The following is a 91079-nucleotide window of genomic DNA, read 5'->3' on the forward strand; positions in this document are numbered from 1 at the left end:
CAACAATCGACCCATGAAGTTACATAACTACCAGACGCCACTAGAAGTTTTTCGGGGTTGTTCGAATTAAACTTGTAATCTGTCTTTAATAAAAACCTCATAATCCTCCTCTTATTTGCTATACTATGCCTAACTAGAATGAAAATAAGGAGATTTTTATGGATGGAGTATCAATAACTGATTTATATCGCATTAAGGGCCTAAGTCAACCATGGGCCACTGACCTTTTTTGTTGAAAATGGTTTAAGCCAAGAAAACAACGATTATACTGCCAATATCTACAGTGTTGATCAACACCACCACGTCAAGCAGTACACAAATGAAGGACTAAATCTACAGCCGTTGGTTGTCGATGACTACCTTTATTTTCGTAAGCAGGACGAAAATCAGCATTTCCAACTGATGAAAATGTCCATCAATGGTGGTGTTGCAGAGCAACTAACCACTGGCGATAGCATCGCTCAGATTAAATTAGCCCCGAACAAGCAAGCCTTATTCTTTAAGACTGTTCAGACCCCAGTTAAAAATGATGATGAGCTAACAACACGGCACGTTGATAAAGTCCAAAATCGTGCAGATGGCATTGGTTGGATTCCGACTGATAATCACTATGACCTTATTCGCTTTGATCTTAAATCGCAAACAACGACAACTATCTGTACTGGCACGGAAGACTTTAGCTTGGAAGATATTAGTCCCGACCAAAATCAAGTTTTGTTTTTAACAGCCGAACACCCCGACTGGACTAGTAAATTTGATGAATCATTAGCCGTTTATCTCTATGACATTGAAAAACAGGAAAAAATTTGGCTCACGAAATCGTTTTCTGATGGCGTCTTTTCAGACGCTCATTTTTCACCCAATGGTCAGCAAGTAACAGTTATTGGTAGCGATTATAGCCACTATTCTGCAACCGTTAACCAACTTTACCTTTATGACTTAAACGATATGCATGTCCAGAATATTACAGGCAATGATGACCTTGATGTAGGTTATGAACACAGTATTGGCAGCGATATGATTCAAAACCGTAACGGTATTAGCGGCGCCTGGTTAACTAATAGTCAATATTTGTTCCAAGCCTATGATCATGGTCATAGCCAATTACACATTTGGGATGGTGAAAAACCAACCTTGCTAACAGATGATCGGCGTGACATCATTGATTTCACTGTCAATGATAACCAAGAAGTTGTGATGGTCACCTCCTCTACCGAACGACCTGCTGAACTGAAGACATTGAACTTGCTAACTGGTCAGGAGACAAGCCTCTACAATCCTAACCAAGAATATGAGCAAAGCCATACCTATGCCCAGGTTAGTTCCTTCTACTACCCCTCTACTGATCAAAATGTTCAGCTACAGGGATGGTTCACGAAAGCACAAGGAACAAATGATCAGGCACCACTAATTTTGTACATTCATGGTGGTCCACACGCAGCTTATGGTGATACCTTCTTTCATGAATTTCAGGCGCTAGCGGCTAAAGGTTTTCACGTTGTTTACTTCAACCCCCGTGGTTCCACGAGTTATGGTGAAGCATTTGCTACAGATGTAATGGGCCATTATGGTGAAAATGATTATGATGATGTGATGGCTGGGCTCGACTATACCCTTAATCATTTTGATGGCATCAACAAAGACAACATTTTTATTGCTGGTGGTTCATACGGTGGTTTTCTATCAGCTTGGACGATTAGCCATACTAACCGTTTTCAGGCAGCCATTGTGCAACGACCTGCTATCGACTGGATTGGCCTTTATACCAATAGCGATATTGGCGTTCCCTTTGTTGAACAAGAAATGGGTATGGACCTTTATCGCGATGAAGGCGCTGCCCAGTACTATTGGGAAAAATCACCGTTATCACACGCTAACAAAGTCAAAACACCTGTAAGAATCCAGCACGGCGAACTGGACCGCCGTTGCCCTGTGAGTCAAAGTGAAGCGCTGTTTTTAGCCATTAAAAGTACTGGAACCGATAGTGATTATATTCGCTATCCAAAGTCTTATCATGGCCTTTCCAGAAATGGTCTTCCATCACTGCGAGTCCAAAGAATCGAAGACATTGTTGAGTGGTTCAACCGTTACGCTTAGTCTTTAGGATTCTAATTTATGCATTTATGTATAAGAAAAAGACATTCATCTTCTGAATGTCTTTTTTATTTGAAAGTGAATTACTTAACTGTGGGTGCACCCTTCCAAACAGCAACCTCACCAGTACCACTCTTGTAATCGATGAAATCAGCAACGTTCTTTGACTGGTAAGCCTTTACTAGCTTCTTAATTGCTGAACTATTCTTCTTGCTCTTCGTCGTGGCAATAATATTCACAGCACCATGTTGGCTCTTATCAAGCGGACGCACATAAATGGCCGAATTGATTGAACGGCCAGCACCAACAATAAAGCTTGGATCAACAGAAGCCAAATCAACTTCAGGCAATACACGGACTAGCTGGTCAGTACCAACTTCCTTAAATTGCAAGTTCTTCTTGTTTTCTGTAATATCCTTCAAAGTTGGATCAGAAACCTTGTCAGACACCTTAATCAAGCCAGCTGCTTGTAGTAACAGCAATGTTCGACCTTGTGTAATCTTCGCATTTGAAATGGCAACCGTTCCATTTTGTGGAATGTCTTTAATGCTCTTGTGCTTATCAGAATACAAACGACCGGCAACCATGATGGTTTCACCAACAGGAACAATATTTGTCTTATGTGCCTTGTTCCAATCGTTCAAAAAGATATAGTGCTGGAAGGCGTTGGCGTCAATATCTCCCGAAGACAGCGCCGCGTTTGGCTGGTTATAGTCGGTAAAGGTCTTAATTTTAAGGTCCAGACCTTCCTTTTTGGCATTTGCCTTAATCAGCTTCCATTGCTCATCCGTTTTTTTGTCACCAGCCATAATACCGACAGTCAACGTTTCCGTTTTGCTCTGAGCGCTATGCTGAAAAAAGCTAAAATAACCAACGACAATCAAAGCAATCGCTGCAATAATACCTGTTACTATTTTGTTGTTCATTCTTCTCTTCCCTTTTCCCCTATTTGTTGCAATTAAAATCGAACAATTTTTTAATAAACTCTTTTGGCAATGCAATTCCCCGCTACCTAATCAACTCCTTTTCAAATAAAAAAGTCCCGTAGTCAAAAGACTACGGGACGAATTAAAGTCGTGTTACCACCCTGATTTTAACTAGCATCACTACTAGTTACTCGACAGGTACGTCAAAAAGAGATACCCTAACGCAATAACGGGCGCACCCGGTTCCGGCTAACCAATAGCTCACCGTCACTTAAACTCAAGGACCATTTTCAAGGGTTTTAATTCATCAACTCCCACCACCGTTGATTCGCTGTGCAATCTCGACCCTTTACTTTTCCTGTCGATGTTCATTAATTGCAGTTTAGCAATCAAATTAGTATTTGTCAACAAAATATGAAAAAATAGTTAAATTTAAATGAATAAGCATTTCTCCCAGTTACAATTTTAATTGATGTAGTACCTGCTGAAGGACTCTAACTACAATTTGTGTTTTTTATTTTAATTTAAAGCTGAACAGTTATATATTAAAGAATAAGAAGTTACGATAAGGTGGTTTATGAATTATGAAAAAAATTATTGGAGTTGCCGTGGCAATCGCCGTAGCGATTGCCAGCGTGATCGACGGTTACATTGTCTTCTTCAAGGGCCATCAACGGCATTCTCAGACTAGTTCAAATAGCAATCAGTCTAGTACAAGCACCAAATCGTCCAGCAGCACTAGCAGCAATCAAACGACGAATGGACAATACAAAGACGGAACGTTTACTAGTAAAACGGTTACTACCCCTCATGGTACCATGCAGGTTAGTGTCGTGATTTCAAACGGTAAAATCACGAATATCAAAATTTTGAAGTATCCTGACAAAGAATCCAAATCAGAAAGCATTAACAGTCAATCATTGCCTACTTACCAATCGGAGGCCATTAAGGCCCAAAGTGCTAATATACAACAAGTATCTGGTGCTACCGAAACTTACACAGGATTCACGAATTCACTTCAAGATGCTTTAAACAAAGCGGTTTAACATTATCCAGGAGGACTGGTATTGACTAAAAAGACTAATGCACAATTCCATTTTTTAACAAACGTTATTGGGAAAATGAACATTCCATTTACAATTAGCGCAGCTGTGTTCGAAGAACGGCCTGCCCTTCAAGAGCGTTTTCAACAACAATGTCAAAAGATTGCTGCTGATTTAGACCAGGTTAACGCTGTTTTTTCACCATTCAAACCGGATTCGTTAGTATCCAGATATGCAGATGGCGAGCGAGAAGTGATGTTAGATTCAACTGATTTTTAAGAGGTCTTCTTAATGGCTGACCAAGCTAATCAGGTAACCGAAGGATTTTTTGATCCATTCTTCAAAGGCCAATATGACCCAACCGGCATCGTCAAGGGCTGGGCAATCGAAAAAATATTTAATCAACGGTTACGGCCCTTACTGACAGATTCCTTGGTTGCAGGAGTCGCTTTAAATGGTGGCGGCGACATTCAAGCAGCTGTTGCAAATGACAGTGAACTAACCTGGATGACGGGCATTGAAGACCCACGTCAACCAGGTTACTTGATTGGCAAGTACCCGTTAACCAATGCTGCACTTGCTACCTCCGGGGTTAATAAACGTGGCGAACACATTAAACGGGTTGCCAGTCCATTGTTGCAGGTCACAATTGTTGATTACTCATTAACGATTGCCGATACCTGGGCAACCGCAGGAATGGCTGCCGGAACCAAACGATTTTTAGAACTAATTAAGAAACATCAATTGACGGGCGTGCTCATTGATGCCAAAATTGGTGAAATTAGTTTTGAGAAAGGTCAGGTTCATCATGCTCAAACGATATAACTTTAGTCTAGGGCTGACTTGGTTGGTAATCTTCTTTGTCATTCCATTACCACTACTCCAGACACTATCAGCTGGATTGCCAGCAATTTATTCCAGCCAATCCCAAGCAATTTATTTAGGTGCCATTGCCTATGCTTGGATGCTCACGTCAATTTATTTAGCCACGAAACCCCATTGGTTGGATCGACTGATTGGCTTGCCTGATATGTATATGATTCATGGCATCATCAGTATTCTTGCTATCGGTTTGGCCTATTTGCATAAATTTGGTAACCCTTCTGATGGCTGGATAAGAACTACCGGCGATTGGGCCATTTATCTATTTACTGGCATCATGGTCTATTCGATGATCTTTATGGCTGGCTGGTTCACTAGCCGGATTCCCTTTCTAGCTAAGTTAAAAAGAATGCTAGAGACCGTTTTCAAACATGAATTATCTGTCTGGTTGCATCGTCTAAACCTGATTGCTACCCTCTTAGTATTTATCCACGTCCAATTAATTAGCTATGTGACCGCTATTCATCCTTTCATGTTCGTCTTTTATGCCTACAGTAGCATTGTCTTTATCAGCTACGTGATGAGTAAAGTTCGGAGTCAATTAGGTGATACCAGAGGAACCGTGATGACTAACGAGGTACTAGCGCCAAATATTCAGGAGTTAACGATTACGCCTCAAAAACATTATCAATTAAATTTGCGAATGGGCGATTTCGCCTTTATCTCCTTTCCTGATTTAAAAGGCCTGAAAGAATACCATCCGTTTTCAATCGTCAATCCACCTAGTGACGACAGCCAGCACATTAAATTGGCCATCCGCGGCGATGGTGACTTCACGAAACTCCTTTCTCAAATTAAACCAGGCGTCGCAGTTAAATTAAGTGGTGGTTACGGCCGTTATCATTCTTTCCTGGAAGATAATGACCAAGACCATCACATTGTCATGATTGCTGGTGGTATTGGTGTAACACCATTGCTTTCAATCGTGGAAGGTTCTCCAGAACGTCACATTTCATTGTTTTATTCCGCCCATTATGACCATGATTTAATCTATTTAAATCAGCTAAAGGATTGGCACCAACGTGACAACTTTAATTTACATTATCAGGTTGGTCGCTATTCCGAAGCCGATGTTTTGAACCATCAATTGCATGACTTACCAAATAACACCATCTTTCTCATTTCTGGACCGGCTCCAATGATTCGCTATTGGAAACGGACCTTGAAGAAAAATGGTATTCGAAATGGGCAAATGTACGCCGAAGAATTTACCTGGTAATAAAGAAAAGCCCGGTCAATATGACCGAGCTTTTTTATGTTGATATTGATATTAATGGATATAAATCGTTATGACTGTGAACAAGCCAAACAAAATCCCTGGGACGTTCGAAATAATAATTGGCCAATCTTTATACGTTTTAGTCCAGCCATAGCCAGCCCAGAACGATGCGTTAATCATCGCTACGAGTGGCTGTAAAACACCGACTGGATGCCCTGAAAAATTGCTAATAATTTGCGGGATATAAGAAACATACATCGCAATACAGGTGAACGTAGCAGCCTTGCTGAGTAACTTCAGCCGTTTAACTCGTTTTTCGGGTATAGCATTCTCACCTGTTGGATATTCTGAAGTATCAATTCTCATAAAAATTTCCTTTCTCCGTTGTTCATACCTAAAATTATAGCTGTTTTTATTTCATATAGCGAGTAAAAACGAAACATCTGCACTTTTTATGCAATATTGCTAGCTACTATTCAAATAATTGCTATGATTAAGTAATTCCAGCTAATGATATAATGTGACTTATATTAATAGCCGAGGTAAAAACATGAATAAAAATGAAGTCTTTCAGTATTTAAAGCAAAAAAACATTTGGCACGAAATTACAGAGCACCAGGCCTTATTTAGTATGGATAGCATTGTGGATGTTGATTTACCATACCCAGATGCCGATGCAAAAAATCTTTTTGTCCGTGATGATAAGAAACGAAATTATTATCTGATTACCGTTAAAGGCGATAAAAGAGTTGATTTGAAGGCCTTCCGCAAGGATAACCAGACTCGCCCACTATCGTTTGCTTCAGAAGAAGACTTGCTAAGATTAATGGACTTAATTCCTGGCTCAGTTTCCCCCTTTGGTCTATTAAACGATGAAGACCGCCAGGTCAATTTTTTCCTTGATGAAGAATTTTTAAAAGAACCCGGACTAATCGGGATTCACCCAAATGAAAACACGGCAACGGTCTGGTTAAAAACTCCTGATCTGCTCGAAATGATTCAAGAACATGGGAATGAATTTACGACTGTCCCTATTCCCGAACGAGAATAATATCATCATAATCCACTTAAAAAGCCGCAACACTGTTTCTGTAAGTAAATATGAACCCCGAAATTTGTTGGTCCAAATCTCAAAGTTCATATCAGTGCTACAGCTTTTTAGTATCTCATTCTCTTTTTAAGAAACAATTTGATGGTATTGCTCCTGGGCAATTTGTACAATTGGTACTTGCTGTGAACTGCACGTGCCTAATTTTTGACCAATATGTTGGACAAGCCAAGCAGTTAAATAAGGTCTGGAAAGAAGAGCTAGGTAAGCGTCGAAACTGAGAAACGTTTCGATATCCTCAAAATAGCTAAACAATTCTTCATCCGCACGCACCGGTTGAACAAGTCGCAGCATAATAATCGTTTCCAAAACTTGCTCATGACAGAGTAGATGTTCTTTTTGTGCTAAACGAACCATGATTCGTTTCAAAACCCGTTGAGTATCAACAAACCGGTACGCTTTTTCAGCCCAATCAATAATGGCAAAACCATCAAAAACGTTGGCTTTCTGCCAATGTTAAGCCCATATAACGCAATAATTGATAGCGGTACTCAAATGGATATCTGTTTGGCCACGTTCAAAATTTAAAATCACACTCGTCGATAAACCCGTTGCTTCGGCTAAGTCATTGGCAGACATGCCACGAATTTCACGTCATTCGCGAATCATGGCGCCTAAATGTTGAACCTCTGCAAAGACATCTTTCGACATGGTCCTCGACCCCTTTTTACGTTCTTAATTTCACTTTTTATTCAGCAATCACTTTTAATTCAGCTCGCTCTAGTAAGTACACTTGCAAATCAGCAATTGAAATCATTGGTAATTGCCATTTTTGGCTAACTGAACTAAATCAGCCTGACGAGCCCATATGACCATCTAGTAAAAGAATCTCGATGATTGTCGCTACCGGTGCTGTTCCAGCTAATTTGGCCAAATCAACACCCGCTTCGGTATTGACCATTACGCTCCAAGACACCTCCAGACTTGGCCACAAATGCGAATGTGTAACCTGATTCGCGAAAGTGCTAAACAACTAATGCGCTTAGTCAAAGAAAACGTGAAGCCAAAAAATTTGATTACCAAAGAAGCGCTTGATATGGCCATGGGTGGTTCAACAATACCGTGCTTCATGTTTTAGCAATTGCTCATGAAGCAGGAATTGACTATAACCAAGAAAATATCAATAAAATTGCTAAAAAAGTCCCTTATCTAGCCAAAATTGCGCCATCATCCAACTGGTCGATGGAAGATGTTCATCAAGCAAGTGGTATCCCAGCAATCATGAACGAACTTGTCCGCATGGGAATATCTTACATCCTGATCGCATGACCCTCACTAGGAAAACTATTCGAGAAAACGTGACTGGCCACGAAATTTTAAATGATGAAATTATCAGGCGCTTTGATATAAATCCTTATTCTAAAGAAGGTGGTATCTCCATTCTTTCTACGGGAACCTTGCACCAGATGGCGCGGCCATCAAAGCTGGTAGAGTCGATGCCAGTGTCAAACAGTTTACGGGAGAAGCCATTGTGTTCGACTCGGAAAGGACGCTGTCAAGGCCATTGATGCCGGTCAGATTCCTGCCGGTCGCGTAGTCGTTACCCGTTATGAAGGACCTAAGAAAGGACCCGGCATGCCCGAAATGCTTGGACCAACATCTGCTCTAACTAGGATGGGACTAGGAAAAGAAGTTGCCCTGATTATTGATGGCCGTTTTTCCGGAGCAACCCGTGGTATCTCAGTTGGACATGTCAGTCCAGAGGCAGCAGATCAAGGACCAATCGCTTTAATTCATGATGGCGATCAAATTACAATTGATTTAGTTGACCGATCAATCCACTTACATGTTAGCGACGCGGAATTAGCAGAGCGAAAAACGCAATTAAAGCCTTTTAAGCTAAAAATCAAGCATGGTTGGATTGCTCGCTACCAAAGTCTCGTGACTTCAGCAAATACCGGTGCTGTTCTTAAAGGGAGCTGATGAACTTTTCGGTTAAAGAAATGAGGTACCTTTCATGAGAACTGCAACAGAAAACCTTAAAAACAGAATGGTCCAGGTCCAGGCTCTTTCAGAAGTAATTGATCCTGAATTGAAATGTGATATCATCAATCTTGCCTTAGTTTACGGATTATCGATGGATGATCATCATTGCGTAACTGTTCGATTAACATTAACTACAATGGGCTGTCCCTTAACAGAGGTTTTAGAAACCATGATTGAACGTGCCTTAATGATTCTCGTTGAGGTCGAAAAAGAAGTCGTCGTCGAACTCGTCTGGAGTCCCGCCTGGAATTAAAACATGATGAGCGACTATTCCAAACTTGTTTTAGGAGTCTATTAACAAAAAAGATTAGTTTCGCAAGCGATGACTGTTTTGATTATTCTGGCCGTATTGTCTACTAATTCAAAAACAATTCTTGCCGTTAGTGCACTTGCTTTAATTCCAATTATCATGTTGTATAATTTATTAGGCTATCTATTTGTTTTTTTGTTTGCCAGACTATTACAAATTGACAGTGCCCAACAGAAGGCAATTACGTTTGAAATTGGTATGCAAGATTCGGCCCTTGCGTCTACATTAGCAATTTCATTTTTCGAACCTGCTTCCGCCATTTCAGCTGTCATTTTCTCTGTTTGGCACAATATCTCTTGATCAGTTTTAGCCTCCATTTGGAAGCACTATTAAGAGCTCTTCCGTTCATGGCAATACAAAAAGTCGGCATTTTAGCCGACTTTTTATGATTAAAAATCAAACTCATTGGATAGAAAAAGGCCCGTTGCTTAAGCAACGGGCCTTTTTTACTATTAATATTTTATTTTAGTAAGTGCTGCTTTGCTTTACGAAATATCCATACGACCAGACTTAGTCCTGAATAAATCGAAACGAAGATGATAAAGTTCAAGAAGAGATTATCCTGAATAGCGGGATAAATCTTTTCAACTTGGTCAATACCAATAAAACTACCTAAAATAATGAAAATACTGCTAATGGAGAAGCCTCTTTTTCGGCGTTCGGGTCTCGACTTCGCTTGCATACTCATTTACCTCTCAAGTAAGTTATTAGTCATTAAACCTGAAAGAGCTTCGGACTGATTTTCTTCAAGATTTCTAAGATAATTGTCGGCACAACAGTTAAGAGAACAATCATCAACCAATGGCTAGCTGATAAGCTAACCAAGCCGAAGAGTCCTTGAACACCCGGAATTACCGAAACGGCAATGGTAATCAATGTTGCTAAGATGGCCATGTTCACCAACGATGGGTTGGCACCGTAGCGAATTGAAAAGAGCGACTTTTCAGAACGGATATTGAAAACGTGAATAATCGACGTTAATGACAAGACCACGAAGGCCATTGTCTGACCAACTTCTTCTGAAGTAGCGATACCACCCATGGCCACATTTTGACCAAACCAAATGGCACCTAAGGTCACCAGGGCAAAGAGCGATGCGTTTAAGGCAATCTGTCGGCCAAGTCCCTGGCTAAACAATGATGCATTTTTAGGCATCGGCGCCTTATCCATCACATTTGTTAACATCGGTTCACGACTCAAAGCGAATCCTGGCAAACCATCGGCTACAAGGTTAATAAAAAGTAGATGGATTGGGAGTAACGGTGAACCCCAGCCTAAAATCATGGCAATCATGATAGCAATTAATTCCGAGATGTTAGCGGACAAAAGGAAATTAATGGTCTTACGAACCTTAACATAAACGCCTCGTCCTTCTTCGATAGCACTAATAATCGTCGCAAAGTTATCATCTGTCAAAACGATATCGGAAGCACCACGAGCAACGTCAGTTCCGGTTTGGCCCATAGAAATACCAACATTGGCTGCCTTCAAAGCCGGTGCATCATTGACACCATCACCCGTCATGGCAATCGTAGCATCTTGTCGCTGCCATGACTTGATAATTCTGATTTTGTCCGTTGGTGTTACACGAGCATAAACACTATAATCTTTAACATTCTTATCCAATTCAGCATCGGATAATTGGGCCAATTCGGCACCGGTTAATGTTTTGTCGCCTGGTTGTAAAATGCCGATTTCACGGGCGATTGCACTCGCCGTTTCAACGTGGTCACCGGTAATCATCACCGTCTTAACCCCGGCTTGTCTTGCCTGAGCAACGGCCGCTGCTGATTCCGGACGTGGTGGATCAATAATACCAACCAAACCGACCAGTTCTAAATTGCTTTCATAAAATTTCTGAGTTGGTTCTTCCGGCATTTGATCAAAGACGTGCTTTGTAATAGTCAAAACACGCAGTGCCTGACGACCGAACTTTTGGTTAATCTTTTCGGCTTCAGCAACACCACCGTTTGCCAGCATTGGGGCCAACACATCAAAGGCTCCCTTAGTGATGGCAATGTAACCACCATCTGGTCGTTGATGAACGGTTGTCATCCGCTTTTTTGTTGAATTAAATGGTACCTGATCAACTACAGGATATTCAGCCAATAATTCTTCTCGACTCTTAATAGGATCAATGGCCCGTACCAAAGCAACTTCCGTTGGCAAACCATCAAAACGTGTTTCACCATCTTCATCTTCCGATACTGCAACGTTCGTTGACATTGCTGCCAATGACAAAACTTCCTCGGCTTCAGCTGTGATACCATCCGCTGTGGCTGATAACTGATTTTGACTCGCTTGCCAGACTTGACGAACTGTCATCTTATTTTGCGTCAAAGTTCCAGTCTTATCCGAAGCGATGACATTCGTTGTTCCCAGCGTTTCAACCGCTGGTAATCGACGAATAATAGCGTGCTTCTTGGCGATTCGCTGAACGCCAAGAGCTAGAGTCATGGTCACGATCACTGGCAGCGTTTCTGGCACAATGGCAACGGCTAAGGAGATGGCTGTTAAGAAGATGTGCTTCAGATCCATTCCTTGGGCAATTCCTAACGTCAAAACGACAATAGCAGAGATAATGGCCAAATAAGAAATATTACGACCTAATTGAGCTAAACGACGTTGTAATGGTGTCAAAGGCGTGCTATTTTCATTGTTCAACAGGCTGGCAATCTTACCCATTTCGGTTGCCATTCCCACAGCCGTGACGATGGCAAGGCCATGACCATTAACAACAGTCGTACCACGATAAACCATCGTTACTCGTTCACCGAGGTCGACGTCCTTGTCTCCCTCAAAAGTAGCCTCCGCATCTTTTTCAACGGGTAAACTTTCGCCAGTTAATGCAGACTCTTCTGTCTGCAATTCAACAGCTTCAATTAAACGCGCATCAGCGGCGATGGATCGTCCGTTTTCTAAGAGCAAAATATCACCGACGACAACGTCATCCGAATCAATTAATTCCGGCTGACCGTCACGCAGAACCTTAACCTGGCTCTTATTCAAATCCTTCAAGGCGGCTAAAGAGTTCTCCGCCTTTCCTTCTTGGAAAATGGACAATGCTGAGTTGATGACCACAATCCCGATCACCAACAGACTTTCGAAGTAATTATTACTTCCTTCCAAATAAGTGGCGACAAAGGAAATCCCGGCAGCAATCAGCAAAATGATAGTTGCCACATCCTTTAAACTAAGCAAAATTTTCTTAGCTAAAGACGTCTTTTTTTCAGCAACGAAAACGTTTTTTCCGTGTTCTTGTCGGCTTTTCTCGACCTGATTTTCCGAAAGCCCTTGGTTCGGTTTTGTCCCAAGAGTCTGGAGTGTTGCTTGAACTCCTTTTTGGAATGCTTGCATGAGTATTCCTTTCAATGGTTCATGAGAAGGTATCACACCAGAGATGGTCTCCTGGCCACGGCACGTCTTCTCTTGCGTGACCGTGTTGGCAGTTGCATACTACTCAAAGTTCGGCGCCGACAATAAAGTGGTGTAAGTCCCCGAATTTTGAAATCGTGTCTCTTCATAGATAAAAAGCGAACATTTTCGGCTAATCATTTGCGATTAACATGTAGGTTTTTAGCTAATTGGAATACTGGCACAATTAACTGTCAAAATTAATATTCAGATATGTATGAAAGTACGACGCCATTAGAGTGAATAAAAGTATTCTTAAACTAATAAGTATGACTAATTTTATTTTAGCATACTTATAACGATTTTTGTAAGTTTTAAAGAATAAAATAATTTTTTCTAATAAAAAAACACTATTAAATCAGCGATTATATACTTTAAATTAGAATAATATTTATTAAAAAACGCCTATACCAATTTTGGAAGGTGTTTATCTGTCAAGTATTCCGTCTCCCTTTAAAAGATAGACCATCAATCATTCACGAAGACAAATTTCTTTTGCGTTTTCACTTCTTCAAAGCCAAGATAACGATAAAAAGCATGGGCATCTTGACGATTTGCACCAGAATTAAGCCTGATGATTCGAATTTTTCGGCTTTTGCCCGCCGCCTCTAACCACTCAATTAAAGCCGTGCCAATTCCCTGCCCCTGCGCTGACTGGTTGACCGCCAATGCCAAAATATTCAACGCAGGATCAGCATAAATTTCCTGGTAAACTTCGGCATGAAGATAGCCTAAAACCTTGTGCTGTGGGTTTTCGGCAACGGCCAGCAGATGGTGGCGTTGATCTTCCAGCAATTGCAATAACTGATTTTTCGCCTTCTCAATTGGATAATCGTACCCCAACTCATTTGTATTGAGCATGTGAAGGGCAGCCAAGTCAAGCAGCGTAGCCTCACGAATAAAAAATTTTTCAGACATTTTTCACCGACGTCCTTCCTGAAGGTACTTAGCTTCGACAATTGTGTGCGCTTTTTGCCACCAATTCTGGTGATTTTGGTACCAGGCAATGGTTTCTTCTAAACCAGCATCAAAATCACTAAAGGCCGGGTGCCAGTCAAGGGCTGCCATCGTGCTACTAGCATCCAAGGCATAACGCTGATCATGGCCGGGACGATCAGCAACATGCGAAATATTCGACGAATTCTGACCCAACTGGTGCAAGATTTTTTGCACAACTGTTAAATTACTCAACTGACAGTTAGCCGAAAACAGATATGTTTGGCCACTTTGTCCCCTTTCCAAAATAGCTAACAGACCTCGAACGTGATCCGTCACGTGCAACCAATCACGCACCTGCTTCCCAGAACCAAATATTTTGGGTTTTTCACCACTCATGACAGTAGCAATTGTCCGTGGAATTAGCTTTTCAACATATTGATAAGGGCCATAATTATTCGACGAGTTTGAAATTGTGGCTTGAATACCAAAAGACCGGACCCACGCCCGAACCAAGTGGTCAGAGCTTGCCTTTGTTGCCGAATATGGTGACGAAGGTTGATAACGAGACTCTTCTTGAAAAGTCGCCGTTGAATCAATCGGTAAATCACCAAAAACTTCATCAGTGGAAACGTGGTGGTAAAAGACACGGTATTTACGAACTGCTTCCAGCAACGTATAGGTACCGATAATATTTGTATCCAAAAATGGCCTTGGATTGGCTAATGAATTGTCATTATGGCTTTCCGCCGCAAAGTTCATCACGACATCGACAGTCTGAACCAGCTGATCAACCAGTGGCGCGTCACAAATATCGCCAACTACTACATGCAGTCGTTTAGTTGATAAATCAGTTATATTGTCTAAGTTTCCGGAGTAAGTTAACTTATCTAAAACTGTGATTTCGACTTTTTGATCGTGCTCCAGCAGATAACGAACGAAGTTAGCGCCAATGAAGCCAGCACCTCCCGTTACGAGTATTTTTTGATAGCGCATGGCCTTCTCTCCTTTGCTGATTTTAAAAAATATTATAACAAAAGGTCCTCCTCAGCAAGCACTGAATTGGCCCCTTCTCAATATTCTTACATTTTCAATAGAAGCGATGCCCGAATCTTTTTCGATTCGGCTTGTGCCGTTCGAACATAGATGGTATCTCCCGGTCGCAAAATCAAATCTCCAGCTGGCAGTAAGCTTTGGTTTCCCCGCTTCACCATCGTAATTAAGCTTTGACTGAGCCAGTCAATATTGCGAATTTCACGGTCATCTAAGACTGTGCCGGCCAAAACTGGCACTTCCAAAGTGATCAGCTGTTGGCCACCATCTTCTTCCTGATTTTGCAAAAGACGGTTCAGCAAGGACTCATAGATTGGTGCACCGTTGCACAAGTCGACCACTAGGTAAGCAACTAAGCTGACAACGGCCAACGGCAAAACATGGGTTACGGAACCGACCATCTCAATAATCAGGATGATGGCAGTAAAAGGCGCTTTCCCGATAGCCGCAAAATAAGCAGCCATGCCAATAACCACGAAATCAATGAGATAAGACGCAGACAGCCAACCCAAAATGACAAAAACCTGACCAATGATAGCACCATTTAAGGCACCAAGCGTCAAAATTGGTAAAAAGATGCCCCCAGGAAGACCCGATCCGTAACTAATCATCGAGAAGATAAAGCGAACTAGCACCATGGCCAATAAAATTTTGATACCTGGAACATGGTGACCAAGTGCCAGGACCAAATTATTGCCCCCACCAAGGCCATTTGACCAAACAAGCCCTAAAGGAATAACCAGCATCAGTGGCATCAGGCCGTTCAGATATTTTGGTAGGTGTGTCCATTGATAAATCTTCTGGCTGGCCAAGAGCGTTTTTTGGTATAGAAAGCCCAGCAAACCAAGAATGAGCCCCAAAATCAAGAGCAGGCCGTAAAGGTGGACTGGAATGAGTGGTAATTGTCCAACCGCCAAAACCGGCGTCTGGCCGAAAACAATTGTGGAAATCGCATCGGCAATCACAGAACCGGCCAATGCCCCCAGCCAGATAACCGGCGAAAAACTATGGTAGATTTCTTCCAAGACGAACATCACACCAGCTAACGGTGCATTAAAGGCGGCAGCCAAACCCGAAGCCGCTCCTGCCGCAATCAGTGACTTTTTTTGACTATGATCAACCTTGATGGTTTCAGCAACTCCTTGCCCGACGGCAGCACCAAGTTGAATCGAGGGTCCTTCTCGTCCCAACATCAAGCCGGAACCAATAGCTAAGATACCGGCAACAAATTTCCGCCACAAAATCGAAAAATAATTTAAATGCAGTTGATCCATCAACTGCCCTTCAACCTGTGGAATCCCAGAACCCGCGATATTGGGTTCCTTTTTCACTAACATCGCGACAATCAGGCCGATTACTAAATTAATAAGAACAACGAGGACAAGCATTAACCAGTGGCCGCTTTTAATGTACGTATACATATCACGCCACCACGAAAGCGAGTGTTCAATGCTCATTCGAAAAACGGACACCACAATCCCGGTCAAAACACCAACCAGAGCCCCATTGATAATCACCATTAATCGATTTGTATTGAAATGAAAGGTATTTTTTTGCATATTTTTAGTTTACACCTTTTTATTCTAAAATCGTAACGAAAAACAAAAATAGTTCAAAAAGATTGATAACTTTTTGAACTATTTAACAAGAAATTAGATTGTTCGCCGATTTTAATGGCGCGTTTGACCATCGCCAAAAACTTCATACTTAATGGTCGTCAACGCTGGCAAGCCCATTGGCCCACGAGCGTGCAACTTTTGCGTGGAGATCCCAATTTCGGCACCAAAGCCAAATTCAAAGCCGTCCGTAAAGCGGCTCGAAACATTTTGGTACACCACCGCTGCATCCACTCGGTTCATAAAATCAGCGACATGCTGTGGATTTTTTCCAAGCATAGTCTCGGAATGGTGAGTCGTATGCGCATTAATCCAATCAATGGCAGCATCGCTATCGGTCACCACCTTAATCGCCATGATTAAGTCATTGTATTCCGTATCCCAATCAATTGGTGTTGCTAATGAGAGACGGCCATCAATAGCCACAGCCTGGTCGTCGCCGCGTAGTTCAACCCCGGCTTCAATTAAGGCCGAAGCCACCTTCGGCAAGAATTCAGCAGCAATTTTTTCATGAATCAGTAGCTTTTCGGCGGCGTTGCAGACAGCGGGCTTTTGCGTTTTTGTATTGACAATCACTTCGATTGCCTGATCCTGGTCGGCATCTTCATCCACAAAGATGTGCGTGTTGCCTGCCCCAGTTTCAATCACTGGTACGGTAGCATTCGTCACCACAAAGTCAATAAAGCTACCAGAACCACGAGGAATTAAGACGTCCACGTATTGACGCAGATGAAGCAATTCGTTAACGGAATCATGTGTGGTATCGGTGATCAATTGAATAATATTGGGATTCAATTGGTGATCTGTCAGTACGGAACGGAGCACCTGCGCCAAGGCAATATTGGAATGGATTGCTTCTTTACCACCACGTAAAATCACGGCGTTACCTGATTTGAACGTCAAGGCAGCGGCGTCCACTGTCACATTTGGCCGGGCCTCATAGACCATCGCTACCACTCCAAGTGGAACAGTTTTCTTGATAATTTTGAATCCAGATGGGTGTTCCCAGTTTTCATATGGGCCAGCCAATGAATCGTCAAGATCCGCCACGGCAGCCAAGGAAGTAGCGATGCCCTCAATCGTCCCATCATCAAGCGTTAGGCGATTGCGCATTGGGCCAGAAAGCGCTGTTGCACTGGCTAAATCCGTTTGGTTTGCGGCCATAATAGCTGGCTTTTGTTCCCGCAAGGCTTCAGCCATCGACAATAAAATTTGGTTGCGGTCTTGTATTGATAATTGCGCAACAACTTGTGCTGCTTCTTTAGCCTGTTGGCCAATTTTTTCAACTGTTGTCATCGTCTATTCCTCAAAAAGTGTCCCAATTTCTTCTCCCGCAATCACTGCAAGGATATTGGCCGGGTCATTTCCATTCACCAAGGACATTTTTTGACCATATTTCATCGTTAAATCAGCGGCCGCTAACTTAGTGCTCATGCCGCCAGTGCCCAAACCGGACGTTGAACCCGTTGCACTAAGCCAAATTGTTTCCGTAATCTCTTCCACTCGGTGAATCGGCTGGGCATTTTGATCAATATTTGGGTTAGACGTATAAAGTGCATCAACATCACTCAAAATAATTAAGCCATCGGCTTGAATTTGCTTCGCAACTAATGCGGCTAAGCGGTCGTTATCACCAAACGAGTGTTGGTGATCCAACTCGTCAACGGCAATCACATCGTTTTCGTTAATAATCGGAATCACACCCTGGTCAAAAAGTGTCTCAATAGCATTTGTAGTATTTTCTAGCATGACTGGGTTATTAAAGACATCATAAGTCAAAAGAACCTGCCCAACCTGCTGCTGATAGAAGGCAAAGCTTTGGTGGTACAAAGACATTAAATACCCTTGCCCAATGGCAGCGAGCGCCTGTTGCTTTGGAATTTCCTTTGGCCGCTGGTGCAAATTCATCTGGTTCAAAGCGACTCCCATGGCACCTGAAGTCACCAATAGCACCTGGTGACCTTCCTTTTGCAAGGTCGATAGTGTTTGAGCTAAACGGTTCACAACCGGGTATTTGATTTGCCCATCCAGGTCCACAATGGTACTTGTTCCAACTTTTACAACAATTTTCTGCCAGTCTGCCATGCACTTTTTTCTTCATTGAGTTTATTCTATTATAGCAAGAAAACAGGATAGTAGCGCGATAAAAAGAAGCTACGATTGTTTTTAAATGAATAACGAGGAACACTGCTTGCTTCGACAGGAATTATTTTTTTAGTAATCAATATAAACTAAATCAAATTCTAAGCAAGTAATTTGAAAGCAACAAAAAAGCAAAGTTAACTTTGCTTTTTTTCTACGCATAATTTAGTTTCAATCAATTCAAAAACAGCATCCTCAACACAGCTAAATTCGCCAAAAATGCTCAAGCCCTTATGAAAGCCTATTTTCTGTTCTAGGTGGCTAGTCGGTTTTCAAAAAGTGAACCCAGCTGATTTTCATTAATTGACCACACGGGCAGGAATACCCACAACCGTCTGACCAGCAAGAATGTCTTGCAAAACAACGGCATTAGCACCGACTTTGCTATCCTGACCAATATGGATGTTCCCAATTACCTTGGCACCAGCACCGATTAAGACTCGATCGCCAATGGTTGGATGACGCCGCACGCCATCCTTCACAGCGCAACGAGCGCCTAATGTGACACCCTGATAAATCGTCACGTCGTCACCAATCACGGTTTCTTCACCAATCACAACGTTGACACCGTGGTCTATCACCAAGTTTTTACCAATTGTTGCGCCGGGATGAATATCAATCCCGGTCTTTCTCTTACTATGGGTCGCAAGCAGCTGAGCCAAAAATGGGTGGCCATGCGTCCAGAGGTAATGGCTTTTGCGATAAGCCCTGACCGCCTTATAACCAGTATGGAAAAACAAAACTTGGTAGCGGTGCTGTAAAGCAGGATCACGTCGAATAAAATCATCAGCAGTGTCAAACATGAGTTCTCCTTATTGATAAAAACCCTGGCGTATTCGGTCACCAGGTCAGCAATTCATCGCGCTTCCCGAATATTTACTGACGAATATACCCCCCTTTGCCTAACAAGGCATACAATCTTTGTCAGGAAAACTGCCAAATTTAAATTGGTACAGTTATAACAAGCGGTATGATAAGACCTGTAATAAATAGCAGGGAAACAGTACTTGGAGGAATTCGAATGGATAGTGGAAGTATTGCTTGGGTCCTGACATCAGCCGTTTTGGTTTGGATCATGACCCCAGGATTGGGATTGTTTTACGCAGGATTAGGCGACAAGAAAAACTTGTTGCATACAGTTGGTATATCAGTATTGCTGATTGGTCTAGCCACAGTCATCTGGGCACTGTTAGGTTATAGCTTATCCTTTGGTGGATCTGGTTCCTTTATTGGAAACCTACATTACTTGGGACTCAACCACGTCTCCCTTTCAGGGTCTACACGTGGCTTAAACATTCCAGATGGCGCCTTTGCCATCTTCCAAGGAATGTTCCCAATTATCACCATTACCATCATCACTGGTTCAGTGGTTGGTCGGATGCGTTTGAAATCAATGTTAACTTTCCTAACATTATGGTTGATTTTCATTTACGCTCCCCTTGCCCACATGATTTGGGATAACGGCTTCTTAGCTAAGTTAGGTGCCATCGATTTCGCTGGTGGTACTGTTGTTCACATTTCATCTGGTGTCACAGGTTTGGTATTGGCTTTGATTCTGGGTCCACGCAACGATCAAAAGCCACACCAAACAAATCCAATTTATGTCTTGGTTGGTGGTTTCTTACTCTGGGTTGGTTGGTTCGGCTTCAACTCTGGTTCAGCTTTAGCTGCTAACAACCAAGCCATCGTGGCTTTGATTAACTCATGGGTTGCCTCATCAGCAGCTGTTCTTTCATGGGGAGTAATTGCTTACCAGATTCAAAAAAAGGTCACACTCGATGGACTGGTAACGGGTGCCTTAGCTGGTTTGGTCGCAATCACGCCTGCAGCTGGTTACGTTCAACCATGGGCAGCCATTGTGATGGGCTTGATTGCCGGGGTCCTTGGTTTTGTTAGCATCACAACAATTAAGAACTTCTTCGGTTACGATGATACCCTGGATGCCTTTGGTATTCACGGAATTGGTGGTACCGTTGGTGCTCTTCTGACCGGTGTCTTCGCTGATAAAAACTTACCTGGTAGTGCCGCTGGTTTAATTTCAGGCCACTGGGACTTGCTAGGTCATCAAGCAATCGCCATTTTGGTGACGCTTGCTTTGGTCATTATTGGGACACTGGTTTTGGCAGGCGTTACTCGAGTCATTGCTGGTCCATTACGCGTAAGCGATGCTGATGAAAGCGCTGGTTACGATAAATTGATTCACCTACTCGTTATCAAAGACTAAATCAATTAAATCAATGCACAATAAAAGGGCTGTCATCAATGACAGCCCTTTTATTTTTGCCTAAAGTTAATTTGTTTGGTCAAGCAGATAGCCCAACAACAAGAACATTATTTCCTGATTTTTGCTTGGAACACCGTGAGCTAAAATATCAGCACCCGTTTGGTGCAAAGTATTTTTAGGATCATTGGCGTACTCGCAATCATTAGCAACCATTTCACGGACATTGTCCGCCTCCGGTTCAAAATGAAACTGCAAGCCTAAGACGTTTTCGAACACAAAGCCCTGATTTTTGACTAAATCAGTACTGAATAACATCTCCGCCTGCTCAGGTACAGTAAACATCTGTTCATGCCAATGCAGTGCTTCTACTTTTTCTGGTAAGCCAGGAATACGGTTACTAAGTCGTTTAACCGGTGCCCAACCAACTTCCTTATAGGGAAGCATCGAGAACTTCGCCCCCAAGCACCTTGGCAATTTGCTGAGCGCCAAAGCATGCCCCAAAAATCGGTTTATGCTGAACCATTAATTGTGCAATTAGCGACCGCTCTTCAGCAATCCAAGGCAAGTCATCATTAGGACTCATTGGTCCACCCAAAATAACTAAGAAATCAACATCCTCCGCCTTTGGCAAGACATCTTGAAAATGAGCTGGGTGGTGAACGGTCATCTCATGACTGTTTTTTTGCGACCAACGAGCAATGCTCCCTGGCCCTTCGTTTGGTGTATGTTGCAAAACATGAATGCGCATCAAAAAAGCCTCCTTTTTTCGACGGCAATTTGATACGGGTTTCGCCTGCATATGCCCTTAATACGATTATTCTAACACAAAAAAAATCCTGACGGTTTAAGTCAGGACTAATTTTTCAACGAATATTTAGAAGAACAAGTGAATCAAAACAACAGCGAGCAAAACTTGAACAGCGCCGACCAAGAAACCAAAAATGAGGAACTTGACGCCACTCTTTTTAATAACTGACCACTTCAAGTTCAAGCCAATGGCCGCCAAGTTGACCACGCCAAAGAAAGTTGACACCGTGTGACTAAACTGGTGAATTGGAGCTGGCAAAGCCATGATTGAGTTCACTATCAGTAAGATGGCAAAGACGATGATGTACCAAGGTAGAATCGTAATTTTAGCATTTTCGTCCTCTTCGACCGCCTCTTTTGCATTTTGCCGCTTAGCGATATAAGCAAACAAAACAACTACAAAGACCAACATAATGACCCTCAACAGCTTAAACAGCGTTGCAAAGGTCACAACGTTTGAGTTAATCAAGGAAGCTGTTCCAACAACCTGACCAACGGACTGAACAGTGCCACCAACTAGGGCCCCGCGCAATAAATCGTTATTGCCAAATAAGAAGTGTGACAAACTTGGCAATGTCAGCAAAAGCAGCATACCCGTCAAGGAAACGGTTGCGACCGCCGTTCGGCGATCATCATCCTTGGCCTTAATAACTGGTGCCACGGCCGCAATAGCACTTGAACCACAGACGGCATTTCCAGCGCCCATCAACATCGTACTGTTGTCGTCAACCTTAAACAGGTACTTCCCCAGCAAGAAGACAATCCCAATCACCAAGACCATATTAATAATGATAAAGAAAATACCATTCAATCCTAATTTGGAAAGCGTTTTAAAGGTCAAAGTCGACCCCAGCAGAGCAATCCCAATCTCAATTGGATATTTTTCTGACCACTTAACCCCAGCACCATACTGGTCACCAGCAAAAATAGTATTTCCCAACAAAATCCCAATAATCATGGCCAAACTTTCGGCTCCCAATTGCGGTAAATATTTACTCAAAAATTGGGCGAAAAGCGAAACCACAACTGCTAGGACAATCCCAACAACATGCTTCTTCTCGATTCTCATCAGACAACCATTCCTTCTTTCGTTAGCGTTTTAACAAAAAATATTACTTCCCCATTAAACACCTAACCAGGGGGGCTTGGTCAAGCTTATCAAGATTAAAATTTGATAACAAATGTCGATTTTTAATCATTTTTAAAATTGATACAACACACCACGCCCTCGTTTAAAATAAAACAAAAATTAAGGGGTTGTCTTTTAACCACCGTGTTATCATAATTAAAGTTAATTATAGTATAGAAAGTTGGATTGTAGCATGACCGATGAATATTTGATTTTTGACCTTGATGACACCCTTTTGGATTTTACCGGAGGCGAAGTCGCCGCCATTCGTCAGCTTTTTTCAAATGAATTAGGCTTAACAGGCACTGATTTAGACCATGCACTAAAAACTTATCAAGAGATTAACCACCATCTCTGGCAACAATACGAATTCAAAGAAATTGCTCGCCAACAAATTTTTGAAGAGCGTTTCAAAAAGACCCTCGGAGCTCTTGGAATCGACTATGATGCCGACCGACTTGAGCAAGAATACGCTACATTGCGTGACCATAATTATCGGATGGTGCCCTATGCCACTGAAATTTTGCAGCACCTACAAAATCAATATACGATTATTGCCGGTACGAATGGCCAAGACGCTACTCAACGCCTTCGCCTCAGGGAAACTGGCTTAGACCAGTACTTTGACCAAATTTTCACTTCTGAAATGATTGGTGCTTCTAAACCCGACGCCGCCTTCTTCGACCGCATTTTCCAAGATAACCCGCAAATGACCAAGGAAAATACAGTAATGATTGGGGATGGCTTAACTTCTGATATCCTGGGTGGCCAAAACTATCAACTCGACACGATTTGGATTAATCCCAATCACAAAGAAAGCCCGTCAGAAATCAAACCAACTCAAGTAGTTGAAGATTTGCCAACTTTGGAAGCACTCTTGCAATAATGAAAGCTGCGCTTCTATCATCATCAGCTCAAAAAAGTCAGACCTTTGCGGGTCTGACTTTTTTATTTTTGGTACTTACCGATTTTTTGATCAATCGTTAAAATTTCACCATCGGGCTGATAGGCAACCTTGATATAGGCTGAAACCTTCTTGGCACCCGCCCGAACAGCCACACGCTGACACTCTTTCACGATGTCCATCAACTGGTTGTAATCATCGCCTTCAATCGTTGTTTCAAAGGGACCAACTTCATAACGTAAACCAGTACTTTGAATATACGCAATTACCTCATCGACCATCCGGCACAACTCATGGTCATTTTCGGCTGCTGGTAAGACCTGAATCGCTACACTTGCACTCATTTATTTTCTCCTTTTACTACAGTCGCAAAATCAATCGTTTCATCTGCTAAATTTTGTAAATCAGTCCACTCTTCCTTTGACTGATGGTCATAGACACCAATCACAAGAAAACCCGATCTCTTTGCAGTTGAAGCCGCATACAGTGCGTCCTCGTAGACTGCAATCTTGTTCGGTTGCTGGCCAAAATATTGTGCAGCAGCCTGGTAAATTGTGGGTTGCGTTTTATCCTGCCCAACATCTTCACAGGAAAAAACAAAGTCAAAAAACGGCAGTAATTTCAGACGGCGAAGACAGTCTTTGGCTAACGCCGAGCTACTAGCGGTTGCCAGAACAATTTTGCGACCATTTTTGTGCATGCCTTGTAAGTACGCATATACCCCCACCTTAAGCGGAACATCATTTCGATAGTGTTGGTCCATCAAAACTCGCATTTCCTGCGCCAAACTTTCAGCAGTAACGGGTAAGACAAATAGTTCTTGTATAAAGACGGCCGAATTCGTCAAAGTCATGGTTTGAATCCGGTCATGCAAGTCTGCTGGTAGCTGATCAATGCCATGTCGGTGAAGCAATTCAGTTGCTAAATCCTCCCAAAAAGGCATGGAATCAACTAATGTGCCATCGAGGTCAAAATCAAATATTCCTTACCGCTCATCGCTCACTCTCCCCTTACCAGACTTGTTCTAAATGCCGTTGTTATTTAGTCCAAGCTCGCGTGCATTCGTTTGAGCAGCCCCGTCTTCTGAAAAATTAAGGTCACTGCCAAGCCCATCCCAGCACCCACAATGGCAGCTGGTGTGTAATATGGCACAAAGTAATACCACTTGTGGACGTCCAAGCCATAGAAAATTTTCATCAATGGATAAGAAGTTAACGCCCCTAAAATACCTGTTCCAATCACTTCACCAAGGAAAACCAGGTAAAGGTTGTGGGTTTTACGATAAATCAAGCCACCAAGAATGGGGCCAAAAATAGCGCCCGTCACGGCTTGAATCGTCCGACCTGACATCATTCGCAAAATACCACAAATTAAGGCACTAGCCAAGCCATACCATGGCCCTACCAAAACAGCGGCTAAGACATCAACGAAGTGTTGGAAGGGTGCCATTGCCGGGAAATAGACAAAGCTATTTAAAACATAGGCCAAAGCAGCCAACAAGGCCGTTACTAGCATCTTCTTCGTTGATAATTTTTTCTGTGTCTTCATTTGAAAACGCTCCTTTTAAAATCAGTGGGGTAGCAAAAAAACAGCGCTCCTTTCCCACTTTTGCGGTTAAACCAGTCAGGCAGACCCTGTCTAGTAGAAAGTTCGGTCGAGACTAATTGGTCTCCTCTCACGCCGGAACACGGCTTCCCATCGCTGTTTTTTCAGAATCAAGGCGCTCCCCTTCATCCTGTCACGGTAAAATCACCGTGAATTATTCACTACCACTCCTTTCTCATTTAAAAGAAAAAATCGAGCACCCCAAAACGGAGCCCTCGATTACAAAAGTGATACGATTTCCTCCGCCGGCATTATCCGGTTCAGGTGTTCGGGTCAATGGTTTACCATCCTCTCAGTCTGTTACACAAACTCCCCGATCGATTTTATTCAAAATAAGGGCCGCCCAATTTATTGGTGCGGCCAATTGTTGTTTACTGAAACAAACAATTTGGAACCACTAAAAAGGGTGACTGAACAATGAAGGTTATCAACATAATGGTAACCCTCATTACCCAACGAGAACGATTATACTCATTTTAGCGGAAAAAGACAACTATTCTGTCTGATATTTCAAAATTGTTTGCTTATTTACTAACTGCCACCACAACGTCTGCAAAATCATGGTTAAAGCTAGCTGTCCAGGTTCCTTCCGTTAGGTGTGGGGGCAATAGGAAGGTTCCTGAGGAAACTCGTTCCCCCACATGCAAGGTCTTTCCTTGCGCTGCCAATTTTTTAACTAGCCATTGCAACGATTTAAGTGGATTACCCAAAACTTCGGCTGAACTTCCCTCAGCCACCACTTCGCCATTATGGGCCAAATAGGCCTTCACATCCTCAAATTCAGCAACGGTCAAAGATGTACTTTCTCGTTCTGGTCCATAAACCACAAAACCGCCAACCGCTGCATCTGCCATGACTAAGTACTTGCTCAAAGATGGAAACCAGTCCGTAAACCGGGCATCAGGTACTTCCACACCAGCTGCTACAGTCGTTTTACGACGCAAATCTTCCAAAGAATCGGTAACTTGCAAGTCTTCCTTGGCCTTGAAGACCAATTCCACTTCTGCCAATGGGTCCAATAAATCGCTCTTCAACGAAAGATTGGCTGGTGACTGCACAAAATGGTTCTGCACCTGAGCCCCGTACAGTGGTTCGTTTGAATCGAACATATCTTGAGTTTCTTGGCTAGTCAAACTGACCTTGTAACCCCCAAGTGGCTGATTTTTCAATTCCATCAATTGGTCTTGCACTGCATAGGCAGTTTGATCATTGCTGACAACCTTCTCCCATTCAGTCATCTCAAGCGGTTGACGTTCTTGATAAGCATGATAGAGGGCCTGCGCCAATTTGTCCTCTTGCTTTGCTGGTACTACCTTCACCTTGGTCTTCAATTCAGTCATTGTCATATTTCATGCTCCTTTCAGTATACAAACAGCTCACGACGGTACGAAACTTCACGGTGCCCTCCTTTTCTAAAAAAATCAGCAGATAAAAAAGCGCCCTCAACCACGAAAAAATCGTTGTTAAGGGCGCTTACGCACGGTATCACCTTAATTTGTTGAACGGCAAAGTCCAACCTCAAACGTACGACCCGAAAAAGGCGATACGCCGGTTTGATAACGGTACCAACCGAGCGAGGCTTACTTCATTCAGCCCACTAGCTAAAGAATGATCGTCTTTAAGTTTGAAAACGACGCCCTTTCACCAAACAGGCGTTCTCTAATCATTTTCTCACTCAGACATTTCTTATTATCGCTTATTTTTTCTATCTGTTGATTCGTAGTCTACAACTTTATGATTGAATGTCAACCCTTTTATCATTTATTTTTAATTTAAATAAAAAAAACAAGGGTCTCCCCTCGGCTTCATTTGAAATCAAAAAATATTTTGAATGTTTTGATGACCAGCTGTTAAATCATAGATTTGATTAGCTGATTGTTCAGGATGAGCTAATACCGCTGTGACAAAAGCAGCAACATCTGCTCGCGGAATTTGCAAATCTTCCTTTGGACCAGAAAAGTCGACATTCAATGAAACCTTTCCAGTACCAGCAGTGTCCAAAAGCAGCGCTGGGCGAACAATCGTATAATCCAAACCGGAATTTTGCAAATACAAATCAGCATAGTGCTTCATCATAAAGTAATGATAAATACCGGATGCAGACCACCGACTGCGGTCATCTGCTCCAGCAGCTGAAACCATCACATAGTGGGCAACACTAGCTTTTTTGGCTGCAATCATCGTTTTAATGGCGCCGTCCAAATCAACTTCTACCGTTCGTTCGATGCCACCCTTGCCTCCGGCACCTGCCGTGAAAACAATTTGACCAACTTGGTGGTCGATGAAAAATTGGGTCATCGCTTGTTCGTCGCTATCGAGGTCAAAATAAACTCCCTCAACACCGGCTAAATCAGCCACTGTTTGCAATTGGTCTTTATTCCGAAAGGCCGCTAAAACCTCCCGCTGATTTTTAGCTAAATCTTGAACCAAAATTTGACCAACTTTACCGTGTGCACCAATCACAAGTGTCTTTGTCATCAAAATCTCCCTTCACTTAATCCAAAATTGTCAAAATACTTTTCGTGTCCATGCGACCAGAACGAATTTGATTTAACAAACTATCTTCATCACGATAACCGAGCCCAACGCCCATTACAACCTGTTGGTCATCTGTTAACTTGAGCGGTGCCATTAAATCATTAGCAAATTTAACGAATTCATAGTCTGGCAAAGAATCAACACCTGCATCTTGGACCGACAGCACCAATGCTTCTGAAAAGGCACCCCAATCAACCAATGACCAATCAGGATAATCTTTAGGCAAAGTTAAGTAAACGATTGCCTGAGCATTATAGAGGTTGGCACCTGCCTTCCCCATCATTGTACCTCAATCATCACCAATTTGTTCCTTGGTACCAGCAAACCAACCCACGATATTGGCCTTGGCGCAATCGTCCCACTCTGGAATTGGCTGATATGGCAAGACTAATTGACTCGGTGCTTGGTTCAAAACGGATTGTAAGTGTTGTGCTCGAATAGCTGCCAAGGTATTGCCAGTGGCAATCACCACTCGGACTGGTTGCGAGTTCACAAAAGACGGTACTTTCTGTACCGTTTCAACAATCTCCTGTAGCGCTTTCGTGGAAACTTCTCAATCTTGAAACCACCGAATGGAACTCCGACCATTCACAACAGTTTGAAAATTCATTTGGTAGGGACTCCAATTTCTTTAAATATTTGTTAGGAACATTATCTCTATTTGTTGATAATAATTCAACTTTCTCTTTGATTGGTATAGTTAATAATCATATGTGCTATTTTTAAAAATACAACAAATGGCATAAAGAAATCAGAACTGATTTTTAAAATTATTTGAAAGAAGAGCGCACAATTTCCTTTTTATAAGCAGATAAACTTTTATCAAATTCATAAATAATTGGTTCGCCGTTTGGAATTTCGACCTTAGTTACCTGTTCCGGTGTCAAACCCTCAATGAGCTTGGTCAAAGCTCTGACGGACGTTCCATGAGCAACAATCAAAACATCTTCTCCCGCACGCAACCGTGGCACAATCTCATCTTCAAAAAGTGGTCGAACTCGGACTTCAGTACTTTGAATATTCTCACTGAGTGGCAAAAGGCCATAAGGCACCCGTGCATAACGGCGATCAAAAGCTGGATAAGTTCGGCCATCAATGGTAACTGTTGGATCATATGCCGGCTGTTTTGGTGGCAAGACAGAATAAGACCGTCGCCAGATTTGGACCTGCTCTTTACCATACTTGGCACGCATAGCATCCTTATCCTCACCCTGCAATATGCCATAATGGCGTTCATTTAACCGCCAAGACTTCGTTAGCGGAATATATGATTGACCTAATTCATCTAAGATGCGATTAATGGTCATGATCGTCCGACTAAGAACTGAGCTATAGGCCCGGGAAAAATGAATCTCCTGTTTTAAAAGCGCCTGCCCGGCATCCTGTGCTTGTTTTTTGCCAGTTGCAGACAAATAAGTATCGATCCAACCATTAAAGCGGTTAGACTGGTTCCATTCACTTTGACCGTGACGTAGTAAAACAAGTTTTGGCATAATCAAGCTCCTTTGCGCTCTATTTTACACCGATTCTCTTTAAGCAGGCAATGCCTTCTATAAACAAAATAAAAAGCCTTCAAAAGAAGACTTTTATAATAAGTCAGCTTATACGTTTACCATTCAACACCGTATTCTTCAAAGAATTCTGGAAGTGTTTTCAAGTTTTGACCATCGTATGAATCTAAAAATTCACGAACCGAACTTGGTCGTTGCAAATCAAGGTTACTGTTATAAGTTGGGTTGAGCGTTTCTTCCATGCCTTGGTCTGTTTGCTTTAATTGTAATTCTTCGACAGGCAGCGAACGGGCATCTGAAATTTTAGCTTCAATCAAGAATGGTCGACCAGCCTTCGTGACCTCAATCGCTTGATCAAAGGCTGCTGGTAATTCACTGGCCTTGGTAACCGTCACTGATTCAACACCCATTCCCTGGGCAATCATGGCAAAGTTTTGATCAGCAAGATCAATTCCTGAATGATGCATGGCCACATCATCTTGTTCACTCTTAATAAAGTTCAACGTCTTGTTGGCCGTAATAACATTAATAATTGGCAAATCATACTTCTTCTCGGTCAGCAAATCTTGCATAATCATTGAGAAGGCACCATCACCAGCGATATTCCAAACTTGGCGACCAGGGTATGACAATTGGCCAGCCAAAGCAGCTGGTAGTCCAGAACCCATAGAAGCAAAGATGGCAGAAATCACGAACTTATTCTTTGGCGTCACATGCAAATGACGGAAGGAGTTAATGATATTATCACCAATATCAATGGCAAAAATGGCATCCGGGTCAGCAACACGGTTAATTTCTTTGTAAATTGGTTCGGCTCGAAGCGGCTCACGAATATCATCTTGCAATTGCTTTTGGTAAGTAAACCAATTTTCCTTATCGGCACAAGCGGCCTTGAAAAATGCGGATTCTGGTGCTTGTTCACTACGGTCTAAGGCAGCCTGTACAAAAGCAGTTGCATCCGACCAGATACCCAAATCGAGGTTATGATGGCGGCCAAGCTCTGTTCGGTCGTTATCGACTTGAACGAACTTAAACGGATGAGTCGTGTACACTAATTTGGCAAATGGGAAATCAGCCCCAATGGCAATCAACAAATCAGCGCTCGCCATGATTTCATCGGCAGCCTTTGAGGCAGCACGGTTGGCCATGCCCAAGTTTCCTGCATAGCTTTCATCAACATAGCCTTTTGCCAAACCGGTCATAACCAAAGGAATTTGCAATTTCTTTGATAATTCAATCAGGGCGTCACCACCTTCTTGAATTCCACGACCAACGTGAATAACTGGTCGCTTGGCTTCCTTAACCAATGCTAAGAATTGATCAACTTCGGCAGCGGTTGGTTCTGGCTGTGGCGTCTTTTTATCATCTGTGGATCCATGGGAACCATAAGCGATATCTGGAATTTGTTCGTAGCCCAAGTCGTTTGGAATAATCACCGTTGCGACACCCTGATGCTTGTAGGCTTCACGAATGGCCTGATCGACCACGTGTGGCAAACTTTCAGCCGTCATGACAGTTCGGCAATAAACGGATACATCTTCAAAGATTGGATCTTCGTTGAATTCTTGGAAAAAGTGTGAGTTCATAACCGCGCGTGGCGTTTGACCAACAAGAGCCAAAACAGGTGCATGGTCCTCCTTGGCATCATAAAGACCCGTTAACAAGTTTGTGGCTCCAGGTCCAGCCGATCCGAAGGCAACGCCGATTTTACCTGTGAGTTTAGCATCCGCTGCGGCTGCCAAAGCACCAACTTGTTCATGGCGAACTTGAATATAGTGAATTTGTTCTTTTCGCTCTGCGAGGGCTGCCATGGTGGAGTTAAACGAACCCCCAGGATAGCCAAAGAGGTGATCAACACCCCAATCTTCAAGCACCTTTAACATTGCGATGCTTGCTGGAACTGTGTTTCCTGTTACTGACATAAGACATCTCCTGTTCTACTTTGCTATAGCCATATTATAACCTTGTTTTACAAAGATGTAAAAGATTTTGCGCAGTTGTAACATTCAACAGACAATTATTAATAAAAAGATGCCTAATGCTGATTTGCCAGCGATTATACCAACGTCACCTTCACCATAGTTTTGGACTTCAAAGCCGTAATCAGTCCTTCCAAATCTTTCACCCGCCGTCTGGGAACGGTTAAGATTTGACGAGAAATGGTTGAGCGACCAACTTGATTCCACTCAAAGAAAAAATTAACTTGTCCGGCATACCGCTGGTCCACCACTCGCAATTCGTAAACAGTATTTTTAGCCCGTTTAAATAATGGTGTCATTTCCTTTAAAATTTCAGTTATCAATTCATTTTCGACCATGATTAACCTCCACAAACTGCAAGTCTTCCCAATTTTTTGGTTCTCTGTCTAAGTAAAAACCATCCGCAAAAAAGCCTGTTACCCGGCCAACTTCTACAGGACTGGCCCGGCCTTCGATATCGAAACTGTTCGCTTGGACAACCAATCGTTGTGAATTCCGATAAGCCAAAGCAACCACCTGCTGCATTTGCTCATACGACATGGCCTCATGCAACTTCGTCTGATCTGCCTGGTCTTGATCCGTTTTCTGATTTTTCAATCCCGCAGTATGATCCGAAAGAAAAAAGCCATTCCACTTGACCTTCCCTCGCTCGCGATAATCATGGTCAAAGTAGCCAGTGACGGTCGCTAACCAGTCTGGATTAGCAGAAAAATTCTTACTCATAAGCATTCCCCCCATTATGGCCCCCAACCAAATTAGCCCGGCTAATCGCCGTAGCCCCTTTTTCTAGCGAAATTGAACGGACCAGGCTCGCCGCCCCAAAGCGACGACGAATTTGGTCAACAACCGTATCAACCGGATCTTCCTCCTGGTCAGTTGGACTAGGAGCCTTGTCAAAGAGTGAAATTTCTTGCACGCTTTCACTCGATAAGCCGGAAAAAGAAATCCCAATATAGCGAACTGGGTCACCCGACCAATTTTCCTGAAAAATGCGCTTCAAAACGGCCATCAAGGTTTGACTACGATTTGTTGGCTCGATGCGAATGGTCTGGTGCAGGCCCGTTTTAGGATTGTGGCGGGTGTTAAAAGCGATTCCTTGGTCAGCATAACCCAAGTAAAGTGATGCCAGGGTTGCTTGTTGTTGGTGCGCCCGGAGGCGACTTGCTACTTGATCTGCCATTTCTTGCACCACCACTTGGATGGCCGCTGCATCATGGTAATTTTCTGGTAAAACTTGTGAGTTCCCATAGGACTTATCTTTTGGCGTAATCTTTTCTGTCAAATCAGACCGGTCAATGCCCCAGGCCAAGGCATAAAGTTGCTCACCCATTAGTCCCAGCCGTTCTTTGAGAACATATGGGTTTTGTTTGGCTAAATCGCCAATGCTTGCAATGCCCCACCGCTGCAATTTTTGTGCCGTTTGTGACCCAATACTCCAAACATGACCAAAGTTTGTCACGGGCCACAACTTTTTCGATACGTCCTCATAGTGCCACTCAGCCAGCAGGTGTGGCGCCTTTTTCGCTTCTAAATCCAAGGCTAATTTGGCTAAAACCGGACTATCCCCGATGCCAACTGAAAGGTAAATCCCCATTTCGGCCAGGACTTGCCGTTGAATTTTTTGCGCAACTTCTCTTGGGCTCTTGCCAAAGAGGTGCCAAAAATCAGTGATATCTAAAATTGATTCATCAATGGAATATGGTAACAAGTGGTCATCGTCAACGTATTGTTGGTAGATGGCATTAATCACTAAGTTTTTTTTGATATAAAGGTTCATCCGCGGCTCCGCCTTGATTAGGCCAGGAACATCTGGAACATCCTTTTGTCTGGTAACGTTGGAAATCCCCAGTCGCTTCTTAGCCATTGGCGATGAGGCCAGCACTAACCCCCCGGTATCATTTTCCTGGTGTGACATCACTACCAGCATGGCCTTCAGCGGATTTAACCCTCGTTCAACCGCTTCGCAACTGGCATAAAAGCTTTTTGAATCGATTAGAAAGACAACCCGCCGCTCTTCACTTTGATAAATTTTTGAAAAATCATTAGTCGTCATCCGACGGATTCCTCCTGTTAAGTCTGTTTTTATTATACGAACAGATGTTCGCTTTAGCAAGAAAAAAATCAGTAAAAATTTGCTAAGAAAAAGACCTAACATTAACGTTAAGTCTCTCATCAAAATTTTATGTCACAATCACTCATTTGCCAGGGCCCAAAACCTGGCCGACCACTTCATCAAAGTTGTCAGGTACCCAATCAACCCGCCTTTGTTCTGCTAGAGCGAGACTGATACTTTCCCCCTCGTAATCGGCAAGAAAACGGTCATAATAACCGCCACCAAAACCGACTCGGAGGCCGGCATCGCTAAAGGCGAGCCCTGGTACTAAGACCAAATCAATCGCTGATTTCTTCAGTTCCTGACCATTTTCGGGCTCCAAAATACCAAAACTTTCACCAGCTGTCAGGGCACTGTCGGCACTGATTTTAACAAAGGTTAATTCTCGATCAACCACCTTCGCCAAGCCAACCGTTTTACCAGCCTGCCAGGCGGCCTCCATAATCGGTGTTGTCTCCACTTCAAAAGGAAGCGATGCCGTCACCGCGACAGTTTGTGCCTGAAGCCAGGCTGGTTGTTGAAACAGTTTTTGATATAACTGTTCTTCTTGTTCAGCCTTTGCTAGCGGGCTCAAGGCCTTCAACTTGGCTTTTTGTTCCTGGCGAATCGTCTTTTTGTCAGGCATTTGTTCACCTCCAGCGGATTCAAAGAAAAAAAGCTGCATTAACAGCTTTTCATCATTCTATACCATTATTGGTCATTACGGCAACTTGTGTGCCATTGCCAAGCGTTCTGCTTGCTTCTTAATGTCCTTTAATGCCTTTTCATCGTCATGGTTGTGAATTGCTTCCACAATCAAACGGGCAACTTCAGCACTATCGTTTTCATCGAAACCACGAGTCGTGATGGCTGGTGTTCCAATACGAATTCCAGAAGTAATAAATGGACTGCGCTGTTCATTTGGCAAGGCTTCCTTGTTCGTCGTGATTGAGACACGATCCAACAATTCTTGTGTTTCCTTACCAGTCAAATCAGTCTTCGTCAAATCCAAGTTAAAGAGATGGTTATCAGTACCACCAGCAACAACACGGATGTCGTCAGTCTTTTCAAAGACTGCAACCATTGCCTGTGAGTTCTTGATGATTTGCTTTGCATAGTCCTTAAATTCTGGACGCAATGCTTCACCAAAGGCAACAGCCTTGGCAGCAATCACGTGTTCCAAAGGTCCACCCTGTGAACCAGGGAAGATAGCTGAATTAATTTGCTTTGCGTATTTTTCTTGTGACAAGATTACCCCACCACGTGGGCCACGCAAAGTCTTGTGGGTTGTTGATGTCACGACATCAGCAATGCCAACTGGATTTTGGTGCAAACCAGCTGCAACCAAACCAGCAATGTGAGCCATATCAACCATCAAGTAGGCCCCAACTTCATCGGCGATTTCACGGAACTTCTTAAAGTCGATTGTTCGTGAATAAGCAGATGCACCAGCCACAATCATCTGTGGCTTGACTTCCTTGGCTTGTGCCATGATGGCATCATAGTCCAAAGTTTCAGTTTCTGAATCCAAACCGTAAGTTTCTGAATGGTAAACCTTACCAGAAAAACTTACCTTGGCTCCGTGAGTCAAGTGACCACCAGCATCCAAATCCATACCCAAAATTGTATCACCTGGCTTCAAAAAGGCCATGTAGGCTGCTGCGTTTGCCTGTGAACCAGAATGTGGTTGCACATTGGCATATTCTGCACCAAACAATTCCTTCAAACGATCAATCGCAGCTTGTTCAACGATATCAACGTATTCCGTTCCACCATAGTAACGCTTGTAGGGATATCCTTCTGCGTACTTGTTCGTCAATACCGAACCTTGAGCGGCACGAACGGCTTTTGAAGCAAAGTTTTCAGAAGCAATCAATTCGATTGTCCGGTTTTGCCGGGCACCTTCTTGTTGAATGGCTGAAAAAATCAATGGGTCTTGGTCAGTAAAATTCATGATTTAAGCTCTCCTGGGCATCTTCTTTCACTAAATCAAACAACATCAGCTAGCCAGTCAGCTGATTGACTAGTGTAAAGTTATTATAGCAAATATTTATTGCGATAGTCTAGCATAAGTACGACTTTTATTAAAATTCGTGCAAGTAATTATTTAAATCGTTCGTGTTTAGCTGATTTTCCAGACCAATCAAGAGTTTTAGTCGGGCCTTTTGCCCATTAACGGCCGATGCGAAGATAGCCCCGGCCTTTTCGAGCTGCACGCCACCACCAAGGTAATCATAAACCGGCTCCGCAATGCCCTTAAAGGACCGCGAAACAATCACAACAGGAATGCCAGCATCCAAGAGTTTCAAAACCCCAAGGGCAGCATCCTCGCCCAAGTTTCCTGCTCCAAGTGCTTCAATCACGATGCCATCAATGCCTGAGTCAGCTAAAAGACTCAGAATATGGCCATCCATCCCGGCATAGGCTTTCATAACCGGAATTCTTTTATCAACGGCTTTAATTGGATAAGTTTGCTTATATGGCAGGTCGTAAAAGAAGAGAATTTTACGTTTATTAACCATACCCATCGCCCCAGAAATCGGTGAGGCAAAGGTGGCAACGTTCGTTGCATGTGTTTTCGTCACAAACCGGGCAGCATGAATTTCATCATTTAAAACAACCATGACACCCCGATTTTTTGACTGCTCATCGATGGCCACGCGCAAGGCCGATTGGAAATTATATAAACCATCGGAGCCCAATTCGTTGGAGGACCGCATAGCACCGGTCATGACAATTGGAATTTCAAAGGAAAGTGTTCCATCCAAGAAGAATGAGGTCTCTTCCAACGTATCCGTCCCGTGCGTGATGACTACCCCGTCAAAATCTTGTTCCGCATCCTTGAGACGGTTATAGAGGGCCAACATATGAGTTGGGGTAATATGTTCGGACGGCAAATTAAAAATGTTTTCAGTCGTCAATTCCACTTCGGGTAAATCGAGGTGGGCATCATTTAATGGGTTTTGTGCACCCTGTTCAACATCACCATCAACATCCTCGTGCATGGCAATCGTCCCACCAGTATGTAAAACTAAAATTCTTTTCATGGCTTTCCCTTTCGCGCCTTAATGGTCAGCTGCCCTTCAAAAGCAGCCATTTTTTGAATGAAGACCTTTTCCTTTGGCTTCAACCCGACTTCTCGGTCATAAAGATAATCAATCACCCGTTGAATGCCGCGCTTGGTCATCAAAGATAAGGTTACCTTAGCAATCTTATTCATGTCAATTGCTGAAAATTGCCGTAAATAATAGACGACTTTCTGGTCCAAGTTTAACCGTTGATCATCAAGGTCAAAATGTGACCGTTCAATGATACCGTTATATTTTTCAGAATAGTCAAAGACTCCCATCACAGCACCGGAAATCGGATCAGCCTGCCAGTTTGGTGCCACACCAAAAGCGGGCAACAGCTGTAATTCAAAAATATTGGTAATAACTTGAGGGTCCACCTGTTCATTGAGTTTTTCAAACCCCACCAACGTTTTCTCATACCATTCCGGTTCTGATTTTCCCTCTTCCAAGGCTAAATCCAAGAGCTTTACAATTAGCGCTGCATAGGCACTCACATTGATGTCCCCAACCACATTTTTATAAGGATGACTGTCTTGCACATCATTAATAAAGCCCAAACCGGTATTATTTTTTGGATAAGCGCCATCGAAAATCGTCCAGGAATAGGCCTGACAGGCAAAACCAACTTTTGACTTTGCCTTCTTGGCCCCACGAGCCATCAAAGTCATTATTCCCTGTTCCTTCGTAAAAACTCGAACCAGCAGATCATTATCTCGGTAAGGCCGTGTATACAAGACGAGACCTTCAATCAATGCCATCACGGCCCTCCTTTCCATAAAAAAACAACCATCAAGCTGATGGTTGTCTGCTCAGCTATTGTGCTGGTAAAACGGTTTAAAAATCATCCTTACGGTAGCCAAAGCTTTGCAAAGCCTGTGGTCGATCACGCCAACGTTCCTCAACCTTAACCCAGGTTTCCAAAAAGACCTTAGAACCAAGCAGGCGCTCAATATCTTTCCGTGCTCGTGTACCAATTTCTTTAACCATTCGGCCTTGCTTACCAATCACGATGTTCTTTTGACTGGCACGCTCGACGATAATTGAAGCCTGGATGCTAACCAAACCATCATCATCAGAGGAAATTTTATCAATCACAACCGCCACGGAATGTGGGACTTCTTGTTTAGTTAATTGCAAAACTTTTTCACGAATTAATTCGGAGATAACGAAGCGTTCCGGGTGATCCGTCAACTGATCTGAATCGAAGTATTGTGGTCCTTCATTCAAATCACCGATGACCGTTTCCAACAGCTCGGGAACATTATCCCCTTCTGTTGCCGAAATCGGGAAAATTTCCTTCCAGGCCGGTGCATCCTCTTGATACGACTGGATGACCTCGAACAGTTCTTCCTTAGGCAACAAATCGACCTTGTTGACCAGCAAATAAATCGGTGTCTTCGTTACTTCCTTCAAACGGTCGATGATATAGTTATCACCCCCGCCCCGCTTTTGGCTTGCATCAACAACAAACCAAATAGCATCTGCCTCGTGCAAGGCTGAGAAAGCTGATTTAACCATATAGTCACCCAAAGAATTTTGGGGCTTATGAACACCCGGTGTATCGATAAAAACCACCTGGGCCTCATTGGTTGTATAAATACCTTGAATCTTATTTCGGGTAGTCTGCGCCTTATTCGACATGATGGCAATTTTTTCACCAACAATGCGATTCAATAAAGTCGACTTTCCAACGTTTGGCCGACCAATAATGGCAACGAAACCTGATTTAAATCCTGGATTTGTCATAAAATAAGTTATCCTTTCAAACGGTGGACGAAACGAGAGAAGTTCGTTTCAATCCCAAAGTAATGCCAGATGTGTGGCTGGAAAATCAGAGCTAAGATAATCAACTCAGCACCAACAGCGACTAAAACCATTCCGGCCGAAACATCCTTCACCAAACCGGCTAATGGATGGTACTTGCGTTCAACCACAAGGTCTACGACGGCTTCCACCACCGTATTTAAGAACTCACCATAAACAGCCAAAAAGACCGCAATCACAACCCACAGCCATTCAGATCGGTTAAGACCTAAGTAAAGGCCAAGCACCAAAATAAAGAATGCAAAGCTTAAATGGAAACGCATATTCCGCTCGCGAATCACCACCAAGAAAATCCCTTTCAATGCATGGTACATTGAAATCAAAAAATTTTTGTTCCGCCTTGATGGCGCCTTGGGATTGGTTTGTTCAGCCAACTCTTCCACAGCAGACTTAGGGTGAAAATCAGTCTCTTCAATCTGATCGTGGTTGTTATCGCGTAAGTCCGTAGTCATCTAAAATCTTCCTCTGCAAGTCAAACATCTCTTTTTCTTCGGCATCACCAAGCATGTGATCATAACCGTTTAAGTGCAAGAAACCATGAACAACTAGAAAGCCAAGCTCACGTTCAAAGGAGTGACCAAGGTATTCCGCCTGGCTCTCGATAATATCAACGGAGACCAAAATATCCCCAATATTTTTAGCAATATCTTCGGCCATTTCTTCATCAAGAAGAACAGGGCTATCATCGCCATCCTCTTCAATGGCAAAAGAAATGACATCCGTTGGCTTGTCTTTACCGCGATAATCGCGATTATAAGCCTGAATGGCATCATTATTCATAAAGGTCACTGACATCTCAGTGTTGTCTGGTAATTCTAGATAGGCACCAGCATAATTTAAAACAGATTGGACGAGGTCTTGGTGAAACTGTGTCACACCGTCTTTCGTCTGATCAATTAATGCTAAATCCATTAGTTATTGGCTTCTTTCTGTGCGTTTTTTAATTCAGCTAGTCGAGCATCCGCATCTTCATAGGCGGAAACAATCAGACCAACGACTGGGTGGCGAACGACATCACCACTCTCAAAGTTAATAAAGGCAATACGGTTGACATCGCGGAGAATCCGGCGAGCAGCCACCAGCCCAGACCGAACACCATGTGGTAAGTCAATCTGGGATGGGTCCCCGTTGACGACCATCTTAGAGCCAAAGCCCAAACGCGTCAAAATCATCTTCATTTGAGCGTTTGTCGTATTCTGAGCCTCATCGACAATGATAAAGGCATCATCAAGGGTTCGACCACGCATATAGGCGAGTGGTGCAATTTCTAGGACACCCCGTTCAATAAGACGAGCAACATGGTCTGCTCCGACTAAAGAATTCATGGCATCGTAAATGGGCCGCATATAGGGGTCAACCTTTTCCTTTAAATCACCCGGTAAGAACCCAAGTGATTCACCAGCCTCGACTGCAGGGCGAGTAATCACAATCCGCTCGACGTCACCCTTCTTTAAGGCTGAGATGGCCATGGCGACGGCTAAGAAAGTTTTTCCAGTTCCAGCGGGGCCGATTCCAAAGGTTAGATCATTCTTACGAATCGCCTGGACATATTGACGCTGACCATAATTTTTAACACGGACTGCCCGGCCCTTATTATCGCGGATAATACTTTCACTATACAAATCTGAAAAGTAATCCAATGTTCCGCGCTTCGCCATTGTCATCGCAGAGATAACGTCAGCAGGACCGACGGAAATTTGTTTCTTAATCAATTGTGTCAGTGCTTCCAAAACGGCGAGCGCCAAAGAAGCTTGGTTCGAATCGCCTTGGACAGCTACCTGATTGCCACGAACGAGCATTTTAACGGCCAAACCCTCTTCCATTAAAACCAGAAGCTGATCCTTTGGACCCGTTAATTTGGTCTGCTGTTCAATGTTCTCAAAAGTGAATAGTTTCTCTGTTTGCGTTGTCAAAAATCCCGCACCTCATTTAGTTGAACTTACCTTATTTTAACACAACTTAGAACAAAAAAAGCCCGACAAAATCGGACTTTTCAAGTAAATCATTAGATTGTTTCAACAGAAACGTTGTTATCTGACTTGGCCATGTCGATTGGGGCAACAGTCACAACAACAATCTTGTCACCAGCAGCTGCCAAACCTTGAGCTTGAGCAACTTCCTTGGCCTTGGCAACCAAGTCATCAACAGACTTTGGTGTGTCAGCCAAGATAGGCAAGATTCCGTTGTTCAAAGTCAATCCGCGTTGTACGCGTTCTGACTTTGTCAAAGCGATTGTCATTGCAGTAGGACGATGCTTTGAAACCATACGTGCGGCGTAACCAGTTTCAGTCAAGACAACAACGGCCTTAGCTTCAACTGAGTCTGACAAGCGAGCAGCTGCTGAAGCAACTGATTCAACATCATCATCACCGTAGAAAGTGTCAGCATGACGGCTGTACAATGACAAAGCTGATTCAGCCTTTTCATCAAGAGCGGCCATCACAGCAACAGCTTCAACTGGGTAGTCACCGTTAGCTGATTCACCAGAAAGCATTGTTGCATCAGTACCATCAAAGACAGCGTTGGCAACATCAGAAGCTTCGGCACGTGTAGGACGTGGGTTTTCTTCCATTGAGTCAAGCATTTGAGTAGCAGTGATAACTGGCAATCCCAAAACGTTCATCTTGTCGATCATTTCCTTTTGGATCAAAGGCACGTTTTCGGCAGGAATTTCAACACCCATGTCGCCACGTGGAACCATCAAACCATCAGAAACTTCCAAGATAGCATCCAAGTTGTCGATACCTTCTTGTGATTCAATCTTAGGGATGATTTGAACGTGTTCCATGTTCTTTTCCTTCAACAAGGCACGGATATCCAAAACATCTTCAGGCTTACGAACGAATGAAGCAGCGATATAGTTGATTTCGTGGTCCAAACCGAAACGAATGTCATCAGCATCCTTTTCAGTGATACCAGGCAAGTTGATTGAAACACCAGGGGCGTTAACACCCTTACGTGATCCCAACAAACCGTTGTTTTCAGCCTTAACAACCAATTCCTTGTTTGCTTCGTCCTTTTCAGTGACAGTAGTAGCTAACAAACCATCATCAAAGAGCACTTGTCCGCCAACCTTAACGTCGTCAAACAATCCAGGATAAGTAACCGCAATCTTTTCCTTTGTTCCTTCGATGCTGTCGTCCATTGAGATACGGAATACATCGCCAGTTGAGAATTGAATCTTACCGTCAGCTTGCTTAGTAGTACGGATTTCCGCACCCTTTGTATCAAGCAAACGACCAACAGTCTTACCAGTAATCTTTTCGGCTTCTGCAACTGCTTGCATACGGCCCAAATGTTCTTCGTGATCACCGTGTGAGAAGTTGAAACGGAATACGTTAGCACCTGCTTCAATTAACTTCACAATTGTGTCTACATCAGTTGATGATGGACCAAGTGTTGAGACGATCTTCGTCTTTTTCATGGGTAAATAGCTCCTTTGATATCTTGGTGAGTTGCCTACAAACAACTTCCTTTTCATATTGTAATACACTCTATAACCAATTCACAAGACACAATTTAGTCTTTTTGTCGGAAAACGACATTTTTACTAGATAAAACCTGTTCTAATGCCCGTTTTAACTGGTCTGGCCCGGCTAAATTGTAAGATTGTGGTAACATTCGCCTGATTTTTGTCTTCGGCCAATACAAAATCACCTGGTATTCACCTGGATTTTGCTGCATCACTCGCCAAAGCTGATTTTTAATCGGCTCCTGATCATGGTCTTCATCTAAACGTAAAAACCAAGTGCCTGGCTGAGCAGCCTTTAGCGTTGGTGCCACCTCTTGATGAACCGGATGCTTTTTATCCAAATCAGCTTGGAAGCTTTGGCTTTGACTCGCATCCACAGCGCCAACAAAGTTTCCAATAACAGACAGCCCCTGACGAACTTCCGTTTTGCCACCTACCCGCACTAAGCGTCCAACCTTTAAGGTCGATTTTACTTTGTCATAGACTTTAGGAAAGACAGTGACATCAACGCTGCCCGTCATATCCGTTAAATTGACAAAAGCCATGTCGTCACCCCGCTTCGTCTGGATGACTTTGACACTTTTAACGAGGCCCAAAACTTTGACGTTCTGTCCAGCAACTAAATTGACCATAGTCGTCACGACCCCTCGATCGTACTCGGCCTGAAAAGCCTCGGTTGGATGACCCGATAAGTTAAAGCCAAGGGCCTCTTTCTCCGTTTGCAATCGCTCTACTAACGGTAAATCAGCTAATTTCTTGATTTTCGTCTCGGACAAGACCAAGTCACCGAAGCTAGCCGCATTAATCAAATCCGGCAAATTCGCTAAAAGTTCTGCTCGATTGTAGCCAAAATGATCAAGCGCTCCGGCATAAGTGAGCTGATTGAAAAACTTTTCATCTTGGAATTTTTCAGGTAAAGCCTTGACGAGGTCTTGCAGACTGGCAAAACGCCCAATCTGGTTGCGACTGTCCAGCAAAGCCGTCACAAAGGCCGTCTGTAAGCCATTAATATTGCCCAAGCCCATGACCAAGGCACCATCTTGAATAGACCAATCTCTAGTAGAGATATTGACATCTGGCGGTAAGACCTTCAAGCCACGTTTCTTGACCTCGGCCAAATAGGCTTGCGCCTTTTCAACACCGCCTTGGTGAGCGTTCAAAATGGCTGTATAAAAGGCCAAGGGATAATGGGCCTTCATGTAAGCTAACTGGAATGATAACTGGCTATAGGCAACCGCATGCGATTTATTAAAACCGTAATTGGCAAACTGATCGATATAGGCAAACAGTCTTTCCGCTTCGTCAAGCCGGTGGCCCTTTTTTTGCGCTCCCGTTATAAAAGCAGACTTGGCAGAAGCCATCTCATCAAGCTTTTTCTTAGACATCGCCGACCGAAGAAAATCAGCCTGCGCCAATGAAAAGCCGGCATAAGCCGCCGCCACCTGCATCACTTGCTCCTGGTAAACCAGGATGCCATAGGTTGGTGCCAGGATTTGGTCAACGACAGGGTCAATAGTTGGCACAGGTTCTTGCTTCAACCGCCGCTTAATAAAGGGGTCGATGTGTTGACTAGGCCCTGGTCGATAAAGGGCTGTGGCCGCCACGATCAGATGAAAGTCATCAACCTTAAGTCTCTTTAAAACATTTTTCATGCCGGCTGATTCAAACTGGAAAATGCCCGTCGTGTTCCCGTCGGCAAACAGTTGCAACGTTTCTTTGTCTTGAAAATCAATTTTTTTAATATCAAAATCAGCTGGCAACTCGTCTTCGGCCAAGGCGATTGTTTGCGCCAAGATTTTCAAGTTTGTCAGACCCAAAATATCAATCTTTAATAGGCCAAGTTCTTCAACCGGCCCCTTTTCAACCTGAGTCAACAAATAGCCATCATTACCAACTTGAACTGGCAACGTATTCACTAACGGTTGGTCTGAAAGAACCACGCCGGCAGCATGGGTTGAATAATTGCGGGGCAGGTTTTCAATGGCCAAAGCCGTTTTCATCAACAGTTGGCCAAAGTCTAAATCATAAATTGCTTGCTTAAGCTTTTGGTCAGGCGTCTCCCAGGCTTCTTTCAGCGGTACCTTACGGCCGTTCTTACCGGCTGGCACCCCTTCTGAAAGTCGTTTTTGCGCCTTGGCATCGAGGCCGAAGACACGGGCGGTATCACGCAAGGCCTGTTTAGCAGCCAGAGTACCAAAGGTAATAATCTGTGCAAAGGATTCCTGACCGTACTTACCATGGAGGTAGGCCAAAATTTCATCACGACGGTCATCCGGCCAATCGATATCAATATCGGGCATCGATGCTCGATCAGGATTTAAGAACCGCTCGAATAGCAAACCTTCGGCTAGAGGGTCAACGTTTGTAATTCCTAATGTATAGGCCACCAACGAACCCGCAGCCGAACCACGGCCGGACCCCGTTTGGACATGATGGTCTCTGGCGTACTTAACAATGTCCCAAACAATCAAGAAATAATCAGCAAAGCCAAGCCGCGCGATAACATCCAACTCATGGTTCAGCCGGTCCTGATAATTTTGAAAGTGGTCATCATGACCCGTTAACCGCCGCTTCAAGCCTGCATTGGCCAACTGGGTCAGGTAAGTTTTGGAATTCAAACCAGAATCTTGCTGAAAAACAGGCAAGGCCGGTGACTTAAACGCCAAATCAACGCTAGCCTCTTCAATCAGGACCTCGTTATTCTGGTAAGCGCCACGCAAAGAAGCGTTTTTTTGATACGATTCAGTAATTTCCGCCTGTGACCGTAGGTAGTAAGCCCCTTTCTCGCGCGCTAAAAGCTCTAAGTCTTCTAGTTGGGTCCCCTGATCGATTGCCCGCAAAACCTGGGCAAAGAAAGCATCATCCTCGTTTAAGTAGTCCACCTGGTCCCAAGCCATTAAACGGATTTGATGGGCTGTGGCATAGGTAACTAAGAGGTCTTGGTGGCGACTTGACATTAAGGGATTAATGCCCAAGTAAAAATCAGCACCATCAACCCTTTCAGCTAATTGGTCCAGATAATTTTTAGCCCCTGAATCTTCGGCGACAATCAACTGCCCCAATTCTGATTTTGGTGACAAAGTCAAAGAAAGCCCATCAAGGTGACCAGCCAAGTCAGCAAATTGAAGGGCCTGGTCTGGGTCTGCCATCTTTTTGGAAGACAAATAAACCAAGTTTTGATAGCCAACCTGATTTTTAGCGGTCAATAAAACCGGAAAAGCCGTCGCCACGTTCACCAGGCCATTCACCTGCAAAACAAGCGAAAAAACCGGTTTGATGCCAGCCTTTTTCGCTGCCTTGTAAAAGGCAACCACGCTGTAAAGCACGTTTTCTTCCGCCAAAGAGACCGCTTGATACCCCCGCTCCTTGGCGACTTGAATGATTTCTTCTACTGAGTTAGGACTTTGCAAAAGCGAATAAGCGCTTTTTTGTTGTAATGGTGCGTACATAAAGTCCTCCTCAACGGTGTCAATAGTCTAAAAACATTATACCGAAAATTTGTTTGCCTAGCTGAAAAATTCCAAGGATAGCCTCCTTCCCCTTTTGACTGTTTTGCTTTTTTAACCAACACTTATCCGAAATTGTCGCCCTTAAATTAGACAAATTCTCTTGCGAATTTATAAGAGGGGCGTATCATAGTGGGTAAATAATAAAGGAAGTGGAAACATGCGCTATATTACTGCCGCCTTCTGGTGTGCACTGTTTGGTGAAGTTCTTGGTTACTTGGTCGGACAAATGACCGGCGTAACTTTCAACCCAGGTGTGACAGCTCTCGTAACGATTATCGTTGGTGAAGCTGCCCTCATCTTGGTCCCTGCCTTGTCAGATTCTGCAGAAGCAGAAAAGGCAGACAACCAAGCCTAAAACACCAACAGCTTGCTTTAAAAAAGACTAGGAAAATTCCTAGTCTTTTTTGTTGCCATTAATTTTGATGATTAGCGGGCTAAATTATGTGTCTTACTTTGACTCGGCTGCCTTTGTCAAGATACCCAACAAAACATCTGTTGCCTGTTCCATCACCTGCTTGGACACGAATTCGTAACGACCGTGCATGTTTTCACCACCGGCAAAAAGATTTGGCGTTGGCAAACCTAAGAAGGTAATCTTTGAGCCATCCGTTCCGCCTCGAGCCGGTTGTGTATCCGGCTCGATACCCAAATCCGTCATAGCATCATTGGCATATTGGACAACTTCTTGGTGATCCTTCAAAAGATCACCCATGTTGTAATATTGGTCTTTCAGGGTCAAGGCCACGCGGTCTTTGTGCAAATCCTGATTAAGCTGGTCAGCGATTTGTACCATCGTTTTCTTACGATTTTCAAACTTTTCCCGATCGTGATCACGGATAATGTAAGTTAACGTAGCTTCTTCTGGTGTTCCTGCCATATCAATCAAATGATAGAAACCTTCACGTCCCTCTGTCTTTTCAGGCCGGTCATGCTCAGGCAATGCGTTATGAAAATCAATCCCAACTTGGATGGCGTTGACCATTGCACCCTTGGCGGTACCAGGATGAACGTTTTGACCGGTAATCACAATCTCAGCCTGGGCAGCATTGAAGGTTTCCCACTCCAATTCGCCTAATGGGCCACCATCAACCGTGTAGGCAAAATCAGCATCAAAGGCAGCGACATCAAAATGATTAGCGCCAATACCGATTTCCTCATCCGGACCAAAGGCAAAGCGAACGGGACCGTGTTTTACTTCTGGGTGGGCCAACAAATATTCGGCCAATGCGATGATTTCAGCCACACCTGATTTGTCATCAGAACCAAGCAAGGTGGTCCCATCCGTTGTAATCAAATCATGGCCTTGATAGTTCCTAAGATGTGGGAAGACTTCTGGATCCAACTTATAGCCAGACGTTCCCAATTCCAAAACAGAGTGGCCGTCGTAGTTATCAACCTCTTGTGGGTTCACATGCTCACTTTCAAAATCAGCCGTGTCCACGTGGGAAATAAAGCCAATCTTCGTTCCCTGACCAGCTGGCAAATTTGAAGGCAATTCAGCAAAGAGATAACCATCCTTCATCGTACGGACGTTTTCCAAGCCGATTTCCTTTAACTCAACGGCCAAATCCTTTAAAAACTGAACTTCTTTTGCTGATGATGGAATCGTCTGACTCTCTTCATCAGACCGAGTATCAACTTTGACATAACGTAAGAAACGAGACACTAACTGTGGGTACTTCTCAGACATGCAAAACCTCCTGCTTGCAAACAGACCTAAAAATAGGTGTAGGGATCAGTATTCTTCTGGCTAGCCGTCACCGGCAGTTGCCAAGCAAACCATTCTTGAACTTTTTTGGCCATTGGTTCTTTGGCCAAGGCTTCCATATGGTGGTCCGGGTCTAACACGGCAAAATCAGCAGCCAGTATATCATGACCAACATGGTAGTACAAATCAGCGGTCAAGTAAAGGTCAGCGCCAGCTTCTTGCGCCTTTTTCCAAAACTTACCACCATCGCCACCTAGAACTGCCACCCGTTTGACGACTTTATTCGCATCATTGGCAATCAAACGCACAGCATCAACCTGGCAAACAGCCTTGACCTGTTTAGCAAAATCAGCCATGGTCATGGCGACCTTTAACTCACCAATCCGTCCCATCCCAGGTTGATCACCTTCACCTGGTAACAGCGGTATCTGATTTTCAATACCAAATGCCTGGCACAACCAATCATTCAGACCACCAGTAGCGGCATCCAAATTGGTATGAGAGGCATAAATCACAATATTATTTTTAATCGCAAGTGCATACATCGCATTTTGAGGGTTTGATAAATCAAGGTTCTTTGCAGGCCGAAACATGGCTTCGTGATGAGCCCAGATAAAATCAGCCCCTAAATCGATGGCCTCCTGGACAACTTCTGGTCGCACATCCAACGTGGTCAGAACGCGATGGATTTTTTGTTCCGGTTGGCCAATTTGTAACCCGGTTGGGTCGCCCGGCTCGGCTAGCGACTTTGGGGCAAAGCCCTCAATTTGTTCAATCAATTCACTTGCTTTGACCATCAAAAACCTCCTGGTTAATAAAGTTCAGCTTTTCTTGTAAGTTCACGTACTTTTTGCTACCCTTTTGTTGGGCACTTTCCAATCGTGACAAGACTCCAGCTGCTCGATTGCGTTCCTGTTCCCACTTGGCCAAGAAAACTGGATCTTTTGCCTGAAGGAGCTTGGGACCAAATGTCCACTCAGCCTGGGTCAGCTCCTGTTGACCAGGAACAGCCACAATGATTTCATAGCGGTGGTGCCCTTCTTGCACAATCTTTTCTTGATCAATTCGGTACCCATTTTTACTTAACCAAAGCCGAACCGCCGCTTGATCGGTGTTTGGTTGCAAAATCAACTGGTTAAACGGCCCCTGATTTTGACCAGCGGTTAAAATTTTTTCAATCAACAAACCACCCATTCCGGCAATGACAACCGTTTCGATTTGGTCATCCGGTTCAATCGAAGCTAAACCGTCCGCTAACCGGCAAGTCACCCGGTCAGACAAACCATAAGTCGCCACCGTATGGATGGCGTTCTCGAGTGGCCCCTGCGCAACCTCGCCCACCAAGGCAAACTCACTCTTTTTTTCCAATAGCAGAGCCGCTGCTAAATAAGCATGGTCTGACCCAATATCAGCCACGCGCGCCTGGTCATTCACCAAATCTTTTACTGCGGCTAACCGCGGGCTCAATTTAATTGCTGTCATAAGCAATTCCTTTCTCAATTAAACAATTATTTCTTGTGTCAGCACAAGCTAACTAGCAAAAAGGAGCCACAAATTTTTTGCGCTCCATAAAAAATCATGATAAAAGCTTTTTCACCGGCTCAAAAGTCCGCCGGTGGATCGGCGTTGGACCTAATTCCGCTAGACCCGAAAGGTGCTTAGCCGTCCCATAACCAGCATTATGAGCAAAGTCATAACCCGGATATTCTCGACCATAGTCAGCCATCATTTGGTCACGGGTAACCTTAGCCAAAATACTGGCAGCGCCAATCGAGTTTGAACGAGCATCCCCCTTAATCAGCGATTGCTGTGGTAAATCCGTGTCAATCGTCATGGCATCCACCAGTAAATAGTCGGCCTTTGGCTGCAGCTGCTCCACTGCTTCCTTCATCGCTAACCGACTGGCCTGATAGATATTGACCTCGTCAATCACTTGCGCATTAACCACGCCAATGCCGTAAGCAACGGCCTCGTCCTTAATCGCCTGAACATATTCTAGGCGGTGTTTTTCGCTCACCTGCTTTGAATCAATCACACCATACTGATCAAAGTCCTTCGGTAAGATCACTGCCGCAGCCACAACCGGGCCCGCTAATGGTCCCCGGCCGACCTCATCAACACCGGCAATATTTTGGTAACCAGCTGCCCACAGTGGCTCTTCTAAGGCAAAGCGCGACAAAAAAGCCACCTTTTGCTCGGCTAATTTTTTCTGCCGTCGATCAAAAGCCAAAATGGCTGCCTGAACACCTTTTCGGTCATCCAACCGCCAAGTTGCCAAGCGTGAATCATCTGATGCAGCTTCTTTTAAAGCCGCTTTAATGCTCGCAATCGTTTCACTCATGAATTAAATCTAGGGTATACGTACCCAACTTTCCTTGACGTAGATCATTTAAAACACGGACCGCCGCCTTATCGTAATCGTCCTTGAAGCCCAACTTGGCCGTAATGGCTAAGAGGATATCAACATCAGACATTGTTGTAAAGGCATCGTCAGCCAAGTGATAGCGGTCAATGATGGCCTGTGGCCGGTAGTCCCGGAAGAAGGCAATCAAAGACAGCACCGCGTCATCCTTGGCGAAAAGCGTATCCTTCACCGCTCCACTCAAGGCCAAGCGGAGACCGATTTGTTGGTCTTCAAACTTAGGCCACAAGACCCCTGGGGAATCCAAAATTTCCAGCCCCGCTGGTGTCTTGAGCCAAGCAATCTTCTTCGTGACGCCCGGCTTATTAGCCGTTGGTGCCACATTCTTTTGAACCAGGTGGTTCAGCAAGGTTGACTTACCAACGTTTGGGATCCCTGCGAGCATTGCTCGAATAGGACGGTTCTCAATCCCACGCTTCTCCTGAGCCTTAATTTTGTCGGCCAAAACAGCCTTAGCAGCTTTCGTCATGGTCTGAGGTGTCTTTGGACTCCGTGTATCTAAGACGACCACACTCAGGGCTTCTTTTTCAAAGTGTTCCTTCCAAGCCTTGGTCTGTTTTGGATCGGCTAAATCAGCCTTGGTTAAAACTAACAGTCTTGGCTTATCACCAATCAATTTATCCACTTCTGGATTACGTGATGACGCCGGTAAGCGGGCATCGACCAGTTCAAAAACGATGTCTACCAAGTTTAAGTTTTCGCGCATCAAGCGAAAGGCCTTGGCCATGTGGCCAGGGTACCATTGTATTAATTGTCCCATGGACTTTCCTTCCTATCTTTCTCCTAGCGCGAAGCCTGGTACTCGGACCAAGCCTCATCAAAAATCGTCATCGACATTAAATAGCTCGCTGAACCTTCCAAGTAATTTGAAAGCTCGTCAAAGTCCGTCGACTGTTTTGGAAAACTTTGGTCTAAAAAGGCGTTGTTAGCAAATTGTTGAATCTCGGTTGCTGCAACCGGATTGCGGTTGGTCATTAACCAACCATAAAAAGTTCGTGACTTACTGGACACTAGTATCTACCTCTGCAAATTTAAAAATTCCATTCTGGACATCAATCTGCTTAGCTTGATAAGCTGTTTGACCGTCCTGAGTTAATTGTGACAAATCCAAAGTAATTTGACCCTGACTCGGTTGAATGGCCACACCAGCTGGTGCCACATTTTGCTTCAGTAGGTAACCAAGAGCTGCCTTCGCTGGGACATCCAGTGAATTAACCTTGGCCTTCTTAACGGTCAAAACCACGTTCCCATCACTTGTAACCTTCGGTGTCATCGTCAGTTGTCCCTTTAAACTCGAACTCGTGCTGGTTGCAACAATATTCTGACCATCAAGGTTCACCTGATAATGACTATTTTGCAGTTCGGACTGAATCATATCGTTGACTTCGTCTTTTGTAAACGACATAGTTGCTAATACTTTCTTTGAACCAGTCAACTGGTCACTGCCTGACTTTTTTGTGCTAACCATTGGCCCTGTTTGGTTGGCCAGGTTGCTGTAAGCAACGCCTGCCCCTGCTCCCAAAACAACCACAATCCCGGCAATTGTTAAAATAACTATCTTACCTTTTTTCACTTAGTATCAACTCTTTCTTTATTCTGCTTCATAGAGAATGGCCAAAGCGCCCATCCCCGTGTGAGTCGAGATAATTGGTGTTGCCACTGACAAAAGAATGTCAATGTCTGGCCAAATGGCATTTAAGCGTTGGACCATTTCTTCGGCCTCATCCTTGATGCCGGTATAAGTTACCCCAATCGCCTTCATCTGCTTATAGCCCTTCATTTGCTCGATTACGCTCTCGTTGAAGGCCTTAATGGTCTTTAATCCGCGACCCTTAACCACGACATCCACTTTACCTTCCTCATCAACCTTAGCACCGACCTTAATATTCAAGAGATTACCAATCAAGCCCTGTGTCTTGGATAAGCGACCACCAGCAACCATATTGTCAAGTGAGCGGAATGACAAGAAAATGTATGTTTGGTCTCGCGCAGTTTCCGCCACCTTCAAAACCTCTTCCAGGCTCTGACCAGCTTGTGCTGCTTTGGCTGCTGCCAAGACAACAAACGCTTCAGAGCGGTCAGCACTCAACGTATCAAAAGCATGGACATCAGCTTTTGTTAAGGCGTTTGCCTGAGCGGCGGCATTTACCGTCCCGGATAAGCCAGATGACAGGTGCAAAGATAAGACGGCTGCATCGGGATCTTCTTGATAGCATTGATCGTAAACTTCTTTAAAGGCCCCAATTGAAGGCTGTGAAGTCTGTGGCAATTGGTCGCTTTCTTGCATCTTTTCCAAGAATTCTTCAGCTGAAATGGTCACCCCATCTTGATAAATTGTGCCATCAATCTGCACGGTCAATGGGACAACTTTAATTTGGTACTGGTCAATTTCTGCTTGAGTTAACTTAGCGGCTGAATCCGTTACAATCTGTACTTTAGCCATGGAATCGTCTCCTACTTACTTCCGTTTATATGTTAAAAAGGTTAATTGATAGTCGTCATCAACAGCCTCTTGTTGCGCTGTTAACGTGAACTGGTCCAAATCAATTGGACTGACAAAAGTGTCCCCATCAAAGTCCCCTCTGACCTTTGTGACAATTAAGTCCGTCGCCATTGGCATTAATGCTGTAAAGACTTGAGCCCCACCGGCAACCGTCACGACGTGTCCCTGGCTGATTTCATCATCAATCAAGGCTTGTAAATCTGCTAGAGAATGAACCACGGCAACCTCTTCAAAGCCGGGATCAAAATCAACTTGTCGAGTTAAAACAACCGTTTTCCGTTTTGGTAATGGACGACCAATGGCTGCCCATGTCGCACGGCCCATTACCATGGTAGAACCGACTGTTTCTTTTTTAAAGTGTTTTAAGTCCGATGGAATCGACCATGGTAAATCGCCATCTTTACCAATTGCATGGCGGTCATCTTCCGCCCAAACCATTTTAACTGTTGCCATATGTCTGCTCCTCTACAAGGGTGGTCAAGGCCTCTTTGGTATTGTCCACCTGGCCTAAGACGACTGCCTGTTCCATCTTCTTTAATACCACACCTAAATCAGGACCCGGCTGCGCCAAGCCGGCCGCAATCAAGTCCCCACCACTTAAAGCAAGGTCCTTCATTGAATAAATTGGCAGGCTATCATATGTCTTTTGAATGCGCTCCGTCACACTTTGGTCAACCCCCATGATTGTCAGCGTTTCAAGTAACGTCCTCACATAAGCATTGTGCTCATAAATGGCCCACCGGTCAATTTGATTGACATTGGCTAATAGCGGTCCAACAGCCAGCACGGTCTGCATCACCTCTTTCGACAATTTCCACTGCCGTAGCTGCGATTGCAAGGTCGGTCCATCAAAACCCTGTTGCCCTAAATACAAAGCCCAGACATCTTGTTCACTTTGCGGTTGTTTTCTTTCCAGCTGATTCGCAACCCTTAAAACATCGGCTTCCGTCATCAAGCCGGTTTCCCCTGGTAAATAAGGTAAGAGTCCAGCTTCAACTAAGATTTTCAAAGCTGACCCAGCGGCCAACCCTTGCAACATTTTCTCAAATTCAACTCGAATGCGCTCAACGGCGATTTTAGCTAAATTCGGTCCTAATTCCACCAAGGCAGCTAAAGTTTGATCTTCAATTTGAAAATCCAATTGCGCAGCAAAACGCAGGGCACGCATCATTCGCAAAGCGTCCTCTGTAAAACGTTCTTTTGCTAAACCGACCGCCCTGATTTGTCGGTTGGCCAAATCAGTCAGGCCGTCAAAATAATCAATCACTTGACCGTCTTCATCAAGGGCAAAGGCATTAATGGTAAAGTCTCGACGCTTCAAGTCCTCACTCAATGACCGCACAAACGCAACCTGATCAGGTCGACGAAAATCTGTATAAGTGGATTCCGTCCGGAAGGTCGTAATTTCATAACCTTCACCGTGATCTAAGACCATAACGGTACCGTGTTGGATACCGGTATCGACCGTCTTTTTAAAAATCTTTTTAATTTCTTCTGGGTAGGCAGAAGAAGCAATATCCACGTCGTGAATTGGCTTTCCTAAAATAATGTCGCGAACACAACCGCCAACAAAATAAGCTTGAAAGCCGGCCCGGTTGATCTGCTTTAGAATCGGCTTGGCAGCCGTCAATTCACTTGGTAACAGTTCAAGCTTCATCGCCACCTCCTTCTAATCATTTACTATTCATCTAATCTTAGCAAGATTTTACCCTGAATGCACGAAACAAAGGGATTTCCATTCATTTTTTTAATCAAGCGACAGGTCAGCCAAACGGTCGGCTAATTCAAAGTTGTCTGGATCGAGATCAACAGCCTTTTCTAAGGCAGTCAGTTCCTCTTTTCGTCGACCAACTTCGTGATACCAATCAGCGAGGTCGTGCCAAAAATCAGGATCCGCCGGGTAATCAACCTGCGCGGCCTGCCATTGTTCCGCTGCCTTGTCTTCTTCTTCCTTGGCATGGTAAGCCCGCGCCAAGTCCCAGCTAAAGCGTGGGTCAACTAAGTCTAATTCTTGGGCTGCACCAATGGTTTCAATGACGGCATCGTAGTCGTGCCGAGCCAAATAGAGGTCAGCTAAAGCACTATAAGTTGCTAAGTCCTGGTCATCTAGGGCAAGCGCCTGATTGAAATCTTCTTTCGCCTGGTCGTACTGACCCAATTTAAAGGCTAAGAGCCCGGCTTGGCGATACAAAACCGGGTTAGTTTGATCATACGACAGCCCCAAACGATAAGTCTTTTCCGCTTGGTCAAGGTCATTAATCCGTTCATAGAGTTGTCCAAGAAGTGGGTAAACAGAAGTGTACTGTGGGTCTGCCGCCAAAATATCTTCAAAGAGTGGTAAGGCATCCTCGTCAGCCTTCTTCTCGACATACAAGAAAGACAGTTGGAACTTGGTGTCAATCGTCAAGTCAATCGGCTTAATCTGTTCAAGGTAGGCAATGGCGTTATCCACGTTTCCAATTGCTGCATAGGCCGTTCCAATTCGAGCAGCCATATCAACCTTAGCAATCCGTCTTTGACCGGCTAACAAGAGTTGGCGATAACCGCGAATAGCCTGGTGGTACTGACCGGTCGTAAAGTAAAATTCAGCCAAGGCAAAGGTTACCACCGGCTCATCGGGTGCCAGCTGTGATGCCTTTTCCAGGGCATATTCTGCCGACTCACTTAAACCTTCTGATTGATACAAGTCCGCTTTAACCAGCAAGGCTTGCAAATAGGCCGGCGAATTCTCTGAAATTTGGGCTAAGTAGTCCTGCGCCAAATCCAAGTCGTTTTCTTCAATCGCTAATTCCGCCAAAGCCGTCTTCAAGTCACCCTCATCAGGATATTTGGCCAGCAGGTGTAAGTAAGCTTTCTTGGACTCTTCGACAAAACCAATGGCATAGAGATCTTCAGCCAGTGAATAAACCAAATCATCTTCATCTTCGGCTAGTGATTTTTGAAAGGCTTTCTGTGCTTGGTCCATTTGTCCCAAGCGAATAGCAGCCATCATTTCTTCTGCATAATTAGTCAATTTTTTAATCGCCTTTCCAAACGCTTTTTGCGTAAATGTTCTCTTCTATTTTACTAAATCAGCCTTTGAAACACAAAAAGCCTTCTTTGTAAAATAATAGTAATACTCAAATAGACCAATTTGTGTTATTATTGTCTGGAGTTTTTTCATAAGCAATTTCTGGGAATTAGATAAATTCTAAAAGGAGGTCTTCAGGATGTACTCATTAACAAAAAAGCGTTGGCAAGCAATTCACAATCGAGATGCAGACTATAACGGTAGCTTTATCTACGGTGTCACAACCGATAAGCGGGTTTGTTGTCCCTCATGCGTCCATGGTAGTGAAACCCACCCTGAAGATATTCAAATTTTCAAAACAAATGACGAGGCATTATTTGAGGGCTTCCGCCCCTGCTCTGATTGTCAACCATTTGGCGAACTATCCGATAAGGCTGATTTAGTCTTCCGGGTGAAAGAATACCTGTCAGCCAATTATAAGAATCGAATTACACTCGAGTCCTTGAGCGAAGACTTTTCTGTCTCATCCGGTATCCTACACCGAGCCTTTATGACCGTAGCCGAAGAGAGCCCACAAAGCTATCTTCTACGAGTGCGGATGTTCCATGCCAAGAAGCTACTTAAAGATGGCAAAGACTCTGTTGCCCTCGTTGGCCTCAAGGTTGGCATCCCCAACCTCTCATACTTCAACACCGTCTTCAAGCAAGAAGCCGGTGTGACGGCCGTTCAATACCGCAAGCAAAGCAAATAAACTTGCCAATCCAAGTTCATTAAGATACAGTAGACAGCGAAACCAACTTTCGCTGTTTTTTTTGTACAAGGAGGAACTAGATGTTTAACGATTTGAACAAAAAGGTTGCCGTGATTACCGGCGGCTCAAAGGGTATTGGTAACGCGATCGCGTTGCGCTTTGCTCAAGAAAAGATGAACGTTGTCATTAACTACCATTCTGACGAAGCCGGGGCACAAGCGGCAGTCGACGAGATTCGAGAAAATGGTGGCGATGCTGTTGCCGTCAAGGCTGACGTTTCAACTGAAACCGGCGTCAAGGCCCTTTTACAGGCTGCGATTGATAACTTTGGCGGTTTGGATGTTTGGGTCAACAATGCCGGAATGGAAATTCAAACACCAACCCACAAAATCACACTTGAGGAATGGAATAAAGTCATTGGCATTAACATGACCGGTGTGTTCCTTGGGGCAAAGGAAGCCCTCAACTACTGGTTGGACAATGACCGGACTGGTAACATCATCAATATGTCTTCCGTCCACCAACAAATTCCTTGGCCAACCTTTGCTTCCTATGCAACTGCTAAGGGTGGCGTCAAGCTCTTTACCGAAACGATAGCCATGGAATATGCGCCAAAGGGTATTCGCGTCAACAATATCGCTCCCGGTGCCATTAACACACCGATTAATGCGGAAAAATTTGCCGACAAGGCCCAATACGAGCAAACGCAATCAATGATTCCAATGTTAAAGATTGGCGATCCCGAAGATGTGGCCGATGCCGCCGTTTGGCTAGCATCCGATCAAGCCAAGTACGTGACTGGTACGACCCTCTTTGTTGATGGGGGGATGACCCTTTATGCTGCCTTCCAAGATGGTAAGGGATAATTTTTAAAAAGCATACTAAAAGGAGTTCTTCTACTTAGGAGAACTCCTTTTTTCTATCAAAAAAATCAGTAAAGGGTTAACTAACCCGCTTTATTTCGACCACTTGGCACCAATCTGAAAGACGTTGCCATCCGTTCGACTGTCATTCAGACGATATCCCTGCTGAATGCTTTGATGAACAAAAAACTGACTTTGCTCAACTGCTTGTTGCAAGTTCTCACCCAAGGCTAATTTGGCCGTAATTGCTGCCGCTAAGGTACAACCGGCGCCATTAACAAAGGCATCCTCGCCTAAGGCTGGTTGTGTGAAATAACTAATTTGGCCTGACACTGCCAGCAAATCCAGGGCTTTTTCATCCACAAATCCCTGGCCGCCCTTTAAAAATACGGCAGTGTGAGCTCGTTCACTGATTTTTTGTGCTAATTCTGCCAAATCACTCGACGTTTTCGCCAAGGCGTTAGCTCGCTCTGCCAACGCTAATCCCTCATTTAAATTCGGTGTCGTGACCGTTGCCAGTGGCAATAGGCGGTCCAAGTATTCTTGGACCAGCGCTTTGTTTTCGGCCAAGTGGCCTTCCTTCAAGGCCAATACAGGGTCAACCACGATTGGACCAGCATAATCTTGTAAGAAGGACACCACCCGCTCCAATTGCTTGACCGACGTTAACATCCCCACCTTAATGGCGGCAAAGTCTTCGACCTGGGATAAAGACTTTAATTGCTGGTCAAAAACCTCGTCAGGCACGGGAAAGACCGCCACATTACTGGGCTGAATACTGACAATACTCGTAATCACCGAAAATCCAGCCAAGCCAGCCTCGGCAAAGGTGGCCAAATCAGCCTGCAGGCCTCCACCGGCTAGCGAGTCAGATCCCGCAATGGTTAAAACTTTCTTACTTGTAGCCATACAGCCACCTTTCTTACTCATTTCTCAAAAAAAGCCGTCCTTAGTGATATGAACCCCAAAATCAGGACATATCATTAGCGGCGGCTTTTCAAAAATTCTTTTACTTCGCTTCACTCGTTTTTTTCTTCGCGGGTACTTTTTTCTTAGTCTTAGTGGCGACCGAACCGCTGGCCTCCTGGTCTTCACCAGTTGCGCTAACAACCTTGTCGTCTACTTGATTTGGATCCTTTGGCTTATCCCATGAGACAAAGTCACAGTCAGGATAGCGAGAGCAACCATAAAACTTTCGGCCACGCTTGGTTTTGCGTTCCACAACTTGTCCCTTACCACACTTTGGACAAGTGATACCGATTTCTTGCACAATCGCCTTTGTATTCCGACAGTCTGGGAAGCGAGAGCAAGCATAGAACTTACCATAGCGACCCATCTTAATCACCATTGGTGCGCCACAGACTTCACAGTCCATGCCTGCCAATTCATCGTGCATCGTAATTTTTTCCAAGGTCTCCTCAGCGGACTGAACTTCCTTAGAAAATGGCTTGTAAAATTCATCGACGACCGGGACCCACTTCTTATCACCGACTTCAATTTCATCCAGTGAATGCTCAACCTGGGCCGTAAACTTGGTATCGGTAATATCTGGGAACTTATCCTCAACAATTGTTTGGACAATTTCACCTAATTCAGTGGGCACAAATTTCCGTGCATCCACCCGAACATAGTTCCGTCGCTGAATGGTATCCAACGTTGGCGCATAAGTCGAAGGACGACCAACACCGTTTTCTTCCAGAGCCTTAATCAAAGCCGCTTCAGTATAGCGGGCTGGCGGCATCGTGAAGTGCTGTTCGGGGTTTGTCTTCGCCAAGTCGACTTCATCCCCCTCTGCCAAATCAGGTAAAAGGTTATCTTTTTCTTTAGCAGCCGGATAAGCCTTGGTAAATCCAGCAAACTTGGTCTTTGATCCATTGGCATGGAATAAGACACCATTTTGCTCAACCGTCACTGCTAAGGTATCCAAAATTTCTGGCGTCATCAAAGATGCAACAAAGCGCGACCAAATCAGGGAATACAGCTTGAATTGGTCAGGAGTTAGCTTATCCTTAATCGACGCTGGTGTCTTCGTGACATCCGTTGGACGGATTGCTTCGTGGGCATCTTGGGCCCCTTCTTGCGGCGTCCCGGCAATGGGCTTATGGCTTGAATATTCCTCGCCCCACTCGTCATGAATATACTGGGCAGCGGCATTCTTCGCCACGGCTGAAAGTCGGGTCGAATCCGTACGCATATAGGTAATTAACCCAACTTGACCGAGGCCACGCCCTAAGTTAATTCCTTCGTAAAGCTGCTGAGCCGTCATCATCGTCTTCCGTGTTCGGAACTTCAACTGGGTGTTGGCCGCTTGTTGCATGGTTGACGTTGTAAATGGTGGCTGTGGTTGCCGCTTTCTTTCCTTGGCCTTGACTTCTGATACCTGGAAGGGCTTTTTCAAGTCCAAATCAGCCATGACCGCTTGGACGGCAGCGTTATCAGGTAACGGTTGTTTCTTACCAGCAAAGCCATAGAAGCTCGCCTTAAACTTCGACTTGCCCTTCTTGAATTCGGAATCCAGTGTCCAGTATTCCTCTGGTTGGAAAGCCTGAATTTGGCGTTCTCTGGCAATAATCAAACCGAGGGCAACTGATTGTACTCGGCCGGCTGACAAGCCACGCTTAACCGTCTTCCACAACACTGGTGAAATTGAGTAACCCACTAACCGGTCGATAATCCGCCGAGCCTGCTGAGCATCAACTAAGTCTTGGTTAATGGTCCGTGGTTCCTTGAAGGCATTTTTAATCGTATCCTTCGTGATTTCGTTAAAGACCACTCGGTTCTTTTGTTCTGGATCAAGGCCCAAAATATGCTGTAAATGCCAGGCAATCGCCTCTCCTTCGCGATCCGGATCGGATGCGAGATAGACTTGCTTGGCAGCCTTAGCAGCTTTTTTCAGGTCCTTAATCACCGGACCCTTACCGCGAATATTAATGTACTTTGGTTCGTAATCCTGGTCAACATCAACACCCAATGTTGACTTAGGGAGGTCGCGGACATGGCCAATCGAGGCAACAACTTGATAAGTCGAGCCAAGATATTTTTCAATTGTCTTGGCCTTTGACGGACTCTCGACAATCACTAATTTTTTACTTGTTTTCTTCTTACTCTTTTTCTTTGGAGCAGTTGTTTTCTTGGTCTTTGCTTCTACCAACGTGTGATTCCCCATTTTTCTAAAGCTACTTGATTGGCGACAAAGGTGATTATTTTGAATCAATAATCACGTTTATCACCCAAAAGCAAGCTTTCCTTTTGGTTTAACTCTCCCATCATACCAGTCAAAGCTACGCTTTGGCAAGACGGGTGGAATCATTTTCCTACTATATAATGCAAATTTTTAAGTCAAACATGAAACCGCTTTAATGATATCACTGCTCGTTAAGACTGGCAACGCACCGGCCTGAATTAATTCATTTGGCCCGACCGACAGGGGCGCATTAATCGGACCAGGAACCGATAAAACCTGTCGATTTTCTTGTAACGCTAAATTAGCAGTAATCAGCGACCCGGAATGGTGCTTGACCTCAATCACTAACGTGGCACTCGAAAGGCCCGCAATAATTCGATTGCGGTCTGGAAAGTGGCTTCTCAATGGCAAGGACCCTACTGGGTATTCCGACAACAATAACCCCTGCTGACCAACCTGTTCTTGCAGTAAACGGTGATTTGCTGGATATGCCCGGTCCAACCCTGTGCCAATGACCGCCACCGGAACACCCCCATAATGAAAAGTCATCTGATGGGCCATCACATCAATCCCCTTCGCCAACCCCGAGACAACGCTAATTCCTGCCTTGACCACATCCGGCAACAATTGCCGTAGGGACGCTAGCCCATAAGAACTGGCATCCCTCGCCCCAACTACTGCCAGTGATGGCAAAGCCAACGCCCTTAAGTCGCCCTGGTAAAAGAGAACTAATGGTGGCTGATAAATCTCACTGAGCCGTTTTGGATAATATTTGTCAAAATAGGTTAACCAGTCCCCCTGGTATGCCAAGGCCTTATTCAATGACCACTCATAACTCGCCTGAATCTGCCGATGTGGTTGTGACCCAGGCTCCAAACCAAGAACAAGGGCTAACGTTAAAAAGGGCCAGGGATAGGGTCCCTGCTCTGGATTGCCTTGTTGATTTAAGGCGGCAATCACTTTAGCCTCCTTGGCCTTACCCACTCCAGGCGTTAGGTGCAGTGCTAACAAAAATTGCTTTAAATTCATCAAATTCCTCCTTCCTTTTAGCATCATTAGACGGAAACAAGGAGGACCAATGATTATTCCAAACCAAAAAATAGTCTTAGCAACCCCAATAAAAAAACAGGGCCTTAGCCCTGTCCTTCAACAATTTCACTTAATTCAGCCCAGCGTTCCATTTTCGCATCAAGGGCATCAGAGACCTCTTGCAATTGACTTTGAATTTCAGCAACCTTTTGGTAATCGGCACCATTAGCAGCCATTTGATCATTAAAATCCTCTACTTGTGCCTCCAAATCAGCAATCTCATCCTCAATCGTTTCCCATTCGCGCTTTTCCATATAGGTTAACTTACGCTTTTTAGGCTTTTGTGCAGGTGCTACTGACTTTTCAGTTGCTGATTTTTCTTTTTTATCCAGACGACCTGTCCCAGCACTCTTTTTACCTGGTAAGACAACCTCATCCAAGTAAATTGAAAACTCGCCATTATATCGGTCAACTTGACCATTACCAGACAAGTAGTAACCATAGTCGGCCACCTTGTCCAAAAAATAACGATCGTGGGAAACCGTCACGACAGTTCCTGCAAAGCGGGCCAGGAAATTTTCCAAAACAGTTAAGGTGCCGATATCCAAATCGTTAGTTGGCTCATCCAGCAACAAAACGTTTGGTTCCTGCAAAAGAATCTTTAGTAGGTACAACCGGCGCTTTTCACCACCAGATAACTTACGCACCAAAGTTCCATGCATAAAGCTTGGGAAGAGAAACTGCTCTAGCAGGTCCTTGGCGGAAATAACGTTTCCATCGCGGTCCTTCACACTCGAAGCAACATCCGTTAGGTATTCAATCATCCGCTTATCGGCCGGGATTTCCTCCGTCACCTGCGTGTAATAACCGATTCGCACCGTTTCCCCGATTTCTAATACCCCATCAGTCAATGGCAACCGACCGGCCAAAACATTCAAAAGAGAAGATTTTCCAACCCCATTCGGTCCGGTAATACCAATTCGGTCGCGCTGACCAAAACGCAATGACAGGTCCTTAAAAATCACCTGATTGCCAAAAGCCAAAGAGGCATGATCTAAGGCAATTACTTTCTTACCTAAGCGCTGCTGGCCCAAGGACACCTCGACGTCTTGGTCCGTACGCACATTCCCTAGCGAGTCCTCTAACTCCGCGAAGGCCTTTTCTCGGCCCTTTTGCTTCGTTGTCCGGGCTCGGGCTGATTTTTTCATCCAAACCAGTTCTTTTTCATAAAGCTTCTCGCGCTTATGTTCAGCAGCCGCCTCGTTTTCATGGCGAATAGCCTTGCCCTCGACGTAATCTTGGTAGTTTCCTTGGTATTCATAGAGTTTCCCAAAGGAAAGCTCAAAAATTCGATTCGTTACTCGATCCAAGAAATAGCGGTCGTGCGTAACCGTCAATAAGGCACCCTTATACTTGGCCAAATACTGCTCTAACCAGGCAATGGAATCAAAATCCAAGTGGTTGGTCGGCTCATCTAAAATCAGGAGATCCGGCTCTTGAATCAAAACCTGCGCTAAGCCAACACGTTTTTTTTGACCACCCGACAGGCTAACCACTTCTTGATTTAAATTCGTTAAATGTAACTGCGTTAAAATAGTCTTAATCTGGGCCTCGATGGTCCAGGCATCATCACGATCCATAGCGGCCTGGGCCTTTTCAAAGCGGCTGGCTGCTTTTGGATTTTCGGGATCTTGTGCCAAAAAGTCTAAGGATTCCTGGTAAGCTCGAATTGTATGGAAAACTGGTTGGTCCCCAGCATAAATCGCATCTAGGACCTGCATGTGTCCAGCCAAATCAGGATCTTGTTCCAAGTATCCAACGCGATAATCATTTTGGGTCGAAATTGTCCCATGATCAGCCGGTTGTTTACCGGAAAGGGCATTTAAAAGGGTCGTTTTCCCAGACCCATTAACCCCAACCAGGCCAACACGGTCACCCTGGGTAATCAAAAAGGAAAGGTCGTCAAAGAGGACCTTTTCACCGTATACAGACGTTAAATTTTCTACTCTAAATTGTTTCATGTCTTCTATTATACTCGAATCAAGGACCCTTTTTCTGGAATATTCGTGATAAAATAAACAGAAGTATATGAAGAATAGGCCGGATTGATGTTTCATTTAATAAATTGGATTAAACAAAATAAAATCGGAGCCATCATCGTTGGCGTCTTCACCTTTGCGACCATGATTCTCATCATCTCGCTGGCGCAACAAAACCAACTGACGACTCGTCCAGACCAAGTTCCCTTACGAACGGGTCCGGGACTGAACTACAAACAAATCACCAAGTTGAAGGCCGGCACCAAACTGACTGTCGTTGCTAAAAACAATGGTTGGTGGCAGGTTAAGCGCGATAATAACCAAAAAGTGGGTTGGGTTGCTTCTTGGGTTGCTAATAACACTAAATTGAAGACTGCTACCCAGTTGTCTGAAGCAACCATCGTCTTAGACCCCGGTCACGGTGGTTCCGATACCGGTGCGATTTCAACGGATGGCAAGCATTATGAAAAAACCTACACCCTGAAAACAGCGTTGGCGACTGAAAAAGTTTTGACGAATGCCGGTGCGCGGGTCATCATGGTCCGCACCAAGGATGTCGTCGTTCCCCTACTTTACATCCCCCTCAAGGCCGAAAAGGATAACGCCGATGCCCAGATTTCCTTCCACTTCGACTCCTCAGAGTCTAATAACAGCGCTTCTGGCGTTTCCCAGTATTATTATAATGATAATTCACAATCACTCGCCCAAGCTTTAAATGGCTCACTGAATAACCTACCACTTGAAAATCGCGGTTACGAAACGATGCCTTACCTCGTGATTAAAGACGTCACCAGACCCGCCGTCTTACTCGAGAATGGTTTCATTAATTCAGACCATGACTTCTCTTACATTCGTCAAAGTTCCTACCAGCAAAAGATTGCTCACGATGTCAAATCAGGTTTGGTTGCCTATCTAAGCAACCTATACCCAAACAATAATGGACAATAAAGCAAAGACTCCGCTCTCCCTATCAACCGATAAGGCAAACGGAGTCTTTTTCTACCGGTAATACTGTCGAACGACTAGCCAGTAAAACTAGGTTTTGAGCATAAAAAAACAGCACTCCGAAGAGTGCTGGGTAGGTAGATAGATAAACTACCTCAGTTGGTTAACGATAGTATAACATCACAAGCTTTGTTAGGCAAGCTTTTATCTCTTAAACGAGTTCTTCTAATCCATGCAGATTTATTTTATATCATAGGCAATCGAGCACTACTGCATTCAACTTTTACAGTTCAATGCATTCTGATTCCCGAAATTATAGACAAGTAGCATCGCACAAATTGTTGAAAAAAATCTAGCCAAACATCAACTCATAGATACAGTAACAATTACGCCCAACCTAATTCACTAATCGTACTTTTAATCAACGGTGTCTGCCAATTTTCCCCTAAGGCTAGGGTGACGAGGGCAGATTGAAAAACAAGCCAAGATTCAATTTGATCCTTCGAAAGGATACCGGTAACCGTTAACACAAGAGCAGTTTCGCCGGCTCGATCAGCCAAACCGGCTAAAATTAATTCAAAATCAGCTAAGTCAATTTCAGCTAGCCGATCAGCTGCAACCTGCAAATTCACCACATCCGGATTCTTGGTCAACAAAGCAGAGAATGCCGCTCGAATTGTTTCTGGCGTCAAATCGTCAATTATGCCCGTTCGAATAACCGGAACAGCCACTTTCTTGGCGACGGTTATGACCTTTTCCTGCAAATTTTCATCCAGTTCCTCTGGCAAGTAGACTCCGGCAAAACGGTCCGCTCCGACTTGCAATGCCGTGGCTAAGAAATAAGCCTGGTCAGCTGGCGCTAGTTCTCCCTGACCACCGGCCTCTTTCGTCGTATAAGCCAGCAAAACCAAGTGATCTCCTACTGTTTGAAGAGCGTTGTCCACTAATTCATTTACAATTTGCTGGTGCATAGCCGGCCAATTGGATAGAAATTCTTGGTGCGCCTGGTCCAATTCCGCCTTCATTGCGGCTTTTTTCATCGCGGAAGCGTCTCTTTCTTCAACCGCCTGCGCACCACCGGCCTTAACCTGGTCCCAAATGACCTCTTTGGAAAACTCATCCACAATGGCATCAGCTTGCCAGATAACAGCATCTGGATTCTTCTGGTCTAACGCCTGCTTAAAGGGCGTAAATTTATCGGCCGGCCCTAATGCCATCGGAACGGCTAAGGCTGACTGGGCAATTGGCTTTTTCTGTTCAAATAATTCTGTAATTTTCATAGTCTAATAATCCGAAAGCCAGCTGGATGAGCAGCTGGCTTTTTTCTTTCATTGATTGATTTAAAATATTTTGCTTAAAAGAAATTCATCGAGTAGGAACCGTTAAAGGTATCACCCGCTGCAAGGACGTTCACACCAAACTTTTCCTTAAAGTTACCGGTGGCATCAACCGTATCGGCAATCCCCCACCAAGGTTCAACGGCAATAAACGGCGCATCCTTCCCGGCTGGTGTCCAAACACCAACAAACTGGGCATTATCAATCGTCATTTCCATGCCATGCTGGTTCGCTAACCGAGCCAACAAGAAGGTTGTCTTCTGGCGATCGAGCTTCAAAATAATGGCATCATCATGATAGTCTTCTTGACGCAGACGCAACGGAATATTGGAAGAGAATGGCGTTGGCACATTTGGATTCGAATAAGGTCCAACCAAACGAATTCGATCGTAAACCTTTTCGGGGGTCACAGACAAATAGTAATCCGAGAATTTACCACCATCAAGTGGGAGGTTAAAGGCTGGATGCCCTCCAACGGAGAAGAACAGTGAATCGTGACTCGCTGGATTCTTAACTTCGTACTCAACTTTCAATGATGAACCATTCAGGGTAAAGATAACATCAAAAATAAAGGCGAACGGATAAATTCGCCGTGTCGATTCGGAATCCTCCAACCGCAAACGAACAGCGTCATCCTGCTCACTGACAATCAAAAAATCCATATTTCGAGCAAAACCGTGCTGGTTCATATAATAAGTTTGACCAGCCAGTTCATACTGATCACCTTGAAGGCGACCAACAATAGGGAAAAGATTAGGCGCATGCCGACCCCAATACATGGGATCCCCATACCAGATATACTCTAGTTCCGCTTCCTTATTCCACGCTGAAATCAGCTCCGCACCATGCTCGCTGATTTGTACCTTTAATTTGTCATTCTCCAGAATTATCATAACTTTATTTTACTATCTATTCTTAAGAATGACAATTTAATTGGCCCGCACTTTAAAAAAACTGTTGGATAAAGATCATTACCCTCTTTTTGTGTGTCCTTCACCCGCTTTTTTGGCCCGTGGAAAGAAATTTTGATACGAATCCTGGAGCATAGCTTTCGAAACATGAGTATAGATTTGAGTCGTTGAAAGATTGGCGTGGCCCAGTAATTCCTGAACAGTTCGCATATCTGCTCCTCGGTTTAACAAAGCAGTCGCAAAGCTATGCCGTAGCATGTGCGGATGAATCTTACCTGTTAGGGTCGTTTTTTGCATCAACTGGTTGAGAATATAGGTCACACCGGCAGTAGTGATTGGGCCACCATTGGCATTTAAGAAGACGACATCTTTTTGGTTTAAGCGGTGACTTTTAGCCATTAACATCGGCCGGCAATTGTCTAAATAATCTTCCAAGGCTTTCTTAGCATATGAACCAAAGGGCACAAATCGGTCCTTATTCCCTTTTCCGTGAATCAGCACCAGACGCTGATTTAAATCAATTTGGTCCAATGTCAGTCCCGCAAATTCAGAAACTCGGGTTCCTGTGGCGAATAAGAATTCCAACAAAGCGGCATCTCGACGCCAGAGGGGATGGTCATTTTGGTCATAAGCAACCTGAAAGAGTTCCAACATCTCATTATCATAAAAAAATTCCGGTAAATGTGCCTGGTGCTTCCGCAGTGCTACCCCATCAAAGGGATTATCAACAGCTAAATTCTCACTCACCAAATAAGCATAGAAATTTTTCAGACTCGAAACCTTACGAGCAATCGTCGTTCGCGCGAGCATTTGATCATAAAGGCTGGCTAAATAAACTCGAACATCTAAGCTTTTAATGCTGGTAAAGCCAGTAAAGCCCCCATTATCGGTCAAATAGTTCACAAATTCGTCAATATCAGTTCGATACGCTTTCACAGTTTGAAGCGAATAACCACGTTCTGCCTGCAAGTATTGTTGGTATTGTTGTACAGCATTGATTTCCATATTTCCATTATACAAAGACAAATATTAAGAAGAACTTAAGATAGTTAGGATTCCACTAACCTTAACCTATGTGACAGTAATTAGACGAATGGCATTGTATAGTAATACTAATTACAGAAACGATACGGAGGATTTCGTCATGAATCTACCAGTTAATTCGACCAGAAGTTATTTACGCCACATTTTTGGGTTGAAGCGGGTCAAGGTCGATGCCTTCTTCTTGAGCATCCGTGATAACATTTTAAATCACCGTGACCAACGAGAAGCATGGAAAAACGGGACGACCTTTACACCAACCCACCATGAGGCCAAAGATTTACTCAATAAGCGGGTTGTTGCTGAAAACGACCGCTACTCTTATGGTCGACTCGCTCACCATCAACACAATGATTTTAACTAATACGCATGAAAGGCCCACTGCAAAAGTGGGCCTTTTTTCTTATCATCATTTACCATGCCAAATATCAGCACCAGCACAAAAATGAGCCCAAACCAAACCTGGTCGAGGACTCATTTTTTCTTTTTTAATTCTTAAAGGAATGAATTGGTGCAGGCACGTGCCCACCACGATTAATAAAATCAGTAGAAGACTTATCAACCACTGGCATCACTGGGGCAGTTCCCAACAAACCACCATAGTCGACCATGTCACCAACCTTCGTGCTATTCGTTGGCAAGATTCGCACAGCCGTCGTCTTGTTGTTTTGCACCCCAATCGCTACTTCATCAGCAATCATTGCTGAAATGGTTGTCGCTGGTGTATCACCTGGGATGGCAATCATATCCAACCCAACCGAACAAACAGACGTCATCGCTTCTAACTTGGCCAATGACAATGTTCCAGCCTGGACGGCATCAATCATCCCGGCATCTTCTGAAACGGGGATAAAGGCACCAGACAAACCACCAACACCTTGTGCGGCCATCACGCCACCCTTTTTAACGGCATCGTTCAAGAGCATCAAAGCAGCAGTCGTTCCATGCGTCCCAACTTGTTCCAAACCGATTTCTTCCAAGACTTCGGCTACAGAATCACCACGAGCTGGTGTTGGTGCTAAGGACAAATCAACAATTCCAAACGGTACGCCAAGGCGTTCCGCTGCAATCGTTCCAACTAACTGACCAACACGGGTAATCTTAAAGGCCGTCTTCTTGATAGTTTCGGCAACCACTGTAATGGACTCACCCTTGACCTGTTCCAAGGCACGCTTAACAACACCAGGGCCTGAAACGCCGACGTTAATCACAACGTCTGGTTCTGAAACACCGTGGAAGGCGCCAGCCATAAAGGGATTATCTTCAACGGCATTGGCAAAGACCACCATCTTTGAATTTGCTGTATCAGACTTGTCCGTAATGGCCTTAATCATTTCACCCATCAACTTGACGGCATCAAGGTTGATCCCAGCTTTTGATGAACCAACGTTAATGGATGACATCACAACATCCGTTTCCGTCAAAGCCTTTGGCAATGACTTAATCAACGCTAAATCACCATGTGAAAAGCCTTTTTGGACCAAAGCGGAATAGCCACCAATAAAATCAACGCCAACCTCTTTAGCGGCATCATCTAAGGCATGCGCCAAAACAAGGATTTCCTTTTCATCGGCATGACCAGCAATCAAAGAAACCGGCGTGACCGAAATCCGCTTATTCGTAATGGGTACACCATATTCACGTTCAATTTGTTGACCAACTACCACCAAGTTCTTGGCATAAGTGGTTACCTTTTGATAAACGTTCTTCGCTGTTTCTTCAACTGAACCACCAACAGTGTCCAGCAAAGAAATGCCCATCGTAATCGTCCGGATGTCAAAGTTATCTTCTTTGACCATCTGAATTGTTTCTCGAATTTGTGTTGTATCCATTATTTGCTTCTTTTCTTCGTCTTTGTTCGCACTAATTTTTTTAAAATTAGATGTGGGACATCGTATCAAAAATTTCTTCTCGTTGGACGTGCACAGTCACGCCTAAGCGAGCGCCTTCCTCTTTAACAGAGGCATAGACTTCATCAAAATCAGCAGCAGCATCGATTGCTACTAACATTGACATGGTAAACGTCTTCGACATAATGGTCTGAGACATGTCCAAAATGTTGACCCCATGTTCTGACAAAGTGGTGGCAATTCCTGCAACGATTCCTGTTTGGTCTTGGCCAACAACGGTTACAACTGCTTTAATCATGATTTTCTCCTCTAATTAATGGTTCAAAGCCTGCAATTTTTGTCAGACCCGACTTGACTGATTTTTAGATGACTTCGCCATCATATGGCTTTGCTGGCAAAGCTTCCAAATCATACGATGCGACATCTTCAATCTTGTCGAAGTATGCCGTTAATGACATAGCAATCATCAAGTTCAACGTAATATCCGCTTCCTCTTTGATGACGACAACGGGAATTCCCTTGGCCTTCGCATAACCGATTTCCCAAGCAGTACCTGAATCGGTATCGGCCCGGTCAAAATCAGCCAACGCTACCATCACATCACAATTGTCGATGGCTTCAACGTCAGACCCGTAGGCGGCGTGACGCCATGGCTCTGAAAAAAGCTCATATTCAGCATGCTGATGCTTTCGAGGTGAAAAAACGTGACCAACTTGGTCGTGTTCTTCTAAGACCTTTTCGAGGCGCTCAGCCTTCTTAATCTGTGTTTCTGAAAAAAATGGTCCAGCCAAATAAATCCGCTTTGCCATGGGTAATTCTCCTTTACTTACCTGTTTACCTATTCTCTTAGTTTACCAAAAGCAAGTTGCAACGGGATAACATTCTAAATGAAAAATAGGACAAAAATAGAACGTTTAGCACGCTTTGCCTCAAATGTTTGTCTTTAGCTCATCTTGTATTGACGGTGGCCATTTTGCCAGCCAACAAATTGGCACAAGCCCGCGTTCTCAAAACCCGCCGTCGTCACATCAACCTGATAGTCAAACAACTGCGAATTGAAGACGTCCTCGTACTCACTGACTGAAAGCTGACGACGGTCGGCCAACATGCCATCAACATTCTGGCTAGCAATAGCAGACTGGAAGTTTTCTTGGACCTTTAATGAAAAGAGCTCGGCCTCCGCACCTGAACCATATGAAAAGACAGCCAACCGTTGACCGGCAGCGATTTGCCCATTCTGCAATAGGGAAAGTAGTGCGAGATAGACTGACCCCGTATAGAGGTTTCCAACCTGACGGTTATAAATCTGTGAAGCTGCCAATTGTTCCTGGAGGAATTGTTGCTGCTCAGGTGTCGCTTGGTCCAAAACTTGGTCCAATGCCTTCTTGCCCATCTTCGTGTATGGCAGATGGAAGGCAAAACCGGCAAAGTCGGCCAACGATAACTTTGTCTGTTCTGTATATCGTGACCACAGCGTCAAGAACATTTCCTTGTAAATATCCGTTGACAGATGGCCATCAACCAAGGCCGTCGTTGCGGCCACTGGCCGCCAAAAATCAGGAACGTCCTGGCTCATATAAACAGAGTCATCTTCGATTTCAGCAATGGCCGGATTAGCGCTCACCACCATGGCAATCGCACCAGCCCCCTGCGTGACCTCTCCAGCTGTCTTCAGCCCATAGCGAGCGATATCAGCCGCAATCACCAAAACTTTCTTGTCGGGGTGCAAGTTCACGTAATCCTTGGCTTGCATCAAACCAAAGGTCCCAGCATAGCAGGCCTGCTTCATTTCAATCGTGCGAATGTATGGCGATAGGCCCAACAACTTCTGCGCAAAAACGGCCGCTGATTTGGAATTATCAACCCCGGACTCAGTAGCAAAAATCAGCATATCAATGTCCACGATATCGTCAGCGGTCAAGATTTTCTTGGCGGCATTGACCCCCATCGTCACCACGTCTTCATAGTTCGGCACGACAGATTGAACCGACTGACCAATGCCAATCGTATACTTGTCAGGTTCATCGCCTCTGGCTTTTGCCAATTCGACCATATCAAGTGCTAGTCCTGGCGTGTAGAAAGCTAATTTATCAATACCTGCAGCCATTAAAAATCTCCTTTTTACTTAAGCAAAAAAGCGCTCGAAAGCGCTCCTTGATAGTTCTCACCATCAGCTCATGAATTAATCGTACAAAGCCTTCACCTTGGCTTGAATACTGTCCGTGTTAATAAAGTCATCATAAGTTGTATCCAAACGGTCAACCACACCTTTGGCAGAAACTTCGACAATATGGTTGGCCGTTGTTTCCAAGAACTCGTGGTCATGAGAAGTCATAATAACAGAACCCTTAAAGTCTGCAACCGCATCGTTCAATGACTGAATTGATTCCAAATCCAAGTGATTTGTTGGATCGTCAAGCAACAAAACGTTGGCCTTCAACAGCATCAACTTAGCCAAAACGATTCGAACCTTTTCACCACCGGACAAAACTTTAATCTGCTTCAAGGCATCATCACCCTTAAAGAGCATTTGGCCAAGCATACCACGCAATGACGTGTTATCCTTTTGCTCTTCTTCGGCAAAATCGCGCAACCAATCCAAGATGACCTTTTCCTGGTCGTCGAAGTTATCGTTCAAATCCTTAGCCAAGTATGACTGGGTAGTCGTAACGCCCCAAGTAACAGATCCTGTATCGGGTTCCATCGTGCCCGCCAAAATTTGCATCAACGTGGTCGTTGCTAAATCAGACCGGGACAAGATGGCAATCTTATCGCCAGGACGGCCAGTAAAGGTAATGTTATCCAAAACCTTTTCGCCATCAATCGTCTTAGAGACCCCTTCAACGCGAACTAAATCATTCCCCAATTCACGGTTCAATGGGAAGGAAATGTAAGGGTACTTACGTGATGAAGGCTTGATATCATCCAAAGTAATCTTATCCAACTGCTTCTTACGAGCCGTTGCCTGCTTTGACTTTGAGGCGTTGGCAGAGAATCGTGCCACGAATTCTTGCAGCTGCTTGATTTGCTCTTCCTTCTTAGCGTTTTGCTGTGAGGCCAGGCGTTGGGCCAATTCAGCTGATTCACGCCAGAAATCGTAGTTTCCAACGAACGGCGTAATCTTACCGTAGTCTACGTCCAAGATATTCGTTGACACGACGTTCAAGAAGTGACGATCGTGCGAAACAACAATCACGAGGTTTTCAAAGTCAGCCAAGAAGTCTTCCAACCAGGCAATCGTCTGAACATCCAACCCGTTGGTCGGCTCATCCAAAACCAAGATATCTGGATTACCAAACAAAGCCTGAGCCAACAAAACCTTAACCTTATCGTTTTCAGTCAAGTCGCCCATCATGCTCTGTTGCATTGATTCGTCGATGCCCAACTTAGTCAGCAGTTGTGCTGCTTCAGTTTCAGCGTTCCAGCCGTCTAACTCTTCGAATTCGGCAGACAAGTCACCTACACGCACCCCGTCTTCATCTGAAAAATCAGGCTTCGCATAGATGGCGTCCATTTCGGTCTTAACCTGGTAGAGACGTTCATGCCCCTGGATAACCGTATCCATCACTGTAAAGTCGTCAAAGGCGAAGTGATCCTGCTGTAGAGATGACATCCGGTCGTTATCGCTAATGCTGATGACACCCTCAGTCGGTTCCAATTCCCCCTGAAGCAATTTCAAAAAGGTTGATTTACCGGCACCATTGGCTCCGATAATGCCGTATGTATGGCCGGGGACCAACTTTAAGTTAACGTCCTGGTAAAGTTTCTTACCAGAAAATGAAAATGACATGTCTGCAACAGTAATCACGAATGCTTCCTCCAAGGGGGTAAAAAGTAAAAAAATTATTCTCTTAGTATTTTAACAGAAAAACGCCCCCTTTTGGGGGGCGCTTTCTTCGATTATTTAAAGATCTTCATAACCGCCATCGATTGGCAATAAGTCTTCATCAGGGTCAGACCGCGTATCAGACCAAAAAGTAAAAATCGTCAAAACCAGGTACAAACCGGCCAAATAATAACCATATTCAGTATCAACCCAGTCAAAGGACCAGGTAGTCACCACGCCAAAAAGCAGTGGCTGCACAAAAATCCAGTAAAAACGCAGACCGTGCTTGCGAATTTGAGCGCCAAAGTACAAAGCAAAGCCCCCATTTAAGACAAAGCAGAGCCAAAAGACCAGATTAATATCGGACCAGTCAAATTTGTCGGCCACAAATGGCAACAAGACTGCCACGAAAATCATGACCAATAAGTTATAAAACCAAGTTGAGTGGTGTAATTTATTTAAAAAATTACGCATGTAAAAACCTCATTCACAGTGAAATTATTATAACAAATTATAGGCTGTTTAGCCGATGAGGGCAAGGTTTTTGACAACCCCGACTCATTTTTCTGTTATTTTTCTAATTCTAATAATGTTGATAAAGCGGCTAATGTATATAGCGGCGCCGTTTCCGCCCGCAAGATTCGTGGGCCCAAGCCGCCTGGACGATAGCCGGCTTCTTGCAAGGTATTAATCTCTTCTTCGGTCAAACCACCCTCTGGGCCAAAGACAGCCACAAAGCGTTGGCCGGGCTGGCTGGCTTGCGCCAAGTCAACCAAAGCCGCCTTTTCGCCCTGCTTGGCAGATTCTTCCCAAGCGACCAATCCCTGATCCTTTTCCAGTGTCAAAACCTCAGCAAAATCAGCAAAGTAGATTTCCGGCACTTTCAGTCGGTGTGATTGTTCGGCAGCACCAACCGCTTTGGCTCGCAGTCGTTCTAATTGCTTTGCTTCCTGTTTTTCATTCCAGGAAACGACCGACCGTTCCATCGGCACGAAAAGTAAACGACTCGCCCCCAATTCGGTTGCCTTCTCAGCCAGCCATTCGTTGCGATCTTTTTTAATCGGTGAAACAACCAGCGTGACCTCAACAGGTAATTCCACCTGCTGGTCAATGTCGGCCAGTACCGTAATAGTGGCCTGGTCTTGGCTGATGTCTTCGACTTGGCCAAGCACCAAACGCGATTGGCCATCAAAAAATTCTGCTTTCGTCCCAACCTTGGCGCGTAAAACCTTCACCAAGTGCTTAAAAGCTGGCATATCAGCCGTCAGGATGATGTTATTTTGAATGGGTTCTTCTAAAAAGTAACGTTGCATCGATTTCTCTTCCTAAAAAATCAGTCGTTGATTAAGTCATCTGCCTTTTTGGTAATAAAGGCATGCCAGGTTCCTTGGTTTAAGTGCTGAACGATGGTTAGTCCGTGGCTTTCCAAGGCCTGTTTAATCGCGGGTTCCACATCATCATAAATTCCTGAAACCAAGAAGTAACCGCCAGCCGTCAGCATCGGCATCACTTGAGGAATCAGCGGCGCAATCACATCGGCCAAGATGTTCGCCATAATTAACTCAGACTTGCTCCACTCTTGTGGCACATCCTGCATCAAATCCGACGCAATCACGGTGACATCACTAGCAACAGGGTTCAATGCCAAATTAGCTTGGGCCGTTGCCACTGCCTCTTCGTCAATATCAGTCGCCAATACCGAACCAACACCCAGGTGCTTGGCAGCCACTGCTAAAACACCCGATCCGGTCCCAACGTCAATCGTTTTTTCACCGCCACGAACAACGGCTTCCAATGCTTGAATCATCAACGAAGTAGTTGGATGAGTACCGGTACCAAAAGCTTGGTCTGGATCCATCACGATTAATTTTTCCTGGTCTTGCGCCTTTTGGTAGTCTTCCCAAGCAGGCACCACCGTAAACTTATTGGTCACGCGACTGGCATGGTAATAATTCTTCCATTCGTTTTCAAAGGTTGATGAATCCAATCGTTCCTGTGAAATTGGCTGGCTATTAATGGCCAGTCCCCGCTCAGCCAGGGCCGTTAAACCAGCAATGTAGGTCGCAATCTGATTTTCAAAACCTTCTTGATTAACATCCTGGTAAATAGTGACCGTGTCTGTCCTCTGCTCGGCACCTTCTGCCCCGAGCGCTACCAAGGTTGCAATCACTACATCCTGATTTTCAGCCGGTACCTGCCAGACAACCTTTTGATACGTAATCATCTTTTTCCTCGTTTATTATTCCTGCAACAACTCAAATAAAAACGAGGACCGCTTGGTCCCCGCCCCAAATCGTGTTAATTATTAGCATCTGCCATTGTGACTTCAACTGGCGCTACATTATTAGCAACCGTCTGTTCAACCTTATTATTGGCCTCTTCTTCGGCCATATAATCAATAACAACTTTCCCCATCGTATGGTGACTAGTGACATCTTGATTAGCATGACGCACGTTTTCAACTGATAATCCCTGGTAGACCTTGGTAACGGTTGGGCGAATGACCCCTTGGTCCAAAAGGTTGGCGACATCACGCAAAATTTGGCCTTGCTCAGCAAGATTAAAGTTTTCATTGCCGCGGGCCAACATAAAGGTCCAAGAAAACGAAGCAGCTTTACTCTTTAAATCACCTAGGTCAACTGGTAAGGTCGTTTCAACAATCGCTGCAATTTCCCCATAAGGCTTGATGACTGCTGCCATCAAATCCCAATAAGCCGTTGTATCCTGCAAATTCGCAATGTAGTCAACCTGGGGGAAATGAATCGCTGCCAACTGTTTTTGCAAGTCGTCATGATAATCAAGGACAAAATCAGCCCCCAACTCTCTAACCCAATTTTTGGATTCAGTTGTTCCCGCCGTAGCAAGCACAGTCATTCCAAGGTACTTGGCCATCTGAACCAAAACCGAACCAACACCACCAGCACCATTGATAATGAGTACTGATTTTCCCTGGGCACTATTCTGCGCCACCGGTAAATGAAAACCGTGGTGCAAAACATCGTGAGCCGTGATGGAAGTTAAGGGCATGGCTGCCGCATCGACATTATCCAAATTCTTTGGTGCCAACGCAATCATGTCGGCCTCAATCACTTGAAACTCGGTATCGGCACCAAAGGCGTGTTGCTTACCAGCATAAAAAACGCGGTCGCCAACAGAAAAGTCAGTCACGTCCTTACCGACCTCTTCAATCACACCAACAACATCAAGACCAAAAACGCGAAAAACACCGTCCTGGCGATAACCAGCCCGCATCTTCGTGTCGACAGGGTTAACCGCCGTTGCCAAAATCCGAACCAAAACCTCACGGTCGTCCGGCGTTGGTTTGCGCACTTGCCGTTCAACAAAAGCATCTGCTGCTTCTAAAGACCCATTATGAGTAATACCAATTGCAATCATTTTAGGTTGAAAGTAGTTGGTTACTTTTTGAAATACAGTTTTTAAAGACATTCAGCTACGCTCTCCTTCAAATCGCTTGTACCGCCATTTTAAACTGGATTCCTGATTTTTTCAAACAAGACCACTCAGAAGGTACCAAAAATTAATTACCACGGGCATACTTTTCATCATCGTCCGTCTGCAAAACAGCCATGAATGCCTCTTGCGGAACAGTAACCGTCCCCACAGCCTTCATCCTTGCCTTACCACGCTTTTGCTTATCCAAAAGCTTGGCTCGACGATCAGGATCACCCGTATGAATCTTGGAGGTCACATCCTTGCGGTAAGCCTTGATGTTTGTTCGGGCCAAAATCTTGTTTCCAATTGCGGCTTGGACTGGAATTTCAAAGTTTTGTCGTGGAATGATTTCCTTCAATTTCGAAGTAATCACACGACCGCGTTCTGCCGCAAAATCGCGGTGAACAATAAAGGACAAGGCATCGACCTTTTCAGAATTCAAGAGAATATCAATCTTGACCAAATCAGCTGGGCGATAGCCATCGATTTCATAATCCAAGGAAGCATAGCCGCGCGTTGACGATTTCAACTTGTCAAAGAAATTAAAGATGATTTCAGACAGTGGCAGGTAATACTTAACGTTAACCCGGTTTTCATCCAGGTATTCCATTGTATCGAATTCGCCACGCTTGCGTTGGGCTAATTCCATCACCGCCCCAACGTATTCGTTTGGAACCATGATATTGCCATGAATAAATGGTTCTTCAATCATTTTGATTTGTTGACTCTCCGGCAGTTCAGATGGATTTTCAATCATCAAGACTTCACCGTCAACCGTCGTGACCCGGTAAGTAACAGATGGTGCCGTTGTTACCAAGTCCAAATCGAACTCACGTTCCAACCGCTCTTGAATAACATCCATGTGCAAGAGGCCCAGGAACCCAACTCGGTAACCAAATCCCAAGGCTTGCGACGTTTCGGGCTCAAAAGTCAGCGCAGCATCATTTAACTGCAACTTTTCCAACGCTTCTCGTAAGTCACCGTACTTGGCATTATCCGAAGGATATAATCCCGAATAAACCATAGGTGTCATTGGCTGATAACCAGGGAGTGGTTCATCAGCCGGATTGTCGACCAGCGTCACCGTATCTCCTGAATGCGTAGTCTGAATGTCCTTAATGGATGCCGTCAAATAGCCAACATCACCAGCCATCAAGTAATCACGCTTTTGCGCATTCGGTGACATGACACCGACTTCCGTCACTTCGTATTCCGCCCCAGTGTTCATCATTTTCACTCGATCACCAGGTTTGACAATCCCTTCACGAACTCGCAAATTGACCACAACGCCACGATAAGCATCGTACTGTGAGTCAAAAATCAAAGCCCGTAATGGCGCCTCAAGGTCACCATCCGGCGCTGGAAAATCAGAAACAATCCGTTCCAAGAGTTCAGGAATACCGATTCCCTGCTTAGCCGACACTAAAACGGCATCAGAGGCATCAAGACCAATCACGTCCTCAATTTCGCCCTTGACCTTTTCTGGATCAGCAGCAGGCAAATCGATTTTATTAATAACCGGTAAGATTTCAAGATCGTTATCAATCGCCAAATAAACGTTGGCTAAAGTTTGAGCTTCCACTCCCTGGGCAGCATCAACCACTAAGATGGCCCCTTCCGCCGCCGCCAAAGACCGTGAAACTTCATAAGAGAAGTCCACGTGCCCCGGTGTATCAATCAAATGAAAGATATAGGTTTCGCCATCATTAGCCTTGTAATGAACCTCGACCGCATTTAACTTAATGGTAATCCCGCGCTCCCGTTCCAAATCCATGGTATCCAGCAGCTGGTTTTGCATATCACGTTCGGCCACCGTTTGGGTCTGTTCCAAAATCCGGTCGGCAATTGTCGACTTTCCGTGATCAATATGGGCCACAATGGAAAAGTTTCGAATACGCTTTTGCCGTTTTTTTAATTCTTCTAAAGTAAAATCTGCCATGAATATCCTGCTTTTTTAGAGTCTGTACTTACTATCCATTTTACAGGAAAACCCTGATGAAACAAAGAGGTATTCTGGTTTTGCCTTGAAGCATACACAGTCAAAAAATATCCACCAGATTCACCCAACCACCAAGCAACAACAATCCGACTAATTTTTGCGGTATTCCTAACCTTTTTATCCACATAAAAAACAGGGAGAAGCTATTCTCACCTGTTTTCTCTTATTAAGTTAACTTATAAGTCTACTTATTTAATCACAATTTGTTCAATATCCCCCAGACCAGTAATTAACTGGTCCAATGCATTCAACTGCGCATAACGATTATTCTTAACTGCCGTCTTCTTGTCGTTAACTAATGTATTCTCAAAATAAGCAGCAATCGGTTCCTGCAAAGCAGCCAGTGCTTGGTACAGTGCTTCCGCCCCTTGATTTTCCAAGTCAACCAGGTTCAAATCCTTACTTGCTTCGTACAAAGCCTTTTCTTGGTCGTTCTCAAGCAAGTCAGGCTTAACGGCAGCCTCAATTCGTTCCTTACTTGCCAAGCGACTTACCCGAGACAAAGCTTCCATCACATCGCGGAAGTTAGCATCCTTTGAGTGTTTGGCCAAAACCTCTGTTCGATCAGCCACGTAAACCAAATCACCAGTGACCACGTTGGCCGTTCCAGCCGAAACAATGTCCGAACGAACACCGGCATCTGCGGCCTGCTTCTTGACACGGTCCGTCAAGAATGTAATTACCTGTGCCAAATCAGTATCGGCTACGTCCTTGTTCTGGTCCTTAAAATTCGCTAAGACGGACAACAAATCTAAGTGCCAGTCGTGTGCTTCCAGTGTTCGCACTACCCCAGTTGCTGCTCGACGCAAGCCATAAGGGTCGTTGGCACCTGATGGAATCAAATCAGCCGCAAAAAAAGTCACAATAGAATCGAGCTTATCGGCAACCGCCAGCACCGCCCCAATTTTTGAATCAGCGACTTCGCCAGTGGCTGAAGTTGGCAAATAGTGCTCCAAAATCGCGTGAGCAACGACGTCATTTTCACCAAAGAGCTTGGCGTAATGCTCACCCATCACACCCTGTAATTCGTCAAATTCACCGACCATACCGGTCATCAAATCGAACTTATAAATTTCAGTAGCCCGGTTCAAATCAGACAACTCTTCATATGACAGACCCAGTGCCTGACCTAATTGGCCAGCCAAAGCCCGTACACGAACCATGTGTTCGTAGACAGTACCAATCTTCTCATGGAAGACCAGCTTCTTCACGCGGTCCATGTAGTCGTCAATCGACTTTTGTTGGTCTTCCTGGTAGAAGAAGACCGCATCTTCCAACCGAGCAACCAAAACCTTTTCGTTTCCAGCCACAACATTGGCCAAGTTCTCTTCATTTCCATTGCGAACAGAAAGGAAGTGTGGCAACAATTCACCCTGATCATCGGTTACAAAGAAGAAGCGCTGGTGGTCACGCATCGAGGTTACCAAGACTTCCTTTGGCAAATCCAAGTACTTTTGGTCAAAGTTACCGGCAAAGGCGGTTGGCCACTCAACGATGTTGTTAACTTCTTCCAAAAGGTCTTGTGCCTGATCAGTCGTCAAATCCAAGTCCCAGTTTTGGTCCTGGGCAATCTTTTCCAACTGTGCTTGAATGGTGGACTTACGCTTGGCTGCATCAGCCATAACAAAGGCGTCTTGCAACGTCTGCTCGTAATCAGTGGCACTCGGAATCGTCACGTTTTCCGTTGATAGGAAGCGGTGACCACGGGTTGTTTGACCTGTTTGAACGTCCAAAACAGAAAAATCAACCACATCCTGGTCCAAAAGTGCTACTAACCAGCGGATTGGACGGATGTAAGAGAAGCTATGATTGCCCCACTTCATGTAAGTTGAGAAGGTCATTTTTTCAACAACTTCAGTGCCCAACTTTGCCAAAATTTCAGCAGCTGGCACACCAGCAATTTCAGTTTTGGCCCACAAGTAGCCATCTTTTTCAATCAAGGCTTCCGGTGTGGTCTTCTTTCCACGGGCAAATCCCTGAGCAGCCTTTGACCAGTCACCATTTTCGTCCTTGGCACGATCAACGGCTGGGCCACGCTTCTCTTCTTCAACAGCCTTTGAACCGGCTGCCAAGCCAGTCAACTCAACAGCCAAACGTCGTGGCGTTGAGAATGGCTTCATTGCTTCATAATCGAGTCGGTGTTCGTCTAAGAAATCAGAAACTCGGTCGACCAGCTGCTTTTCAGAACTCGTTACCAAGTGGGCTGGCATCTCTTCCAAACCAATTTCTAAAATAAAATCTGCCATTAGTCCTGATCCTCCTTCTTGGCGTACTTTCCCTTAGCACCCAAGTACTTTTCACGTAATGCTTCATCCTTCAACAATGGGAAGCCAAGCTTAGCTCGTTCTTCAATAAAGACCTTTGAAACCTTCCGAGCCATTGTCCGAATTCGGTGCAAATAACCAGCTCGTTCCGTAACGGAGACCGTTCCCCGGGCATCCAACAGGTTAAAGGTATGAGAAGACTTCAAAATATAGTCATAGGCTGGATGAACCAAGCCTAATTCCAAATTATGCTGTGCTTCCTTTTCATAATCATCAAAATGTTGGAGCAACATTCCCTGATTTGACTCTTCAAAGGCATACTTTGAGTGTTCGTATTCTGGTTCTTTGAAAATATCACCATACAAAACGCCATGGCCCCATTCCAAATCGTAAACCGTTGGTACGTCTTGGATGTAAGAAGCTAACCGTTCCAAACCATAGGTAATTTCAGCCGTAACGGAATCAACTTCGATTCCACCAACCTGTTGGAAATAAGTGAACTGGGTCACTTCCATCCCGTCTAGCCAAACTTCCCAACCGATTCCGGCCGCACCCATTGAAGGGTTTTCCCAGTTATCTTCAACGAAACGAATGTCGTGTTCCAATGGCTTGATGCCCAGGGCTTCCAAAGAAGCAAGGTACAATTCCTGAATATTGTCAGGTGACGGCTTCATTACCACCTGGAATTGGTGGTGTTGGAACAAGCGGTTGGGGTTGTCACCATAACGGCCATCAGCTGGTCGCCGAGATGGCTGAACATAGGCTGCTCGCCAAGGTTCTGGACCATTAGCACGTAAGAAGGTATAAGGGCTTTGAGTTCCCGCTCCGACTTCGTTATCGTAAGCCTGCATCAAGTTAGCACCCTTTTCGGCCCAAAACTCTTGCAGTGTCAAAATAATGTCTTGTACTGATAATTTTTCACTGGACATAAGTCTTTCCTTTATTCTTTCATCATTAAAATTTTAAAACGCTGTGACGAATTTACGGCTTTCCTTCACCGCCTTGGTCCGCTTTTAAATCAGCAAACTTCGTCATCATGGTTGGATTATTCTTGGTCAATTTTTTGACGGTCAAATCCTCTAATTTATTGTTAGCAAGACGAATCTGATTTTCAGAAGTCGTCAGGCTCTTTTTCACATTTTCCATCTGGCTAATCGCCCGGTCAATCTGTTCGATTGCCTTTTGGAAGTTGCTCGAGTAGGAATTATAGTTTTTAGCAAAGCGGTCCTTGAAGGCCGTGATATTGTCTTCAAAGTTCGTAATATCAATGTTTTGATTGCGTTCTTCAATCAGCGCCCGCCGATATTGGAGGGAATCCAAGGCCGCATTGCGCAAAAGGCCGATAAAATGGACAAAGAATTGTGGACGGATGACGTACATTTTCTCGTAGTCCGGCACCTGAACAATTCCGGTGTTATAGTACTCGTTATCGGCTTCCAGCATCGAAACCAAAACGGCATATTCCGTTTTCTTTTCCCTGCGATCCTTATCCAGTTCCTTAAAAAAATCTGCGTTCTTATGCTTCTGCTCGGTCGCATCCGCCTCATTTTTCATATCAAACATGATGGAAATAAATTCAACATCATCTTGATAATCACGAAAAATAAAATCACCCTTTGATCCGGATTGTTTTGAAACCTCGTTGTCCTTCTCAAAGTAAGCATTGGGAAAAGCGTAAGGGCGAATTTTATTAAATTCCTGATGAGCGTAAACTTCCAAACTTTCGCCAATTTCCTTGGTTGACTGCCGGGCCTTAAAGTCTTTATAGAATTCGACTTGCTCTTGAGCTGCCTGCAATTGCGCATCGTAGTCTGACTTCACTTTTGCCAAGGCTAGCTCTTGGTCGCGACCCTGATTTTCAACCTGATTTTTCAAATCGGCCAGTTGCTTTTCTAGTTCCTGTCGATGCTGACCGGCCTGGTCCTTTTCAGCTTGGTAGGTGCTCTGCAGGTTTTCCTTTTGTTCAGCCAGCGCCAGCGCCTTGTTAGCAGCTTCCTGGTCCTTAAACGCGTCTAGCTGTGAACGTAACTGCGTCAGTTGGTCTTGCAGCTCCGTCTTTTCTTTTTGGGCCGCGTCCTTCTCAGCTTGCTTAGCCTTCTCCAGCGCTAAATCAGATTTTTGCTTTTCCTGGTCCAACTGTGCTTGGAGTTGCAGCAATTGGTCATGCAGTTGGTTTTGTTCTTTCTGGGCCGCATCCCTTTCAGCCTGCTTGGCCTTCTCCAGTGCTAAATCAGCCTTCTGCTTTTCCTGGTCAATTTGTGCCTTGACCAAGTCTTGCTGGCTCTTTTCCCAATCGACCTTTTCCTGAGCTAATTTTTCATCAATGGCCGTTTGCACAGCCACCCCCAGTTGACTCGTATCAACTTGGAGCTCGTCTTTCAAATCAAGGGTATCACCGGCATGGCCATCCTCGTTTAAAACCAAAACCGTGTCCGACTCCAAATGATACTTCAGCTTTGCCATAAAGTCCTCCTTATCTGACAAAAAACCGCGGTTAACAGTCCCAATGTCAAAATTTGACATCAGGACGCTAACGCGCGGTTCCACCTGATTTCCAACGGCTAATTGCTCAGTCGTTGACACTTTCACGGTTCTCAGCTCACCGGGTGCCAAACCGGGTCAAAGCCTTAAACTAATCTATCCATATTATGCCGATTTTTCTGAAAAAGGTCAAGAAAAAACTCGTTAAAAACAGAAAAAGCCCACGAGCCAAATGACTTGGGAGCCTTTGTAGCAATCACCATCGATCCAAAGTCCTTAGATCTTCAACAATTCTTTTTCTTTTTCCGCCGCAATTTCATCAATTGCCTTGGTGTTTTCGTCGGTCAACTTTTGAGCTTGGTCTTCGGCATCGTGAACTTGATCTTCGGTCATGTCCTTGTCCTTCTTGATGGCATCCATGGCATCGCGACGAACGTTACGAACGGCAACCTTCGCCTTTTCTGCTTCGGCCTTGACGTCCTTAGCCAATTCCTTACGACGTTCTTCCGTCATTTGTGGAATGGCCAAACGGACAATATTACCGTCAGAAGCTGGGTTCAAGCCCAAATCAGAAATGTTAATCGCTGTCACGATTGCTTCCAAGGCGTTCTTGTCAAATGGTGTGATCAAAAGTAAGCGTGCTTCTGGCACTGAAATTGAAGCCACTTGGTTCAATGGTACCATCGCACCATAATATTCTACTTTTACTCGGTCCAAAATACGGGGATTTGCCCGGCCCGTCCGAATTTCTGCTAATTCACGACGCAAAGCTTCTTGAGCGCCCTGCATCCGTTCTTTTGTACTTGTAAAATCAAAAGCCATTATTTTTCTCCAGTCACTGTGGTTCCAATTGCCTCACCCTTGATAACCCGTTCGATGTTACCAGGTTGGTTCAAGTTAAAGACAACAAGTGGCATGTTGTTTTCCATTGAGAGGGATGAAGCGGTTGAATCCATAACCTTCAAGCCCTTTTGAATGATATCCAAGTGCGTCAAAGTTGTAAACTTCTGGGCATCTGGATTTGTATTTGGATCTGAATCATAGACACCATCAACACCGTTCTTTGCCATCAAAATTGCATCGGCATTAATTTCGTTTGCCCGTAAAGCAGCCGTTGTGTCCGTTGAGAAGTATGGTGAACCAGTTCCTGCAGCAAAGATTACAATCCGACCCTTTTCAAGGTGACGAATGGCGCGGCCACGGATGTAAGGTTCTGCAATCTGTTGCATCGTAATCGCCGTTTGAACGCGAGTATCAACACCGGCACGTTCCAAGGCATCTTGGAGGACCAAAGCGTTCATAGTCGTTCCAAGCATTCCGGTATAATCGGCGCGTGACCGCTCCATCCCAACACGGGCAGCGGGTTCACCACGCCATAGGTTACCGCCACCAACAACGATGGCAATTTGAGTGCCCATATCATGGACTGCCTTGATTTCTTTGGCAATTTGGGCGACTGTCTCCAGGTCAATCCCCTGACCCTTAGCACCAGCCAAGGCTTCGCCTGACAGCTTCATTAAAACTCTTTTATACTTTGTATCCGTCATGGTTTTCCTCTTTCTTATCGCTATCTATTATAGCAAAAATGTAGTCATCAATTCCAAAAAAAAAGCACCCAAATCTTGGGATACTTTTTGGAAGAACTTAGTTGTTGATTTGCTTAGCAACTTCTTCAGCCAAGTTTGTTGTTTGCTTTTCGATACCTTCACCAACTTGGTAGCGAACGAATGACTTAACCGTCATGTCATTTTGCTTAACGAAATCAGCAACCTTTTGGTCACCATTCTTAACAAAGTCTTGGTCCAACAAAGTGATGTCAGCCAAGAACTTCTTAATCCGTCCTTCAACCATCTTTTCCTTAATGTTGTCAGGCTTGCCATTCAAGTCTTCAGAAGCCAATTGAACTTCCTTTTCCTTAGCAACAACATCTGCAGGAACTTGGTCATCAGAAACGTACTGTGGAGCAATAGCGGCGATGTGCATGGCCACGTCACGGGCTGCTTCTTCGTTTGAACCAGTCAAAACGGTCAAAGCAGAGATTGAACCACCCATGTGTGAGTAAGCACCGAAGACTTCACCGTCAGTCTTTTCAGCAGTAGCAAAACGACGCAAAGTAATCTTTTCACCAGTAATCTGAGAAACGTTGATGATCTTGTCGTTAACAGTTCGGTCTTCTTCACCAGCAACTGGCAAAGCCAAAGCAGCTTCAACGTCTGCAGGTTGCTTTTCCAAGATTGTCTTAGTAACAGCAACTAACAAGTCATTAAATTCCTTGTTACCAGCAACGAAATCAGTTTCTGAGTTCAATTCGATGATGGCAGCCTTGTTGCCTTCAGTCATCACGTAAGTCATACCTTCAGCAGCAACACGGTCACCCTTCTTAGCGGCCTTTGCCATTCCCTTTTCACGCAACAAGTCGATTGCCTTTTCGATGTCGCCTTCAGCTTCAACCAAAGCCTTCTTGGCATCCATCATTCCAACAGATGTCTTATCACGTAATTCCTTCACTAACTTTGCAGTAACAGCCATGCAAATGCTCCTTTAGCTTCTTTATTATCTTTTAACAGTCTCTAGTATAGCATAGAAAAAGCCGTTCAGCGTCCCAAGCAGGTCCACCGGAACGGCAAATCAATAAACTAATTTCAACTTAGTTGTCTTTTTCAACGATTGTTGTGATTTCTTCGATTGATTCCGTGTTTTCGTCACCTTCGATGAAAGCATCTTCAGCAGCGTTGTCTTGACCTTGGCGGCCTTCGATAACGGCATCAGCCATCTTAGCAGTGATCAAACGGATGGCACGGATAGCATCATCGTTTGCAGGAATCTTAACATCAACATCGTCAGGATCGGCGTTTGTGTCAATCATAGCAACAACAGGAATGTTGAGCATGTTGGCTTCCTTAACGGCGATTTCTTCCTTCTTAGGATCAACAACAAACAAAACATCTGGCAAGTCTTGCATGTCTTCGATTCCACCCAAGAACTTTTCCAACTTTTCACGTTGCTTGTTCAACAAGACAACTTCCTTCTTAGGAAGTTGTTCGAAAGTACCATCTTCGGCCATTGCCTTCAAGTCTTTCAAACGTTGAACACGTGTCTTGATTGTGTTCCAGTTAGTCAAAGTTCCACCCAACCAACGGTGGTTGATGTAGAATTGACCAGCACGTGTTGCTTCTTCAGCGATTGCATCAGATGCTTGCTTCTTAGTACCAACAAACAAGATGTTAGCGCCATCAGCTGAAGCGTTACGAATAAAGTTGTAAGCTTCGTCAATCAACTTAACAGTCTTTTGCAAGTCGATGATATGAATGCCGTTACGTTCCGTAAAGATGTATGGTGCCATCTTTGGGTTCCAACGACGAGTTTGGTGTCCAAAGTGAACCCCTGCTTCGAGGAGTTCCTTCATTGTAATAACTGCCATAGTGGCCTCCTAGGTTTAACCTCCGGTAAATTCTTGGTTCGTGCTGACAAATGATCAATCACTTGCACCTGCACGTTCTCGTTTACCGTGTGTATTTTTGTTGTATTCATAACAGATACTAGTTTACTAAGGTTTTGACCGAAAAGCAAGGATTTTTCTGATTTTTAACTAGTGAAAATCAGTCCAAAGAAAAAGCCAACCACAACCGGCTGGCAAATATTCTTAATCTTGTTCTTTAGCTAATTCTTGACCCAAAGTTTTGGCCAAAACAGCACTTTGCCCAGTTTGGTCCAAATCAGCACCATTCGTGACAATCAAGTTCGCATCTGACTTAGCCAAAGCCTCGAAAGCATTAATGGACTGGTTATTGAAATAGTTTTGGTCCGCGTTCTTCAAAGCGGCCTGAACTTTATCAATTCGGTAACTTTCGGCATCCGCCTTTGTTCGCGTCGCCTCGGCGTTGGCCTTAGCAGTGGCAATCAAAGCCTCGTTATTAGCCTTTGCGCGCAATTCGATGGACTTGGCCTCACCTTCCGCTTGCGAAATAGCTGCCACTCGTTCTCGATCTGCCTTCAGCTGCGTATCCATTGAAGACTGGATAGCTGCACTGGGCTTCAATTCATCAATATTAATCCGATCAACGTTAATACCATAGGTATTCGTTAAATCACCGATTGCCTCGGCCAAATCCTTATTGATTTGACTTGTTGACCCCAGGGCCTCGTTCAATTCCATCCGACCAATGATGTCGCGCAAGTGGCCTCGAACCAATTGTTGCATCGATTCAATCGAATTCGTGTTTTCATATGAATATTTCACAGGGTCTGTGATATGGAAGTTTAACGTCACCGTTGCCCCAATATCAGCGTTATCCTTGGTAATAACTGAATAACCAGCCAACTTCAATGGCTGCAAGGCCAAGGAAACCGTCCTGATTTTTTGAACCAAAGGCAAACGGAAATTCAAACCTGTCTGCCTTGTCGAAGAATACTTACCCAATGTTTCCAAAAGGCCAACACTATTTTGCGGCACAATCTTAAAGGAAACCAGGGCCAAAACGATTACAACAATGATGACGATCACCAAAATCGACATAAATACCGTCCTTACTTTTTCTGGAGGATTAAGACGTTCCCCTCGGCACGCTTAATCACATAGGTTTCTTCAGGGACCACATTAGTCCCTGAAGCTAAATCATAGTGATAAAAATTGCCAATAACCTTCACTAACTTCTCTCTTGGGTCGCAGTCTTTAAAAGACACCTGGCGCCCAATAATATTGTTTAATTCAAAAGTAGTAATCATTATTTGCCACCTTCAATTCAAATGATTTATCCCATTCTATCATGGATTAAGGGTCTCATAAAGTTCCTCTACCTATTTTTGCCAAATTGTAGAATCCACTTTTCGTTCCATTAAAAAAGCCTCTTTTTGCGGCCGGCTCAGGCGCTTAAACTTAGCCTCAGCCGAAAGGGCAGCGTGCTTATTATCAAACGTTTCTTGGTAAATCAGCTGTAATGGATGTCTGGACTTCACCCGAGTAAACTTGGCCCCCTTCCCCGCTTGATGGACTAAAAAACGACGGTGGGCATCATCGGAAAAACCACCATAAAAATAACCGTCGGCCGTATAGAGCACATAAAAATCATAAGTTTTGTCATGAGCATCCGTCATGATTCCCATCTCCCTCCTCGCGCAACCACCTGTAATTGACTTACGGCTGCCAAGGTTGCCCATACAAAATTTCTTGTACCTGGGGCGTATACTGGTCATCAGCTGTATAGGCAATAATTGGTGGCAAAATCCGAACGCCACCCGGCTTACCCGCCTTAATCGCTTCTACCAAGACCATGTTGGCCTCACGGTCGGCCTTGCCGTACACAAACTGAATCCGTTTGACCGCTAATTTCCGGGCAGAAAGGGCAGACATAATATCCTCCAACCGGTCTGGTCGATGAACCAAATAAAATTTACCGTTATTCTTTAACAGCTTATTGGCAACTTGCGCTAAACGGGGCAAATCGATGGCAATTTCATGCCGGGCCAATTGATAATGTTCATCAAGGTTTTGCTTGGTCTTTTCATTCACGGAAAAATAAGGTGGGTTCGACAAAACCGTATCCACCGATCCAGGCTTAATATCGTCATAAATTTCTTGCATATCGGACTGAATCACACTCACGCGGTCTTCCAAATGATTTAAAACAACCGAACGCTGTACCATCTCTGCTAAATCTTGCTGCAGCTCGACTAACTTTACTTGCCCTGTGACTTTGGCGGCATAAAAAAGACCAATTGCTCCAGTACCGGCACCTAAGTCGACCGATAGTCCTCGCCCCTTTTGCTTGGGCTTAGCAAAGTATGCCAAGAGCACGGCGTCTAACGAGTAAGAAAACATATCTGGATTTTGGATAATTTGAATCTGTTGTGATGGCAAGCCGTCAAGGCGCTCACCTGCTCGTAATTCTTCTGCTTCCATGGTTTGTTGCAATATCTCCATAAACTAAGTAAAATTATTCTGTTAAGTCAATTAGAAAGGGACAAGCAGATGTTATTCTATCGCTTTATCCGGGTCTTTACAGTGACCTTTGTGGCCATTATTAATGGTCGCGTTACCTATCTCCACAAAGAGCGCCTGCCAAAAAATGAAAACTACGTTTTAGTTGGGCCACACCGTTCTTGGTGGGATCCCGTTTGGTATGCTATGGCGGCCTATCCAAAGCGCTTCATCTTTATGGCTAAGAAGGAGCTTTTCAAAAATCCTGCTTTGCGCGCCTTGATTACCACTTTGGGGGCCTTTCCAGTTGATCGGCGCAATGTCGGTACCGATACCATCAAATATCCCGTTAACGAGTTAAAGAATGGCGATCGATCACTCATCATGTTTCCAACTGGATCCCGGCATTCTCAAAAGTTAAAATCAGGATCAATCCTGATTGCCAAACTTTCAAAGAAACCGATTGTTCCAGCAGTTTATCAAGGTCCCGTGAAGTTTTCACACCTATTTAAACGCAATAATACCACAATTAATTTTGGTGAACCAATTGTGATTGACCCTAAAGCCCGCTTGACGGACGAAAAAATTGCCGAATACAATCAGAAGATTCAAGAATCTTTTGATGCCTTGGACAAAGAAATCAATCCCAACTGGGTATACATTGATCCAAAAGCACAAAAAAAATAAGCCGTTTGGCTTATTTTTTTTGTGCTTTGGCATTTTGTGCCTTCATTTGAGCCATCATCTGATTCAACTTCTTTTGTGATGGCTTCTGGCCCATTGACATCATCATGGACTTCATCATTTCTTCTGAAATGGGTGGGTTCTTTGCCAAGTATGACTTCATCGTAAAGCGGGCCAAGAAGAATCCCCCAACCAAACCAACGACCAAAGCCAAAATTCCAACTAATACAACCATTATTGGTCTCCTTTAACTACGAAAATCTATAAGGTATTATAGCATAAAGGCAAGCAAGACAGTATCTTTTTGCAAAAACAGTGGAAAACAGGTCGATAACTCGAATAAAAAGTTTCTTTATCCACTATTTTAAATTTAATCCCCATTTTGTAATAAAATTTAATATTTCTTAAGGTTTTCTCGCGAACATTTGTTTGCTTTTCAGGTTAAAATTCGCTAAGATAAACGTAGCAAATACAGGTAGGAAAGTACATATGGCAAGTTCTGATTCAAAACAAATTCAAGTCTTGAGATTTATTCACGACTATCAAAGTAAAAATGGTTTCCCACCCACCATTCGTGAAATTGGTGAAGCAGTCGGCCTATCTTCCTCTTCAACCATCCACGGTCACATTGCCCGTTTGATTAAAAACGGCTACCTCGAGAAGAAGGGAGAAGGAACTAAGGCACGCGCTATTGAAGTGACACCAGCCGGTTTTGAAATCCTTGGGATTTCGGCCACTTCCGGTAAGATTCCAGTCCTAGGATTGGTCACAGCTGGTCAACCAATTCTGGCCGTCGAACAAGAAGCAACCGAGTTCTTCCCCATTCCAGAAAATTTGATTCCCTATGATGGTGACCTCTTTATGCTGAATGTTCGTGGTGAATCCATGATTAACATCGGTATTTTGGATGGCGACAAAGTAATTGTCCGTCGTCAACAAAATGCCGACAATGGCGATATCGTCGTTGCCATGAATGAGGACAACGAAGCCACGGTTAAGCGCTTCTTCCAAGAAGGTGGTCACTACCGCCTTCAGCCAGAAAACGATACAATGGCTCCCATTATCTTGGAATCTGTTTTTATTTTGGGAAAAGTTGTTTCCCTTTACCGCGACGCAATTTATTAAAAACAAACTTGCCTAAGGGCCCTACTTGACCTGTACCCTGAAAGTTGTATAACTTTCAGGGTTTTTCTTATGACTAAATTTTCTAAAGAATATAAATTACAAGCTGTTAAAAAGACCATCAAATATGGCTTATCAGCTAACCAGGTTGCGCATGAATATGGTTTACAAACTTATGAACTATTAATGCTCATCGCTGCTTACGAGGTTCACGGATCAAAGATCATTTACGAGCCGCCACAAGTAACACCCGAATTTCGGTTACGATTGACACTTTGGGCCATCAAGCAGGATGCGTCTTATGTTCAGGTGGCTCGTAAATTTGGTTATACCAATATTTCTTCCA

At 44.3% G+C, this 91079-nt stretch carries 92 protein-coding genes, 3 pseudogenes, 1 riboswitch and 1 other annotated feature; of the genes and pseudogenes, 20 read left to right on the forward strand and 75 right to left on the reverse strand.

The window, feature by feature from the left end; translation table 11 throughout:
• The first annotated feature begins 402 nt into the window (after window positions 1-402).
• On the forward strand, window positions 403-2097 hold the full coding sequence (locus FEFB_RS01025; RefSeq protein ID WP_152666207.1) for a S9 family peptidase: 1695 nt from the start codon (window positions 403-405) through the stop codon (window positions 2095-2097).
• Window positions 2098-2177: 80 nt separating this feature from the next.
• Here the strand turns inward: FEFB_RS01025 and FEFB_RS01030 are convergent, their stop codons facing one another.
• Window positions 2178-3020 (reverse strand): MetQ/NlpA family ABC transporter substrate-binding protein, encoded by an 843-nt coding sequence (locus tag FEFB_RS01030; protein ID WP_047974403.1) that lies wholly within the window; start codon window positions 3018-3020, stop codon window positions 2178-2180.
• Window positions 3021-3150: 130 nt separating this feature from the next.
• Window positions 3151-3394 (reverse strand) — a binding site (T-box leader).
• A 210-nt stretch (window positions 3395-3604) separates the two neighbouring features.
• On the opposite strand from FEFB_RS01030, the gene FEFB_RS01035 reads away from it, so the two are divergent.
• The 4 genes from FEFB_RS01035 to FEFB_RS01045 are packed head-to-tail and all read left to right on the forward strand — an operon-like array spanning window position 3605 to window position 6164.
• A complete protein-coding gene (locus tag FEFB_RS01035) occupies window positions 3605-4066 on the forward strand; it encodes an FMN-binding protein (protein WP_200898273.1) in 462 nt (153 codons plus the stop codon).
• Window positions 4067-4087: 21 nt separating this feature from the next.
• Window positions 4088-4342, forward strand: coding sequence for a hypothetical protein (locus FEFB_RS08180; protein ID WP_053068903.1), 255 nt, complete (start codon window positions 4088-4090; stop codon window positions 4340-4342).
• 12 nt (window positions 4343-4354) lie between these two features.
• Window positions 4355-4888: an FAD:protein FMN transferase gene (locus tag FEFB_RS01040; RefSeq protein ID WP_053068904.1), complete on the forward strand. Its 534-nt coding sequence runs from the start codon at window positions 4355-4357 to the stop codon at window positions 4886-4888.
• Window positions 4872-6164: an FAD-binding oxidoreductase gene (locus tag FEFB_RS01045; RefSeq protein ID WP_047974405.1), complete on the forward strand. Its 1293-nt coding sequence runs from the start codon at window positions 4872-4874 to the stop codon at window positions 6162-6164. The genes FEFB_RS01040 and FEFB_RS01045 overlap by 17 nt, the downstream gene beginning before the upstream one ends.
• Window positions 6165-6215: 51 nt before the next feature.
• Here the strand turns inward: FEFB_RS01045 and FEFB_RS01050 are convergent, their stop codons facing one another.
• Entirely contained in the window at window positions 6216-6530 is a 315-nt protein-coding gene (locus tag FEFB_RS01050; protein WP_047974406.1) for a SemiSWEET family transporter, read from the reverse strand.
• Window positions 6531-6714: 184 nt separating this feature from the next.
• Here FEFB_RS01050 and FEFB_RS01055 point away from each other — a divergent pair, with 184 nt between their 5' ends.
• Window positions 6715-7215, forward strand: coding sequence for a prolyl-tRNA synthetase associated domain-containing protein (locus FEFB_RS01055; protein WP_047974407.1), 501 nt, complete (start codon window positions 6715-6717; stop codon window positions 7213-7215).
• Between the two features lie 126 nt (window positions 7216-7341).
• Here FEFB_RS01055 and FEFB_RS01060 read toward each other — a convergent pair whose 3' ends face one another.
• From FEFB_RS01060 to FEFB_RS08560, 3 genes are all read right to left on the reverse strand, one after another.
• Window positions 7342-7629, reverse strand: a complete 288-nt coding sequence (locus FEFB_RS01060) for a hypothetical protein (RefSeq protein ID WP_152666208.1) — start codon at window positions 7627-7629, stop codon at window positions 7342-7344.
• Window positions 7630-7728: 99 nt separating this feature from the next.
• Entirely contained in the window at window positions 7729-7860 is a 132-nt protein-coding gene (locus tag FEFB_RS09075; RefSeq protein WP_288846484.1) for a helix-turn-helix transcriptional regulator, read from the reverse strand.
• A 202-nt stretch (window positions 7861-8062) separates the two neighbouring features.
• A complete protein-coding gene (locus FEFB_RS08560) occupies window positions 8063-8173 on the reverse strand; it encodes a 3,4-dihydroxy-2-butanone-4-phosphate synthase (RefSeq protein WP_152666209.1) in 111 nt (36 codons plus the stop codon).
• 161 nt (window positions 8174-8334) lie between these two features.
• Here FEFB_RS08560 and FEFB_RS09080 point away from each other — a divergent pair, with 161 nt between their 5' ends.
• The 4 genes and pseudogenes from FEFB_RS09080 (at window position 8335) to FEFB_RS01075 (ending at window position 9868) form a co-directional block, all read left to right on the forward strand.
• Complete coding sequence (locus FEFB_RS09080) at window positions 8335-8541, forward strand: dihydroxy-acid dehydratase (protein ID WP_255360181.1); 207 nt, start codon at window positions 8335-8337, stop codon at window positions 8539-8541.
• A 148-nt stretch (window positions 8542-8689) separates the two neighbouring features.
• Window positions 8690-9195, forward strand: a pseudogene (locus FEFB_RS01065) (dihydroxy-acid dehydratase).
• Between the two features lie 34 nt (window positions 9196-9229).
• Entirely contained in the window at window positions 9230-9511 is a 282-nt protein-coding gene (locus FEFB_RS01070; RefSeq protein ID WP_047974409.1) for a metal-sulfur cluster assembly factor, read from the forward strand.
• Window positions 9512-9580: 69 nt separating this feature from the next.
• Window positions 9581-9868 carry a hypothetical protein gene (locus FEFB_RS01075; protein WP_053068905.1) on the forward strand — a complete coding sequence of 96 codons (288 nt, stop codon included), beginning with the start codon at window positions 9581-9583 and terminating at the stop codon, window positions 9866-9868.
• Window positions 9869-10282: 414 nt separating this feature from the next.
• Here the strand turns inward: FEFB_RS01075 and FEFB_RS01085 are convergent, their stop codons facing one another.
• The 7 genes from FEFB_RS01085 to epsC all read right to left on the reverse strand — a co-directional run bounded on the left by FEFB_RS01085 (window position 10283) and on the right by epsC (window position 19532).
• A complete protein-coding gene (locus tag FEFB_RS01085; RefSeq protein WP_047974411.1) occupies window positions 10283-12925 on the reverse strand; it encodes a cation-translocating P-type ATPase in 2643 nt (880 codons plus the stop codon).
• A 525-nt stretch (window positions 12926-13450) separates the two neighbouring features.
• The gene (locus FEFB_RS01090; protein ID WP_047974412.1) at window positions 13451-13900 is read right to left on the reverse strand and encodes a GNAT family N-acetyltransferase; all 450 of its coding nucleotides are present in this window, start codon (window positions 13898-13900) and stop codon (window positions 13451-13453) included.
• A 3-nt stretch (window positions 13901-13903) separates the two neighbouring features.
• On the reverse strand, window positions 13904-14914 hold the full coding sequence (rfbB, locus tag FEFB_RS01095; protein WP_047974413.1) for a dTDP-glucose 4,6-dehydratase: 1011 nt from the start codon (window positions 14912-14914) through the stop codon (window positions 13904-13906).
• 86 nt (window positions 14915-15000) lie between these two features.
• Window positions 15001-16530, reverse strand: a complete 1530-nt coding sequence (locus FEFB_RS01100; RefSeq protein ID WP_047974414.1) for a ClC family H(+)/Cl(-) exchange transporter — start codon at window positions 16528-16530, stop codon at window positions 15001-15003.
• A 111-nt stretch (window positions 16531-16641) separates the two neighbouring features.
• Complete coding sequence (locus tag FEFB_RS01105; protein ID WP_047974415.1) at window positions 16642-17883, reverse strand: glutamate-5-semialdehyde dehydrogenase; 1242 nt, start codon at window positions 17881-17883, stop codon at window positions 16642-16644.
• Window positions 17884-17886: 3 nt separating this feature from the next.
• Window positions 17887-18672 (reverse strand): glutamate 5-kinase, encoded by a 786-nt coding sequence (gene proB / locus FEFB_RS01110; RefSeq protein ID WP_047974416.1) that lies wholly within the window; start codon window positions 18670-18672, stop codon window positions 17887-17889.
• 356 nt (window positions 18673-19028) lie between these two features.
• Window positions 19029-19532: a serine O-acetyltransferase EpsC gene (epsC, locus tag FEFB_RS01115; protein ID WP_047974417.1), complete on the reverse strand. Its 504-nt coding sequence runs from the start codon at window positions 19530-19532 to the stop codon at window positions 19029-19031.
• 218 nt (window positions 19533-19750) lie between these two features.
• On the opposite strand from epsC, the gene FEFB_RS01120 reads away from it, so the two are divergent.
• On the forward strand, window positions 19751-20953 hold the full coding sequence (locus FEFB_RS01120; protein WP_047974418.1) for an ammonium transporter: 1203 nt from the start codon (window positions 19751-19753) through the stop codon (window positions 20951-20953).
• A 66-nt stretch (window positions 20954-21019) separates the two neighbouring features.
• Here FEFB_RS01120 and FEFB_RS01125 read toward each other — a convergent pair.
• A pseudogene (locus FEFB_RS01125) lies at window positions 21020-21701 on the reverse strand (type 1 glutamine amidotransferase).
• Window positions 21702-21827: 126 nt separating this feature from the next.
• Window positions 21828-22829 carry a YeiH family protein gene (locus tag FEFB_RS01130; protein ID WP_047974419.1) on the reverse strand — a complete coding sequence of 334 codons (1002 nt, stop codon included), beginning with the start codon at window positions 22827-22829 and terminating at the stop codon, window positions 21828-21830.
• A 253-nt stretch (window positions 22830-23082) separates the two neighbouring features.
• On the opposite strand from FEFB_RS01130, the gene FEFB_RS01135 reads away from it, so the two are divergent.
• Window positions 23083-23775, forward strand: a complete 693-nt coding sequence (locus tag FEFB_RS01135) for a YjjG family noncanonical pyrimidine nucleotidase (RefSeq protein WP_047974420.1) — start codon at window positions 23083-23085, stop codon at window positions 23773-23775.
• A gap of 62 nt (window positions 23776-23837) precedes the next feature.
• On the opposite strand, the gene FEFB_RS01140 is transcribed toward FEFB_RS01135, so the two are convergent.
• The 21 genes and pseudogenes from FEFB_RS01140 to FEFB_RS01245 all read right to left on the reverse strand — a co-directional run bounded on the left by FEFB_RS01140 (window position 23838) and on the right by FEFB_RS01245 (window position 45334).
• Window positions 23838-24137: a thiamine-binding protein gene (locus tag FEFB_RS01140; protein WP_047974421.1), complete on the reverse strand. Its 300-nt coding sequence runs from the start codon at window positions 24135-24137 to the stop codon at window positions 23838-23840.
• Window positions 24134-24775 carry an HAD family phosphatase gene (locus FEFB_RS01145; RefSeq protein ID WP_255360183.1) on the reverse strand — a complete coding sequence of 214 codons (642 nt, stop codon included), beginning with the start codon at window positions 24773-24775 and terminating at the stop codon, window positions 24134-24136. Before FEFB_RS01145 ends, FEFB_RS01140 begins: the two co-directional genes overlap by 4 nt.
• A 59-nt stretch (window positions 24776-24834) precedes the next feature.
• Window positions 24835-25341, reverse strand: a complete 507-nt coding sequence (gene thiW / locus FEFB_RS01150) for an energy coupling factor transporter S component ThiW (RefSeq protein ID WP_047974423.1) — start codon at window positions 25339-25341, stop codon at window positions 24835-24837.
• A 277-nt stretch (window positions 25342-25618) separates the two neighbouring features.
• Window positions 25619-25724, reverse strand: a riboswitch (TPP riboswitch).
• A gap of 198 nt (window positions 25725-25922) precedes the next feature.
• Window positions 25923-26744 carry a 2-keto-4-pentenoate hydratase gene (locus FEFB_RS01155; RefSeq protein ID WP_047974424.1) on the reverse strand — a complete coding sequence of 274 codons (822 nt, stop codon included), beginning with the start codon at window positions 26742-26744 and terminating at the stop codon, window positions 25923-25925.
• A 469-nt stretch (window positions 26745-27213) separates the two neighbouring features.
• Window positions 27214-27876 (reverse strand): SDR family oxidoreductase, encoded by a 663-nt coding sequence (locus FEFB_RS01160; RefSeq protein WP_047974425.1) that lies wholly within the window; start codon window positions 27874-27876, stop codon window positions 27214-27216.
• A gap of 16 nt (window positions 27877-27892) precedes the next feature.
• Window positions 27893-28474: pseudogene (locus tag FEFB_RS08940) on the reverse strand (nitroreductase family protein); the annotation flags it as partial.
• A 232-nt stretch (window positions 28475-28706) separates the two neighbouring features.
• On the reverse strand, window positions 28707-29429 hold the full coding sequence (locus FEFB_RS01175; RefSeq protein WP_047974428.1) for a 2,3-diphosphoglycerate-dependent phosphoglycerate mutase: 723 nt from the start codon (window positions 29427-29429) through the stop codon (window positions 28707-28709).
• A 116-nt stretch (window positions 29430-29545) separates the two neighbouring features.
• On the reverse strand, window positions 29546-31369 hold the full coding sequence (gene spxB, locus FEFB_RS01180; protein WP_047974429.1) for a pyruvate oxidase: 1824 nt from the start codon (window positions 31367-31369) through the stop codon (window positions 29546-29548).
• A gap of 134 nt (window positions 31370-31503) precedes the next feature.
• Complete coding sequence (locus FEFB_RS01185; RefSeq protein ID WP_047974430.1) at window positions 31504-31764, reverse strand: hypothetical protein; 261 nt, start codon at window positions 31762-31764, stop codon at window positions 31504-31506.
• The gene (locus tag FEFB_RS08870; protein ID WP_047974431.1) at window positions 31751-32149 is read right to left on the reverse strand and encodes a hypothetical protein; all 399 of its coding nucleotides are present in this window, start codon (window positions 32147-32149) and stop codon (window positions 31751-31753) included. Before FEFB_RS08870 ends, FEFB_RS01185 begins: the two co-directional genes overlap by 14 nt.
• Window positions 32142-33479, reverse strand: a complete 1338-nt coding sequence (locus FEFB_RS01195; protein WP_047974432.1) for a Y-family DNA polymerase — start codon at window positions 33477-33479, stop codon at window positions 32142-32144. Before FEFB_RS01195 ends, FEFB_RS08870 begins: the two co-directional genes overlap by 8 nt.
• 142 nt (window positions 33480-33621) lie before the next feature.
• Complete coding sequence (locus tag FEFB_RS01200) at window positions 33622-34164, reverse strand: 5-formyltetrahydrofolate cyclo-ligase (protein ID WP_047974483.1); 543 nt, start codon at window positions 34162-34164, stop codon at window positions 33622-33624.
• A gap of 75 nt (window positions 34165-34239) precedes the next feature.
• On the reverse strand, window positions 34240-35472 hold the full coding sequence (gene glyA / locus FEFB_RS01205; RefSeq protein ID WP_047974433.1) for a serine hydroxymethyltransferase: 1233 nt from the start codon (window positions 35470-35472) through the stop codon (window positions 34240-34242).
• Window positions 35473-35602: 130 nt separating this feature from the next.
• Window positions 35603-36565, reverse strand: a complete 963-nt coding sequence (locus FEFB_RS01210; RefSeq protein ID WP_047974434.1) for an asparaginase — start codon at window positions 36563-36565, stop codon at window positions 35603-35605.
• The gene (gene recO, locus FEFB_RS01215; RefSeq protein ID WP_047974435.1) at window positions 36562-37347 is read right to left on the reverse strand and encodes a DNA repair protein RecO; all 786 of its coding nucleotides are present in this window, start codon (window positions 37345-37347) and stop codon (window positions 36562-36564) included. The genes FEFB_RS01210 and recO overlap by 4 nt, the downstream gene beginning before the upstream one ends.
• Before the next feature lie 76 nt (window positions 37348-37423).
• Entirely contained in the window at window positions 37424-38335 is a 912-nt protein-coding gene (gene era / locus FEFB_RS01220; RefSeq protein ID WP_047974436.1) for a GTPase Era, read from the reverse strand.
• An 8-nt stretch (window positions 38336-38343) separates the two neighbouring features.
• Window positions 38344-38865, reverse strand: coding sequence for a diacylglycerol kinase family protein (locus tag FEFB_RS01225; protein WP_047974437.1), 522 nt, complete (start codon window positions 38863-38865; stop codon window positions 38344-38346).
• Complete coding sequence (gene ybeY, locus FEFB_RS01230) at window positions 38843-39325, reverse strand: rRNA maturation RNase YbeY (protein ID WP_047974438.1); 483 nt, start codon at window positions 39323-39325, stop codon at window positions 38843-38845. Before ybeY ends, FEFB_RS01225 begins: the two co-directional genes overlap by 23 nt.
• Entirely contained in the window at window positions 39325-40326 is a 1002-nt protein-coding gene (locus tag FEFB_RS01235) for a PhoH family protein (protein ID WP_047974439.1), read from the reverse strand. The genes ybeY and FEFB_RS01235 overlap by 1 nt, the downstream gene beginning before the upstream one ends.
• Window positions 40327-40418: 92 nt before the next feature.
• A complete protein-coding gene (pyk, locus tag FEFB_RS01240; protein WP_047974440.1) occupies window positions 40419-41837 on the reverse strand; it encodes a pyruvate kinase in 1419 nt (472 codons plus the stop codon).
• A gap of 95 nt (window positions 41838-41932) precedes the next feature.
• Entirely contained in the window at window positions 41933-45334 is a 3402-nt protein-coding gene (locus FEFB_RS01245; RefSeq protein WP_047974441.1) for a DNA polymerase III subunit alpha, read from the reverse strand.
• Between the two features lie 217 nt (window positions 45335-45551).
• Here FEFB_RS01245 and FEFB_RS01250 point away from each other — a divergent pair, with 217 nt between their 5' ends.
• Complete coding sequence (locus FEFB_RS01250) at window positions 45552-45749, forward strand: YjzD family protein (RefSeq protein WP_047974442.1); 198 nt, start codon at window positions 45552-45554, stop codon at window positions 45747-45749.
• Window positions 45750-45842: 93 nt separating this feature from the next.
• On the opposite strand, the gene pepT is transcribed toward FEFB_RS01250, so the two are convergent.
• The 11 genes from pepT to FEFB_RS01305 form a co-directional block, all read right to left on the reverse strand.
• Window positions 45843-47084, reverse strand: coding sequence for a peptidase T (gene pepT / locus FEFB_RS01255; RefSeq protein ID WP_047974443.1), 1242 nt, complete (start codon window positions 47082-47084; stop codon window positions 45843-45845).
• A gap of 26 nt (window positions 47085-47110) precedes the next feature.
• Complete coding sequence (locus FEFB_RS01260; RefSeq protein WP_047974444.1) at window positions 47111-47899, reverse strand: Nif3-like dinuclear metal center hexameric protein; 789 nt, start codon at window positions 47897-47899, stop codon at window positions 47111-47113.
• The gene (locus FEFB_RS01265; protein ID WP_047974445.1) at window positions 47883-48584 is read right to left on the reverse strand and encodes a class I SAM-dependent methyltransferase; all 702 of its coding nucleotides are present in this window, start codon (window positions 48582-48584) and stop codon (window positions 47883-47885) included. The genes FEFB_RS01260 and FEFB_RS01265 overlap by 17 nt, the downstream gene beginning before the upstream one ends.
• A gap of 94 nt (window positions 48585-48678) precedes the next feature.
• On the reverse strand, window positions 48679-49443 hold the full coding sequence (locus FEFB_RS01270) for a ribonuclease HII (RefSeq protein WP_047974446.1): 765 nt from the start codon (window positions 49441-49443) through the stop codon (window positions 48679-48681).
• The gene (ylqF, locus tag FEFB_RS01275; protein WP_047974447.1) at window positions 49436-50284 is read right to left on the reverse strand and encodes a ribosome biogenesis GTPase YlqF; all 849 of its coding nucleotides are present in this window, start codon (window positions 50282-50284) and stop codon (window positions 49436-49438) included. The genes FEFB_RS01270 and ylqF overlap by 8 nt, the downstream gene beginning before the upstream one ends.
• Before the next feature lie 23 nt (window positions 50285-50307).
• Window positions 50308-50535: a YozE family protein gene (locus FEFB_RS01280; protein ID WP_082131872.1), complete on the reverse strand. Its 228-nt coding sequence runs from the start codon at window positions 50533-50535 to the stop codon at window positions 50308-50310.
• Complete coding sequence (locus FEFB_RS01285) at window positions 50525-51097, reverse strand: DUF2140 family protein (protein WP_047974448.1); 573 nt, start codon at window positions 51095-51097, stop codon at window positions 50525-50527. The genes FEFB_RS01280 and FEFB_RS01285 overlap by 11 nt, the downstream gene beginning before the upstream one ends.
• An 18-nt stretch (window positions 51098-51115) precedes the next feature.
• Window positions 51116-51967, reverse strand: coding sequence for a DegV family protein (locus tag FEFB_RS01290; protein ID WP_047974449.1), 852 nt, complete (start codon window positions 51965-51967; stop codon window positions 51116-51118).
• Window positions 51968-51982: 15 nt separating this feature from the next.
• Complete coding sequence (locus FEFB_RS01295; protein ID WP_047974450.1) at window positions 51983-52480, reverse strand: dihydrofolate reductase; 498 nt, start codon at window positions 52478-52480, stop codon at window positions 51983-51985.
• A complete protein-coding gene (locus FEFB_RS01300; protein WP_047974451.1) occupies window positions 52467-53684 on the reverse strand; it encodes a CCA tRNA nucleotidyltransferase in 1218 nt (405 codons plus the stop codon). Before FEFB_RS01300 ends, FEFB_RS01295 begins: the two co-directional genes overlap by 14 nt.
• A gap of 90 nt (window positions 53685-53774) precedes the next feature.
• A complete protein-coding gene (locus tag FEFB_RS01305) occupies window positions 53775-55040 on the reverse strand; it encodes a lipopolysaccharide assembly protein LapB (protein ID WP_235271944.1) in 1266 nt (421 codons plus the stop codon).
• A gap of 196 nt (window positions 55041-55236) precedes the next feature.
• Between FEFB_RS01305 and FEFB_RS01310 the strand changes: the two genes are divergently transcribed.
• Window positions 55237-55788 carry an Ada metal-binding domain-containing protein gene (locus tag FEFB_RS01310; RefSeq protein WP_047974452.1) on the forward strand — a complete coding sequence of 184 codons (552 nt, stop codon included), beginning with the start codon at window positions 55237-55239 and terminating at the stop codon, window positions 55786-55788.
• An 80-nt stretch (window positions 55789-55868) separates the two neighbouring features.
• Window positions 55869-56654 (forward strand): glucose-1-dehydrogenase, encoded by a 786-nt coding sequence (locus FEFB_RS01315; RefSeq protein WP_047974453.1) that lies wholly within the window; start codon window positions 55869-55871, stop codon window positions 56652-56654.
• A gap of 90 nt (window positions 56655-56744) precedes the next feature.
• Here the strand turns inward: FEFB_RS01315 and FEFB_RS01320 are convergent, their stop codons facing one another.
• The 4 genes from FEFB_RS01320 to FEFB_RS01335 all read right to left on the reverse strand — a co-directional run bounded on the left by FEFB_RS01320 (window position 56745) and on the right by FEFB_RS01335 (window position 62885).
• Window positions 56745-57560, reverse strand: coding sequence for a hydroxymethylpyrimidine/phosphomethylpyrimidine kinase (locus tag FEFB_RS01320; protein ID WP_047974454.1), 816 nt, complete (start codon window positions 57558-57560; stop codon window positions 56745-56747).
• A gap of 100 nt (window positions 57561-57660) precedes the next feature.
• Window positions 57661-59817: a type I DNA topoisomerase gene (gene topA / locus FEFB_RS01325; RefSeq protein ID WP_082131874.1), complete on the reverse strand. Its 2157-nt coding sequence runs from the start codon at window positions 59815-59817 to the stop codon at window positions 57661-57663.
• A 168-nt stretch (window positions 59818-59985) separates the two neighbouring features.
• Entirely contained in the window at window positions 59986-60864 is an 879-nt protein-coding gene (gene dprA, locus FEFB_RS01330) for a DNA-processing protein DprA (RefSeq protein WP_047974455.1), read from the reverse strand.
• A gap of 104 nt (window positions 60865-60968) precedes the next feature.
• The gene (locus FEFB_RS01335; RefSeq protein ID WP_047974456.1) at window positions 60969-62885 is read right to left on the reverse strand and encodes an ABC-F family ATP-binding cassette domain-containing protein; all 1917 of its coding nucleotides are present in this window, start codon (window positions 62883-62885) and stop codon (window positions 60969-60971) included.
• Window positions 62886-62972: 87 nt separating this feature from the next.
• On the opposite strand from FEFB_RS01335, the gene FEFB_RS01340 reads away from it, so the two are divergent.
• Window positions 62973-63851, forward strand: coding sequence for an N-acetylmuramoyl-L-alanine amidase (locus FEFB_RS01340; protein ID WP_047974457.1), 879 nt, complete (start codon window positions 62973-62975; stop codon window positions 63849-63851).
• Between the two features lie 383 nt (window positions 63852-64234).
• On the opposite strand, the gene FEFB_RS01345 is transcribed toward FEFB_RS01340, so the two are convergent.
• The 3 genes from FEFB_RS01345 to xerC all read right to left on the reverse strand — a co-directional run bounded on the left by FEFB_RS01345 (window position 64235) and on the right by xerC (window position 67101).
• Window positions 64235-65128 carry a hypothetical protein gene (locus tag FEFB_RS01345; RefSeq protein ID WP_053068907.1) on the reverse strand — a complete coding sequence of 298 codons (894 nt, stop codon included), beginning with the start codon at window positions 65126-65128 and terminating at the stop codon, window positions 64235-64237.
• Window positions 65129-65202: 74 nt separating this feature from the next.
• Window positions 65203-66078: an aldose 1-epimerase family protein gene (locus tag FEFB_RS01350; RefSeq protein ID WP_047974458.1), complete on the reverse strand. Its 876-nt coding sequence runs from the start codon at window positions 66076-66078 to the stop codon at window positions 65203-65205.
• A gap of 78 nt (window positions 66079-66156) precedes the next feature.
• Window positions 66157-67101 (reverse strand): tyrosine recombinase XerC, encoded by a 945-nt coding sequence (xerC, locus tag FEFB_RS01355; RefSeq protein WP_047974459.1) that lies wholly within the window; start codon window positions 67099-67101, stop codon window positions 66157-66159.
• Between the two features lie 139 nt (window positions 67102-67240).
• Between xerC and FEFB_RS01360 the strand changes: the two genes are divergently transcribed.
• On the forward strand, window positions 67241-67501 hold the full coding sequence (locus tag FEFB_RS01360) for a hypothetical protein (RefSeq protein WP_047974460.1): 261 nt from the start codon (window positions 67241-67243) through the stop codon (window positions 67499-67501).
• Between the two features lie 124 nt (window positions 67502-67625).
• Here the strand turns inward: FEFB_RS01360 and FEFB_RS01365 are convergent, their stop codons facing one another.
• The 21 genes from FEFB_RS01365 to FEFB_RS01465 all read right to left on the reverse strand — a co-directional run bounded on the left by FEFB_RS01365 (window position 67626) and on the right by FEFB_RS01465 (window position 88909).
• Window positions 67626-68969: a PFL family protein gene (locus FEFB_RS01365; protein ID WP_047974461.1), complete on the reverse strand. Its 1344-nt coding sequence runs from the start codon at window positions 68967-68969 to the stop codon at window positions 67626-67628.
• Window positions 68970-69015: 46 nt separating this feature from the next.
• Window positions 69016-69285 carry an ACT domain-containing protein gene (locus FEFB_RS01370; RefSeq protein ID WP_047974462.1) on the reverse strand — a complete coding sequence of 90 codons (270 nt, stop codon included), beginning with the start codon at window positions 69283-69285 and terminating at the stop codon, window positions 69016-69018.
• 64 nt (window positions 69286-69349) lie between these two features.
• Window positions 69350-69796 (reverse strand): nucleoside 2-deoxyribosyltransferase, encoded by a 447-nt coding sequence (locus FEFB_RS01375; protein WP_047974463.1) that lies wholly within the window; start codon window positions 69794-69796, stop codon window positions 69350-69352.
• Window positions 69797-69930: 134 nt separating this feature from the next.
• Entirely contained in the window at window positions 69931-71094 is a 1164-nt protein-coding gene (locus FEFB_RS01380; protein ID WP_047974464.1) for a hydroxymethylglutaryl-CoA synthase, read from the reverse strand.
• A gap of 75 nt (window positions 71095-71169) precedes the next feature.
• Window positions 71170-72795, reverse strand: a complete 1626-nt coding sequence (locus tag FEFB_RS01385; protein WP_047974465.1) for an ABC-F family ATP-binding cassette domain-containing protein — start codon at window positions 72793-72795, stop codon at window positions 71170-71172.
• A gap of 96 nt (window positions 72796-72891) precedes the next feature.
• Window positions 72892-73287, reverse strand: coding sequence for a hypothetical protein (locus FEFB_RS01390; RefSeq protein WP_047974466.1), 396 nt, complete (start codon window positions 73285-73287; stop codon window positions 72892-72894).
• Window positions 73288-73382: 95 nt separating this feature from the next.
• The gene (locus FEFB_RS01395) at window positions 73383-74126 is read right to left on the reverse strand and encodes a 16S rRNA (uracil(1498)-N(3))-methyltransferase (RefSeq protein WP_047974467.1); all 744 of its coding nucleotides are present in this window, start codon (window positions 74124-74126) and stop codon (window positions 73383-73385) included.
• A gap of 20 nt (window positions 74127-74146) precedes the next feature.
• Window positions 74147-75037: a 50S ribosomal protein L11 methyltransferase gene (gene prmA, locus FEFB_RS01400; RefSeq protein ID WP_047974468.1), complete on the reverse strand. Its 891-nt coding sequence runs from the start codon at window positions 75035-75037 to the stop codon at window positions 74147-74149.
• 74 nt (window positions 75038-75111) lie between these two features.
• Complete coding sequence (locus tag FEFB_RS01405) at window positions 75112-76260, reverse strand: zinc-binding alcohol dehydrogenase family protein (RefSeq protein WP_082131875.1); 1149 nt, start codon at window positions 76258-76260, stop codon at window positions 75112-75114.
• A 91-nt stretch (window positions 76261-76351) separates the two neighbouring features.
• Complete coding sequence (lepA, locus tag FEFB_RS01410; RefSeq protein ID WP_047974469.1) at window positions 76352-78205, reverse strand: translation elongation factor 4; 1854 nt, start codon at window positions 78203-78205, stop codon at window positions 76352-76354.
• A 248-nt stretch (window positions 78206-78453) separates the two neighbouring features.
• Window positions 78454-80511, reverse strand: a complete 2058-nt coding sequence (gene glyS / locus FEFB_RS01415) for a glycine--tRNA ligase subunit beta (protein ID WP_047974470.1) — start codon at window positions 80509-80511, stop codon at window positions 78454-78456.
• Entirely contained in the window at window positions 80511-81458 is a 948-nt protein-coding gene (glyQ, locus tag FEFB_RS01420) for a glycine--tRNA ligase subunit alpha (protein WP_047974471.1), read from the reverse strand. The genes glyS and glyQ overlap by 1 nt, the downstream gene beginning before the upstream one ends.
• Before the next feature lie 52 nt (window positions 81459-81510).
• Window positions 81511-82992, reverse strand: coding sequence for a DUF2130 domain-containing protein (locus tag FEFB_RS01425; protein WP_047974489.1), 1482 nt, complete (start codon window positions 82990-82992; stop codon window positions 81511-81513).
• A gap of 294 nt (window positions 82993-83286) precedes the next feature.
• A complete protein-coding gene (gene frr / locus FEFB_RS01430) occupies window positions 83287-83832 on the reverse strand; it encodes a ribosome recycling factor (RefSeq protein ID WP_047974472.1) in 546 nt (181 codons plus the stop codon).
• Window positions 83832-84557 carry a UMP kinase gene (pyrH, locus tag FEFB_RS01435; RefSeq protein WP_047974473.1) on the reverse strand — a complete coding sequence of 242 codons (726 nt, stop codon included), beginning with the start codon at window positions 84555-84557 and terminating at the stop codon, window positions 83832-83834. The genes frr and pyrH overlap by 1 nt, the downstream gene beginning before the upstream one ends.
• A 97-nt stretch (window positions 84558-84654) precedes the next feature.
• Window positions 84655-85539 (reverse strand): translation elongation factor Ts, encoded by an 885-nt coding sequence (tsf, locus tag FEFB_RS01440; protein ID WP_047974474.1) that lies wholly within the window; start codon window positions 85537-85539, stop codon window positions 84655-84657.
• A 118-nt stretch (window positions 85540-85657) separates the two neighbouring features.
• Window positions 85658-86431, reverse strand: coding sequence for a 30S ribosomal protein S2 (gene rpsB, locus FEFB_RS01445; protein ID WP_047974475.1), 774 nt, complete (start codon window positions 86429-86431; stop codon window positions 85658-85660).
• Between the two features lie 222 nt (window positions 86432-86653).
• On the reverse strand, window positions 86654-87481 hold the full coding sequence (locus FEFB_RS01450) for an SPFH domain-containing protein (protein ID WP_047974490.1): 828 nt from the start codon (window positions 87479-87481) through the stop codon (window positions 86654-86656).
• A 56-nt stretch (window positions 87482-87537) separates the two neighbouring features.
• Window positions 87538-87735, reverse strand: a complete 198-nt coding sequence (locus tag FEFB_RS01455) for a hypothetical protein (RefSeq protein ID WP_047974476.1) — start codon at window positions 87733-87735, stop codon at window positions 87538-87540.
• Window positions 87736-87807: 72 nt separating this feature from the next.
• Complete coding sequence (locus FEFB_RS01460) at window positions 87808-88104, reverse strand: GIY-YIG nuclease family protein (RefSeq protein ID WP_047974491.1); 297 nt, start codon at window positions 88102-88104, stop codon at window positions 87808-87810.
• A 40-nt stretch (window positions 88105-88144) separates the two neighbouring features.
• A complete protein-coding gene (locus tag FEFB_RS01465; protein ID WP_047974477.1) occupies window positions 88145-88909 on the reverse strand; it encodes a tRNA1(Val) (adenine(37)-N6)-methyltransferase in 765 nt (254 codons plus the stop codon).
• A gap of 69 nt (window positions 88910-88978) precedes the next feature.
• On the opposite strand from FEFB_RS01465, the gene FEFB_RS01470 reads away from it, so the two are divergent.
• Window positions 88979-89614: a 1-acyl-sn-glycerol-3-phosphate acyltransferase gene (locus tag FEFB_RS01470; protein WP_047974478.1), complete on the forward strand. Its 636-nt coding sequence runs from the start codon at window positions 88979-88981 to the stop codon at window positions 89612-89614.
• 10 nt (window positions 89615-89624) lie between these two features.
• Here the strand turns inward: FEFB_RS01470 and FEFB_RS01475 are convergent, their stop codons facing one another.
• Window positions 89625-89846, reverse strand: a complete 222-nt coding sequence (locus FEFB_RS01475) for a YneF family protein (protein WP_047974479.1) — start codon at window positions 89844-89846, stop codon at window positions 89625-89627.
• A gap of 254 nt (window positions 89847-90100) precedes the next feature.
• On the opposite strand from FEFB_RS01475, the gene lexA reads away from it, so the two are divergent.
• Together lexA and FEFB_RS01485 are read left to right on the forward strand one after the other, a co-directional pair.
• Window positions 90101-90736 (forward strand): transcriptional repressor LexA, encoded by a 636-nt coding sequence (lexA, locus tag FEFB_RS01480; protein ID WP_047974480.1) that lies wholly within the window; start codon window positions 90101-90103, stop codon window positions 90734-90736.
• Between the two features lie 69 nt (window positions 90737-90805).
• Window positions 90806-91079, forward strand: a 274-nt coding sequence (locus FEFB_RS01485; RefSeq protein WP_047974481.1) for a transposase, incomplete at its 3' end; no start/stop codon positions are given.

The sequence above is a fragment of the Fructobacillus sp. EFB-N1 genome, from assembly GCF_001038455.1.
In the GTDB taxonomy this organism is placed as follows: Bacteria; Bacillota; Bacilli; order Lactobacillales; family Lactobacillaceae; genus Fructobacillus; species Fructobacillus cardui.

Excerpts from the sequence above, each read along its gene's own strand:
- FEFB_RS01025 (WP_152666207.1), top strand. The coding sequence starts at position 403 with ATGAAAATGTCCATCAATGGTGGTGTTGCAGAGCAACTAACCACTGGC.
- FEFB_RS01030 (WP_047974403.1), bottom strand. The coding sequence starts at position 3,020 with ATGAACAACAAAATAGTAACAGGTATTATTGCAGCGATTGCTTTGATT.
- FEFB_RS01035 (WP_200898273.1), top strand. The coding sequence starts at position 3,605 with ATGAAAAAAATTATTGGAGTTGCCGTGGCAATCGCCGTAGCGATTGCC.
- FEFB_RS01040 (WP_053068904.1), top strand. The coding sequence starts at position 4,355 with ATGGCTGACCAAGCTAATCAGGTAACCGAAGGATTTTTTGATCCATTC.
- FEFB_RS01045 (WP_047974405.1), top strand. The coding sequence starts at position 4,872 with ATGCTCAAACGATATAACTTTAGTCTAGGGCTGACTTGGTTGGTAATC.
- FEFB_RS01050 (WP_047974406.1), bottom strand. The coding sequence starts at position 6,530 with ATGAGAATTGATACTTCAGAATATCCAACAGGTGAGAATGCTATACCC.
- FEFB_RS01055 (WP_047974407.1), top strand. The coding sequence starts at position 6,715 with ATGAATAAAAATGAAGTCTTTCAGTATTTAAAGCAAAAAAACATTTGG.
- FEFB_RS01060 (WP_152666208.1), bottom strand. The coding sequence starts at position 7,629 with ATGGTTCGTTTAGCACAAAAAGAACATCTACTCTGTCATGAGCAAGTT.
- FEFB_RS08560 (WP_152666209.1), bottom strand. The coding sequence starts at position 8,173 with ATGGTCAATACCGAAGCGGGTGTTGATTTGGCCAAATTAGCTGGAACA.
- FEFB_RS01070 (WP_047974409.1), top strand. The coding sequence starts at position 9,230 with ATGAGAACTGCAACAGAAAACCTTAAAAACAGAATGGTCCAGGTCCAG.
- FEFB_RS01075 (WP_053068905.1), top strand. The coding sequence starts at position 9,581 with ATGACTGTTTTGATTATTCTGGCCGTATTGTCTACTAATTCAAAAACA.
- FEFB_RS01085 (WP_047974411.1), bottom strand. The coding sequence starts at position 12,925 with ATGCAAGCATTCCAAAAAGGAGTTCAAGCAACACTCCAGACTCTTGGG.
- FEFB_RS01090 (WP_047974412.1), bottom strand. The coding sequence starts at position 13,900 with ATGTCTGAAAAATTTTTTATTCGTGAGGCTACGCTGCTTGACTTGGCT.
- rfbB (WP_047974413.1), bottom strand. The coding sequence starts at position 14,914 with ATGCGCTATCAAAAAATACTCGTAACGGGAGGTGCTGGCTTCATTGGC.
- FEFB_RS01100 (WP_047974414.1), bottom strand. The coding sequence starts at position 16,530 with ATGCAAAAAAATACCTTTCATTTCAATACAAATCGATTAATGGTGATT.
- FEFB_RS01105 (WP_047974415.1), bottom strand. The coding sequence starts at position 17,883 with ATGACAACAGTTGAAAAAATTGGCCAACAGGCTAAAGAAGCAGCACAA.
- proB (WP_047974416.1), bottom strand. The coding sequence starts at position 18,672 with ATGGCAGACTGGCAGAAAATTGTTGTAAAAGTTGGAACAAGTACCATT.
- epsC (WP_047974417.1), bottom strand. The coding sequence starts at position 19,532 with ATGTTTGACACTGCTGATGATTTTATTCGACGTGATCCTGCTTTACAG.
- FEFB_RS01120 (WP_047974418.1), top strand. The coding sequence starts at position 19,751 with ATGGATAGTGGAAGTATTGCTTGGGTCCTGACATCAGCCGTTTTGGTT.
- FEFB_RS01130 (WP_047974419.1), bottom strand. The coding sequence starts at position 22,829 with ATGAGAATCGAGAAGAAGCATGTTGTTGGGATTGTCCTAGCAGTTGTG.
- FEFB_RS01135 (WP_047974420.1), top strand. The coding sequence starts at position 23,083 with ATGACCGATGAATATTTGATTTTTGACCTTGATGACACCCTTTTGGAT.
- FEFB_RS01140 (WP_047974421.1), bottom strand. The coding sequence starts at position 24,137 with ATGAGTGCAAGTGTAGCGATTCAGGTCTTACCAGCAGCCGAAAATGAC.
- thiW (WP_047974423.1), bottom strand. The coding sequence starts at position 25,341 with ATGAAGACACAGAAAAAATTATCAACGAAGAAGATGCTAGTAACGGCC.
- FEFB_RS01155 (WP_047974424.1), bottom strand. The coding sequence starts at position 26,744 with ATGACAATGACTGAATTGAAGACCAAGGTGAAGGTAGTACCAGCAAAG.
- FEFB_RS01160 (WP_047974425.1), bottom strand. The coding sequence starts at position 27,876 with ATGACAAAGACACTTGTGATTGGTGCACACGGTAAAGTTGGTCAAATT.
- FEFB_RS01175 (WP_047974428.1), bottom strand. The coding sequence starts at position 29,429 with ATGCCAAAACTTGTTTTACTACGTCACGGTCAAAGTGAATGGAACCAG.
- spxB (WP_047974429.1), bottom strand. The coding sequence starts at position 31,369 with ATGTCAGTAACAGGAAACACAGTTCCAGCAAGCATCGCAATGTTAAAG.
- FEFB_RS01185 (WP_047974430.1), bottom strand. The coding sequence starts at position 31,764 with ATGGTCGAAAATGAATTGATAACTGAAATTTTAAAGGAAATGACACCA.
- FEFB_RS08870 (WP_047974431.1), bottom strand. The coding sequence starts at position 32,149 with ATGAGTAAGAATTTTTCTGCTAATCCAGACTGGTTAGCGACCGTCACT.
- FEFB_RS01195 (WP_047974432.1), bottom strand. The coding sequence starts at position 33,479 with ATGACGACTAATGATTTTTCAAAAATTTATCAAAGTGAAGAGCGGCGG.
- FEFB_RS01200 (WP_047974483.1), bottom strand. The coding sequence starts at position 34,164 with ATGCCTGACAAAAAGACGATTCGCCAGGAACAAAAAGCCAAGTTGAAG.
- glyA (WP_047974433.1), bottom strand. The coding sequence starts at position 35,472 with ATGAATTTTACTGACCAAGACCCATTGATTTTTTCAGCCATTCAACAA.
- FEFB_RS01210 (WP_047974434.1), bottom strand. The coding sequence starts at position 36,565 with ATGAAAAGAATTTTAGTTTTACATACTGGTGGGACGATTGCCATGCAC.
- recO (WP_047974435.1), bottom strand. The coding sequence starts at position 37,347 with ATGGCATTGATTGAAGGTCTCGTCTTGTATACACGGCCTTACCGAGAT.
- era (WP_047974436.1), bottom strand. The coding sequence starts at position 38,335 with ATGACAAATCCAGGATTTAAATCAGGTTTCGTTGCCATTATTGGTCGG.
- FEFB_RS01225 (WP_047974437.1), bottom strand. The coding sequence starts at position 38,865 with ATGACTACGGACTTACGCGATAACAACCACGATCAGATTGAAGAGACT.
- ybeY (WP_047974438.1), bottom strand. The coding sequence starts at position 39,325 with ATGGATTTAGCATTAATTGATCAGACGAAAGACGGTGTGACACAGTTT.
- pyk (WP_047974440.1), bottom strand. The coding sequence starts at position 41,837 with ATGAAAAAGACGAAGATCGTCTCAACACTTGGTCCATCATCAACTGAT.
- FEFB_RS01245 (WP_047974441.1), bottom strand. The coding sequence starts at position 45,334 with ATGTACGCACCATTACAACAAAAAAGCGCTTATTCGCTTTTGCAAAGT.
- FEFB_RS01250 (WP_047974442.1), top strand. The coding sequence starts at position 45,552 with ATGCGCTATATTACTGCCGCCTTCTGGTGTGCACTGTTTGGTGAAGTT.
- pepT (WP_047974443.1), bottom strand. The coding sequence starts at position 47,084 with ATGTCTGAGAAGTACCCACAGTTAGTGTCTCGTTTCTTACGTTATGTC.
- FEFB_RS01260 (WP_047974444.1), bottom strand. The coding sequence starts at position 47,899 with ATGGTCAAAGCAAGTGAATTGATTGAACAAATTGAGGGCTTTGCCCCA.
- FEFB_RS01265 (WP_047974445.1), bottom strand. The coding sequence starts at position 48,584 with ATGACAGCAATTAAATTGAGCCCGCGGTTAGCCGCAGTAAAAGATTTG.
- FEFB_RS01270 (WP_047974446.1), bottom strand. The coding sequence starts at position 49,443 with ATGAGTGAAACGATTGCGAGCATTAAAGCGGCTTTAAAAGAAGCTGCA.
- ylqF (WP_047974447.1), bottom strand. The coding sequence starts at position 50,284 with ATGGGACAATTAATACAATGGTACCCTGGCCACATGGCCAAGGCCTTT.
- FEFB_RS01290 (WP_047974449.1), bottom strand. The coding sequence starts at position 51,967 with ATGGCTAAAGTACAGATTGTAACGGATTCAGCCGCTAAGTTAACTCAA.
- FEFB_RS01295 (WP_047974450.1), bottom strand. The coding sequence starts at position 52,480 with ATGGCAACAGTTAAAATGGTTTGGGCGGAAGATGACCGCCATGCAATT.
- FEFB_RS01300 (WP_047974451.1), bottom strand. The coding sequence starts at position 53,684 with ATGAAGCTTGAACTGTTACCAAGTGAATTGACGGCTGCCAAGCCGATT.
- FEFB_RS01310 (WP_047974452.1), top strand. The coding sequence starts at position 55,237 with ATGTACTCATTAACAAAAAAGCGTTGGCAAGCAATTCACAATCGAGAT.
- FEFB_RS01315 (WP_047974453.1), top strand. The coding sequence starts at position 55,869 with ATGTTTAACGATTTGAACAAAAAGGTTGCCGTGATTACCGGCGGCTCA.
- FEFB_RS01320 (WP_047974454.1), bottom strand. The coding sequence starts at position 57,560 with ATGGCTACAAGTAAGAAAGTTTTAACCATTGCGGGATCTGACTCGCTA.
- topA (WP_082131874.1), bottom strand. The coding sequence starts at position 59,817 with ATGGGGAATCACACGTTGGTAGAAGCAAAGACCAAGAAAACAACTGCT.
- dprA (WP_047974455.1), bottom strand. The coding sequence starts at position 60,864 with ATGAATTTAAAGCAATTTTTGTTAGCACTGCACCTAACGCCTGGAGTG.
- FEFB_RS01335 (WP_047974456.1), bottom strand. The coding sequence starts at position 62,885 with ATGAAACAATTTAGAGTAGAAAATTTAACGTCTGTATACGGTGAAAAG.
- FEFB_RS01340 (WP_047974457.1), top strand. The coding sequence starts at position 62,973 with ATGTTTCATTTAATAAATTGGATTAAACAAAATAAAATCGGAGCCATC.
- FEFB_RS01345 (WP_053068907.1), bottom strand. The coding sequence starts at position 65,128 with ATGAAAATTACAGAATTATTTGAACAGAAAAAGCCAATTGCCCAGTCA.
- FEFB_RS01350 (WP_047974458.1), bottom strand. The coding sequence starts at position 66,078 with ATGATAATTCTGGAGAATGACAAATTAAAGGTACAAATCAGCGAGCAT.
- xerC (WP_047974459.1), bottom strand. The coding sequence starts at position 67,101 with ATGGAAATCAATGCTGTACAACAATACCAACAATACTTGCAGGCAGAA.
- FEFB_RS01360 (WP_047974460.1), top strand. The coding sequence starts at position 67,241 with ATGAATCTACCAGTTAATTCGACCAGAAGTTATTTACGCCACATTTTT.
- FEFB_RS01365 (WP_047974461.1), bottom strand. The coding sequence starts at position 68,969 with ATGGATACAACACAAATTCGAGAAACAATTCAGATGGTCAAAGAAGAT.
- FEFB_RS01370 (WP_047974462.1), bottom strand. The coding sequence starts at position 69,285 with ATGATTAAAGCAGTTGTAACCGTTGTTGGCCAAGACCAAACAGGAATC.
- FEFB_RS01375 (WP_047974463.1), bottom strand. The coding sequence starts at position 69,796 with ATGGCAAAGCGGATTTATTTGGCTGGACCATTTTTTTCAGAAACACAG.
- FEFB_RS01380 (WP_047974464.1), bottom strand. The coding sequence starts at position 71,094 with ATGGCTGCAGGTATTGATAAATTAGCTTTCTACACGCCAGGACTAGCA.
- FEFB_RS01390 (WP_047974466.1), bottom strand. The coding sequence starts at position 73,287 with ATGCGTAATTTTTTAAATAAATTACACCACTCAACTTGGTTTTATAAC.
- FEFB_RS01395 (WP_047974467.1), bottom strand. The coding sequence starts at position 74,126 with ATGCAACGTTACTTTTTAGAAGAACCCATTCAAAATAACATCATCCTG.
- prmA (WP_047974468.1), bottom strand. The coding sequence starts at position 75,037 with ATGATTACGTATCAAAAGGTTGTCTGGCAGGTACCGGCTGAAAATCAG.
- FEFB_RS01405 (WP_082131875.1), bottom strand. The coding sequence starts at position 76,260 with ATGTCTTTAAAAACTGTATTTCAAAAAGTAACCAACTACTTTCAACCT.
- lepA (WP_047974469.1), bottom strand. The coding sequence starts at position 78,205 with ATGGCAGATTTTACTTTAGAAGAATTAAAAAAACGGCAAAAGCGTATT.
- glyS (WP_047974470.1), bottom strand. The coding sequence starts at position 80,511 with ATGGCAGATTTTATTTTAGAAATTGGTTTGGAAGAGATGCCAGCCCAC.
- glyQ (WP_047974471.1), bottom strand. The coding sequence starts at position 81,458 with ATGTCCAGTGAAAAATTATCAGTACAAGACATTATTTTGACACTGCAA.
- FEFB_RS01425 (WP_047974489.1), bottom strand. The coding sequence starts at position 82,992 with ATGGCAAAGCTGAAGTATCATTTGGAGTCGGACACGGTTTTGGTTTTA.
- frr (WP_047974472.1), bottom strand. The coding sequence starts at position 83,832 with ATGGCTTTTGATTTTACAAGTACAAAAGAACGGATGCAGGGCGCTCAA.
- pyrH (WP_047974473.1), bottom strand. The coding sequence starts at position 84,557 with ATGACGGATACAAAGTATAAAAGAGTTTTAATGAAGCTGTCAGGCGAA.
- tsf (WP_047974474.1), bottom strand. The coding sequence starts at position 85,539 with ATGGCTGTTACTGCAAAGTTAGTGAAGGAATTACGTGATAAGACATCT.
- rpsB (WP_047974475.1), bottom strand. The coding sequence starts at position 86,431 with ATGGCAGTTATTACAATGAAGGAACTCCTCGAAGCAGGGGTTCACTTT.
- FEFB_RS01455 (WP_047974476.1), bottom strand. The coding sequence starts at position 87,735 with ATGATTACTACTTTTGAATTAAACAATATTATTGGGCGCCAGGTGTCT.
- FEFB_RS01460 (WP_047974491.1), bottom strand. The coding sequence starts at position 88,104 with ATGACGGATGCTCATGACAAAACTTATGATTTTTATGTGCTCTATACG.
- FEFB_RS01465 (WP_047974477.1), bottom strand. The coding sequence starts at position 88,909 with ATGGAAGCAGAAGAATTACGAGCAGGTGAGCGCCTTGACGGCTTGCCA.
- FEFB_RS01470 (WP_047974478.1), top strand. The coding sequence starts at position 88,979 with ATGTTATTCTATCGCTTTATCCGGGTCTTTACAGTGACCTTTGTGGCC.
- FEFB_RS01475 (WP_047974479.1), bottom strand. The coding sequence starts at position 89,846 with ATGGTTGTATTAGTTGGAATTTTGGCTTTGGTCGTTGGTTTGGTTGGG.
- lexA (WP_047974480.1), top strand. The coding sequence starts at position 90,101 with ATGGCAAGTTCTGATTCAAAACAAATTCAAGTCTTGAGATTTATTCAC.